Raw genomic sequence first — 89,811 nt, forward strand, 5'->3', positions numbered from 1 at the left:
TACGGGCGATCCAGGAGCCACTGGCGCTACGGGACCTACGGGTGCTACGGGCGATCCAGGAGCCACTGGCGCTACGGGACCTACTGGTGTTACGGGACCTAACGGAGCTACTGGATCGACTGGCGCTACGGGACCTACCGGTGCACCAGGCTTAGGTGCTATCATACCATTTGCTTCAGGATTGCCAGTAGCATTAACCACAGTACTAGGAGGAGTTGTTGGAACAACTAGTCTTGTAGGCTTTGGAAATTCAGCAACAGGTGTAACATTGCTAGGAAGTGGTAATATCGATTTGACTGGTGCAGGAGGAACACTTCTTAACTTTGCATTTTCAGTACCTCGTGCTGGCACGATTTCATCTATTGCAGCATATTTTAGTGCCACTGCATCACTATTATTAGCAGGAACTGCCACGATTCGGGCACAAATATATCGTTCCGCAGCACCTGCAACAAACACTTTCACTCCAATTCCTGGAACACTTGTTACACTCAGCCCTGGGATTGCTGCGCCAATAACACTTGGTGCCATTGCTAGAGGTTCACTTTCAGGATTAAATATTTCAGTTTCTCAAGGCGACAGATTATTAATGGTATTTTCTACAACAGTAGCTAGTCCCGCAATTGCCGGAGCTGTGGCAGGTTATGCAAGCGCAGGAATTACAATAGTCTAAGAGAACCCTATTCAATATAATATTACAACCTGATTACACCATCTAAACACAAGGAAGGTTTACTAAAAGTAAACCTTCCTATTTTAATTACGTCGAACTTCCGTCTAAAATAAGATATTCACTTTTACCGACTTAGTACAGCTTACAGATAAATAACTAGTCAAAAGCCCACTATGATTCATTTCTGTAACAATTACCACTTGTATTCATAGTATATAAAGTCAAATAAATATTAGAAATGAGGGATAAATTTTGTCACAAGCCAATATTCCAGATATATCTCCTAATATAACAATCGACAGGAATGATGTCATTAACTTATTATTAGCCTCTATTGCATTAGAGGAAATAGGTTTAGCTCACATCATTAATGCAGAAGGAGAAAAAATTCAATATGTTTTAGGGACACTAATTCCTAATCTACCTGATCCCCCTGCCTCAATTGATCAAATAATAGCGATCAATGATAATGTCCAATCAACACTTGAAACGATATTAAAAAAAGAACTTTTACTACAAACAAAATTGAAAAATATCCTAGATATCATTTAAAAGTTAAATATTTATTGGGCTTTCTTAACGATTAATCACTGGGTACCTGTCTAACTAGAATTGGTACCCAGAAATAATCAAACATGATTCACAATGGAGGTTTAAGGATATGTCAATGCCAACAATTCCTAATATTACACCTAAGATTTCGCTTACACGATGTGAAACAATCGACTTACTACTTTCTTCGATTGCACTAGAAGAAATCGGACTTTCACACATCATAAATGCAGAAGCTGAAAAGATTCAATTTTTTTTAAAAACCCGACCTGACTGTTTAAATGATTATCTTAAGATAAATGAAAGTGTTAATAAAACGCTTCGCACAGTCGTTAAATCGCAAATGTTACTTCAGTTCAAATTAGAGGACGTTGCGATGCTCGATCAAGATGCACATTGTAAAGACTTTAAACATAGGGATCATCATCGATGTGAGGAATGTGAATGTGACGAATGTGAATGTGACGAATGCAATCATAAAATGAATGAATTTGGATTTGATTGATCTTTTATCCAATAAATTCGTGATCTTAAAGAGGGTGTAGATAATGATGAAGGATAACCATGTAACTATCGAAGAAAATCTAATACATTCAGAAGCAGATTACTTACATTTCTTTCAATCCCTATTGCAGCTGTTAACCCATTATATCGAAGAATTACATTTCTACTCCATTACAGATAGAAAAAGATATGTTGCGGAAAAACATATCCTCTCTTCCTTATTTTTGATTGAAAAATTGCATATGCATCTTTTAACACGTAAAACATTCTTTCATAAAAATGAAGTTATATCTGAAGCCAACGTTTTTACAGATAATACACATGGCATCATTGCCTTTCAAACCCTACGCAAATTCAAAAAGCTAACACGGGAATACAAGTTTTCAGATGACAGCAATAACCAACAATGTGAAAGAATCTTAAGACAGCTCCTAAACTATTATCCGCAATATGTGGACCAAATTAGAATTATGGAAGGGGAAAAAATACCTTCACCATGGAGATCGCCACGAAAAAGGAAACAACGAAATTAACGTTCAAGGGAAGTGAGAACATGAAAGATACGAATACAATCTCATTATGTATGATTGTTAAAAATGAAGAAGAGTCGATTGATCGTTGTTTAAATAGTGTAATTGATGTAGTAGATGAAATAATCATCGTTGATACAGGATCTACAGATAAGACAATCGAATTATGTAAAAACTACAATGCCAATATATACCCCTACACATGGGATAATCATTTTGGAAATGCTAGAAATTACGGATTATCACAAGCTACGGGTGACTGGATTTTATGGTTAGATGCCGATGAAGAATTAGACTCGAGTAAGAAATTTAATCTCAAAGAATTCATTACAGAGAAAAAGGATATTTTCTTTTTACTCCCTGTCCTTAATTATTACGGGGACAATCTTCCAGTAAACACAAATCATTTCTTTTCCTATTATCAACCACGTTTATTCCAGAACAATAAGGGTATTCAATTTGTTAACAGGATACATGAAACACCACAGTATCCAGATGAAATTTCAATTGATGAATATAAGAAAATCCCTCTACCTATCCATCATTATGGCTATATGAAAGACGTTGTAACTGAAAAGAATAAGCTACAACGAAACATCGAACTGCTTTACATGGAGTATAAAAAAGAGGAACACAGTCCATGGATTGAATATCATCTAGCTAACGAATTTTACAGTAAGAAAAATTATACTGTGGCTTATGAATTTGTAAAACAATCGATCCTCCAATTTTTACTTCAAGGATTGAAACCACCAGCACTTCTTTATCGGTTAAAGTATGCCATGTTAATGGAAACGAACGATTTTGAAGGTGCTTGGCCAAATATAGAGAAGGCACTTCTTCTTTATCCAGATTATGTAGATCTTCATTTCTACAAAGGAATTATTTTATACGAGCAGAAGAATTATCCAGAAGCTCTAGAAGCATTTGAAAAGTGTCTCGAGCTCGGAGACGATCACCCGCAATATTTAGTCCTTAAAGGAGTAGGAAGCTTTCAAGCAACCCACTATATAGAATTATGTCGTGCAAGAATTGATGAAACCAATCATAATTCCCCTAAACAATAGCGGATGTAAATTAATGATGGGTAAAATTTGAGGTGAATCATTATGAAAAAAGTACTTTATATCGGTTGGATTGGATATAAAAACTTAGGCGATGAATTAATGTTTGATTTATTTAAATACAACTTATTACATTTAGGGGACAAATTCAAGCTTGATACGGTTAATAATGAAGAACGCTTTTTGAAAAATATCACATTAAGTCATTATGATTTAATCATTCTTGGTGGTGGTTCGATATTAAGCAGTTCTCAGAACTTTATTCAGCCTATTATCATCGATACTTTATATAAGGCAATCCAATTAAACAAAAAAGTAATGATTTGGGGCTCTGGTATTGATTGGGTACCAAAATCTTATATCAATCACTTAAAGAATGATATGGACATGCAGTTCCCTATTTCTGATACGCTTCGATTAAAAATGAAAGAAGTTTTTGAGAAAAGTGTCTGGGCTGGTGTGCGGGGGCCATTGACACTAAAATTATTAAAAAGTCTTGGTGTAACAGATAACATTCATGTCAGTGGAGATCCTGGATTCCTCATGAATAAAGAAGCCATAGTAACCGATAAATCCCCCGCTAAACCATTTGCAGAAGAGGATAAAGTTATTGCCGTCAACTGGGGTACAACGTTTAATGTTGTTTATGGGAATAATGAATTAAATGTAGAGGATGCATTAGCTGCTGCATTAAATCAACTTATTGCACAAGGATATAAAATCTATTTCTATTTAGTTTGGAGTGCAGATTTACCTGCAACGGAGAGGCTTTATAATAAAATAAATCAGAAAGAACATATCATCCTTGATAAAATTTTATATCATCAAGATGAATTAATGGCAATCTTAGAAGACGTCGTTTTTACAATCAATTTCAAATTGCATGCGAATTATATTTCCCTTGCTGCAGGTGTTCCTTTCATTGCTTTTGGATATCGTTTTAAAATTTTTGATTTCGTGGAATCAGTTGACCTGAGTGACTATATTATTTCAACCGATTCACTGACGATCGCAACTGAAATCATATCATTAGAAAATAAGCTCTCATCAAATCGACAAGAAATTATTGATAAAATGGCAACTTACCAAAATGAATATTGCGAGCGATTAAATAAACCTTTTGAACTTAATCTATTTCTTTAAAACCGATAACGAAGGCGCTCGTAAAGAATGGAATGTATGGATATGAAAAAACTGAAAATTTTATTTTTAACACGTGATGATAGCAATTATATTGTTCCTGCTTCCCATTATTTTATTATGGAACTAAGTAAATATACCAACCTGAAAGTATCCCATGATTATGGAATGATTGAGGACATTATTGCCAAAGCAGAATTCGAACCAGACTTCATTTATTTTAACGATTATATGGAAAACTTCTCCCCAGTCGTTCTCGGCTTGAAGTCATTAAAAATTCCCTTTGCAGTAGGTTTACACGACTTGCATTTTCGCTATCCCGATCGGAAAAAATATTTATTAAAGGAAGAGGTAAAATATATTTTCACTTATTATAGAGATAAATTTCTGCAATGGTATCCAGAGTTTGCTGAAAATATGATATGGATTCCACATCATGTTAATACCGAAATATATAAAGATTATGAACTTCCGAAAGACATTGAAATGTTAATGATGGGATCAACACTTGAAGATTTTTATCCATTACGTGTAAGTATCGCTAATAGATTTACAGATCGTCCAGAATTCGTACATCACCAACATCCTGGATATCGTAGCGTAAAAGTGGATGAAAAGAATGTATTTGTAGGTGAAAGTTATGCGAAGGAACTCAATCGCGCTAAAATCAGTTTAACCTGCGACTCCATTTTGCACTATCCATTAATGAAGTATTTCGAAATTACAGCATGTAATTCATTATTATTAGCTCCATATTCAGATGAATTATATGATCTCGGTTTCATCCCTGGAGTAAACTTTGTATCGATCAACGAACATAATTTCGAGGAAAAAGCAGACTATTATCTCAAACATGATAAAGAACGAGAAATGATTGCCTTAAATGGAATGAGAATGTCGCATAAATTGCACTCTACACCAAAAAGGGTTTCAGAGTTTTTACATCAAGTCGAAAAAATACTGGATGCAGAAAATAATGCATAATTAGAGGCTCACATTAGAAAAATTGGTTGTCACCAAGCCCTTTTGGTGACTGCATTAGTTGCACTTATGTAGTAAGAAAGTTTTTATACTTACTTAACTACTAAAGTAATACTTCATTTAGAGTCAGTCTCCTTTCATCTGCTGAAATAATTGAGGGAACCAAGCTTTTCCGATCATTTATCCTTCGCCTGAGCAGTTCGTTTTTCTCATCTTCACTGAAGATTACTGCCCACTAACCTATTATAAAGCATCATTCTAGCAATCTAGAATTGGGAGTTGATAGCAATAATAGCGGCACCATTTTCACTAGGATACTATTATTCAGATAGCAGGTAGTTACACATACCTTTATTAAGTCTGCGAATAGAATGATATTATATTCCAACAGGATTTAGATTTAGAAAGGTGTGCTTAACGATAATGCTAAATAAAAAAATCATTATGTGCTATGGAAAAACGAATTACACCCCTGGCCGATATCTTGAAGATGGATTACGAGCAATTGGTGTAACGGTCGAATTATATACAAGAACAATTGACTTTGCAAAGATTGACTTGTCGGATTGTGCTGCAGTGTTATTTGTAGAAAGTCCTTCTAAACCAGCTATTAAAGTTCATAATATCGACATGGCGGGCGTACCTAAACTCTTTTGGGTTCATCATGGGGAAAACCGTATAACAACGAACATGACACTAGCTAAAAAATATGATGTGGATGTTGTATTAATGGCACATTCCCTCCACTTATCAAAAAAATTTGCCGTACCAACACGATTCTTCCCTTTCGCAATGGCAAAAGATATATTTAATGTAACAACTGAATTAAAAAATCGAAATATTGATATTGCAATAGTTGGAAGTAATGACTCAGAAATTTATCAAAATCGCAGTATCGCCACAAAAAAGTTAAAGAAAGTGTTTGGAGATAATTACAACTTATCTATGAACTCAAGAGTATATTTACAACAGCTCGCTAAAAAATATGGGGACTCAAAAATAGTATTCAACCATTCTGCAAATGGAATTAAAAGTTTAAATATGCGTTTATTCGAAGGAATGGGTTGTGGTGCATTAGTTATTTCTGATTATGTACCACCGATGGAGGAAATGTTTATCGATAAGAAACATTATATCTGTTTTAAAAACCATGATGAACTAATTGATAAGGTCGACTATTATTTAAATCATTTAGATGAAGCACAAGAAATTGCAACTGCAGGCTATGAGCATTTACTAAATCACCACACGTATGAACACCGGGCACAGGAACTTCTCTCAATTATTGAGGAGTTTAATGGAAGCTAAATGAAATACCTCCATTTTCATTATATCAATGGAGGTATTCTTTGGTTTGTTGGTATAAGTTTAGAATATAATAGAAAGATAAAATGAAACTTCCATCAGTGGGGAATGTCCTCCCCACTGATGGTTAGTTAATTGCCTTTTAGTTTGATCTTTCACCTAAACCACCTCTACAAATAAATTACTATAAAATGGTTTTTCTATTAAAGGGAGATACAGATCTCGTTTTTCTTTATACGTGTTCAAAATGGATTCTGTATTTGTTTCTATTTTACTAGTAAGATTAAGAATATCCTCTAGCAAATTAGTATTACTCGTTGACAAAACATATTCCTCTAAACCAACGGACTGTGCAAAATCAAATACTTTATATCTATACCCTAATGCGATAAATGGCACATTCGCCGCAAGAGATAATAAATTTGGATGAAGTTTATAGTTAATGGTTAATGTACAAGATGATAGAAGCGGGATTAATTCTTGTTCTGAGTAGAGTGTGTAGTCAAGCACTACATTTTCAACATCATCGATTTTTTTATATAATCTTTGGCATGCAGCCTTATCTTGATCCCAAACACAGTATATATATAGTTTATAACCTTTATTAATCAATGCTTTGCATGTTTCCACAAGCTGTAGTTCCAAATGTTTTTCGTTATTTCCATATAGCGTGTTTAAAGTTGTTCCCCAATTAATACCGATTATTTTTTCTTTTTTATTTAGTGGCTTCTTTGTTGTTAACAATAATCCCGGATCACCGATAACTTGGATATCCTCTTGATTAACACCCAATGCTACCAGTGCCTGTTTCGTTAAGTTCCCCCTCACTCCACCGTAAGAAGCTCTAGAGAATACATTTTTTAGAATAATAGCTTCTCCCTCATTAAACCGCTGTCTTAGTTGAAGTTTTGTACTCGATTGCAAGCTTTCCAGGTTTTTTTCACTAATTCGGTCAATGCCGCTCCCCCAAATGATGACCCTCTTATTCATATCCAAAGCTTTTTTTAAGATATGAATATACGTTGGAGAAATTAAGGAACCTCCACCTAGAACAATTGTATCGTACGGTTTAAGATCACTTATGTCTACCCTAGGAAATGATGGGACAATTTTAATTTGCTTTGCCTCAAGTTGAAACTTTTCACTTAATCCATAGAATATATTCCAAAGCAGATCATCACCAAGGTTTTTATAACCAATCCAACCTATATATAATACTTTTTTCACTGTTAATATCACTCCAATTTAGCTTTATTAGCTAAATACTCCTTGAAAAAATTTTCATTATGCTTCACTTGTGAATCATTTGGCCGATATTCTTTTGCCTTATTATTATGTTTGATAGATTTTTCTATTTCTCCTATTTGCCAATAACAAACACAGAGCTGCAAATGTGGGTACCATGTAGCATAACTTATTTGTGTAAAGCCATAATCATTATCAATTTCTATTTCAATAGCTAGAAGATACCAAATGATTGCTTTTTTGAACTGTTTTCTTCCTTTATAAATGTCGCCTATTTGGCATGATACCTCAGGACGAGGCACATCATATTGGATGGAACTGACAAGTGACTCGAGTTCTTTTTCCTCGCTGCCTATTTTTTTATAGCACGCAGCCATGTTTATGCAGGCACGTATTTCATCTTCTACCCAACCTTTTCTCGTAGCCAAAAACTCACGATAATAGATTGTTGCTTTCTGGAACTTACCATGATCCTTTAATTCATTCGCATAATAAAATAAATCCCTAGGAGTAAATTTTTCACCCTTTTTAAGTCGATTTTCATAGATAGTAAGGTTACGATTACTTTGCGTCCCTCTAGTCTTCTCCGATTTTTTATGTGTAACTGCAATGTCTGCTGAAATGATGTTACCGCTAACTTCTAAATATTCATGAACAGCACCAATCCAATGAAACTGCTTTGATCTCTTAACAAGTCGATTTCTTCTATAACTAAACGTTGGTTTGCCATATTCATCAAATGCAATATGATATAGCATGGAAACCCCATCAATTCCTTCATGAAGCACATCTTTTAATGCTTTGAATTTCAATTGATCCTCCTTAAGCAATACATCATCAGCATCTAACCAAAGAATATAATCCATTGTAGCGTGACTGAATGCAAAATTTCTCGCAGCGGAGAAGTCATCTATCCACTTAAAATCGATTACTTTATCGGTAAATTCTTTTGCTATCGTTTTCGTCAGATCATTTGAACCTGTATCAACGATAATGATTTCATCGCAAATATCGTTTACACTTTCAAGACATTGCTTCAAGACCTCTTCCTCATTTTTTACAATCATACAAAGACTAATTGTATTCATTCACTCGCCTCCAAATCGAATCCATAATAATATATGCTGTGTAATCATTTTTGAAATAAACAATTGCATCAATTTCTCCTTACTATAGAACGCAGTAAAAGGATATTCTACCGTATACAATTTTGACGGAAGTAGCTAGTGCGACAACTTATAGTGCATTTATGCTAGTAAGCCTAGCAGGGCTAGCTTATATGGGTGGTGTTGGTGCTTTAGGATTTTAACTTCTTATTTAATGGGAGTTTCCTCAGTTGACCACAGATTTTGATGAGTTGGAAAGAAATACGGCTATGTTATACCTTCTGAAATGTTAGGTGATCGCTATCGATAATAAAGCCGTTGCAATTGTTTTTTCAATTTCAAGCTGTTTGTATTTAATTCCTTATAGTGCGGGACAGCTTGCGGTTGTAGGATATTTATTACAAGGGATGACAGACACTGCAATACTATTTACATCAGGAGGCATCATCGCAACAGTCCTTGCAATCGTATTTTTTTATCGCTGGAATTCGCTCTGTAGCGTGGACCGATTCCCTACAACCATTATTAATGATTATTACTTCCACTGTTGTCGTCCTTATTATTATAAGTAGATTAGGTGGCGTTGGTGAATTCTTTCATATATTAGAAACTGATCATTTTCGAGTTACTCACAGTTCCAGAAAATGGGCATTGGAATTTCACAACTTTTCTAGGGATGAAGATACCTTAGTTTTGCTTTATTCTTTCCAGTTTAAAAACGATGTAAATGGGCTTCTTAATTTTGGAGAGTATACCTAAAAAGGCGTACACAATGTACGCCTTTAGAAAACACCAGGTGAAAAGCCTGATGTTTTCTGGCTTATATGAATCTTAACAGAACACTTTTTTGCATACTCTATACAGGGTGTGATTTCTTATACTGAGAGTAGCGAGTTGTTAGGGGATCGAAAGCTACCTAACAAATCAACCTACAGCTTGGTTTGGTATTGAATATGGCATTCTATTTTCCTCTTTTATCTGAGTAGCGTTATAACAAGGTGTGCTGAAACAGGCTCTGTTCCTCCAGCGAGAGGAGTGATGGTTAATGCTGTGGTTTCGCTAGCAGGATTTCGTACAGTGAGTATTGAATTGATAACTGATGTTTGCACTAGAGCCATACCTACTATCTGAGAAGTACCAGTTGCTCGACCGACTACCGTATAGGCTAATTCAACAGCTCCTGCTCCCGAATCAAGAGTTAAAACCAGTTGGCCAGCTTCTGTCACACTCACCTGAAACAAGACCTGATAAGTGCCAATTGCAGACAAGTTAAATGTATCGGCACCAGTGCGGAAAATTCCTCCGCCACTTGAAGGTCCATCTTGCGGAAAATCTACATCTCCACCGGCTGCAACTGTTGCAGCATTATCAGGAGGCATCAACGCAAAAAAGTCTGCAAAGTCAAATACTCCTCCGGTTGCTCCTGTGGCTCCTGTTGGCCCCGTGGCTCCTGTTGGTCCAGTTGCCCCGGTAGCTCCAGTAGCTCCTGCTGCTCCGGTTGCCCCAGCAGGTCCGGTTGCCCCGGTAGCTCCAGCTGCTCCGGTTGCCCCGGTAGCTCCAGCTGCTCCGGTTGCCCCGGTAGCTCCAGCTGCTCCGGTTGCCCCGGTAGCTCCAGCTGCCCCAGTTGCCCCGGTAGCTCCAGCTGCTCCTGTTGCCCCGGTAGCTCCAACTGCTCCTGTTGCTCCTGTTGCCCCAGCAGGTCCAGTTGCCCCGGTAGCTCCAACTGCTCCTGTTGCTCCTGTTGCCCCAGCAGGTCCGGTTGCCCCGGTAGCTCCAGCTGCTCCGGTTGCCCCAGTTGCTCCAGCAGGTCCGGTTGCCCCAGTAGCTCCAGCTGCCCCAGTTGCCCCGGTAGCTCCAGCTGCTCCTGTTGCCCCAGTAGCTCCAGCAGGTCCAGTTGCCCCGGTAGCTCCAACTGCTCCAGTAGGTCCCGTAGCCCCGGTAGCTCCAGCTGCTCCAGTAGGTCCCGTAGCCCCTGGAGGACCAGTAGGGCCAGTAGGACCGATTGAAGAAGGAGGGATAATTTTAGTAACATTTTTCAATTTATTGTCTAGTAGTAATTCCTTTTTCATAGCTATTTCAAGCATTTGTTTAACATTATCATTTACTAAAAGTACATCTTCAAGCGAACTAGCTTCAGGTCCACCAGGTAATGTTCCAAGAGCAAATTGAATTTTTTCCCCTTCAGCGTTAATGATATGAGCAAGGCCCAGTTCTTCCATAGCAATTGAGGCCAATAAAAGATTGATTACATCGTCGCGAGAAACTGTAATTTGTGGTGTGATGTTTGGAAGGTTTGGTTGTGACATTAAATTTCTCCTTTCTGATTTATTGTGAACATACCCATTATTTATTCGAAATGAATAATTCATCCTATCAGACGGAAATAGCATGTTCTAATGTAATTTATTCCAAAGTAATTAAAGGGTATAGACGAACATCTCTTGTATTTGATATTTGCTTAATTAGCGGGGGAATAGATAAATCATGAATAAATATTGCCTTCCATAAAAAAACACCCTAGTAGACTAGAGTGTTTATCCATAAAATATAGTGATTTGTAAAAGTGAATTTGATTATTCATCAAATCTACTTCCTTAAATCCTAAGAATTCTCGATTCTGTTACATTGTGTTTTATTTTGCAGTTTAAGTTTATTATACAGACGTAATAATTCATACTATCTGAAGCTTTCGATTGGGTATTGATAGATTTGAAATAGATAATATTCTAAGTCAAATTCCAGCCGAATCAATGTGAATGAGGCAACCTACTAAATCTATCAAGTCATACGCCAAGTAATACGGCTTTTTTTGATTTTCGGACTGGATCATGCTTCAATAATTCCAATAACTGTTTCAACCGGTTTAGTCAAATGGGAGGCGGAATTTGTAGCTTTTACTAGGCCGAGAAAAGGCTATGATCTACTAACTACCGTTGTCATAACTAACGAAACCAAAACCTAGCAATTGTTCTATCCCACTCGCTTGATAGATAGTTTGGGTCTCGCCATTTGGTACAGACTATTCTATAGAGAAACATTCTTTAAGTAATTTCTTATTAGAATGATTTTCTTTTTAGAACAATCATCGGCTGCTATCCATGAGGTTTTAAAAACTTTGTAGTCTTTGTAAAATCAATAATTCTCGTGTTTGATTCATAAAAATAGTCATCTATTAGAAAATCCCCGTGAAATTAAACTAGGTAGTCAAAATTAACTTCATTTGATATTATACTAATAACACACTTTGAAGAAGTGTATTTCTTTTCTATAGTAGGCAAAACTAAGTGAAATACTGCACATTTTTTAGGGGGGATTAGTTTGAAGGAAAACGAATGGAAGTGGGCGTTGACGATTTTCATTATTATTTTATTGGCTTACATTCTGCCTTATACCATTATTACTGAAGTAGCTAAATGGTATGGTAGTTTATTATTATGGATCGTGCTAACACTTACTGTCATAATCATTAATTATTTTATTACTAAGAATTGGGGTAAATAGAAATGAGTACAACTTATGTATGGTGGGCAATCGCAATTTATGTATTGGCATCACTTTTTGTTGCCTTTTTATCTAGAAGTGAGAAACAGACCAGTATGTCTAGTTATTTCATTGGAGATAGAAAATTAAATGGCTTTGTATCAGCCCTAAGCTATAGTGCAACAACGTATAGTGCGTTTATGCTTGTTGGTCTAGCCGGACTAACCTATATGGGAGGAGTAGGGGCTTTAGGATTTGAACTGATTTATTTAATGGGAGTTTCCCTTGTTGCCTTTTTTGGACCGAGATTTTGGTTAGTCGGAAAGAAGTACGGTTATGTTACGCCTTCTGAAATGTTAGGAGATCGCTATAATAATAAATCGGTTGCAATTGTAGTTTCTATTTTTAGCTGTTTGTTTTTAATTCCATATAGCGCTGTACAGCTTGCAGGGGTAGGTTATTTATTGCAAGGGATGACAAATAATGCCATATCATTTACAACTGGGGTAATCATCGCAACTGTCCTTGCAATCGTATTTTCTTTTATCGCTGGAATACGCTCCGTAGCCTGGACTGATTCGTTACAAGCACTATTTATGATTGTTACATCAACTATAGTAGTCATTATTATCATAAGTAGATTAGGTGGGTTAGGTGATTTCTTACATACGTTAGAAACAAATCATGCCGAGTTACTTACAGTTCCTGGGAATGGGTTCTGGAGTTTCACAACTTTTCTAGGAATGACGATACCGTGGTTTTTCTTTAGTCTTTCCAACCCACAGGTGAGTCAACGGCTCTATATGCCAAAATCCTTAAAAAGTCTAAAAACGATGTTAATGGGCTTCATGATTTTTGGATTTATTTATACAATTGTTGCTATAGTCTGGGGATTTTCAGCTGCAATCAAGTTCCCTGGTTTAGAAAATGCCGATCTTGCTACACCATTACTACTATCATCAGATCTTGTCCCACCTATTTTAGGTGTAATCGTAATGGTTGGTATCATGGCAGCGGCAGTATCTACAATTGATTCCATTCTACTTACATTATCATCACTATTTGCACGTGATGTATATGGAAACATCAAAAAAGGTGCAACTGATAAAATGCAGCTTCGAGTAGGGAAAATAGTGATTCCAATTATTGCAATCCTTGCTTATCTATTCGCAGAACTGGAAGTGAATTTAATTGCAGTCTTATCCGTAGCTTCCTCAGCAGGATTACTTGTAGTTGTCCCTGCAATTATTGGTACTTTTTTCTGGAAAAGAGGAACAGCTGCAGGGGTGCTAACAAGCGTCATTGTCAGTGGAATAATCATAATCATTATCGAGCTGACACAAATAAAACCACTAGGACTTGCCTCAGGAATATGGGGTATTGTTATTTCAACTCTGCTATTTATAATTGTGAGTTTATTAACAAAAGCTCCAGAGCAAAAAGCTAGTGAGTTTCTTGGATATATTAAGGTCGCATTAAAAAATGAGACCAAGTAGTACATGAGGTGCCTGTCACTCCCCGAAGTTTGTCAAAGCTTTTTCCATAAGTAAAGCGATTGACAAGTTTGCAATTTTAAAAAACCTGTATTGGCGATAATTCCCCTATCGTAATACAGGTTTTTTGAGATCAAGGTTACCCTATATTTTCAATCTATCTTTCAATTAACTCAATCGTCATCTCAAGCTCCTCAAAAAAGGTTGGTGCATGGAGTTTCGATGTTGCAACATAGAGTCCCTCTATGTTCCTCCCCCCTAGCTCAGCTGTTAATTGATATTGATTGACTGTTCCTTCCACCCGTTTTAGTCCTTGATCATCCGAATAGTCCTTGGTATCATGAAACTCTATCCAAACATTATTTGCCTGCTGATAGGCATCTGCACCATCTGTTTCTATAGTAACTGTAGCGAAATCATCATTCATGTCTATATCCAAAATCTTCACCTGACCAATATCACCTTGAGAGAGCGTCATTTCTTGTCCCTTCCATTTCTCTTTGACAACCTCCAGTTCTTTTTCGTCTTTCTTATTAAGAAATGGTTTAACTGTTATAGCTTGCGGAATAGTTTCTAATGGTTCGAAATAATATTTAAATGTCTGTAAAAATTGCCCATTATCACTTCCACCGCCGCCTCCCCCACTTAATGGTTGAAGAACACGCCCTTCATTATCAACAACTTGATAATCCATAAACATATATTTATCACTATTAAAAACATCCTCATCCATTACGATGCGGAAAGCTATTTCAGTACTAGTCGGAAAAAAGGTTATCTTATCATAATGCATAACTAAATCCTTCGCTGATTTTGTCTGATTTACGAGAAATGATTGGTTTTCACCCTGCAATACAATAGGCAATGCTACTTTCCAAGCCCTATTTTCGTAACGTGAATATATTCCGAGCATGAAATGATCTGGGAGCTCCTCCCGATTAATATCGATTGTAAAAACACCTGCATAGTCGCCATCTTCTAAGAAATCTCCTTTGTTTCCCATTCCATAACCATAATTAAGGCTTTTGCCGTCAACTGTTAATTGTAAATTATCAAAGAAATCATTCCAAAACTTGCTATCAATCGTCGGCGGTTCTATGAGGTAGCCAATATGAATGGTTGAGCCGTCATATAAGCTCTCAGTAAAAATAATCGTATGTCCCCCGACCTCTATTTCTTCTCCCAACAATGTGGTGAGCTCCATCTTATTCCCTTTCTGCTCACTAATATCTCCAACCAATTTGAATATAGATCCAATAACAGGAACTGATTTTAATGTATCTGCTGCGGATGGTGAGAATAATGATGCACTAAAAATTATAAATAAACTTGCTATGCTAGCAATTGCTGGATAAAGAAATATGCGCTGCCGTCTTTTTCTTGGCAGTTTGTTAAGTGTTTCTTCGATTCTCTCTTCTACACCGGAAGTTAACATCGGATTGACTTTATTTTTTAATTCTCTTTCCCATCTGTCCATCTGAACCCCTCTTCCTTTTTTAGCAATAGATCACGCATTTTCTCCCGTGCTCTAAGCAGCCTAGTCTTCACAGTATTTTCCGGTACTTCAAATATTAATGCCAAATCATGTATGGAAATATCCTCAATATGAAACATTTTTAGTAATTGAGCTTGCTCCACTGGTAAAGCATTTAGCAAGTCTTCCATTTCAATTTGATAATAACCACTCTCCTCCGATGAAGGCTCCACCCAATCCTCCATTGAAACCAGATTCTTCCTTTGACGATGAATTTGGTTACATTCGTTGATAATAATTCGACATAGCCATGTCTTAAAATATGCAGGCTCACGCAATGTACGAATGTTTTGAAATGCTTTTAAAATGGATTCTTGTATTGCATCCGCACAATCTTCATCCCGACTTAGTATTGTTTTAGCTACCCGATACATGATAACGTTATGCGCAGCAATAAGCTTTTCAAAAGAAGTTACATTTCCTTTCTGAGCCTTTTTTACCTCTTTAACAATACGCAAGACATCTTCTCCTTTCCGGTTAACCTATTTGTTAGATGCTGTACAGGGATTACAGGTTTCATTTATTTTAGACTGTTGACAGATATTCTTCATTAATATTGTGGACGTATTAGAAATCACTTACGATTGGGGCTTGGATTCGTCAATAATAAACAAAAAAGCCTGTATGAGAAATATCCCAACTCCGCCATACAGGTGTTTTCCCATTTTAATCTGCTTAATCCATTTCATCTTTATCCCGCTTTACCCACCATGTTGCAAGAAGTGGTCCAGAAATATTATGCTAGACATTATATATTGCGCACGATACTTCTGCAATTGGCTCAAAGTGAAAAATTGCAAGCATTAACATAAGTCAGAATCTAGTATGCTTATTATAAAATTTATAGTCAGATATATAAATATTTCATAACAGCTTCCAGTAATTTGTATTGCTACACATTAAAAATGTAGTGTGCTAAACTAAAAACAATGATGGTAGAAAGGAGGATTCACAGAAGTTGAATTCTGCGAAAACAAATAAGATGAAAATTACTATATCTGATAATGCACATAAATGGTTTAAAGAAGAAGTAGGGGTAGAAAAAGGACAAGCTGTTCGTTTCTACGGTAAAGTTTATGGGAGTACGGAGGTTCATGATAATTTCTCCGTTGCTATCCAAGTAACGGAACCATCAAACGATCTGTTAGGAGAAGTTACGATTGATGGCATCACGTACTATGCTGAAAAGGCTGATGATTGGTTCTTTAGTGGATATGATTTTGAGGTTGATTACGATCAAATTACAGATGACGTGAAATATCATTTTACATCTCAATAATCTTGGCTAACAAGCCAATTATGATATTATTTTTTTCTGTTAAAAAGAAGCGAAGTACTGACGATTCGCTTCTTTTTATCTTTTATACTACCGTAAAATCTGAAAATACAGCAGCCGTCACTTTTTGCAAGTCACCCGGTGTTAGCTCGACTTGCCTCCCCCTCTTTCCCGCCGAAACAATCATCGTTTTTAAAGAATGTGCATTTATTGCGATATAAGTTGGATAGGTTTTTTTCATGCCAATTGGCGAACAGCCACCGCGAATGTATCCTGTCGTTGATTCTAATTCCTTGATCGGCAGCATTTCCATCTTCTTATTGCCACTCACCTTTGCAAGAGATTTCAAATCTAGCGTATGATTTGCAGGGATACACGCAACTATAATTCCAGCTTTGTCCCCTCTTGTAACAAGGGTTTTATAAATTTTTTCCAACGGCATCGCTACTTTTTCAGCGACAGTTACTGTGTCAAGATGTTCTTCACTCCAAGGATACTCATGCACCTCATAGGCAATCTTTTCCTTTTCTAATATCCTTATTGCATTTGTTTTATGTGGTTTTTTCTTTTTCATTTTTATGACCTCTTTGTCAATAATCATTCCAATACGATGATATCGTAAAATGATACTAAAAACGTATATAGTTCAAACTTTATCCATATAATTACTTTATGGTAGACTAACATTTATAAACACTCTGAGAAAAGCGGGCATGAAACCAAGTCTTTTGATACAGGAATAGTTGACTTATGAAATAGAGTGTTTTATGCTTTCTTATTTACCAAAGAAAGATGAAAGGTGATATTAATGTTTAAAAAAATTATGAAACAAATAAAGCATCTATCCCAGGGTAGCAGTGCGCGAAGACATGATCGTTACCGTAGGGATAGCAGTCATCGCAGAGGTTACTACCGCCATGATAGTAGTGATAGACGTAATCGCTATTATCGCGATAGCAGCAGCCATAAAAGTAAATATTATCGTCGCGGCAGCAGCAGTAGCAGACGATTCAATTCCTACCCAATGAGCGGAAGTGACCGGTATAAACGAAGAGGCAGAAGAAGCAGCAGTTAATTGATTAGGAATTAACTGCCATAATCGCAGTATGAAGATCTGCAGAAATCTCCTTTGTATTCGAATATGGTCTTTCTATTTTTAATAACCGTTTCAATAGATGTACTGTTCCACGATTCAATGAAAGTTCTTCTGTCCATGGAAGGGCTTTTTTATTTTTCGACGGATATGTTGAATAAAGTAAGAACAACAGGATATCACCTAAATCGAAGTAATCTTGTTGCTTCAATTCAAGAATCAATGACTTATTTTTATTAGAGGAACTAGTTGAATCTACTTGCCTTGCCAGGCCAAAATCAATCAAATAGGGATGATTAATTTTCAGTAAAATATTTGGTATTCGCAGATCTTGATGGTAAATATCTCTCTCATGAAGATATTCAACCAATTCAAGCAGTTGAAGGAGGAAAAGCAGTGATTCACTCTCGCTAAACGACTTCTTCTTTGAAAATAGCTGCTCGTCAAGGTCATACCCATCAATGAAAGTCATTACGTAAAAATAACTTCCCTCTCTTAAGAAAGCTTCATATAGCCTCGGCATATATTCATTATCAAGCTTACGTAAAATATAAATCTCGTTTTCAAACAGCTTAATTTCGCTTTTAAAACGCTGCTTACTAGGACGGAGCTGCTTGACTACTAGATTATCATTTGTTCTTAAATCTTTACACAGGTAAACAATACCAAAGCTACCAGAGCCGATAATCCGTCGTACCTCATAGCAATCATTGATAGTTGCCCCTACTTTATATGGTCGATCAATAAAAAACTGATAGATTTTTCTTAAGGAACGTAATATGGAGATATCCTTCACCTTTTCATTTCAAAAGTTATTTGCACTAGTTATTCTGGATACTTATTTTGTGTATATGCAACCGTTTCGCTAATTAATGTCTTTAAAATTTCAACATCAATATCCGCAACTTTATTAATGTATACACAAGCCTTCCCTACTGTATGTTTTCCTAATTGATTCAGTAATTCTTCTCTCCGCTGTTCGTCCATCATTAAATACAGGCTAATTTTTGCTTTACGTGGAGAATATCCAACGAGTGCTGCATCGCCTTCATGACCAGAATCATATTTATAATGATATGAGCCAAAGCCAATAATACTAGGCCCCCACATTTTTGCTTTAAACCCGGTTGTCTCTGTAAAAATATCCAATAACTTATACGCATCCTCACGCTTTTTGGGATTATCTACACTTTCAATAAACTCGATTACACTATTATTCGTTTCTTTTGTTTTAAGTTCGTACATATGCCTGTCACTCCCCGAAATTTATTGAAGGACCAGTTACTATAGATCGCTTCATCATCTTGCTTGAGCTATTCTACTTACTACTATATTTTAATCGAGAACATTGAATAATGCCAATTCCTCCATTCACTCCTGCATAAATAAATTTCTCCTAGCATTGTACCAGTGTTAGTCCATTACAATGAATCATTCGCAATTAACACCCATTTATTAGAACCAATAGAATAAACATGCTTCAAAAAAATAGTCAAGCCAAGGGTCCAACTCAACACTGTAATAATTCAAAAACTCCAGCATAATGTTTAATCATAAGGAGGGATTTAGTTGAATGATGGACGAAATGGAAATAAGAATAGTAAGGAAAAACAGCTGGATGCCTTTAAGGTAGATGATAAAGGAAAAAAACTAACAACGAACCAAGGGTTAAAAGTTTCCGAAGATGAGTTTTCTTTAAAAGCAGGAGATCGTGGTCCAACATTAATGGAGGATTTTCATTTTCGAGAAAAATTGACCCATTTTGATCATGAGCGAATTCCAGAAAGAGTTGTGCATGCACGTGGATTTGCTGTACATGGAGAGTTTCAACTATATGAAAATATGAGCAAATACACGAGGGCGAAATTTTTACAGGATACTTCGGTTAAAACACCTGTATTTGTTCGTTTTTCTACTGTAAATGGATCGAGGGGGTCTGCTGACACTGTTCGTGATGCAAGGGGATTTGCTACGAAATTTTATACAGAAGAAGGAAATTACGATTTAGTTGGTAATAATATTCCAGTTTTTTTTATTCAGGATGCTATTAAGTTTCCAGATGTAGTGCATGCATTTAAACCTGAACCTGACAATGACATTCCACAAGCCTCTACTGCTCACGATACATTCTGGGACTTTGTTGCCAATAACCAGGAATCCGCACATATGATTATGTGGATCATGTCCGACCGTGCAATACCTAGAAGTTTTCGAATGATGGAAGGATTCGGCGTACATACTTTTCGCTTTGTTAACGAACAAGGAAAAGCCCACTTTGTGAAATTCCACTGGAAACCTATGCTTGGGACGCATTCGTTTGTTTGGGATGAAGCTCACGAACTAGCAGGAATTGATCCCGATTTCCACCGAAATGACTTGTGGAATGCTATTGAAAATGGTCATTATCCTGAGTTTGAATTAGGTGTTCAGATATTAAATGAGGAAGATGAATTTAAACTGGGAATTGATATTTTAGATGCAACGAAGCTTTGGCCAGAAGAAGATATTCCTGTTCAAATTATTGGAAAAATGACATTGAATCGCAATGTAGATAACTTTCATGCAGAAACAGAGCAAGCTGCTTTTCACCTAGGTAATGTTGTGCCAGGAATTGATTTTACAAATGACCCATTATTGCAAGGGCGCTTGTTTTCTTATTTGGATACACAATTAATCCGTCTTGGCGGTCCTAATTTTCATGAAATCCCAATTAACAGACCAGTAGTTCCTTTCCATAACAATCAACGTGAAGGATATCATCGACAAACCATCAATGTTGGAAAAGTGAACTATCATCGAAATTCGTTAGCAGGAAATACACCGGCTCCTGCTAGTGAAGAAGAAGGTGGATATGTTTCCTATCAGGAAAAAGTGGAAGGACGTAAAATTCGTGCCAGAAGTAAAAGTTTTACAGACCATTTCTCACAAGCTACTCTATTTTGGAACAGTATGAGCCCCACAGAGAAAAAACATATTATTAATGCATTCAGTTTTGAACTTGGGAAAGTAAAGAGCATGTCAGTAAGACAGCAAATAGTCGACATGTATGCGAATGTAAGTTTAGACCTGGCAAGGGCATTTTCAAAAAAAATTGGCGCAGCCCCACCTAAAACAGGTGGCTCAAATGTAACAAAAGCATCTCCTGCACTAAGTCAAGAAAATACTATATTTACACCTAGCACTAGAAAAGTAGCCGTGATCCTAACAAACGGATTTAATGGCCCTGAAGTAAAGTATGTGTTAGAACGTTTTCAGGCTTCAGGATTAATGCCTGAAATTATCAGTGAAAATCAAGGTGAAGTGAAGGGTAGAAATGGGGTTACATTTAATGTGAAACATACTTTCCTAACCGCTAAGTCCGTTCAATTTGATGCGGTATATATCGTTAATGGAAGTAATACAAGTAAAAAATTCAATAAAGATGCGGTATATTTTATCGATGAGGCGTTTTCACATTATAAACCAATTGGTGCCACACACGAAGGAATACAGTTTTTAACAATAAATGGATATGATGGTAAACAAGGGGTTGTCACGGGATACGATATCCGAAGCTTCCCAGATGAATTTGTAAAAGCTGTTTCTCTTCATCGCCATTGGGATAGGAAAATAATTTAAGTTATTGGAAAGGTAATGTGCAGTGAAAGGGCTATCCCAGTCAAAATATGGGGGTAGCCCAGATATATTTAAAAAAACTCCTGCTTAAATAGATTTTATATGATTATATCTACTTTTATCAGTAGTAAACGGAAGTTTGAATTGGGCTGTTAATAAATATTCTGTTTTTTTTATGCTCTTTCTGAACAGTGGTCCCATATTAAAGTATTATTCCAGTATACATTTCTTGTCGTTCCCCTTCTTGATTTCTTGATAGGTCTCCTGATAAGTTGAATCTAGAAATCTTTCTACTTAAAATGCAGCGATAAATTCATAGATTTTCTCTACTTTCGTTGGCCTTAAGCCGTACAACACGTTGAAATACTGGTGTTAGCAAACAACCAACATACACACCGAACATATTCAAGATGAGATCATCAATATCCAAGCTTCCTCGTCGGGTAATAAATTGTAAGAATTCTATCATACTAATGAATAATAATGGAAGCAGATACTGCATTATTTTGGACATTCGGTTCATCATAATAATTAGCCCATATGGTACAAACAATACAACATTTGCAGCTAGATTATAAAATGCAACAAGTGGCGGCACATCCCCTGTCAAATAAAAGCTGATTGTCGAAAATGGCAGCAAGTTCCAATTATCATACACCTGCTCATTTGGTCTGATGAATAACAATACGAATAGACATAGCGAATAGATAGCGAGAAGTAGATTCAAAAGCCACCTAGGAATCGTAATTGTATCTTTTCTAATCAGAAATACTAGGAAGAATATTAGCGCTGTTATGCACATCCACAACACGATGATGACAATCGGATGCAGGTAAGAAAAGAGCTGATAAAATACTGGCAGGAAAATAAGAAAGAGTAGTTGCGATATAACAATAGAGAAATAGATTGTTCTTTTCATCGATTAGTCCCCTTGATAAATAGGTTGATTCTACTTACCCATTATACTTTTCCGAGCTTAAAAAGAAAACCATCCTTTAAAATGCTAAAGAATGGTCTCCTATTACTTAATATTTTCGAAGCATGGTTGGTTTAGTTCCAAACCATTCTTGCCGGATAATCTGATGGATCTTAGAGAAAATTGCTTCTACATTTTGTGTAGAATTTGCGAGTACCCTAACTGTAAACCCCTTTACAGCTAACATTGAGACACCTATTTTATACTCTGATGAAGCTATATTTACAGTATCATACAACCGATCCAATAAATCTGCATTCGTCTCTTCTCCCACTACGATCATCGAGCCTAAATGAGTGTATCCTTCCATGAAACCAATTTCTTCTATTTCCTGGTCTGCTGGGGTTAATTTTATATGATCATAGGCAACTAGCGCACCATCTAAATAGATTTCATTTATCAGCTGGAGTCGATCATAGCTGAATCTTTTCCCATCCGGCGACCATCCAGGCGTGATGACATCCGTATAGAGTAAAGTCGACCCTTTCTCCATATTAATTCGATTGATTTGTTTATATTTTGCCGCGCGATAGCCGATTAATGGATCAGGTACATATTCTAGAATACTTCCAGCTTTTAAATTTATTTCTGTTTCCTGATAAGCTTCTTTGAAAGGTGTTTTATATACTTTCGTAGCCGATTGCGTTGTTAAAATTAATGCTGCATTCTCCTCAAGTGAAATCGACATGCGATAACGATCACCATTTAAATAGCCGCCACCAGGATTCAAAATATAATAGCAAACTTGACCAGAATCATCATGATAGACAGGACGCATTACCTTAAACGCACCTTGGAAATAGACATTTTTTGCGACCGATTTTCCATGTCGTTTTTCAATATCTAACCGCAGCTCACCTGTCCACTCATGCATTTTCATTTATTCCTTTTAATAATACATCTTTCTTTATCCAGTCTATTACTTGATCAAGTCCTGTATCATTCTTTAAATTAGTAAACACGAACGGTTTATCACCGCGAAAAACTTTTGTATCAGCAGCCATTACATCAAGACTTGCGCCAACATATGGAGCTAAATCCGTTTTATTGATGATGAAGAGATCTGATTTAATCATCCCTTGCCCACCTTTTCGTGGGATTTTTTCTCCCTGTGCAACATCGATGATATAAATGGAAAAGTCAACGAGCTCCGGGCTAAAGGTTGCTGCAAGGTTATCACCCCCGCTTTCAACAAAAATCAGCTCGACATCTGGATTTTTCTCGATTAATTCATCAATTGCTGCGAAGTTCATTGAAGCATCTTCGCGAATAGCCGTGTGTGGACAGCCCCCGGTTTCAACACCGATGATTCTATCTTGTTCTAGCACACCATTTTGAATTAAAAATTTTGCATCTTCTTTTGTGTAAATATCATTCGTAACGACTGCCATGCTAATTTCATCAGCCATATTTCTTGTTAATTTTTCAACTAATAATGTTTTTCCAGCGCCAACAGGCCCGCCAACGCCAATCTTAATCGGTCCCATATGTATACTCCTCCGTTTTTAATAGCGTAATCAAGACATAAAAATTCGAATATTTACGCGTTCATGCTTCATTTGGGATAACTCAAGTCCTGGGGAGACAATCCCAAAGTCATCCATCTTTAAGCCTTCGATTTTTTCAAGTGCTTTTACTAACACTGGCTGGAATTGCTGCATCGTCTTCTGCCCAGCTGTTTGCCCTAAAGGTATTGCCCGAACAGCATTTTGTACGAGTGTTGTCAGATTTGAATAAAGATAATACAGTGTTGTATCACGCAATGAAACATTTAGATGATGCCCAATAATCGTAAAGACAATTGCTGGATGTCCGAAGGCTTGTTTTTTCTTGATTCTTTCTTTATACGCCTTAATAATCGGTACATCATATAATGATTCAACAAGATTTAACATTCCCTCGCCTATTCTTTGGGTTCCTTCTCTCGTTTCACGCGGAAGATTTTGAACAGCTAGCAGCCGATCCAGCTTCCATATATCCTCTTGCTGATTTCCCTCCAATGCCTCATAAGCAATACGGGTTGCAAGTCCATCTGCATAAACAAGCTGCTCATTTAAATAAACATCAAGCCACTTAGAAAACGTGGCTTGATTATGAACTTTTCCTTCTTGTATATAGGTCTCCAGTCCATATGAATGACTAAATGCTCCAGTTGGAAAATTGGAATCACATAATTGAAACAGCGCAAGTGTTGGATTAAACATGACTATGTCCTATATGACGAAATGCTTGTTTAACTTTACGATCTTCCCGCCTATAAGGGATTTGCAAATCATCAAGTAATTCGGCAACGAGATAATCATATTGAACGAGCATGTCATTCTCTTCAAATTGGGCAGGCAAATGACGATTCCCCAGCTGATGTGCGATTATTCCCATCTCCTTGATGCTTCGTGGGCTAATAATAATCAGATCATCTGTTAAAACATCAACAATAATCATGTTTTTCTCATCCATAAACAAAACATCACCAGCAACTAAATCACGTGCTTCCTTTAAACGGATTCCTAGTTCTTTCCCATGGTCAGTCGTTACACGCTGAATTCGTTTCATTAAGTCGTCACTTTCTAAATATACTTTTTCTTTATGCCGCCTTTCTATTTCATCTTGCGGCATCTGCTCAATATTTGTTACAACACGCTCAATGATCAATACACTCACCTCAAAATAAGAAATATCGCTGCCCCATCGGTAATTTATCAACAGGCTCACATGTAATGACTTCCCCATTCACTCTAACTTCGTATGTTTGTGGGTCTACCGTGATTTCCGGCGTTTCGGAGTTTAGTTTCATCGATTTTTTTGTCAAATCCCGAATCCCATGCACTGGGAGGATTTGCTTCTGCAATCCTAATTTTTCATGTACTTTATCATCAAATGCAGATTGAGAAATAAAAGTGATTGAGCTCTTTAATTGTGCTTTCCCAGTTGTTGCATACATTGGCCGGTATATGATTGGCTGTGGTGTTGGTATCGATGCATTGGCATCTCCCATTAAGGATTGTACCATCAAACCATTTTTTAAAATCAGCTCTGGTTTTACCCCGAAAAAGGCTGGATTCCAAAGGACAAGATCGGCAATCTTCCCTACTTCAATCGATCCAACATGCTCGGAAATTCCATGCGTAATTGCAGGATTGATTGTATATTTTGCAACGTATCGTTTCACACGGTTATTATCGGAGTACTCGCTATCTCCCTGCATTGTACCGCGCTGCTGTTTCATTTTATTCGCGACTTGCCATGTACGGAGCACAACTTCACCGACACGCCCCATTGCCTGTGCATCCGAACTAACCATACTAAATACACCCATATCTTGAAGAATATCCTCTGCTGCAATTGTTTCTCTTCGGATTCGCGAATCAGCGAAAGCGATATCTTCTGGAACAGATGGGTTTAGATGATGACAAACCATTAGCATATCGAGATGTTCGTCGACTGTATTTACTGTATATGGCAACGTAGGATTTGTTGATGATGGTAGAACATTCATAAAGCTTGCCGATTTAATTAAATCTGGTGCATGTCCTCCACCAGCACCTTCTGTATGATACATATGAATGACACGATTCTTAATTGCTGCAATCGTATCCTCCATGAATCCACCTTCGTTTAGCGTATCGGCATGTACGGCAACTTGCACATCATACTTATCCGCGATTGTTAGCGCATGGTCGAGTGCAGATGGTGTAGCTCCCCAGTCTTCATGGACTTTTAAGCCAATTGCTCCAGCACGCACTTGTTCTGCTAATGGTTCCTCTGTTGCCGCTTGTCCTTTTCCAGTAAAGCCAACGTTAATAGGTAATCCCTCTGCCGCTTCAAGCATTCGATGCATATTCCATTCACCTGGCGTCACTGTTGTCGCTCTCGCGGCTGCTGTCGCACCAGTTCCACCACCAATCAAGGTAGTAAGTCCAGATGTAAGGGCAACATCAACCTGTGCAGGATTGATAAAATGCACATGCGTATCGATTCCACCGGCAGTTAGTATCATCCCTTCACCAGCGATAATATCTGTTGAGGCACCAATTACAATATCCACATTATCCATCACAAGTGGATTTCCCGCTTTACCAATCCCAGATATTTTGCCATCGCGAATCCCAATATCAGCTTTATAAATTCCAGTGTAATCCAAAATTACTGCATTTGTGATCACAGTATCTGGAACGCCTTCTTTACGTGTAACAAGTGGGTGCTGCCCCATACCATCACGAATAACCTTACCGCCTCCGAAGACAACCTCTTCACCATAGGTCGTAAAGTCTTTCTCCACCTGAATAAACAAGTCAGTATCCGCTAAACGAATGGAATCTCCTGTTGTTGGACCATACATTTGTGCATATTGTTTTCTCGTCATTTTAAAGCTCATTATTTATTCCCTCTTTTCAATGGTCCATCCACTTTGTTATTAAACCCGTAAACCTCACGTTTCCCCCCAAAATCAATTAATTCTACTTCCTTTTCATCACCTGGTTCAAAGCGAACTGCCGCACCTGCTGGAACATTAAGACGTTTTCCATATGCTTCTTCACGATTAAACTGCAGTGCATCATTCACCTCGTAAAAATGATAATGTGAACCAATTTGAATTGGTCTATCACCAGTATTCGTTACGAATACTTTTGATGCTTCCCTTCCTGCGTTGCAAATAATCTCTTCTTCTTTTAAAAATAATTGTCCGGGTTCCATCTGTTCATTCCTCCTGTTGTTTATTTACCTTATTGGACTATGTACCGTTACTAATTTCGTACCATCCGGGAAGGTTGCCTCTACTTGCACATCGTCAATCATCTCTGGAATTCCATCCATAACGTCTTCCCTTGTCAGAATCGTTGCACCATATTCCATTAATTCTGCAACACTTCGCCCGTCTCTGGCACCTTCCAGCACTTCATAAGTGAGTAGTGCTACAGCCTCTGGATAATTTAATCGCAAGCCACGTTCTTTCCTTCGCTTTGCTAAATCTGCTACCACTACGATCATCAACTTATCTATTTCCCGCGGTAATAATTGCATTTTAAACCTCCCTAAAATCGATTATTATTTTATTTGGACAGAACATCTATAAGCATTTCCAATTCTTTCATTTTTAAACAAAGTTTATGTTTGTTGAAGAATCAAATCTACTTTTATTTTTTTGGAATTGTCCTTCTGTTTTTTGGGAAGTGTAATATAGAGGAAATAACTATAAATTTGGTAAATAGGGGACGATACAGTGCGTAATCATTCATTTATTAATAAAGCTTTTCCATTTATAGCGATATCATTGAAAGGAATTTCACAAGTCGTTTTGATTGAAAATGTCGTCTCAGGTGCGATTATTCTTTTAGCCATTACAATTGCATCGGTTCCTTTAGGGATAATAGCTCTTCTATCGTCAATGATTGGTACAATGATTGGTAAGCTTGGAGGGGTAGATGACGAGATACTTAACCAAGGGTTATTTGGCTATAATTCTGTACTTACTGGAATGGCCCTACTATTATTCCTGACAGGACCAACCCAATGGATTCTCTGTTTAGTCGGTGCCGCTATTGCCGCCATCCTAACAGCAAGTGTAATGCATATTATGAAGGGTACAGGAATACCAATTCTAACCTTGCCATTTATTCTCTTGACCTGGTTTGCTTTACTCGTTTCCTATCGATTAACCACATTTCAAATTAGTAATTCGCTCGTCCCACAAAGTTTGCGCCAATGGGAATTAGATATCACGGGTGATATTGAGTTGTCACATGGTATTTTTTATGGAATTGGACAAGTTTATTTTTTAGACAATATGGTATCTGGAATATTATTATTTATTGCCGTTTTTTGGGCTAGCTGGAAGCTTGGACTCTATGCTTCTATAGGAAACGCTGCAGCTTTAGTAACAGCGTTAATATTAGGGGCAGAACGATCTCTAATATTCTTAGGACTGTATGGTTATAATGCGATATTAACTTGTATCGCAGTAGCTCTCGTATTTAATATGGATAAGCGACCATTTTCATACGCTTCAGGGATTATGGCCGCCTGTTTGACGGTTCCACTAGCAGCTAGTATCAATACATGGCTTTTGCCTTATGGACTACCTGCATTAACGATGCCATTTGTCTTGAGTACATGGGTATTCCTTAGTGCAAGGAAAATATTACCGAAGTTATAGGTGCTAATGCTACGCTTCATTGGATAAAGATAGAGAACAACATCATACATACTTGATGTTGTTCTCTATCTGTCCAGTTCTCGACTTTTAATTACTGTTCTAAATGGTTCCCCATTAATTTATGGACCTCCGTTTCCACTGCCTGAAGTTCTTCCTCTTCTAATTCCTTATGTGGTTGAGGATGGAACCAATTTATTTCTCCATCGTGAAAAACTCCTTGATAAGTATCCCCTTGAAAATTTAATTCAAACTGGTGCCGTTCATGTACTTGATCCTCAAATAATGGTTTTATTTCGAAGTTTTCGAACATCATTATTTCCTCCTCATACTGTATTTCTTTTAAAGTTTGCACATAACTACCCAAAATATGTATAGGATAAATAGTCCGTTTTTTAAATTTGATAAAATTGTTTTGTATTCCGTAAGAGCTGCCTATAGACATCCGCTATTTCTAACGCTTTAATAGAGGCAATGGCTTCGATTGATTGATGAATCATCTGTGGATGTGTCATCTTACCTTCAAAGGGACCTGTAAAAGTCCATGGTCCATCCGTCTCGACCATCATTTGTGATAATGGATATTGGTTGACCAAATGCTGAATTTCCTGTTCATACAATACATCCGGTGTAATGGAAATAAAGTAACCATTCCGGATCATCCGCTCAATCGTTAGTATATCACCCTTAAACCAATGAAAGTGCGCATATTTGATCGCATGTTTTTCTAATAAATTGCAAACAACACCTGCATCCTCATAAATTGCATGCAGTACTATCGGCTTCTTGTATCGTTTTGCAAGTATGATAAATTGCTCGAGTATTTCCATATAGGGTTCTATATTTAAAAAGGGATTTTCTTTTCGCGTATAATACGGCAGACCAACCTCACCAATGGCAATCATCTCTTGATTGTGTAACTCAATAAATGCAATTAATTCCTGCATTGCTTCATCATTAAGCACTTGTTGTTCTGGATGAAAACCAAACGCCGCCTTAATATTATTGTGCTCACGATGTAATTTTAAATTTTCTTTAGCAGAAACTAAATCATATGACACCGTGATTAGCGATTCTATCCCAGCACACTCCATCTCAGACATAATCCGTCGCTGCTCAGACCTTGCATATTTATCTAGATGGATATGTGCATCAATTAGGCTTCTTGCACCTCCCAAACTATTCTTCATTATTGTTCCCTCATTTCCTGATAGATTCGTTTCTTCCATTGCAGAAACGAATCAGAAAGAAGAATTGCTTCGTCTCTTGGTCGGGCAAAGGGAATCGTAAATTCTTTCTTAACGGTTGCTGGTCGGGACGATAACACAATAATTCGATCAGCAAGAAAAATTGCCTCCTCAATATTATGCGTCACAAATAATATTGAGCGTTTATATTCGGACCAAATCGATAAAAGCCACTTTTGCATATCAAGTCTCGTAAATTCATCTAATGCTGAAAAAGGTTCATCTAATAGGATTAATGATTGCGGACTTAAAATACTGCGAATAAATGATGCCCTTTGCTGCATTCCTCCAGAAAGTTCATGTGGGTAGCTTTGCTCAAACCCTTTAAGCCCAGCCCTTTCAATCATTTGTAATGCCTTTTCCACATCACGATTTCCAGTAATCTCTTGGCCAAGCAGTACATTATCTAAAATTGTCCGCCATGGCATGAGTGACGAAGTTTGTGGTGTATAGCTGATTGAACCGCGTTTTCCATTAATATTCTCTCCATTCAGATTTACCGAACCAGACGATGGCTGACTGATTCCGCCTATAATCCGAAATAACGTACTTTTCCCGCTGCCTGAAGGGCCTAACAACGCAACAAATTCTGCCTCTTCAACAGAGAATGTCACATCATTTAGTACTGTATTTACACCGAATGATTTATTTATTTGCTGGATCTCAAGATGACTCATTTGCACCCTCCTCCTTTGGCTTCCATTTAATCAGTCTTTTCTCTAAACCAACAATGAGTGAAAAGAATAATAAGCTTAGAATCACAATTAGAAAAATCGCTACAAACACGCGATCCGTTCGAAACGAAGAAGATGCCAATGTCATATAAACACCAATCCCTTTACTTGCACCAAGCCATTCGGATATGACAGCGCCCATTACACTATATGTTGCAGAAATTTTTAATCCTGAAAACAGCGATGGCAGCGCATGCGGAAACTCTAATTTCCAAAATATTTGTTTCTTTGTTGCACCTGCCATTTGCATATAATGCATTAAATCACGATTCGTTTGCCTGAAACCATCTAATAAAGCAATCGTAATCGGGAAGAAACAAACCAATGTAATGACAATAATCTTCGGCAGCATTCCGAAGCCAAACCAAATCACAAGCAACGGGGCAAGAACGATTGTTGGAATGTTTTGCGAAATAATTAATAATGGGTAGAATGCCTGCCTCAGTATGGGAACAAGATGCAAGCCGATTGCCACAACCACGCCAATACTGCTGCCGATGCTGAACCCGAAAATAATTAATTTTATTGTTGATGCTAGATGCCCAGAATAGACTGCCCAGCCACTGATTGCCTCAGCAATAATCTGTGATGGGGCTGGCAGCAGCCACTTTTGAATATCAAAAATATTTGTACAAGTTTCCCAAATAATGAATAAAAGGATGAGGACCAAAGCTGGTCGCCATCCTTTTTGAAATAGCTTGCGCATTAGCGGTATTTCTCCGTTAATTTATCCATTGACGCTCCATCAGGCTTATAGAAAACTTTAACTTGTGAAATGACGCTTGGGCATCCTTTTTCCGTCATTTTTTCATTCATTCTCTCGATAATCTTAAATAATTCAGATAACTCGCCCTCCATCGTTGTCTCAAGCGGATTCACTTGATGTTTCACACCAGATGCTTCGATTACCGCAATTGCTTCATCAACAAACGGAATCGTATCTTCTCCATTTGCTGTTTTTGGAATAATTTGAATACTTACGAGTGCATTTGCCATCATTATTCCCCCTCATTTTCTGGTAAAAATTCATTCGTGAATGCCTGCTCACTATCTAGCTTAGCTTCCAATAATCCATTATCATACATCCATGCTGCATAATTATCCCATACTTCCTGCTTCTGTTCTCCCCAGCGTGTTGCATCATCTTGATATTTCGATGCCAACCAAACCTGGCTTGCTTTTACTAACTCTGGATCTAAATCAGGAACTGCAGCAATTAGAATATTTGCTGCTTCTTCAGGATTGTCGATTGCAAGCTGATATCCTTTTGAAACTGCATTTAAGAACTTCTCAATAGTTTCTGGATTGTCTTCTATCATTTTCTCATTTGTCGCAAGGACTGGTGTATAATAATCCAGCTTCTCACTATAATCGGTTAAATAAACCATGTTGATTGGCTCATCACGAAGTTCTGCTTCAATTCCAGTCCATCCGTAATAAATCCAGGCGAAATCAATATTCTGCTCCATTGCAGTAAAGAAGTCTGAATCACCAATATTGACAACTTCAACTTGCTCTACGTCGGCACCATCTTGTTTCATAATCGAGTCGAGTACTGCCTTCTCGACAGGTGCACCCCATCCACCGTAGGATTTACCCTCAAAATCCTTTGGCGATGTAATATCTTTATTTTTTACCGATGCAAACCCAGAAGTATTATGTTGAATTACGGCCGCAATTGATACGATTGGAATATCCTGGATTCGTGCTTCTGTTATCGATTCCTGATAACTTACCCCAAATTCTGCTTGTCCTGACGCGACTAACTGATTTGCACCAGCCTCACCTGGCATGATGATGTCTACATCAAGTCCCTCTTTTTCAAAATAACCTTTATCTGCCGCAACATATAAACCGGTATGATTCGTGTTTGGCGTCCAATCTAATACAACGGTTACTTTCTCTAAATCCTGCTGGCCATCTGTGTTATCAGATGTTTCGCTATCATTATTCCCACAAGCGGCGAGTATAATGAGCAAAAAACTAATGAATACAATCTTTTTCATTATGAACTACCCCCTTATATAAGTTTGATAGAGGCTGCTCTTATACAAATAGCTTCATCGCAAAATTTAAATGCGCCCTAGAATAAAATCCCAGGGCGCATACTATTTATGTATCAAGCATGTTCCCTACGCTGGTTTTAGCCAGATCAGGTTCTAAGAGTCAGTATCTAACGGATACAATCTCAACCAGCAACACTGGTTCCCCTACAACTTATAATCTATTTAATTTATTATTACAATAATACTATGACATAGAAAGTGGATAACTTCAAGTATGACGAAAGTTTTGAGTGAGATACTACTTTTTTGGACAGGCTTTGCAAGGAGGTGATACTAATATGTCTGCGGATTTTGCTAATAATTAAGCGTATGAATTCTAATTATCTATGGATAAAGAAAATAATAGCATATAATAATAAAAAGAACGCTAGCGAATTAGCGCTGACGTTCTAATGCACGATATGGTTCCATTTAACGGGGATAATAACATATCATCGAGAATAGAGCTGTCAACAACCGAAGTTCTTTAACAAGTCATATCGTGTAAAGAATCTTATTTTATCCATCTCTCACAATACTTTACTCAGGAATTCTCTTGTTCTTTCCTCTTGTGGGTTTTCAAATAATTCTTTTGGATTACCACGTTCAATAATTTTACCATCATGTAAATATAATATTTTATTGCCAACTTCACGCGCAAATCCCATTTCATGCGTAACAACAACCATTGTCATTCCTTCTTCTGCGAGCTGCTTCATTGTTGCTAGCACCTCACCTACCAACTCTGGATCTAGTGCAGAAGTTGGTTCATCAAACAACATAACATCGGGCTTCATCGCCAAGGCTCTTGCTATTGCCACACGTTGTTTTTGTCCACCAGAAAGCTTTGAAGGATACACATTAATTTTATCGCTAAGTCCAACTTTTTTTATTAATTCTATTCCATCCCTTACTGCTTGGTCCTTAGGGATTTTCTTTACTTTAATCGGGGCTTCTATCACGTTTCCAAGTACCGTTTTATGGGGAAACAAGTTAAAATGCTGAAAAACCATCCCTACCCTTTCCCTTACTCTGTTTAAATTATGTGTTTTTGGATCGATTATTTCCCCATCTAGCACAATAGTGCCACTATCATTTTTTTCAAGAAAATTCAAGCAGCGCAAAATAGTGCTTTTTCCTGACCCACTGGCCCCAATTAATACAACAACCTCACTTTTCATTACTGTCATATCAATATCTTTTAGTACATGGAGGTCTCCGAAATACTTGTTTAGTTTTTCAACACGAATTATTTCAGTTTTATCATCCATATAATACCTCCCTAATCACTAACCGACATTTTTCTCTCTAAAAACCTCACAAGCATTGTAAACACATAGACTATGAAAAGATAATAAACAGCAACAACTAATAAATATGTCATAAAGTCAAAATTGGTAGAGCCTTCGAGATTAGCTACGCCAAACAATTCCTGCATGCCAATAAAGGAGGCTAGTGAAGAGTCCTTGAGCGCAATAATAAATTGATTACCAAAAGAAGGAATCGCACGTCTAAATGCTTGAGGTAAAATAATCCTCCTCATTGTTAAAGCAGCACTCATACCTAATGAACTTCCTGCCTCCTGTTGCCCCTTATCTATAGAATTAATCGAGCCGCGAATAATTTCCGTCAAATATCCTCCCACATGAAAAGCGAGTGCTATTGTTACTGCCCAAAAAGTTGGCATTAGTATGATGTTCGTTAAGCCATAATACAGTACAAATATTTGCACAATAAGTGGTGTTCCTCTAATAATCCAAACATAGAAATCTGAAATCCACATGAGCAGCCTAATCTTAGTTAACTTCAAAAAGGCGAAAAACAATCCAAATACTAATGCAAACATAAAGGCACAAACGGTTATACCAACTGTTAAAAACATCGCTGCAATAAATAAATCGTAACTTACGATAAACGTTTCAAAGAAATGGTAGAGGGAATCCAAAGTTCTTCACTCCTTCAAATGAATAGCACAATAAAGGCATTTTATTCTGCAATGTCTTCTGGTGGCTCCGTAACGTCGAAACCTATCCACTTAATTGAAAGCTCCTTTAATTTTCCATTTTCTCTTAATTCATCCATTGCCTTATTTACTGCCTCTAATAGTTTCTCCTTTTCCTTATGAATAGGGATCGCTTGTTCTGTTGAACTAAATTGTTGGCGTGCTTCTAGTTTTAAACCATGTTCAATCGCGGTTTGACCTGATATTGCATCATTAATTCCTGCGTCACCATGCCCTTCAGCTACAGCCTGCAGTGCTCTTAAGTCATCATCATAAAAAGCAAATTTATCCGTATATGCTTGAGCCTCTTTATAATAATTAGAGCTTCTATTTAGAGCGACAGTTTTCCCTTTCAAATCCTCTACCGTTTCGATATCACTTCCAGGAGGTGAAAAAATCATTGAGCCAGAATAATAATATGGGTGAGTAAAATTAACCTGTTCTTTTCGCTCTTCCGTTATGGTATGGCTGTTAATGGCAATATCATAGCGGCCAGTTTGGATTCCAGTTATCATCCCGCTAAACTCCGCTTTGACGAATTTCGGTTCCAATCCTAGTATATTCGCTATTTCTCTCCCAACATCAATGTCATAACCAACCATCTCTCCATCTTTCATATCAGTAAAAGGGATAAATCCACCTGAAGAAACAATTGTTAAATACCCAGGCTCTACAAGGTCAAATTCTGCCTTGGCATCATCGGGTTCAGATTTAGATCCACAGGCTGCTAGAAGCAATAGTAAAATAACCGACAAAAGGAAAAAGCTTACTAATTTCTGCATTGTTTTAGCTCCTTATTAATATTTTTTAACCTTTATTACTCCCTTCAACCGCCTTTCCCGATAAAATAGAAACTAGTATTTTAGCAAAATAAATTTTTATTATCTTATGTGAAGATGTCCTAGGTTAGAATGCCTACTTTTAACTTACAACCAATTTTAATTAAAGTATTTCATAGCGAATCCAAATCGTTTCTCTTTTCATCTACTAACACCATAAAAAAATAACCGCATCATCAAAGACACGGTCATTTTCCAAGACTATTATACTGCTTTTCTCCTCCTCGTTTGCCTTTTCCTCAACAGCATTAGTGCTGACGAAAGAGCAATTCCCCCAAGTATTATTGGCCGCCTTTTTAATTTATCATCATTCGTATAAAAGACATCCTTCAATACTAGATTCATATTTTGCGGGCGTTCAGCAAGCCGGCGCATAAAGTATGCGAACCAGTCCGTTCCAAATGGAATATAAGTGCAGAATGGATACCCTTCCTCAGCGAGTTCATACTGCATTTCCGTTCGGAAGCCGTAGAGCATTTGGAATTCGAATTTACTTTTATCAATCTTTTTGTCAGCTATAAACATCTTCAATTCATTAATAATGTGGTGGTCATGAGTTGCAATCGAGGTAAACGCATCGCCTAATAAACGCTCTTTTGCAAGCTGAATAAAATTCCGATCAATCTCCTCTTTTGACTGGTAAGCTACGGATTCAGCTTCTTTGTATGCTCCTTTTACTAGGCGAATTCGTGTATCCTCTAAACCTTCCAAATCATCTGCAGCACGATATAAATAGGATTGTATCACTGTACCGATTAGTGGATACGTATCTTTAAAAAGATGCAAGACCTCCATTGTCTGTTCGTAGTGGGAATAGTCTTCCATGTCAAAGTTGACAAAAACATTATATTCCTTCGCTACATCAAGCACTTCCTTAATGTTATCAATACAGAATGCACGATCAATATCCAATCCAAGCAAGGTTAATTTTACAGAAATATGGCAATCCAGCTTCTCCACATGAATCTTTTCTATTATCTTAATTAACTCCTGTTTTGCGGCAGTCGCTTCTGATTTTACAGAAATGTACTCTCCTAAATTATCAATCGTGCAGCTAATCCCATTTCGGTTAAGATCCTTCACCACTTTGGTTACGCTCTCAATATTTGTGCCTGCAACAAATTTTTCAGCACCTAATCGGAATCCCCATTTTTTTGCTTGATCATTCAAACATTTATTATTAGATAAGCCAATGAAAAAATCCCTCGTCACATTCGCCATGTCCCTTTCTCCTTTAGCTATTGGCTATTTATATTCCAGCATTAAAATGATTCTGACACTACTTTCGCTTCCAGAAAGTGCTGCAAATAATCTGGTCCTCCTGCCTTCGAGTCGGTACCTGACATCTTAAAGCCACCAAATGGTTGATAGCCAACAATTGCCGCAGTACATCCACGGTTAAAATAAAGATTACCTACGTTAAAATCATAGCGGGCACGGTTTAGATGTGCTCGATTATTGGAAATTACTGCTCCCGTTAAGCCGTAGTCCGTATTATTTGCGATTTCTAACATTTCATCAAAGTCTGCTGCTTTCGTAAAGGCGACAATAGGACCGAAGATTTCCTCCTGCATGATTCTAGCTTGAGGATCTAAATCCTTGAATATAGTCGGAGAAACAAAGTATCCATTAGTGTCATCTGTTTCACCGCCGTGGACGAGCACACCTTCTTCTTTTCCTATTGCAATGTAGTCTCTTATCTTTTCAAACTGTTTTTTATTCACGACTGCCCCCATGTAAACATTAGCATTAGCAGGGTTACCAACTGTTAATTGCTTTGTCAAAACAACTACTTTTTCTAAAACGTCATCGTACACATCCTGATGAATAACTGCTCGTGAACATGCAGAACATTTCTGTCCAGAGAAACCGAATGAAGAGTGAACGATCGCTTCAGCTGCTAAATTCAGGTCTGCGTCATTATCCACGATAATTGTGTCTTTTCCTCCCATTTCGGCAATCACGCGTTTTAGGGATTGTTGTCCTTCATACACTTTCGCTGCCCGTTCATAAATTCGTGTTCCAGTCGCTCTTGAACCAGTAAAATTAATGAATCTCGTCTCCTTGTGATCTACCAAATAATCCCCAATCTCTTCCGGATCTCCTGGAATGAAATTTACGACTCCCTTTGGCAACCCTGCTTCTTCTAGTACCTCTATTAATTTATAAGCAATGACTGGTGTATTTTCCGATGGCTTTAATAATACTGGATTTCCAGCTACTACTGGAGCAATTGTCGTACCGCATACAATTGCAAACGCGAAATTCCACGGTGGGATTACAACTCCTGGACCCATCGGTTGATAAAAATATGCATTATGCTCATTTGCCCGATCGTTCAGCACCTTCCCCTGTCCAAGCTCTAACATTTGCCTGCCATAATATTCTAGGAAATCAATTCCTTCTGCAATATCGCCATCCGCTTGATCCCATGGTTTTCCTGCATCATATACAAGCCAAGCAGAAAATTCATGCTTTCTTCTGCGAATAATTGCTGCAGTACGAAAAAGTAAATCCGCGCGCTCTGCTGCAGTCCATTTTCTCCATGTTTTAAATGCTTCTAGTGCTGCATCCATTGCTTGATCAACATGCTGCTTCGTAGCTTTGGAAACTTTACCAATCAGTTGCTCCTTATCAGCTGGATTCGTTGAGATTAATTTATCCTCTGTAAAAATTTTCTCCCCATTAATTACGATAGGATATTCCTTACCCAAATGCTCCTTCACTAATGCTAACGCTTCTTCAAAATCCCTACGATTTGAATCGACATTAAAGTCTGTAAATGGCTCATGCTTAAACGGTAATACCATTCCTTACACCTCCAATATAATTGCCTTTCTTGTATATTCTATTGCAAGAATCATGCCAACATTATTCAAGTACAGCATTCTTTTAGCGTTTTCCATGAGTGGAACATTTAATTATTTCAATGCTCAACATTCCAATTGTAAAACTGAGGAATTATTTTATAATAGTTGTAAAGTATATTTACAATGTTGTAAACATACTGTATATAAACAATACAGATTTCGGGAGGTTACTTGATGTGTCGATGTCCCAATACTATCTTGATGCAATATTAGCTACGGAAGATGATGCCATTACTGTTGTCAATGAGAAGATGGAGGTAATTTACTGGAATATTGCAGCAGTAAAAACGTACAATATCGAACAGTCAGAAATACTTCATAAACCAATTGATGCGTTTTTCCATAATGATGATTTAATGGTGCTTAAAGTGCTGCGAACAAAAGAGGCCGTGAAAAATATGTATCATCAGCCTAGAAACGATACACATGTTGTCATCAATGCATCGCCTATTTTTAATGGTGAAAATGAAATAATTGGTGCAGTATCCATTGAACGAGACATTTCACAAATCGTGAGATTAAATGATAACCTAGCACACACCTCATCCGAATTATATGAACTACGACAAAAGGTCATAACGAACAACGAGGATACCCCCTTCTCTAAGTTAAAGGGAAGCAGTCCAGCATTAAAGCAAACGATTCAAATTGCAAATAAAGCAGCGAAGACTAATGCAACTACTCTTATACTCGGAGAAAGTGGGACTGGGAAGGAAATCTGCGCACGTGCCATTCATGAAGCAAGCTTAATAAATGGCGGACCGTTTATTCCCGTCAATTGCGGAGCCATTCCTAATGCTTTATTTGAAAGTGAGCTATTCGGTTATGAAAGCGGATCCTTTACGGGTGCCGATAAAAATGGCAAAGCTGGAAAAATTGAAATGGCAGATGGCGGCACCATATTTCTCGATGAGGTTGGTGAACTTCCATTAGAAATGCAGGTCAAGCTGCTTCGTGTTCTACAAGAAAATGTTGTCTATCGAATTGGTGATTCCTCTGGGAAAAAGATTAATGTTCGCTTCGTTGCCGCAACAAATCAGGACCTAGATGAACTAATGAAAGAGAAAAAATTCCGCAGTGATCTATATTACCGACTAAATGTGATTCAGATTACGATGCCACCTTTACGAAATCGCCTTACCGATATTTATGAGTTAGCAAACTACTTCCTAAATCAATTTGCTGTAAAATATCAAGTCACTAGTCCAAAATTAGAAGCGGATGCATATCAATTTCTCCTTGGCTATCATTGGCCAGGAAATGTTCGGGAACTAAGGAATGTGATGGAAAGAATAATTATCCTATCAGATACTTCGGTTATTCAAAAGCAAGATATCTCGCGATTTTTTCAACAAAATGGATCTAATTCTTATTATGGGGTCGAATTGACCGAAGCAAAGAAATTACCTCGTCAAATCGATCACTTAGAAATACAATTAATCGAGGAGACACTAATAGAAATGAATGGAAATAAGTCTGCTACAGCTAGGAAACTTGGAATTTCTAGAATGACGCTTTATAAAAAGATAGATAGATATGGAATTAACATTACGACTTTTTAATTTGATAATAATGAGGTTCACATACTTATCTGAATGTGAACCTCTCAACATTTTTATTTATCAATCCTTCTGTATCGTAGCAATTTGGTCTTCGATATCTGAAATTTTTTTTCGTTCTTTGATTTCACTTCCATCTAAAAAAACACAATTTATTTCATAATAAACTTCGCCTGGCTGTAGCCTTCCTTCGTCTTCTTAACCTCAAGCATTGCTGGGAACATGGCTTTCAGTTCACCAACATGGGAAATGACACCAATCATTCTTCCTGATTGCTGCAGGTCAATTAATGCGTCAATTGCCTTTGTTAGAGATTCCTCATCTAACGAACCGAAGCCCTCATCAATAAACATCGTATCAATGGAAATATTGCCTTGGAAGCTTTGAATGACATCCGACATTCCGAGAGCCAATGAAAGTGAAGCATTAAACTTCTCTCCACCAGATAAGGTTTTTACATCACGCGCCTGTCCGGTATAGGCATCATAAACATCTAATGCCAAACCACTCTGTCTGCCATGCGTTTCTTGACGATCACTACGCATTAAGTAAAATTGTCCATTTGATAGTCCACGTAAACGACCATTTGCAGCATCGATAATTTGTTCCAAGTACTCAATTTGTAAGTATCGTTCAAATGAGAGTTTCATATTGTTATGCCCTCGCATCACATCATATAATTCCGCGATTGTGGCTAGTTGCTTTTCCTCTTTCTCTACTTCAGTTTGGGCATTGGTAATACTTTCCTTTAACATGGCAGCTTGCTGATTATTTTCCTTCGACAGATTCAACTGTTGGAATGTATACTCGTATGCCTGCTTTAGTTGCGCTAATTCTTGCTCAAGAGTAGTTAAGTCTATCTTCGTCTTCTCCTTAAGTGAATCTTTTAATTCATTTACTTGTTGCATTAAAGTAGTGAGAAGTTGATTAAATTGCTTAATTGCATCCTTCCATTTTTGCTGTTCTTCTTCTGGAAGCTTGGCTTGAGAATATGCGTCAACCGACTCGAATTTAGCATTAGTTAGTGCTTCCTTAAATTGGTTTTCAGACCGTTCACGCTTTTCCTTCGTTTCTTGTAATTGCTTCATTGCGTTGGAAAGGTCAGCCACTATTCGCGTCTGCTCTTCTTTTGCTTTTTGGTAATTGGCTTGTGCTTCTTCCCAAGCCTTTTGCATTGCTAATTTAAGGACATGCTTTTCACTGATTTGCTTTTCTAATTCCGCTAAAACTCTAACCTCTTCCGGAATTTTCTTTATTCTATCTTCATATACTGCAACATCACTCTTATAAGTTGTTTTCAACTCATAATATGACTTTTCAATTTCGTCTTTTCTTGGCTCTAACTGTTTTATTTCCGAAGTTAATTTTTCTTGAACTTCTTTCATTTTCTTAAGCTGGTCGCGAAGTTCAATTAATTGCTTCTCTTCCTCACCTAATCGTTTCCCATCTAATGTTAACTGCTCAATAGCAACCGCTACATCCTGCAACGCAATATTAAATGAACGAACCTCATGTTCCTTCTCCTCTAGCTGTGCCTGATTTGCTCGTAGTCCAACTGTGGCATCACGGTATTCACGATCTACATTATCTAAGTCACGCTTCAATATATCCAGCTGTTCTCTAGTCACCACATCCGTTGCTGTAACTGCTTTATTCGGATGTTCCAAACTTCCACAGACTGGACAAGCTTCACCATCATGCAAATGTTCCGCCAATACGATTGCTTGATTATTTAACCATGAACCTTCTGCCTGCTGATAAGATGCTTTATGTTGTTCGAAAAGTCCTTTCTTTGTTTGGACATCTTTCTCAAACTTGTCTTGGGCATCCTTCAGCTTTCGGTATGCCATCAACACTTTTACTTTTTCACGCATAACTTGTAAGGTTTGTTGTTTTTCGTGTAATTGGCTTACTGCATTATCATTCACTTTAATTTTTTCCTGATATGCTTCAAGCTCGTCCCGTTTTACCTTTAGGACTTCTTTTGCTTTATTCAAGTCATGTAGAGTTTGCTTCCCTTTATTTTCGAGTGTTTGTAAATGCTTTTTTCGATCATCAATATCCTTCACAATTGGTAAATGATCATTTAATTGTTCTAGCTGTTTACTTACAAATTCTCTTTTTTCCTGATTACTTTCTTCCAATTTATACCGTTCTTCTGCTTTTGAAAAATTTAGCTCCACTTTTTTCTTCGTTTCTTCTACTAGTGCTATATTTCTTTGTTTTGCCTTTTCCTCGGTTCGCAGTTCTTCAAGATGTTTTTCAAAAATCTCAATTGTATTCGCACGTTCTGCCGCTTCCAGCTGTTCCTCCCTTTTAGCAAAATGTGGAACTTGTGCCTGCTGCTCCTTTAGCTGGTTTTCTTTATGATCCAACTCAGTAAACCGCTCATTTATTGCTTTTGCTTGATGAAAAGCAGTTTGCTTCTTATCATGTGAATGATATGCTTCTTCATATTTTTGTTGGTCAAGCTCAATTTTCCCAAGATAAAATTGAATCTCTTTTTCTAGTCCTGCAATAACTTGATTGACGTTATAGTATTCTGATGTAAGCACATTAAATAAAGATGAATCCTCACGTTTCGGCAAGACGCTCATGATGTTCTGAATATAATGATCTCTTGTTTGCTTTATTTTATTAAAATCTTGCTCGACTTTATTCTTTTTATTTCTTAATAGCTCATTCAAATGCTTGTAATTCTCTGTTTTAAACAATCTTCTTAAGATCGCTTCTTTATTTTCTGTTTTGGAGGTTAGTAATTTGCGAAACTCTCCCTGTGGCAGCATGACAATTTGTTTAAATTGGTCCTGTGTGAGACCAATAATTGATTCTATTTTCTTATCGATTTCCGAAACGATTTGTCGATCAACACAAGGAATCTCTTTACCATCCCGTTGTTCAAAAAATTCATATCGTTCCCCTGTTTTCGACTTATTTCCTTGCTTAACGTGGCCTAATTGGCGAAGCACACGAAATACTTTACCACTTAATTCAAATTCCAGTTCTACCGCTGTATTCGTATTATCGTCAGCAAAATCACTGCGAAGCATTCGATTATCCTCGCGATCCGTTCCACTTGCACTTCCATATAAAGCAAAACAGATAGCATCGAAAATCGTCGTTTTCCCTGCACCAGTATTTCCGGAAATAACAAATAATCTATTTTCCCCTAGTTCAGTGAAATCTATTATTTCTTTACTTTTATATGGACCAAATGCTATCAACGTTAATTTTAGTGGTTTCAATCTAGATTCCCCTCTCTATTTCCACTACATAAGTTCAACTAAAGCTGTCAAAAAAAGACTCCATTTAATCTTAGTTTTCTATGAAATTACTTCTGTTTTTTTCGTACTTTCGCCTGTTTCGTTCTCCTCTTTTAGAAGCTCATCAAGAACTTCGATAAATATTGACTCTGTTTCTCCAGTTGCCTCCGCACCTTTAACTTCCTTATAGAACGCTTTAAATAGATCAATATCACTTAATTTGCTTCGGCTCTCCGATGCGTTTCCTACCGTACGCATTGTCGTTAACGTATAGTTTTTACGCTCGACATGCATAGCATTTGGATAAACAGAACGAACTTTCTCCATTGGTGATAAAACTGGAGTCTCGTCCAGTAATTTAATAAATACATAATCCTCATTTATCGGTTGTTTCAGTAGATCATCCAATGTTGCTTCAACCGTTCTCATATCACGTTTTGGAATGAGTAATCTCTTTTCAATTGATACGTTTCCGTCCGCATCCATCTCTACAATATGGAAGCCCTTTTTATGGTTTTCTTCCGAAATGGAGTATTTTAAAATCGAACCGGAATAACGAATCTTTTCAGCCAATACATGATGTGCCTGATGCAAATGACCTAGTGCTGTATAATGAAACGGTTCGAAATGATGGGCATCGACATATTCTGCCCCACCAATTGACAACGGACGCTCTGAATCACTCGTATTCTCCTCAACCTCGCCGAATGGTGTGACAAATGCATGTCCAACATATATATGACGGCTAGCAGGATCCATCTTTTTCTGAATACGCTCAACAATCTCTCTTGCTGCATCATTATGCGTACGAATCTCGTCATCCTCTAAGACATTCCGTACTACACTTGGGTCACAATATGGAATAAGATGAAATTGTACTTCCCCGAATTCATCATGAAATATAATAGGTTCGATCTCCTTAGTGAAATTTCCAACAATATGCAGCCCATTTTTCTTCATGATACTGCTGCCAAAATTTAATCTTCCAGGACTGTCATGATTACCCGCTACAGCTAAGACTGGTGTTTGTAAATCAATCACGATTTTTTCCAGCACCTCATCCAGTAAATGAACCGCATCTGTCGGTGGGACCGCACGATCATATAGATCCCCGGCTACAATTACCGCATCCGGCTTCTCTTTTTTAATCATGTCGATGAATTGCTCTAATATAAATCGTTGGTCCTCTGTCATATATACACCTTGCACTAATTTTCCTAAATGCCAATCAGCTGTATGGAAAAATTTCATTAACCTTTCCCCTTTCATTTCTAGTATTATAGTAAACAATTATTTTAGTTTAGAAACACATATCAAACATTCATCTAGTTATATTTTAACATGATGGGCGCCTTATCGATTCGCTCAAGTTGTTATCTCAGACCATTTTCTATAAGCTTGGTTATTTTTTACTCTACTATGCAACTTGGAATATGATTGGTCACTAACTAGTCGCAGAGAATATAATCTTTCTCGGCCTTTATTTAAGATAGTCGATTAGCAAGATTTAGTCAAAAGTGCAAAACTAATTTTTATAGTGTGTATTTCTTTTAAAAAAGATGAACGATTTTCCAAAATTGCATTTTAATTGATGATTGGGCGATTTTACAATTGTTCATCTATCGAAAGTAAAATAAACGACAAGTTTTTAATAGATGAATAGGACCTGCCCTATCCCCATACATATAGAAAGAATGCAATAAACGGAAGGAGGATCTTATGTCCACACAATTTAAATACTGGGAACCTTATGTTAGCCCCTTTGATCCATGTCCGCCAATACGAATCAAAAGCTATTCCACGCCCCCGAACCTTTATATGACCTTTCAACCAACAGGACTTGCACAATTTCAAACGCCCAGAGAAGCATTGCATCATGGGACACTATGGCCCGAACTCTTCAGCCCTTATCCAAATCCACATAAATGGGGGGAGCAGGATGGCTAAGCAGGTTCCTAAAGAATTTTACCAGCTGCTTAGAGAAATTCAGGAAGTTGATTTTGTCTTATTGGAATTAAATCTTTATTTAGATACCCACCCAGATGATTATGATGCCATTGAACAATTTAATAACTTTTCACAAAGAAGCAGGGAATTAAAAATAAATTTCGAACAACAATTTGGTCCCTTAATGGGATTCGGTGCGAGTTACTCAAATTATCCATTTGATTGGGGCAATACGCCGTGGCCATGGCAAGTATAATTGGAGTCCTACTGAATTAGATGGGAGGAGAATCGTTTGTGGTATTATGAAAAAAAGCTCCAATATCCGGTAAAAGTATCCGAGTGTAATCCAATGCTAGCGAAATTCTTAATCGAACAGTACGGTGGAGCAGACGGTGAGTTATCTGCCGCATTACGCTATTTAAATCAACGTTACTCGATACCAGATAAAGTGGTAGGCCTATTAACCGATATTGGCACAGAAGAATTTGCTCATCTTGAAATGATTGCCACGATGGTCTATAAGCTCACAAAAGATGCAACCCCTGAACAGATGAAAGCGGCTGGTCTTGGAGCACATTATTCGAATCATGATAAAGCACTCTACTATGAAAATGCAGCAGGGACACCATGGACTGCCGCTTATATCACTGCAAAAGGGGATCCAATTGCTGATTTGTATGAAGACATTGCTGCCGAAGAGAAAGCCCGTGCAACATATCAATGGATTATTAATCTTTCAGATGATCCCGATTTAAATGATGGCTTAAAATTCTTGCGGGAAAGAGAGATTATTCATTCACTAAGATTTCGAGAGGCCGTTGAAATCTTAATAGAAGAACGAGACAGAAAGAAGATTTTTTAAATAGTGGATTGAAAATGACGTGTGAATGCTTTTGCTACACGTCATTTTGTTTCTGTTCACTTACACTCACCCAGGAATTTTATCGAAAAACGTGCCAATCTGTGATTTAGCCTAAAATGGCACGCTAATGAGCTAGGACTATATGGAGAGTAAGGAATATAAGGAATGGTTTTTACTACAAATCCTAATTCGAAAGACAGGTAAATACGATGATATATCTGAAGCAGCTCTATACTATAAATTTTGCTACTTCACACATTAAAGCCGTAATGATTTACCTTAACTTCTATCTTCCTTCGCCTCTTTTATCCTTACAAGTCTCTCCAATTTATCAAGCTCAAAGAATAATTCTACAATGCTATTGGCGATAGGAAAAACAAAGGTCCATTTATCAAACTCAGAGCCCTGTAGTTCCTCAATCAGATTATTTATTGTTACTTGCATTGCAGCCTTCGTTTCTTTTTGTAAATCTTTATCTAAGATGATTTTATTTTCATATAAGAGGACAATATTTTCACTGTAATTATTAATTTCTTTTACTAATTTCTTAATCAGATATGCTTTATGGCTTTGAATTGCCTCGATCTCTTTAATATTCTTCTCAAGCTCTCGAATCAAGGTTTGCTTTTTAATCAATACTCGGATCATATGCTTATAAATGATCACATTTCTTAAAAAACGAAGCTTATTTTTGATTATAAGACTATTACGCTCGTCGGAAATTATTTCATAATAATTCTTTGCATCGTTAATTAAATTTTCTATTTGTCGATCTTCTTCCTTCATTTGTGGCACGTTCATTGTCTCGTTTGGAATAACGCGCAACAAAAAGTTTGTTTTCTCGCTTGCTTTTTTAATGATTCTAAATAAATTTCTCTGATGATCGGGCGGAAACACAAGTACATTCGTAATTAATGCTGAAAGTACCCCAATCGTTACCAGCGATAACCGTTGAACAATATAGAGAAAGCTAATTCCATCACTAGTTGCTAGCATTAACGTGACAATTGTCAATACGGTCAAACTGACGGTTTTATTCAAGCCGAGCTTGATATTAATTGCGATTGAAATAATCACAACCGCTCCAACCGAAAGTGGATGATTTCCTAGTAGGAGCGTACCTAGGATAGCAAAGACAGATCCAATACTATTTGAAATAATAACTTCTTTAAGATAGTCGTAGGTGCGCATTATTGAGGGCTGCATTGCAAGTACAGCAGCAATCGCCGCTACCAATTCTAACTCCAGCCCAAGCATCGCTGTAATGATTAATGTTAACGTAACTGCAAGGCCCGTTTTTACCATGCGGGGACCGATATTGAATTCCATTTTTCGCACCTCTACTAGTTAATGAATAAATCGAAGCTCTTATAACAATATGATGTAAACATTCTCTTTATTCTTATGCTTTTGCTTTTCATACAAACCTATTATAGTTATATCCTAAAGGCTTTTCAATCTAAATTTTCTAGACATAAAGTTGATTTTCGCTTCAGAAGCAGCAAGCCTTTAACAATCATCGTCCAAAGTTAAATAAATACCGGAAACAAATAGGGTAAGGCACCATTACTATAGTTAATACCCTGTGAGAGATGACTGTTCACAGGGTATTAGCGTTTTTTTATATAATAGCTTCGAATCTATCTTTCTTTGTTTACATATAATCGCATATGGTCTGCCATACCAGATAAGCATATTGTTGCAGGATCCTTCTCAATATCCAGCTCGATAGTTGAGCCATCAACTGGTAAGGTTTCTTGGAAAATTCCCTCATATTCTGCTACACTTACTTCTTTTCTTGAAGCAAATAATTTCGTATGGCTTTCAACATGTAAATTTGCTTTAAAATCGGGCTGCAGTATTCCTGTAAAGAACTCTCCGACAGCACCAGATCCATAGCTGAATAAGCCAATTCTTGATCCAGCTTCTAAGTCTTCTTTCTGTTCTAGGAGGGATAGCAAGCTTAAATATAATGCTCCAGTATAGATGTTACCTACATTTTTATTATATGACTTACTAATCTCATAGTTTGCTAACAAGCGATCTTGATCTGCCTCACTTCCTTCTTCCAAAATGGTTCTTAATGCTTTAAGACCCATTTTCGTATATGGAAGATGATAGCAAATTGCTTCAAAATCCTCGATTGAATGACCTGTTTTTTCCTTATAGGCTTTCCAAACGTTTGAGAAGAATGCAATATACTGTTCATTTGAAAATTTGCCATCAACATATGCTTGATCTGAGTAAGTTGGGCGCCAGAAATCCATAATATCCGCTGTCAAATAGGCACTTTGATCTTCTAATTCCATAATTTTTGGTTCTGCACTAATGACAATTGCAACAGCACCTGCACCTTGTGTTGATTCTCCAGAGGTGTTTAGGCCATACCTAGCAATATCCGAGCCAAGTACGAGCACCTTACTCTCAGGATTTAAAGCAATATGTCCCTTCGCCATTTGAATTGCAGCAGTCGCACCATAACAAGCCTGCTTTAATTCAATTGACCGTGCTTGCGGATTTATCCCTAATAAATGATGGACATAAACCGCTGCAGATTTTGAGTGGTCGATTCCTGATTCTGTACCAAAAATAACGAAATCAATCTTTTCTTTATCATTTTCATCCAAAATTTCCAATGCTGCATTTGCTGCTAATGTAACGGAATCCTGAGTTACCGGAGCAACTGCCATCTTTTCCTGTCCAATTCCGATCGTAAATTTTGCTGGTTCCACGTTTCTAGCAACTGCCAATTTGTTCATATCTACATATAAATGGGGTGTAAAAAAGCCGATTTTATCTATTCCAATTTTCATCGCTATTTCTCCTTTACTTTCTGTATGACTATTTCTTTTATATAACGTTTTTAACCAATTTAGTAATATATCACGTGATGCTTTTCACAATAAAATTTTTATGAAAACGAATACTATAAATGATAATATATTCTATCTTTAAACACAACAAATATGGCGTTGTCTCTTATTAGTAAAGTGAATAACTGCGACTACACGTAAGCTTGGGTCATGAGAAATCCTAGTTCTCCTTTTGATTTTAGCTCGTACATCCGGCAGAAGATTTCTCATGGACCGACCGCTACGGAAATACACTACGCTTTCCGCGGGCGGCTGGCGATCCTCTTTGTGCTATCGCACTTCAGAGTCTCACCGAGGCCTTTCCTCCCGCAGGAGTCTACGTGTATTTCCTTCGCTAGGTTTGAGCAATTGCTATCTTATATATTATCGGTCTGTACATGCGAGTCGCCCAAGGAAAGCAACTATCCGGAGTGAAAATCAACATTGCCCTAATTCGCAATTTATATCAACGCATCATCTTAAAACATCATTAATCGCAGCTTAGAAGCATTGTATATTTATTTTTCTTTATCAATCTCTACCGTACTCCTAATTTCAATCCCATTCAACGCTTGAGTCGCTAGATGGTCTGCTTCTTTATTTTTCTTCCGTGAGACGATTTCATATTCAGGGGTAATGCCTAATCGTTCCAATTGTTCTTCAATTCGATCAATCCATTTCGATAATTCTGCTTCGTAAACTGGCCATTCACCGTTTAGTTGATTGATGACGACGAGAGAGTCACCAACAAAAGTAACGGGGAGATGGTGAACACCTAAAAGCTCAACTTCTTGTAATCCAAGGTGGAAGGCAGCGTATTCTGCTTCATTATTTGTTTCAAGCTCCTCAACAGCGGCATTAATTCTTTGTCGAAAGTTTTTCCCATTTTGTTCGTAGTAAATAGCACACCCGAGACCAGACTTTTTCGATTTCAAATCAAATCCACCATCAAAATATACCGTTACATTATGTGGTTCAGTTTGGATACCCTGCATGTATTTATTCAGTTCCTTCATTGTCCATCTATTTTCAAGACGATCAATAAAGGATAGGATTTTTGCCCGTCCTGTTTTTTCTAGATCTTCCGCAATTAATATTGCCTTTTCTACTCGCATTTCATCCGAAACGAATATCGCTTCCGTACCTTTTGCTGTTTTATATGTTAATTCAATTTTTATATTCATAGGTAGCACTCCCAGAGTTCTGTTGAATACTGAATATCAGTTAAACCAATATATCCTGTCTAACTAAATCTCATAACAATCCATCCTGTTCGTATAAATATCCATAAGGAATATCAAGAAAAACATAAAGTGTTTCAGAGATTGGATAGGAATATGTTCGAATTAATTCCGTCTTTTCGATATCTGTATATAAATCGGATAATATCCCTTTCTTCTCAACATTCATTCGCATAATATTTTCAAAGAAATAAGGACGCCAACTCCAGTTCTTATTCCTTCCCTCCTGATGTAGTTCCCATTCCTCTAAGTTGTTTTTCTCTGCATTGGAAGACAACTGAATCCCTTCCCCATTACAAATGTATACCCGAAATACAAAGTCACTGCAATATTTTCCAATTGAGCAGATCATTTCATCATATGGAAGTCCAGGCTTAAGAGCAGGAAGCATTGTTTTAAACGTCTCGTTAATCCGATTTGTTAGATCGAGTTGGGCCTTCACTTTCTTTCTCTCAAACATGACAAAGTTCTGAAAGTCTGCATTGAGTTTTGCTTGGCAACAATCATCTTCCACAAAACCCGTTTGGGCTTGTTTAAGGTAACTCCCTTGATAATATTGTCCCCCATTTCTCCACGCATAATTAAGTTGGTTATACGAGGATATCCCTTTAAACAATAATGCCGCCCCTATTTTTCGTGAAAGCATTCCAAGCGAATGATGCACGTCTTGAAATAAATGCGGCAAGGAATCTTCCTTTAAAAATCCCGCATCAACTTTAATCATATTTGGCGCCAACATGGCTAAGCGATCAAGACTGCCATTACGTCGCTCCACATCTAAAGCCAACTTGATTCCCAATGTTTTCAAATAAGTTGTGAATTTACGAATATCATCAATCCGCTCTGGGATATGTGCTTCTTTTATTTCGATAATGATTTTACTTAAATCCAACCCTTTTATTCCGGCTGATTCCAAGAGGGTCAGTAAAGATTGTCCGTTATCACTGTCCAACAGCCTGAGATCATAAAATATGGAAAGATTTTTGGATTGATTTTGCTCTTCAAAAACTTCTAGTGACTTTCGATAGATATAGTGCGTTAACTCAAGACGGAAATCATCGGGGATCGATGCATCTTCAAAAAACCAATCAAGCGGTTCAGCCATCCTATCATTTTCTTGAAAATAAGCACTAACTTCATAACCATCAACTAATTGCGTATCTGCACTTATTATAGGTTTATAATGAAGGTTAACTTTTTCCAACTGTAACATAATTTTTAAAGGGTCCATACAAGCACCTCCTGGAAACTTCTCCTAAAATTATAGCATAGTGACACCTCTATTCCTTCATTAATAAGCGTTTCAAAATAGTAATGTAAATTAATCGTTACGAAACAAAGCAAATACTTTACTTTTAAATGAAATTAATGTATATTAGCAAATGACGAACAATCACTATATAGTTAAACATTATTATTCGTATTTAGAGGTGGATATTATGGAAAATGTATTTGATTACGAAGATATTCAATTAATTCCCGCAAAATGTGTTGTGAACAGTCGTTCTGAATGTGATACAACTGTGTCATTAGGAAAACATTCATTTAAATTACCTGTTGTCCCTGCAAATATGCAAACAATTATTGATGAGAAAATAGCATTAACCTTAGCTGAAAATGGCTATTTTTATATTATGCATCGCTTTAATCCAGAGAAACGAATTGCATTCATTAAGGATATGCAGGAACGTGGCTTAATCGCATCAATTAGTGTCGGTGTGAAAGAGGAGGAGTATGCTTTCGTTGAGCAATTAGCAAACGAAAAGCTGATCCCTGATTACATTACAATTGACATTGCGCATGGTCATTCAAATGCCGTAATCAATATGATTAAACATATTAAACAACATGTACCCGAAAGCTTCTTAATTGCCGGTAATGTCGGAACACCTGAAGCAGTTCGAGAATTAGAAAATGCTGGTGCAGACGCAACGAAGGTTGGTATCGGCCCTGGTAAAGTATGTATTACTAAAATTAAAACTGGTTTTGGTACCGGTGGATGGCAGTTAGCAGCACTTCGCTGGTGTGCTAAAGCTGCAAGTAAGCCAATTATTGCTGATGGTGGTATTCGTACCCATGGTGACATTGCAAAATCTGTTCGTTTCGGTGCATCAATGGTTATGATAGGTTCACTATTTGCTGGACATGAAGAATCCCCAGGTGAAACTGTAGAGAAAGATGGCAAGCTTTATAAAGAATACTTTGGCTCTGCTTCGGAATTCCAAAAAGGCGAAAAGAAAAACGTCGAAGGAAAGAAAATGTATGTAGAGTACAAAGGTCCTTTAAAAGATACATTAATTGAAATGGAGCAAGATTTACAATCCTCTATTTCTTACGCAGGTGGAAATAAACTCGAAGCAATTCGCAACGTTGATTATGTTGTAGTGAAAAATTCCATCTTTAACGGTGATAAAGTATATTAGAATCCAAAACAAGCTCCTACTTTACAAAAAGTTGGGGCTTGTTTTCAAGACTCATTTCGTATATTTCCTTCAATTGCATATTTTGGGTGAGTTGCTTCGCTATCACTAATCTATTTCTCTGCTTTAACATACCCTGTTTCTGGAAAAATAAAGAGGAGTAAGCAAAATTGCTCCCTCCCCTTCCTATTCAATATTTAATATCCTACTGCTTTCTTTGTTTCGTATGCTGCCATCACACGGTAAAGCGATTCGCGCTGTGCATCTGTTAAAGGGACGAGCGGCAAACGAACACAGCCAACCTCAACGCCAATTCGATTCAAGCCAGCTTTTACTGGAGTTGGATTTGGTGCTGCAAAAAGCTCATTCATTATCGGTAATAGATGACGATGAAGCGCTGCTGCATTTACCACATCACCTTGTTTGAAAAGCTGGACCATTTCCTGCATCTCATTGCCTATAATATGAGATGCGACCGATATTACCCCTGTTCCACCAATTGCTAATGTTGGTAATGTCAAGCTATCATCACCGGTATATACACTAAAATTACTTTTAGCTTTACTAATAATTTCAGCTACTTGATCTAAATCACCACTTGCTTCCTTTACAGAAACAATGTTTTCTATTCTTGATAGTCGAATGATTGTTTCTGCCTCCATATTCACAACACTTCGTCCTGGAATATTATAAAGCATTACAGGTAGTGATGTTGCCGCAGCAATCGTACGAAAATGTTGAAACATTCCTTCTTGAGAAGGTTTATTATAATATGGTACAACGAGCATAATACCGTCAACGCCTGCCGCTTCAGCCTCTTTCGTCAATTCGACAGATTCCTTCGTATTGTTTGTTCCAGTTCCTGCAATAACAGGCACTCTTCCGTTTACCGTTTCTACGACTAATTTAAGTAATGCAAGTTTTTCATTATGTGAAAGTGTTGGTGATTCACCTGTTGTCCCTGCGACCACTAGACCATCTGAACCATTTGCTATTAAATGATTGACTAAACCTTTCGTTGCCTCAAAATCAACCTCACCATGCTGATCAAATGGAGTTACCATTGCTGTTAATACATTACCAAAATTCATTTACTTCACACCCTATTCATTATTTTTCCCTTAGGTGTGGAGGACCAAAAAAGCAGCAACGAGAGAGTCCGCTGCTGCTTTATAGAACATAGATATAAGTTCTAAGCACGATAGCCCCCCATATAGTACTGTTCCCTATATGACAGTTCTGCATTTATTCAATCGCAGACCCAGCTTCAGGATAATGAGTATCCTTCTACTTCGGCAGATTACCCTTTCCCTATGTGTCATAAGAGCTCATTCTCTTCCACATAAGTACTGATGAATTCTGCACCTCTATCCTTACTTTAAAAAAGAGGTGATTCAAAAAGACTAGGAAATTTTATCCTCCTTTTGAACACACTTAAAAGTATCTAAAATAAGAAGTATTTAACTATTAAATCAACTGTATCAAAGAAATTTATAAAAGACAAGCATTATATCGAGAATTCAACTTTTGATGTATAATAGGGATAAATAAGAAAAAACATCCTATTTGGAGGTACTATGCTTACATTTGATGAGAAACTAGAGATAATAGAATCTTTCCCTGAATTACAACGAAAGGATGTTTCCTTAGGTCGGGTTAATTTCCATTACGAAGAAAGTATTTTTGATAAGAAAATCGTTGTCTACCATTTACACCCAAACGGAAATGGATTTGTTTATGCAGAGAATATTGAAGGTAATTATCCAATCCAACCGAATGGGATGGTAAACATTCGAGAATTTGATGAACAAGCGCTTCGGGAGATAATCCAACATTCTATCAACTCGCTCACAGAACCCGAGCCAATCGAAGAAACATGGATCAATGCGGATAAACAGATCCTGAAAGTATATTACGATTTCGACGTATGTAATATTTATGCTGGAGAACAGCTGGACGGAACCTACGCAACCTATAATGGTGCGGTGGACTACCTCCAGCAAGAGGGTTTTAAACGTTTAGAGGATTAAGTACGGAAATAATTTTTCGAAAGTGAACCCGATCTGTGATTTGGTTCATTTTTTGATATTGATAGATAAGATAATATAACGACTTTCATACTACCTCAGTTCAGCTCAGGCTGTCACCCAGATGCATGTCTAAACTTAAGTTTTCTAATCTAAATTATGAAAGAAGGAATCGGCCGATGCAAAAACTTCTTTATGAACCAACATGGGACAGAGCTTTGTCCGACAAAGATCGTACATTGATTAATCGCGTCTTTTTAGAAACAAAAGCGTCCACAAACAACAAGATTGAATTTAGCAGAATTCGGGAAGCATTTAATCATAAAGGTGAACTATTAGTAATGGTGCTTATCCATAATTCTACAAATGCGGAATTTGTATTTAAAGAGGTAATGCTTCAATACGTTGAAAACGGTGAAGTGATTGCCGCAAATGTCTTTACACTTCCCTACCTAAAAACTGAACCAGGAACTAGTATGCCGTGGACATTTATTTTTCCAGTTGAATCAATAATAAACAAACCTACATTGGACAATAGTCAATTAGAATTTGTTAATCTTGTTTCCGAATAAGTTCGTCCAGACTGATAATATTTTACTTTTGACACAAACTATCCACGTAGAATCTTTGCAGGAGGTATTAACATGGACAGGGATGTCAAAAGAAAGAAGTCAAAACCAACGGATACTAATGGATTTAAGCATGAATTTTCAGAAGAATTTGTGGATGTTTATGAGAAAGAAGCTTCCATTAGAAGCAAAAACCCCGAAAAATTTGGTCGTGGAATTAATTCAACACCAACGATGCGGAACGGTTAACTATATCATGTTATAAAAAAGAGCTAACTCCAATCATTGGAGTTAGCCCGCTTATTTCAATGGAAGCTTGGCATTAAGCTAGGTGGACTTCGATGAGCTTTTTTAGCGGCTCGATTTCATCTTTCTCAAACAGTCCATCAGCTGTTTCCAATGAGAGAAGTGCACTGTCAATCAAAAATTTTCGAGGACTCATTGAATGCTGGAATTCATCCAAAATAAAATCAAGCAATTCAATATATTGCATCTGTCCCTCCAAGTTACTTAAATCGCTTTTTAACGACAACACGGTGTTATAAAGTTTCTCCTGAAAATCTTGCATCTTATTTTCATTTTCAGCTATCCAATTTTTAATAATATCGGGATGAAGTAATTGTTCCTCAGATTCTGCAATCTCATGAACCATCTTTCGAATCCGCTCAACACAATAGCGAACAACGTAATCCATATCTGACTGGGGTCCATATATCCTGTTGTAATACCGGATATTATAGTGCAATATACCAGCAAACATGACAGCACAGTCCAATAAATAAGGTTTCTTATCTTCGCCAAAAAGGTCAATAAATCGATGGTATAGCCATGTACTCTCGTTCATTTGCCATGCATTTACTAATTGTTTTAAATCCTTATCTTTCGAAAAGAATACTTCTTCATAAAGTCGAACTAACTTATTCACTTGATTCAATTTCATTTGCAATTCAATTTGTTTGATAAATATTTCAATATTAGAAGGATCTTCACCAATCAATAATTCATTCCGATTCGTTTCAACTTCTTTAAGAATCATTTTGAAAAGAGTAGTGAATAACTCGTTTTTTGACGAAAAATATTTATAAAAGGTACCCTTCGCAATTCCACTAACATCAAGAATATCTTGAATTGATGTAGACTGGAAACCTTTTTCAATAAACAATTGGTGTGCTACTTTAACAACATTCTTTTTTTTATCGTTCATTCCATCACCTTTAATTAAAATTAAACACATATTTTAAAACAATCCTACAATATAAAAACAATTTATTCAAATGACATATTACTAATATGTTCGTTACTTTTTTATAAACTGCGAGCTAGGTGCAACATTGATTTCCGCACTAGACAGTCGCATTCTGCCCCACCTAGGGCAGCATAAATATTTTAATACAAATAATAAGCGATTGTTATTGAAATGAATGGACGAATGTTATATGATATTCCTTGTCTGTAATGAGCGTATATTATTATGAACTAGCAGTCTATAAATATATAAAGGAGATAGAACGTATGAATCAGTCTATTGATAATAATCGTCCACCCTATTTAATACTTTCAATTCTGATGATAGGAGCATTTATTTCATTTTTAAATAGTACGTTTTTAAATGTTGCTCTCCCATCAATTATGAAAGAGTTAGATGTGGACACAGCTACTGTACAGTGGCTCAGTACAAGTTATATGCTTATAAATGGTATCTTAATACCGACAACCGCATTTCTAATTCAAAAATTCTCTGTTCGCCGATTATTCCTAGTAGCTATGTCGCTATTCACTGCTGGAACAATCATTGCAGGTTTTGCGGGCTATTTTCCTATCTTATTAGCAGGTCGAATGGTGCAAGCCTCTGGGTCAGCTATTATGATGCCACTCCTAATGAATGTTATGCTCGTTAGCTTTCCAGTAGCAAAAAGAGGCAGTGCGATGGGAATCTTCGGGTTAATTTTAATGTTTGCTCCGGCAATTGGACCAACATTATCTGGCTGGATAGTCGAACATTACGACTGGAGAATGCTATTCCACTTTATTGCACCAATTGCATTGATTATTCTAACTATTGGCTTCTTCTTGCTAAAAGATAAAAAAGATAAGGTTGCAATGAAATTGGATTTATTCTCTGTAGTATTATCGACAATTGGATTTGGTGGTTTACTTTATGGATTTAGCTCCGCCGGTACAAAGGGTTGGAGTAGTCCAGTAGTTTATGGAACGATTATTATAGGTGCTCTTTCATTAGTCTGGTTCATTCTACGCCAATCTAAATTGGAAGTTCCAATGTTAAATTTCAGTGTCTTTAAATATCCGATGTTCAGTTTAGCATCCATTATTACTGTTGTTCTGAATATGGCGCTGTTCTCTGGATTTCTTCTAATCCCAATCTATGCACAAACAATTTTAGGTATATCACCGATGGAAACAGGGTTAATGATGCTACCAGGGGCACTCCTTAATGCCTTCATGTCTCCAGTTACAGGGAAATTATTTGATAAATTTGGTGGTCGTGGTTTAGCGATTTTAGGTTTAGCTGTAGTAGCTGCGACAACTTTTTCTTTCAGTCATTTATCGTTTGACACGAGCTACACAACCTTGATGATTTTACACGCTGCAAGAATGTTTGGTATGTCAATGGTAATGATGCCAGTCTCAACTAATGGATTAAACCAATTACCACCACAGTTTTATCCACATGGTACAGCCATGAATAATACACTGAACCAAGTATCAGGTGCAATCGGAACTGCATTGTTAATTACGATTATGTCGACTCGTGAATCAAGCATTGCTGGTCAATTAACTGCAGAGGTTGCTGGTCAACCAACAGCAGAAATGCAGCAACAAATTATGTTAGAGTCAATGCTAGGCGGTATTAATTTTGCTTTCCTTGTTTCTACTTTTATTGTCATCGTTGCACTTATCCTCGCTTTCTTTATTAAGCGATCAACACCTGCAATTGTAACTGATCCAAGAAATAACAGACCAGAATAAGAAGCGAAGGCAACCTTCATTTTAAATGAGGTTGCCTTCTTTTTTTACTTGTTAAACTACGATGTAAGTGCGATGTTGATTGCCACTGCGGATATACTTCTTCGTTAGAAAATCATTCTTTATTTTCGAGTAGTCTCCTGTCATTAGTTACAGTCAACAGCCGTAAGAGAGTGAAATTCCACTCCACCTTATATAAGAGGTGGATTACGATAGAAAACGCACAATGCCAGCGGAGAAAATACACGGAGACTCCTGCGGGAGGAAAGGCCTCGGTGAGACTGCGAAGTGCGAATGCACGAGGAGGCTCACCAGCCGCCCGCGGAAAGCGTAGTGTATTTTCGGAGCGGCAGGAAGCAATACATCAGCCTAAGTTAGTTCATATCGAATACGTAATATTTTTAATCACCTGCAAAAGCACTTATTATTTTTTATCTAATACACTACCGAATAATTTATCCGCTATTCTCGGAAATAAAAGGTATAGCACACTTCCAAGATTCATCCACCACGGTAAATTTAACTCTCGTTTAGGATGAATCATTAGTTTTACAATTCGATTGGCAACTTCTTCTGAGTGAAGCATGAATTTCTGGACGCTTTTAACATAATTTCCGGATTTATCGGCTCGGTCAAAAAAATTCGTTTCTATTGGTCCTGGATTGACTGCAGAAACAATGATACCCTTTTTCTTTAACTCCATTCTTATACTATTTGTAAAGCCCAGTACTGCATGTTTAGATGCTGCATAACCACTTGATTTAGGAGTTGCTAGTTTCCCTGCCTGGGAAGCTACATTTATTATCTGACCACTACTTTTCTTCACCATCTCTGGAAGAACAGCCTTTGCACATGCCATTAAACCTAGGACATTGACAGCAAACATATTCTCAATATCCCCTAAACTTGCCTCTTCAAAGGTGTCAAAGATTCCAAACCCTGCATTGTTTAGTAGAATATCAATGCTGCCAACTTCTTGAAACATTTCTTCGAATACTGCTTTTACCTGCTCCAAGTCACTAACATCAAGCTGATAATAAAGACAATTTACTTCTGTTTGTTGATTTATTTGCTCTGCTATTTTCTTTAACTTCTCTCGTGATCGTGCCATTAAGATTGGTCTTGCACCCAATTGTGCTACTTTAAGTGCAACCTGTTCACCGATACCTGAAGAAGCGCCGGTTATAACTATATTTTTATTCCGTAAGTTTCTCATGTTCGTTCCACCTCGTGCTTATCGACTAGACTACTATTCATTCTATCTAGGTTCACGATAATAATCTAGAAACAAGCAGCTATTTCCTAAATTTTTAGCAGAACATGTTATTATTGCTTAAATTCCCGCTTATTCCCCCCGTAATTTTGAAATCGTCGTCGAAACAGAAATGGCTTCTTTTCCAGTTAGAATTTCGATAATGGTCACTTTGTCTCGCTTCAATGCTTGATTAAAAGCAATTTCAAATGATGCTGCTGTATCTACTTGATATGCTTCTGCTCCCATTGCGATTGCCATATCCTTAAATGAAATACTTCCTAAATCTGTTGCAATTACTTTCCCCGGATAATGCATTTCTTGATGCATTCGAATCGTTCCGTACATCTGGTTATTAAACACAAGGCAAATGATTGGTATACGATAACGTATCGCAGTTTCTATTTCTTGAATCGTCATCATGAATCCTCCATCTCCTGAAAGAGAGACGACTGTTTTATTTGGAAATGCAAGTTTTGCTCCAATTGCTGCAGGCATACCATAGCCCATTGCACCAGATGTTGGACCTATATACGTATGTTTTTCGCAGAATGGATAAAAAGAATGAAGCCAACCAGCGAAATTTCCTGCATCATTCGTAAGTAATGCATCCTTTGGTAGTGAGTCACGGAGGATAGCTATGATTGATTTATTAATCACATTGTCTTCAGTGTTTACTAATTTACTTGTAGATTCATATGCCCGCCGCCTCGCTAATGTCCATGGTTGCCAGTTTACATCTCCTTCTATCTCTTGCAAGCATGCAAGTGCCTCTTTTAAATCCGCGACAATGCCAACGTCTGGTGCATATACTTTTCCTATAGTGTTATAATCGATATCAATATGGATTAAGTTTTTATCTGGCGTAATGATTGAATAATCTTGTGTTGTGATTTCCGAAAGTCTTGTACCTAATGCTAGGATCAAATCCGCATCCTGCACCGTTTCTAGTACTTCCTTCTGTGTACCAAACCCTAAATGCCCCATGTATAAATGATGATTATTTGGAAATACATCGTGCCTTCTAAACGCTGATAGTACTGGTAGGCTATGTTTTTCTGCAAAGCTTAGCAATCTTCCTTCTGCAGCTGCATACTTTACGCCACCACCAGCAATAATGATTGGCTTGCTTGCACGGAATAATAATTCCTCTACACTGGCTACTTCTCTCTCTGAAGGTGCTGGTCTTGGAACCACTGCCTTCGGTCCAAACTGCATATCCGCTTTAACTGGAAGAATATCTTCGGGCAGCGAGATAATTACTGGTCCCGGCCTGCCTGATTGTGCAATTCGAAATGCACGTCCGACTATCTCTGGAACACGCTGTGGATTAGTCACCTCCACCGCCCATTTTGCAATTGGTTGGAAATACTGTACTAAATCTACTTCTTGAAACCCTTCTCTCCCTTTAAAATCTTGGTTTACTTGACCAAGAAAGACAATCATTGGAGTAGAATCCTGAAATGCTGTATGGACAGCAATAGAGAGATTACTCGCTCCCACTCCCCTTGTTGCCAGAACAATTCCCGGCATCAGCTTAGCTTTCGCATAGCCCTCAGCCATAAAAGCTGCTCCACTTTCATGTCTCGCAGAAATAATCGCAATACTCGGTTCATCATAGAGCGCATCTAATAATGGCAAATAACTTTCACCTGGAACACAGAATACCTTTCGTATCCCCTCTCTTCTTAACATTTCAACAATCGCTTGTGCAGCTGTCATATGATTCATGATAAAATCTCCTTGCTGAATTCTAACTGATCTAGTCGTTTAATAACCTCATCAATACGCCCTTCTGTTACAGTTAAGGAAAATCGAATATACCCCTCTCCGACCGTGCCAAAAGCAGTACCGGGTGTCACAATGACAGCTGCTTCATCCATTAATTTATTTACAAATGAAAGGGATGTAAAGCCTGCTGGTACTTTTGCCCAGAGGAAGATTGTTCCTCGAGGTTTTTCACAGTCCATCCCCATTGATACAAGTGCAGCATACAGCTTTTCCATTCTAGCTTTTATGATTGCATTATTTTCTACTATTGTTTGAAAATTACTGCGAAGCGCTACTGCGGCTGCTTTTTGAATTGGCAGGAACTGACTGGAATCAAGATTGCTTTTCAATGTTGCCAACGATTTGATAACTGTTTTGTTTCCAACGATATAGCCAATTCGCCAGCCAGTCATGTTGAAGCTTTTTGATAAAGAGCCAATTTCTACAGCATATTCATTTGCGTTCGGTACCTGCAATATGCTTGGCGATTGATAATTATCGAAGGTTACAAGATTGTATGCACTATCATGTGCAGCAATTAAGTTATGTTGCTTTGCAAACGATATTGTTTGAACAAATGTGTCCAAATCTATTGTTGCCGAAGTTGGATTGCTCGGATAGTTTAGAAACAATAATTTTGCGTGCTGCAGTTGCGATTCCGTAAGTAAATGAAATTGCGGTTTATAGCCATTTTCCTTATCTAATAGCAAATCAACACTTTCACCAGCAGCTAAATGTACCCCCATCCGGTAGACAGGATAACCCGGATTTGGAATTAACACCTTATCACCTTCATTAATCACCGCTTGGATTAGATGGACAATACCTTCTTTCGATCCGATTAGTGCTAATATTTCTGTATCTGGGTCTAAGTCGACATCATACTTCTCCTTATAAAAATTGGCGACAGCTAATCTAAATTCTATACAGCCATTATAGTTTGAATAACGTTGATTATCCGGATTCTTTGCTTCCCTTACTAAAGCATCATAAATATAAGTCGGTGTTGGCAGGTCTGGTGCACCGATTCCTAAATCAATTACATCAATCCCTTTTTCCTTTAATACCTGCTTTTTTCTATCGAGCTCGGAAAATATATATGCAGGCATATTCTTTACTTTATCGGAAACATACATTGGCGAGTTTCTCCCCCAATCTATTTGTTCTTCTAATATGTTTATACATTTGGCAGTACAATTATTAAATTAATTATTAGAGTGAACGAGAATAAAACACTAATTATTAAGAAAAATTTAAATTATACTGTGGAAATTCCAGTAAATTCCCTATTCCATCAATTGATATTACTGCGTATATTTGTTATAATAAGTTGGTTTTATCATTTATGAGGGGGAAAATTTTTTTGGCACTTGAAATTGGTAGTAAAGTAAAAGGTAAAGTAACAGGTATTACAAATTTTGGAGCTTTCGTGGAGTTAGCTGAAGGGAAAACAGGTCTCGTTCATATCAGTGAAGTCGCAGATAGCTACGTAAAAGATGTCAATGATCATCTAAAAGTAGGCGATGAAGTTGAGGTTAAAGTAATTGGTGAAAAAGAAGGAAAAATATCCCTATCAATCAAAAAAGCTATCGACAAGCCTGAAGGATATTCAAAACGCCCATCTCGTCCAAGAGATAATAAAGGCTCCAATGACTTCCGTTCTAAAGGAAACTTTAAGCCAAAGGAATCTTTCGAAGATAAAATGGCTAAATTCCTTAAGTCAAGTGAAGAAAACTTATCTATCATCAAACGCAGTACAGAATCAAAACGAGGCGGTAGAGGCGGCAGACGCGGTTAGGCGCATTATATCTAGCTTCAAAGGATTTTAAATAAACAAGAAAAGACCCCGGGCACAAGTAGGCATCGGGGTCTTTCTTTTTGGTTCTTTTATTTTATGTTCAATGGATATTATTTAGGCTGATGTGTGATGCTTTGTCTTACCGCATCAGCATTTACTGAGCTACTAGCTCCCCATCTTTCTTCTTGTTGTACTCGCTTTTTTCGCTTGTTGACTTTGCATTCGCTTTGTTGTGTTATCCAAATTCTGTTTATTTTGGTTATTATGATCTGCCTGTGCTTGTTTTTTTCTCTCAAGTTGCTGCTTAATTATTTCCTGCATTGTCATTTTCTTTTCATTAGACATCAAACTGTGCTCCTCACCATATAGATTATCCTCTATTATATTACAAGCTATGGAGAGAAAGCTATTATTTTTAATGGGCTTCCCAGATTTTTAGAAAAATTGGCTGTCGCCAAGTCCTTAAGCGACAGTTTTAGTTTCACTTATGCAGTGAGAACGTTCACTTTCTTATCTGCCAAAATATGATGTGTTTATAATACTTCATTATTATTTTGCTGTGCTTCCTGTACTTGCTGACGTGTATTATGCAGCTGCTCATAAGCCTGCTGAAATTGCGGATTATCTGTAGCTTCTCTGCCTGCTTGGTCCTGCGCTTCTTGCAAGTTCTGTTCAACTTGTTGTAATTGCTGCTCCGCTTGCTGCAGCAAATCTAGATCTGATCCTTGTGCTAGACGGACATTGTCTTTAGCCTCGTCGATTAGCCGACTAGCTTGTTGTAATTTTGAATGTAGATTATCATGTACCATGCTGTCTCCTCCATAACTTTAAACAATGATAATCTATATTGTTCCACCCTATTTTCTTAATATGTATGAGTATTTGAGAAATCAAGCATTCTTTGCGATAGCATCTCGAATCAATACTTTGAACTTTTCTGTTTGAATTTCTTCCAGTTTCGTTATTCGAATATGCCGCATCTGTTTTCCAGTTCCTTCAAGCAACGCTTCCTCGTCTTTTAGACTAGCCCCTAAATAAAAACCTAAATTCACATGTTTTTTCGAAGGTTGCAAATAACAAACATTTCCATTCTCACTATATGATGGCATTCCCCACTTGACCTCCTCTTTGAAATTTTCAGATGCTGCAAAGATAAGATTACGCAGACAGGTTGTTATTTCTTCAATATTCTCTGGTAATGCTTCAATCAATTGATCAACTTTATCACTTTTGTTTGATACCAATTGTAACACTCCTTAAGTATTTGCTTACCAGCAAATTAATAAAACGACCAAATTTAAGTTTTATTCGTTCTCGTTAATTTTTTCCATGACTGCAAAGTAATTCTCTTCACAATCGGCAAAGTTAAACACCTTACCCCCAGGAATTGTTACCATGTCTCCTACTGTAATGTTTTTATCTTGATACTCCTGATACAATGCTTCAAGATTATCCGTGTAAAATATCAATGAGGGGGTACCTAGATTTAATTTCGGCTCCATTTCTTGCACTATTTTCTTATTTTGCAGAACGATGCTTGTCCCCGATTCTTTTGATGGTGCAATTTGAATCGATCTCATTCCTTGCCCATTATCAGCTTCAGATATGATACTAAATCCTAATTTTTCTGTCCAAAATTTAAGTACCGCTTCTTGATCATTTACATATAGCATAATTTGGCCAACTTGGTTTATCATTTATTATTTCCCCATTTCAAATTGATTTTCTATTGGTCTTCCCTACTATTTTTTAAATCCATTATACTTTACCATAATAATTAACCATTTACTGTAAATAAATACGCTATATTTACAGAGAATTTACAAAAAATTTATATTTCTACTGTAAAATATAGGTAATAGGAATTAATTTTCGCTCTAAATCAGAATCATTATAGGGATATTTTCATATTTTTCAATATCCTATTCCGCTATACTAAAATTATGAAATTAAAGAACAGCAGCAAAATAAAATTTATATATTTGATTACAAAAACTTAGAAGCATTTATGTAGGAAGAAATATTATTTACCTTCTTTCCTGCTAAACGAGTAATTATATGGAGTGGATTGTAAATGAACAAGGTTATCGGGGAAATTGCTAGAGAAGTAACAATCATCGCACCTTTTACAAAATGTGAGGAGGTTTATGGTATCTTTGAAAAACAGCCTTCCTTAGAAGGAATCCTTGTTTGTGCGAATGATCAGCCATTAGGGCTTGTAATGAGAACTAATTTCTTTCAACGAATTTCAATAAAATATGGGTTTGATCTTTTTATGAAGCGATCAATCGACCTAGTGATGAATCAGGAATTATTTACAGTGGACTACTCTATTCCAATAACTGAGGTCAGTTCACTCGCAATGAATCGTAGACAGGAAAATCTCTATGATCATGTGATTGTTTTGCAGCAGGGCCGAATCTATGGCGTTGTCAGCATTCGTGAGTTAATCATGAAGCTTTCCGAGCTGCAAATTAATATCGCACGTTACTCGAACCCACTTAGTGGATTACCTGGAAATCATATGATTGATAGAAAGTTACAAGAGTATCTATCCTTTCAAGAATATACGGTGTTCTACATAGACCTAGATTCTTTTAAAGCCTTTAACGATACATATGGATTTAAAGAAGGCGATAATTTAATTAAAGAAACGGCGAATATTATAAATCATACGATTATGACTGTCGCGAATGAGCCTTCATTTGTGGGACATATTGGTGGCGATGATTTCATTGCCGTTGTCCCTCACTATCATCACGATGATTTATGCCATTTAATCATATCGCGTTTTGATGAGGTAATTTTACGTTTTTACTCAGAAGAGGACTTACAAAATGGATATGTTCGAACGACTAATCGAAACGGAGTGCTTGAGAATATTCCTTTAGTAAGTGTATCGATTGCAGTAATCCAAAATAAAAATACTTCTATCAATACGGTAGAGGATCTAAGCAGACTTGCAGCGAATGTGAAAAAGGATTGTAAGGCAATGAATGGGAGTGTTTATTTAACACTTGAGGAGTAATGTTATGGAGAGGGGGAACATCTCTAGCTCCCCCCTTTTATTCATGCTTGATATTATTTAAACACCATACTTGCTAATCCAGCTTTTATAGGCAAGGTCCCCTTTCTTAAGGTAGGCTTCGGTTTTCCTAGTGCATAACCCTGTCCCATATGAATACCCAATTGCTTGATGCATGCTAATTCCGAACTACTCTCAATCCCTTCTGCTATCACTTTCGTATTTGTTTTACAAGCGAATTCTACTAGTAACTCTACAATATTCCGCTTTTCCGAATGGCTTTCAATCTGTCTAATTAGCGATCGATCAATTTTAATGAATTCAGGTTTTAAATGGACTAATGTTTGCAGGCTGTTATAACCTGTTCCCGCGTCATCAACTGCAATTCTAAACCCCTGCTCACGGTAATTCTCAATTACTCTTTCAAACTGATTATAATTATTAATTGCCTCCTTCTCCGTGATTTCCAACACAATTTGACTCGGAGAAAGATTATGTTTTGCTAATAGTTCCAACGTAATCCCACTTTGATAATTACGATCTGTTAAAACTTGAGGTTGTATATTAAGAAATACTAATTGATTGATATATTCCAAATTAGTGTTGACCTGTTCCCGGTATTTTTCAAACGCAACCTCGCGGATGCAGCGCTCCACCTGAAATACATAATTACTGCTGGCAACATAATCATAAAATGTATCTGTTGTAGGAAATTGATTGGTACTTTCTGGACGATTCAGCACTTCAAAGCCAATAGTTGAACCATCCTGCAATGAAACAATCGGCTGAAATACGGTCGTAATCTTCTTAGATTTCAATACTCTTTGTACTTCTTCACTTTTTTTGAATTCTTGATAAATCGAATTCCAATTTGATTTTAGAAAACGGATAAAATTAAGCGTGCTATTTCGATACATCATTTCACCTTTTAATTATAATTTTCAGGACTCTTTACCTATTATAAGCTTAAAATATTAATCTACATGTATTATAATTGTAAATTCTTTGTAAATATGTACAAACTCTTCTCACCTAACAAGCTGCTAGAAGAAAATTCCATTGATATTTTTTATAAAACTGCATATAATAGGAACAAACGTTCTTATTGGTGGTGAATGAAATGGATTATTCAATTTATCCGCGTAATGATGTGCTCTGTATTGATATGCGTTCCTTCTATGCAAGTATTGAAGCTGTTAAATTAGGACTTGATCCAATGACAACAATGCTTGCAGTCGTAGGGGACCCAAATCGTTCAGGAAGTATTGTGCTTGCAGCATCCCCGGCCCTGAAAAAAAGGTATGGAATCAGCAATGTCAGCCGATTTTTCGAATTACCTGATGACCCGGAGATTCATGTTGTAGCCGCACATATGGCTGATTATTTACAGGTCTCACTAGAAATTACGAAATTAATGAATAATTATGCCCCAAAAGAAGCAATTCATCCCTATTCTGTCGATGAAATTTGGGTAACAGTAAATGGACTAGAGAAACTTTTTGGTGACCGCTGGCAAATTGCAAGAAAAATCAAAAAGGATATTTTGAACAGCTTCGGAATTACTGCCGCTATTGGAATCGGCGACAATAAATTCCTTGCAAAGGTTGTCATGGATCTTCATGGAAAAAAGCAAGGGATTGCCGAATGCAAATATGAGGATGTTTCGGAAAAACTTTGGCCATTTCCTGTAGAAGCAATCTGGGGAATTGGCAGCAGGATGAAAAGGAATCTGAATCGAATGGGCATCATTACGCTTGGTCAACTTGCCAACTACAGCTTAGAGCATCTTAAAAAGCGCTTCGGAATTATGGGTGAGCAATTGTATTGGCATGCTTGGGGAATTGATTTAAGCCCCGTTTTTGGTAATTTTACAAAATCAGAACAAAAAGGATTTGGTCACGGCATTGCCTTACTGCGTGACTATTCCAAGGAAGAGGTACCGATTTGTATTCTCGACCTTTGTGAGGAGGTTTGCCGCAGAACGCGAACAGCGGATAAGGTAGGGAAAACCATTCATCTTGGTATCTCCTATTCAAAAGTAACTGGTGGCGGGGGATTTTCCCGTTCAAGGTCGATTGCAATTCCAACCAATGTGACGATGGATATTTATCATGTTTGCATGCAATTATTCAGTGAATTTTATGATGGAAAAAGTATGATACGGCATGTCTATGTCACTTTAGATAATCTTTTTGAAAAAGGAGACATACAATTAGATCTTTTCGAGGATCGTGCAAAGAAGACAGATATTGGCTATGTTATGGATTCGATTCGCGATCGCTTTGGAACTACCGCAATACTACGTGCTTCTAGCTATACAGACGCTGGGGTCACACTGGATCGAAGTAAAAAGATTGGTGGACATTATGCATAGCCTGTCAATTTTAAATTTCTCTCGACGTAAAATGACCATAGACTAGAATAAAATATTCTAGTAAAATAAGACTAGATAAGTTGTTGGTGAAGAGAGAGGTAAATCAAATGAATGATACAACAAGATTTAACGAGATAGAGCAACAACTAAAGAATACGGAATATGCATTAAATGTATCATCAATTGTCATAACGACAGATGAAAATGGTATTATCGAATCAGTAAATGATAAATTTTGTAAAATCTCAAAGTATAGTCGCGATGAATTACTCGGCCGCAATTACCTTTCTATAAACGCTGTATATTTCAATGAACTGGAGGAAGTACTCCGAAAGGGAAATGTATGGCATGGAGAAATAAAAGGTATTGCAAAGGATGAAAGCGAATATTGGGTAGATACCACGATAGTCCCATTTCTAAACGAAAATGGCAATCCATACCAATACATCATAATATTACATGACATTACAACTCGGAAGCAATATGAGACAGACATTGAATCAATGGCATTCTATGATACATTAACCCAATTGCCTAATCGTAATCATTTACATCGATGGATTGCGGAGCATGAAATAGAAACAAATGAAACCACAACCGTGCTCTTTCTAGATCTTGATCGGTTTAGATACATTAATGATAATTTTGGCCATCAAAGCGGTGATTTTGTTTTGCAAGAAATTGCTAATCGATTAACGCAATGCCTCGGTGAAACAGATTTAATCATCAGGCAAGGTGGCGATGAATTCATTATCATTTTAAAGCATAATCATCCCGATGAAACAATTATTGATTTAGCTAAAAGGATATTACAGCAGGTTAGCCTGCCAATTCAGCTTTTAGATAAACAGCTTTCTATTCATCTTAGTATTGGTATTTCTAGAGAAACGGGTACGACAGACGTGCTTGATTCTACTAGCTTCATCGAATCATTAATTAAAAAGGCAGATACGGCAATGCTGCTTGCAAAAGAACAAGGCGGCAATGATTATTGTATCAGTACACCAGAGCAAAAGATAAAAATGGATCGACTGTTTAATATCGAATTAGAAATAAAGGATGCATTAAAGAAGAATGAGTTTCATATTGAGTATCAACCGTTAATAAACTTAAAGAATAATCAAATCGTTGGTGTGGAATCTTTGTTACGCTGGTCAAATCAAGCATTAGGCCCTATTTCCCCTGGAGAATTCATTCCAATTTTAGAAAAGACGGGTGACATTGTAACGGTTGGAAAATGGATATTATGGACTGTTTGCAATCAAATGAAGCTTTGGCAAGAAAATGGGACGCTCTTACAAAAAATTTCGGTAAATGTATCCCCTATTCAATTTAAAGAAACCAATTTTATCAATGATTTACAGGAGATTCTAAACGAGACACAATTAGATGCATCCTATTTGGAATTAGAAATTACTGAAGGAACCATATTAGAAATAAAAGATTCTGCAAAAACATTAGAGGCATTACAGGGTCTAGGTGTAAAAGTGTCAATTGATGACTTCGGCACAGGCTATTCATCGCTAAGCTACTTAAAGCAGCTGCCTATTGACACATTAAAAATCGATAAATCGTTTATTGATAATTTAGATGCAGATGGCGAGATAATCGTTAATACAATAATCAATATGGGGAAAAATTTACGGTTCCGCGTCATAGCAGAAGGCATTGAAAATAAACAGCAGCTTGACTATTTAAAACTTCAAAAATGTCATGAAGGACAAGGATACTATTTTAGTAAGCCGGTTAAAAGCGAAGTAATTCAGAAGCTGTACCATCAGTCAAGCAAAAATTGGCAGTCGATAGATTAAAGTTGACGGCTTTAGCAGCGGGTAAATTTACTACAATGAAAAACAATAAACACGTCATTTCATATTAGAAATAGCGTGTTTTTGATTTATATAGCAACATAAGAATAATTGATGTTGCTATATATATGGATACAATTCAGCGGATTCATTTACTAGAGCTATTTTTATAAATAAAATCCGCACTATTATTATCCCTTACTTCGAGTTAACATTCTTGTTTTAAGATTCAACTTCATGTAAGCTAGACGTATATTGAATAAGAAAGCGTGTTTTAAATGGGTATAATAATTGAAGTATGTGATTATAATTTACTTTCGGCAATGAAGCTTGAGGAAATCTTTGATCGTCCTGATGTTGCCGTCATGAGTTATGATTGCATGAATTTTTGTGGAATGTGTAGTATGGGACCATATGCCATGGTAAATGGCAAACGGGTATTTGGTAAAACGATTGACGACTGCATTTCCAAAATAAAAGCAACTGTTGAGAAAGAATTACAAGAGCTTGATAACTTGTATTAATATTTATATATGAAGCTGGCAGCCCTCACTTTTTGGTAGATGAAAAAGCATACAAGCTTTCTCACTACATAAGTGCAACTAAGTCTGTCGCAAAAGGCTTGGCGACAGACAAGTTTTCTAAAGAGATGCCAGCTTTAATTATAGAATAAGAGCGTGTAAAGAAAAGATTCCTCTATTTCAATTCACGTGACAAGAAAGGCCAAGTCCAGCTCCTAGCGAGATTACCCTCACCTCATGATAATCTAAAGAAGACTTTCCGATTGGTCAAACTAGAGGCGTGGTCGCACAAATACCCTTGTGGTGAAAGTGTCAACATCGATTCGCTTGTGCTTTTATTATTCCTGCCAAATCATTTGAACCATCTCATCTAAAATAGCAGGTATTATTTCAAAAGCATTTTTAATATGAAGTCGCTCAGTCCGTTTATGCGCATCCTTGCCAAATGGGCCAATATTTAAGACAGGGGCTTCTAGTTGCTGCATTTCAGCAAAGGGAATCGAATAACTATCGCCCCAAACTGGTGTGTTCTCTTCAAAGGTTGTCCATCCAGCGGTTGTCCCTTGATAATTAACATAGCTAAGGTCACATAAACCATTAAAATAGTGCACGCGCTCAATTGACAAATTATATTTCTCCAGCGCTCTTTGCTTTACAAAATCCGTACATGCTTCTATAAGTGTATTTCCAGTTGAATTTACTGCTGGATAATATGGTGGCGCAAATAAAATGATGATTGCTGGCGCCAGCTCTTGGCAATAAATCATGAGCTTATCTGCAATTCGCAGTGATTTCTCTCGATCATCCCATCCATCCTGATACGCTATATCTGCTTTTACTTCTTCGATTAACGACTTTCCAAGCTTAGCAGTTGCATAATCTAATAATGTTTTATAACGAATCACCTTTATTTTCCCAATTGGTTCAACGTGATTTCTTTTACAATTACGCTGATAATCTTCATTACATTTCTGAGCGGCTATCTTGGTAACGTTTTCATATATGTCAAAAACATCTGCTGCACTACGCTCAAATGTAAAGATGTTATATAATGCGGATGAGCGATATGGGGTCTGTGTAGAATATTCCAGCCGCAAATCAGTTTGCTGCAATGTTAATGGTAGTGGTGTCGTCTCCCCTAATACCGTTTCTTGAAAAGCATCATTCCACTCCATCTCTCTCGTTAAGTAAGAAGCAATATATGGCGATGTTAATCCACTAAGCGGCTCTCCAGCATGGGTTTCTTTTCCATAAAAAAGTGCCGCAGCCAGTAGCTTTCCAATCGATCCGGTATAAAGATAATGAGCATGGTCTTTCGGCTCTTGTGTAAACACAGGTTCACTATTCAAAAATAATGTATAGGTCAACTGATGCTTATCTTGTAATTCCAATAGAACTGGAACAGCCGCGCGCATGCCGGCGGAGTTAACCTCTTCGTCTGGAACCGTTAATAAGAGGAGATTAATTGGCCACTTTTCCATACTTGCTTTTTCAATTAGACGCATATGAAGGACTAATCCCATCTTCATATCCATTGTCCCACGGCCAAATAAATACTCCCCAGTATGTAAATCATTCCTGACTTCCTCTGAGAATTCATCTTGATTTTCTGTCCAGATTTTCGTTAATTCCTCTGGCTGGGTTGCTAACGGTTCATAATCACCATATTCTTCTGTATTCACGGTATCAAAATGGCTAATTAAACAAATTGTTTTTTTTGCATCGGGATGTCTGTATAAAGCTGTTAGTAATTTCCTCCTTAGGTCTGCATCATGGAGTTCCAATTGATCTGAATGCTGCTGAAAATAAGCGAGATCTTGTAATTTCGCTTGTAATTTCACAGGAAATTCTCGCTCCCCCTCTGATAATGTCATGCTTTTCCAGCTCACCAATTCATTTAATAAATCTCTTAGACTCTCTACTGTTTGCCATCTAGTTTCCGTCATATAAATACCCCCTTATTATATAAGAAGAAAGTCAATAATCTTCGTTTACTGAAAATTATCACATATGTAACACTTAATGTAAATATATGCGATGTTTGTTGAAGCAATATTAGAAAATCTAGTTATCACCACGCCTTAGTCGCACTTATGTAGTGAGCAAGTTATTATATTTCTTACCTACTTAAAAACCCGTTATGCTTCTAAAGCATAACGGGGATTCATTATTGAATGTTAATAATCTTTTCATCACCAATCTCTACGGAACCTTGTTTCGTTAGGCTCACCTTCTCACCTTCTTGCAAGTTTGTGAAGACGATTGGTGTCATTATCGATGGAGCATGTTCTTTCACATAGTCTAAATCAACATTTAATAAGGCTTGGCCTTTTACTACCTTGTCATCTTGTGCAACAAGCGCTTCAAAGCCTTTACCTTCTAATTTAACTGTATCAATACCTACATGAATCAATATTTCACGCCCAGCATCTGATTCTATGCCAATTGCATGTTTCGTTGGGAAGAGATTTACTATTTTCCCATCTACTGGTGACACAATCGTACCATGAGTTGGTACAATAGCAAAACCATCACCCATCATTTTCCCTGAAAAGACAGGATCTGGAACTTCACTGATTGGTTTGATTTCTCCTGTAATTGGAGAGACAAATACTTCTTCAGCTACAGAAGCTTTCAGAGGCTTCTCAGTTTTTCCAAGTTTCTTTTCTACTTTACGGGGCGTCTTTCCTGCCATAATATCTTGCATTTGACTCTTAATAATTTCTGAACGCGGTCCAAAGATAGCTTGAATATTATCTCCAACCTCTAATACTCCAGAAGCACCTAATTTTTTCAGACGTGCTTTATCCACATCACTCTGACTATTAACAGAAACACGAAGTCTCGTAATACAAGCATCTAAATGAGCAATATTTTCTTGTCCACCCATCGCTTCTAATACTTGAGCTGGCAAGCTATTATGATCGATAGCTGCACCTTCATTATCTTCATCATCTTCAGTAGTTTCACGACCGGGTGTCATTAGATTGAACTTCTGAATCATGAAACGGAAAATAACATAATAAATGACCGCAAATACAAGACCGGCAATAATTGCAAGCCACCATGGCTCTTGACCAGGTAAGATACCGAATAGCAGGAAGTCAATCCCACCACCAGAGAAAGTATACCCAATATTAACACTAAGGAACGTCATAAGCACAAAGGATAATCCATCAAGTACTGCATGAATTAAGAATAAAATTGGTGAAACAAACATGAATGAGAATTCAAGTGGTTCGGTAATCCCTGTTAAGAAAGATGTTAACGCACCTGAACCTAGTAAACCTGCAACCAGTTTTTTCCTTTCTGGTCGTGCAGTGTGATACATTGCTAGTGCTGCTGCTGGAAGTCCGAACATCATGATTGGGAATTCACCAGCCATAAAGTTACCAGCTGTAATTTCTACACCATCTCTAAGCTGTGCAAAGAAAATGGTCATATCTCCACGAACAAGCTCACCTGCAGCTGTTGTATAGGCACCAAATTCATACCAGAATGGTGCATGGAATATATGATGCAAACCAAATGGAATCAATAATCGCTTAATAAATCCGAAGAAGAATACTGCAAAATAAGTTCCCTCCTCAATTAACCATAGAGATGCTGTATTCATAGCATCTTGAACTGGCGGCCAAATAATTAACATTAAAAGACCGGCAATAAATGAGAAAGCTGCTGTCGCAATCGGTACAAAACGCTTCCCTGCAAAGAATCCTAAAAATGATGGCATTTCAATATCATGGAAACGATTATACGCATAAGCCGCAATCAACCCGATAATAATCCCACCAAACACACCTGTTTGCAAGGTTGGGATCCCTAATACACTCGCATATCCAGGATCAGATGCAACAGTATCAGCTGAAAGCTCTAACCATGAACCCATTACTTGATTCATTACTAAGTAACCAACCAATGCAGCAAGTGCAGCTGCACCATCACCGGCTAATCCAATTGCAACCCCAACTGCAAAGATGAGTGCCAAGTTACTAAAGATAATATTCCCAGCATCTTCCATTACTCGAGCAACTAATTGTAACCAATCTGCTTCAAGAAATGGTAAAAGCTGCAGCATCGCATCTTGTTGCGCGGCATTTCCTAACCCTAGCAGTAAACCTGCTGCAGGCAACATAGCGACAGGTAGCATTAATGCTTTACCTAATTTTTGTAAAACCCCAAAAAATTTCTTCCACATCGTGAAGAACCTCCTCTAAAGTATTTTTCAGCTGATCAAAGTCATTAACAAAAGGCAAAATAAAAACAGACATAAGCAAAGAAAAGAACTGAAAAGGAATATGGGTATTGCTCCCATATTTACACCATTCAATGTCCTTCCTTACTTATGCCTGATCGAATCAGTAACACGTAAAGATATAATTGCTATTTATTCTTTTGTAAGCGCTGAAGATGCATTGTAAGATAGACGGTTTCCGCCTCATATACAGGCTTCTTCAAGTACTGCTGCATAATCTTAATCAGCTTCCATGAAAGATTATAGCATAAAGGGTATTCATGTTTCAACAGATTTCCAATTTTTTCTGGTTCTTCCAACTTTTCTCCTTGGACAACACGTTCAATTGTAAACCGTAAATGCCGAACCAGCCGCATATAATCAAGGCTCTCTTTATCCAATGTAAAGTTAAGTTCTTCTTCGATTACATTAATTAAATACGTGACAAGCTGTGAGTGTTTATTCACTTCACCAAGCTCTTTATTCATCAATGCACTATGAATATGAAGCGTAATAAAACCTACTTCTCCTTCTGGGAGATAAATCCCAGTTTTTTCGCCAATTAATTCGACAACTTCCTTTGCCAATTCCTGTTCATATGGATAAAGTGTGACAGTTTCAATCAAAAATGGATTATTAATCGTAAATCCGTTCCGAACCCTTTCCAATGCGAATAATAAGTGATCGGTTAATCCAATATGAATATGTTCATTTAAATTTCCAGAAACACGTTTGCTAATGTGTTCAATTGCCTCGATAATCACGCTTTGAAGGCTTTCATCCATATTCGGAATTAATTTTTTATATTGCTCTTGTTCCTTTGCACTTTTAACTACAAATACTTTATCAGCCCCATCAATGGAAAGCTGCTCATCCGTTTTCCGATTGAAGCCAATACCGTTACCAATTACAATGACTTCCCCATCCTCTTGATGGTTGGCCATCACGACATTATTATTTAGCACTTTAATAATTGTTGCCGCTACCAATTTATTTCCTCCTACAAACATACAGAATACTTCTCTACTATTTTATATGCCTACATTATTCAAAATCCTCTTGTATAATAGCATACATTTAATGAGTCGTATATACTAGAAAATAGACTTAAAAAATTGTAGTTGGATTTCTCTATACAGTTAGGACTTATTCGCGCTCACGCTGAGATTCATTAGCCATGAAAAGAGCTCCACTTCTTCGAGAATCGAACGTCCCGTTCCAATAAATTAAACACATATAACGAGCGCTGCTATTTTACAAACACCACCCGGCTTGTTTCAGCTGCTTCAAGTAAAGCCAGCAAAACCTTCAAAGAAGCTAACGATTCTTCACCACTAATTATCGGTTCTCTATTAAGGCGAACACAATCTACAAATTCATCGATTACACCAGAATTCGTTTGATAATCATTGGTCTGAATAGATTCTAATTGATAATTCACCTTTTCTCCATCTCTTGTAATTACTTCTAATTGGTATTCTGGATGATAATAGATTTTAAGAATTCCTTTTTGACAATAGATAATCGTACTATTGTCTTCTTCCCCGTAATAGGTCCAAGAGAAAGAAGCCGTTCCAATTCGTCCCCGCTTCGTCTTTAAACTGCAAACTAGATTGTCCCCAACATCAATCGGTTTGCCAGTCTCATCTACCTTATCCAATGCAGCTTGAAATGCACTTACTTGTTCGATCTCATCCTCTAGTAGATAGTGGAGTAGATCTAATTTATGCAACCCTAAATCACCTGCCACTCCAAACCCTGAGCGATTCTTTTTAAAAAACCAAGTAGCATTGGATTTATTCACTGCCCAATGCTCAGGACCTTTATGGCCAAATGTCGTTCGAAAGGTTAATACATTTCCAAGGCTTTTATTCTGAATGATTTCCTTTGCCTTCTGGTGGGCACGGTTAAACCGTTGATTAAAATCAATCATTAATTTCTTCCCAGATTTCTTTTGTACTTCAATCATTTTCTCTGCTTGTTCAATCGTTAATGCAATCGGTTTTTCACATAGGACATGCTTTCCTTTTTGTAATGCCTTCGTTGTAAAGATATGATGGGATTCATTAGAGGAACAATCACTAATTATTTGAATCATTGGATCATCAAATAATTCATCAATTGTGCTCGCAACTGTCCCATCAAATCTTGCAGCTAAGTCCATTGCTCTTTCTTTATTTCTATCGAAAAACACAATCCCATTAACATATGGATTTGCTAAATATTCTGGTGCATGGCGTTGTTTAGCTATTGATCCGCATCCAATAATTCCTACTTTCATAGCCAAACCATTCCCTCCTAATCTCTCTTTTGAAATACTACGGCAACAATGATAATCAAACCTTTTACAAACCCTTGCAAATGTGGAGAGACATTCATTAAATTCATCATATTATTTAAGATTCCTAGGATGAGGACACCGAAGAATGTGCCAATAATTTTCCCTCGTCCCCCTGTCATTCTTGTTCCCCCAATAATTACAGCAGCAATTGCATCTAGTTCATATGCAGATCCAGAGCTTGAGGATGAGATGGAATTTAGACGTGAGGTTTCGATTATCGCTGCTACACTAACTAATAGGCCCGCTAAAGTGTACACACCAATTTTTACACGATCAACCCGAATTGCAGATAGAAGTGCTGCTTTCTCATTACTGCCAATCGCATAAACATAGCGACCAAATCGGGTTTTCTGCATTAGTAAATACACGAAAATAGTCATCACAAGGAAAATAATAATCGGGTAATCAATGATCCATATATCCCTATTTGCAATTGCAGTAAATCCAGAAACCTCTCCAGAAATACTCCCCCCATCAGCAGTATATAACGCGATTGATCTTGCTGCGGCCATCATCCCGAGGGTAGCGATAAAGGAGGCAATTTTTCCTTTGGCAATCATTAACCCATTGAGAAATCCTGCAAATGAGCCAACAACAAATGCAGTTAGAATCGCAATCAATATGTTTCCTGATGCATTTAGGGAGATTACTGTAATAACACCGACTAATGCGAGCACAGATCCAACTGAGAGGTCAATTCCACCTGATAACATTACGACTGTCATCCCTAAAGAAACGATACCGATAATCGAAACTTGCATGAATATATTTAATTGATTATTGAGATCTAGAAATCTAGGACTCATAAACGATGCAATTATAAAAATAAGTAAAAATGCGATAATTACACTGTACTCAGACCATAGCCAGTTTAATCCATTTTTAACATTTACTTTCTTTTTGGCTTCGTTTGGGATTTTAGCTTGTGTATTCGCCAATTTGATTAACCTCCCTTTTTGGTAGTTAAGAAAGTATAAAATATTTCTTACTACATAAGTGCAACTAAGGCTGTCACCGAAAAGCTTGGTTATACCTTAGTTTTCTAAAACCAGTTGCATAACGCATGATTTCATCCTCCGATGTTTCTTCACCTTTCAATCTAGCAGTAATTTCACCTTGATACATGACATGAATAGTCTGACATAACTTTAATACTTCAGATGCTTCAGAAGACAGAATGATAACTGCTTTTCCTTGTTCCGCTAATTCGATAATATGCTGATAAATTTCCCGTTTTGCACCGACATCAATACCTTGGGTTGGATTGTCAAAAATGATAACATCGGAATTCACTTCAAGCCATTTGGCAATAATTACTTTTTGCTGATTTCCACCACTTAGTTTATCAATTGTAATACGAGGGTTATTCACTTTGATATTTAATTTTTCTTTGTAATATTGAAAAGTGTTAAGCTCCTTTTTTGCCTGTAGCATTCCCGATTTTTCAAAATGACCTAAAGAAGAGAGACTCATATTATGGATGACACTTAAGTCTTTTATAATGGCATTCTCCTTTCGATCCTTAGGAACAAATCCAACCCCTGCTTGCAGCGCTTGATACGGATGGTCCATTTTGACAATTTGTCCATTCACTTTTATTTCACCAGAATATTTCCTCCGGTAGCCGAATATGCTCTCGAAAAGCTCCGTCCGACCATCCCCAGCCAATCCAATAAAACCAATAATCTCACCCTTACGAACTGTAAAGTCAATCGCTTTAAATAGACCTTCACTCATCATATCTGTCACTTCTAAGGCGACGGGACCTAGCTCTGAATAATGATTAAAGCGCTCTTCGGAAATAGATTTACCAACCATAAGCTTCGTAATATTATCCAGATTCTCAACTTGAACCTCTCCACTTCCAACTACGTTTCCATCACGAAGAACTGTATAGTAATCACAAACTGCTTTAATTTCCTTCAATTTATGGGAAATATAAATAATTGAAACCCCTGATTGTTTAAGATTTCTCATTAAGTCAAACAGGCGTTTTACCTCATGCTCTGCCAAGGAGGATGTCGGCTCATCCATAATAATCAGTTTCGAATTATGCAAAAGCGCCTTGGATATCTCAATTAACTGTTTGTAGGAAGTATCTAAATCACGAACATACTTTTTCGGATTTATCTCAACACCTAATTCAGCCAAAATATTACTAGTTTGGACACACATTTCTTCAACATTTAAAAAACCTAATTTATTTCTTAATTCGGAACCGAGAAACATATTTTCATAAACACGTAGATCTGTTACCATACTTAATTCCTGATGAATGAAGCTAATACCGTGACTTTGGGATGATCTTGTATCCGTAATCCTCACTTCTTCCCCATTTACCTCGATTGTTCCCCGATCCGGTTCAATTACGCCACCTAATATATTCATCAGCGTAGACTTTCCAGCCCCATTTTCCCCTAAAAGAGCATGGATTTCCCCTTTCTCTACCTCTAGTGAAACTCCTTTTAAGACGGGAACACCATTAAACGCCTTTTCAATATTGTTCATTGTAATGAAAGAATTCGATGACATAACAACCTCTCCTTATATAGGAAAAAAGGAAATACAATGACATTCAAGTTGTATTGTATTTCCTCCAATTATTAAAAAGTTAGTTGTCACCAAGCTTTTGGGTGACAGCCTTGATTGCACTTATGTAGTAAGAAAGTTTTTATACTTTCTTTACTACCAATTAAAATTTAGAATCAGGGTCATAATACTCTTCTACATTGTCTTTTGTAACTTCAGTAGCCTCTAAAATAACATCCGTTTCCGCAGGATTTTCACCCTTCGCTAATTGTGCTGCAATCTTCACCCCTTCTCTTACCATTGTTGGAGAATATAAGAAGGTTGCCGAAACCAGTCCATCATCACGAATACTTTCAAAAACCTCTTTCCCTCCACCTGCACCAGTAACAAATTGAATATCATCTCGACCTGCTTCTTTAATTGCTTGAATTACGCCAAGTGCCATCCCATCATCCTGTGTAAAAACAGCATCGATTTCAGGTTGTGCTTGCAAAATGTTTTGCATCACTTCCAATGATGTTTCCGTTGAAAAGTCTCCACTTTGAGAAGCAACGATTTCCATTCCTGCTTCACTACCGATTGCTTCCTTAAACCCTGCCCCACGTTGCTCAGTTACAGAGTTTGGTGGTCCAGTAATTTCTACTACCTTCCCTTTTCCATTTAACTTCTCTACAAAGTATTTCCCAGCATTGACGCCAATCCCTTCATTATCTCCCTTTACAACAACCGTGGCTGCATCGTTTTCTAATTCCCGGTCAACAACAACTAACGGAATACCTGCATCATTAATTTTCTGTCCCACCGGAGAAAGTGCTGCTGACTCAATAGGTAATAATACAATCGCATCTACTTCCTGGGCAATCAAATCATCCACATCATTTGCTTGTGTATTAGGATCCGACGCATTTGTAATTACATAATTAATTCCATCACTATCTTTTATTTCCTTAGCCTGTTCTTCCGCGTTTTCAATTAACGCCCCCATCCAACCATGCGTTGCAGAAGGTAGTGAAATACCAATCGTTAAATCTCCTTCTTCTCCGCTAGTTTCCTCACTATCTTCCCCACCACAAGCTGCAAGAACGAGCATGGTGAACATCACGACTAAGATTAATAATTTCTTTTTCACTTAATATAACCCCCAATTTCTTTGTAATAAATTACCTCTAAAATAAATATAATCGATACCATTTCGGGTCAGCGAATAACAAAATCCATATAATATTCCTACCCAGAGGTTGACCCACGAATCACTAGCTCATGATCTAGAATCACGCTTTCAACCTCTTCCCCTTTTATTTTATTGATTAGCATATTTGCTGCAAATACTCCCATTTTGTACATTGGTTGTGCTATTGTTGTCAATGTTGGATGGGTCATATTCGAAAAGTCAATTTTATCAAAGCCAACAATTGCAATATCATTCGGTACATGCAATCCTTTGCTAATTACTTCCTTTAATGCACCAATCGCAAGTAGATCAGAAACAGCAAATACTGCAGTTGGACGATTTGGTAGATAAAGGATTTTTTTCATTATTTGCTGTCCAGATTCAAATCCTAATTTTTTAGTGTGGAAAATATTATTATCATTAATTGCTATGTCATGTTCCTCTAACGCCCTTTGATAGCCTAATTTACGTTGACGTGCATAAAGAAACCTTTCATCAGAATTAATAAGGGCAATACTTTTATGCCCAATTTTTATTAAATGCTTAACAGCATGATATGCGGCTTCTTCATTATCAATCGTTACATATGGAATATCACTGCCTAGGATATATTCACTGCATTGAATGATTGCATATTTTTGGGATAAATTAACAAGGCGTTCTTCATTTATAGCAGGGTCCATCGAGATTATTCCATCTGCCATTCTATTTTTTACTAAGTCAAAGTAAATATTTTCTCGATCGGGATTGGAGTCTGTTTCACATAGGAGAATATGATAATTTTGGCTGATTACGGTACTTTCAATACCTTTAATGATTTCAAAATAAAATGGATTGGAGATATTAGGGATAATAATTAGGAGCAAGCGAGTTTCCGAATTTCGTAAATTTCTTCCTAACATATTAGGCTCGTAGTTTAATTTCTTAATCGCCTCCTCAACGAGTGCTTTAGTTTTAGCAGACACATTCTTTTGCTTATTCAGTACTCTGGAAACGGTGGCTACTGAAACCCCCGCTTCTTCAGCAACCTGTTGGATGTTGGCCATGTCCTTCTTCCTACCTTCTACGCTACAATAATGAATGTAATCGTTTTCATTTATATGATAGTCGATTCATAATTATCTGTCAATAATTATTTTAATATTTATTTTTCCCATTCATCGTGATTGTTTATATAATTTATAATGGATTACATATTTAGTAAAAAGTAATTGCTTCCTCCGCACAAAAAAGACGTTTACTTCTTAGTCGGTGTATTAAATGTTCTTCCTCTCTAGTTTGTTTCACAGTGAATCGTTGCAATATATGATTTTAAAGTAAATGATTTGAATTTGTTTCGAGCCCTCAAACACCCCTTGAAACTTTATTCGGATTTGTTCGTTTTTGCAAAAGAGAAAAAGACAGAGGAGACTTACAGCTTCTCCCCTGTATAACACTCCAGGTATTTTATCTCCAGGGGTTGCTTTCCAAACTAATCTAGTCTGTTACTACCAGACTTTTCACTTACAGCAAATCGCTCTATCCGCTCGCCAATTTCATCCCGAACACGCTGGAACACCTGCCATACTTCCTCTTCTGTTCCAACTGCTTTTGCTGGATCATCGAATCCCCAGTGCTCACGTCTGACATGTGACGGTGTCATGGGACAGCGATCCGCTGCATCCCCACAGAGCGTTACAGCCATCGTAGCATGATTCAGGAACTCGGAATCAATCATCTCAGATTGTTGCTTCGAGATATCGAGACCAACTTCTTCCATCGCTTTTACAGCCTTAGGATTCAATCCATGCGCCTCGATTCCCGCACTTCTAACTTCCCATTCATCACCGAGGTATTTTTTTGCCCAACCTTCTGCCATTTGACTTCTGCATGAATTACCCGTACATAAGAAATAAATTGATTTTTTAGCCATAAGTCCATCTCCTTAAAAAATAAGTAACGTTAAGTATAATCCTAATAACGTAATAAACAGTATCGGAATCGTTAAGATTATTCCCGTTTTAAAATAAGTACCCCATGAAATTTTGATACCTTTGGCAGATAATACATGGAGCCATGCTAGTGTTGCCAGAGAACCAATTGGTGTAATTTTAGGACCTAGATCAGATCCAATGACATTACTATAAACTAATGCTTCGCGAATCATTCCTGTTGTATTGGTTTCAGCAATTGCCAAGGCATCAATCATCACTGTTGGCATATTATTCATCAGTGACGATAAGATAGCTGCAAGGAATCCCATTGCCATTGTAGCAATGAATAACCCTTGTTCCGCAGCAGTCTGGATAACTATTGCGAGCAGTGCAGTAAGTCCTGCTTTCCCTAAGCCATATACAACTAAATACATACCGATGGAAAAGAAAACGATATTCCATGGTGCTTCTTTTAGAACCGCCTTAGTATTGACAGCATCACTGCGTCTTGCCATGATTAAAAATAAAATTGCAATTATACCAGCTACAAAAGAGACTGGGATTTTAGTGAATTCACTTGAAAAATAACCAATCAATAATAATGCAAGTACATACCAAGACAAACGGAACATTTTAGGATCTCGTATTGCTGTCCGTGGTACATGTAATTTCGTCAAATCGTATTTTCTAGGAATGTATTTTCGAAAATAAAGGTATAACACGATTATCGTTACAATTAGTGAAAATAGGTTTGGAATAATCATCCTGGAAGCATACTCAACAAATCCAATCCCAAAGAAATCTGCTGAGACAATATTTACTAAATTACTTATGACAAATGGGAGTGACGTAGTATCGGCAATAAATCCACTCGCAATAATAAATGGAAAGATCATCTTTTCCGAAAAATCTAGATTGCGTACCATTGCAAGAACGATCGGTGTTAGAATTAATGCCGCCCCGTCATTTGCAAATAGAGCAGCAACAATTGCACCTAAAACACTAATATAGATAAACATTAAAATCCCATTACCTCTTGCCACTCTTGCCATATGTAAAGATGCCCATTCGAATAACCCAATTTCATCTAAAATAAGAGAAATAAGTATAATGGCTACAAAAGATATGGTTGCATTCCAAGTTATCCCAATAACTTCTGTAACATCATGAAAATCTACTACACCTGCTATTAAGGCAAGTATCGCTCCACCAATTGCAGACCAGCCGATTGATAATCCCTTTGGCTGCCAAATTACTAAAATAAGTGTTACTAAAAAAATAAATATCGCTAATATAAGTGATACTGACAAAATATGTTCCTCCGATTAACAACAAGAAATACGTGTACCATTTTTTTCTAGTTTGATTATTTTAAAATCCTGGTTAGGAAGTTGATCTAGCACCTGTTTTAAAAATGGATAGTCCTCATTACGCTTATTAACGGAATAAAAGATCCACTGTCCTTTTCTTTCTTCTCGAACCAATCCAATATCTTTTAGTTTACGTAGATGTTGACTTATCGCTGGTTGACTCATTTGAAAAATCTCGACAAATTCACATACACAGCACACATGCTGATCGAGTATCTTCATCATCGTCAAGCGCGTTTGATCACCTAATAATTTCAAAATTAATGCAGCTTTCTCCATCTCTATGGACGTTTCCATTAACATCAATACCTCACTCCTATTACCTATATAATAATATAACAATTTACTTATATATCCAAGTTAATAAATTATAAAGTTTTTCATGGTACAAGAAAAGCTGATTCCATTTTAAGGAAATCAGCTTTTCTTATTATGAAGCTACTACGTCATAGCCTTGCTCTTCAACTGCTTCACGCATTTTATCTAATGTTACTTCTGCTTGATCATAAGTTACCTCTACATTACCAGTTGTTAAGTCAACTTCTGCAGATTTCACGCCAGTTAACTCATTCAATACACCTTCTACTGACATTTTGCAATGTCCGCATGTCATCCCTTTTACGGCTAATCTAGTTTTCATCTTTATCCCCCCTTTCAAAATCATTTATGAATTATATCTTCACTCGTTTTAAACGAAGTGAATTAGACACGACACTTACAGAACTTAAAGCCATTGCTGCACCAGCAATCCATGGTGCAAGCAGTCCAAGTGCTGCAATTGGAATCCCCGCACTATTATAGCCAAATGCCCAGAAAAGATTTTGACGGATATTTTTAATTGTTTCATGACTGATCTTTATCGCTTTAGGAATAAGCAATAACTCTCCACCTAGTATCGTCACATCCGCTGCCTCAATTGCGACCTCGGTTCCTGTCCCAATTGCAATCCCAATATCTGCAGTTGCTAAAGCAGGTGCATCATTAATACCATCTCCAACCATCGCTACCTTTTTACCTTGTGATTGTATTTCTTTTACTTTATCCGCTTTTTCCTTAGGGAGAACTTGAGCAATGACACTGTCAATTCCTACCTGCTTCGCAATTGCTTGTCCAGTTCTTTCATTATCACCAGTTAGCATAACTACCTCTAAACCTTGTTCCTTCAGTTGTCGAATAGCTTCTGGTGCAGTTTCTTTAATTGTATCGGCAACCGCAACTGTACCCTTGTATAGGCCATTAATTGCAATTAGCATCGCTGTTTTACCGGCTAATTCAAACTTCATTAACTCTTGCTCAGCTTCCCCTATTTCAACTTGATGATCATTCATTAAATTACGATTTCCAACAATAATGCTATTGCCAGCAATCAATGCTTCTATACCTTGACCAGGTATTGCACTGAAATTATCTACTTCGATTAAACGAATCTCCATCTCCATTGCATAGGCAACAATCGCTTCTGCGAGTGGATGTTCCGATCCTTTCTCAGCACTTGCTAATAATTGTAAGGTTTCATCATCAGCAGTAAAGTTTGTAACTTCAGGTTTTCCTTTCGTTATCGTACCTGTTTTATCTAGAACAATTGTATTCAACTGATGGGTGCGTTCAAGATGTTCGCCACCCTTGAAAAGAATCCCGCTCTCTGCTGCTTTACCAGTCCCCACCATAATCGAAGTTGGAGTTGCGAGCCCCAATGCACATGGACAGGCAATTACAAGAACAGCAATTGCTGCAACTAATGCTGGTTCAAATTCACCTGGTTGTATAAATGCAATCCAAACAATAAAGGTAAGTATAGCAATTCCTACAACAATCGGCACAAAATAGCCAGAAATAACATCAGCTAGCCGCTGGATTGGTGCTTTTGATCCTTGGGCATTTTCCACTGCTTTGACTATTGATGCAAGTGCTGTATCCTTCCCAACCTTTGTTGCTTCCATCTCAATTGAACCATTTTTATTGATCGTTGAACCAATGACACTCGCACCTGAATCTTTCTCTATTGGAATGGATTCGCCTGTTATCATCGATTCATCAATAGATGTTCTTCCTTTAACAACCATCCCGTCTACCGGTATTTTCTCACCTGGTTTTACAATGAGTCGATTACCGACAACGACATCTTCAATTGGAACCATCACTTCCTCGCCATTTTTTACAATACGCGCTTGTTTTGCCTGTAAATTTAGCAATTTTGAAATCGCAACAGTCGTTTGACTTTTTGCTCTTGTTTCCAAATATTTACCAAATAAAATTAGCGTAATTAAAATTGCACTCGTTTCAAAATAAAGATGTGGCATATAGCTAGGATTACCGATTGTTTTAAATGCTTCATATAAACTGTAAAAATAAGCAGCACTTGTTCCGAGTGCGACAAGTACATCCATATTCGCTCCGCCATTGCGTAAATTCTTATAAGCCCCAACATAAAATTGCCAGCCAATAATAAACTGAACAGGAGTTGCTAATATAAATTGAAACCATGGATTCATCAAAAGCTCAGGTATATTCATACCAAACAAATGAACAAGCATCGTTAAAAGTAAAGGAAGAGATAGCACAGCTGAAATGATAAGCTTCGTCTTCATTAGTTTCAATTGGCGCTCTTTATGCGTTTGCTTTTCTTGTTTGTCTTCCTTAGGCTTAGCGTCATAACCTATTTTTTGTATTTTACGAATGATCTCTGCTTCATCTATCATGCCTGGATTATATTCGATTGATGCACTCTCTGTAGCTAAATTAACATTTGCAAGTGTCACCCCTGCTTGCTTATTCAACACTTTTTCAATTCGTGTGGAACAGGCTGCACAAGTCATTCCAAAAACATCTAGGTGCGACTTTTCTGTAAGCACTCCATAACCCATATTCTCTATCTTTGATGCAATAGCGTCCATGCTGGTTTTCGCAGGATCAAAATCGATTGTTGCTTTTTCAGTTGTAAGATTTACTTGTGCTTCCACACCATCGATTTTATTTAAAACTTTTTCAATTCGATTCGAGCACGCAGCACAGGTCATCCCTGTTACAGCAACCGTCGTATGATTTGTTATACTCATCCTATGCCCTCCTTACTTAGAAATTTGTTTCATCACTTCCATTAACTCTTCAATCATGTCATTTCCTTCTCCAGACTGCACTGCATGACTAACGCAATATTTCATATGTCGTTCAGCCACGGTATAACCAACTTTTTTCAATGCTGCATTGATCGCACTGATTTGTACTAGAATATCTACACAATAACGATCTTCTTCCACCATTTTCTGAATTCCACGTACTTGGCCTTCAATTCTTTTTAGTCGGTTTACAACAGCTTTCTTTTCCGATTCTGTCCGAGGTGTTATTGGATGTTCATGTAAGAATTTATCCAATGATATCACTCCCTATTCTTTATAATTATACTATACCCCCCTAACGTATAATAGTCAATGAATTAGCTTTTTATCTGATAAGCCTACATCAATTCTGCGATTAAATATGTATGGATACCATAATTTGGAACATAATAAAGACATCATTCAACACATAATGGAGGAGTTACTAATGACACAAAATGGGCAATCATTTTCGGAGCATCCTAAGTCTTATTGGCAAGATTTTATCGATTTCCCAAATTTCCCTAAACTCGATCAAGATATTGAAGTAGATGTGGCGATTGTTGGTGGGGGTATTACAGGAATTATTTCTGCCTACCTGCTAGCAAATGAAGGATTAAAGATTGCTATCTTAGAAGCAGATGAGTTAATGAATGGAACAACAGGACATACTACAGCAAAAATTACAGCACAGCATGATCTTATCTACGATGAGTTCATTACAAATATAGGCAAAAGCAAGGCAAGGTTATATTACGAGGCGAACATTGAAGCACTGGATTTCATCAAGAAAACAATTAAGGAGCATAAAATTGATTGCGATTTTAGCAGTCAAGATGCTTATCTTTATTCAACAACAGATGAGTATGCGAAAAAGATTGAAAAAGAAGCGGAAGCGTATGAAACGTTACGTATTGCTGGGGAATTGGTTGAAACTATTCCATTAGATATAAACATTAAAAATGCACTAATTATGAAAAATCAAGCACAGTTCCATCCAATTAAATTTCTTCTAAACCTAGTCGAAATCATAAAACGAAAAGGTGGACTTATTTTTGAAAACACAACAGCAGTAAATATCGAAACTGGAAAACCACCAACCGTCCTTACCCGTGATGGATTTCGAGTCAATTGTAAGCATGTGCTAGCCTGCTCTCATTTTCCCTTTTATGAGGGATTAGGACTCTACTCTACGCGATTGCATGCAGATCGATCATATGTTGTAGCAGCGAAGCCTAAGAAGCCATTTTCAGATGGTATCTATATTAGCGCCGATCAGCCTACCCGTTCACTTCGTTCTGTTAACATCAATGGTGAAGAGATGGTACTTATAGTTGGTGAAAGTCATAAGACAGGTCAAGGTGAAGAAACTATAAAACATTACGAAGCTTTAGAATCCTTTGGTCAGCAGGTTTTTGGGCTTGAATCCATTCCCTATTATTGGTCTGCACAAGATTTAGTCACGCTAGATAAAGTACCATATATAGGTGAGATTACGTCTGGGCAGCCAAATATCTTAATAGCGACTGGCTTCAGAAAATGGGGTATGTCGAACGGGACTGCAGCCGCACTTCTATTTCGAGATATCATTTTAAGAAGAAAGAATCGTTTTAAAAATTTATACACACCATCTAGATTTATTGCAAATCCTAGTCTGAAAAATTTCTTAGTTGAGAATGCAAATGTTGCTACAAATTTAATTAAAGGTAAACTTCAAATGACCAATATTAATCCTGAAACCTTAGCAAACGATGAAGGTGCAGTTATTACTATTAAAGGTGAAAGAAAAGGTGCATATAAAGATAAGGATGGGCAGTTACATATTGTTGACACTACTTGTACACATGTAGGTTGTGAAGTTGAATGGAATAATGGCGACCGTTCTTGGGATTGCCCTTGCCATGGATCCAGATTTTCCTATACTGGTGAAGTTCTAGAAGGTCCAGCAGAAAAGCCTTTACAGAAGTATGATTATAAAATGATCGATAACCTAACCTCCGAAGATTCAGGTTATTGAGTTACAAAAAACGGATAGATTAATGTATATTGCATTAATCTATCCGTTTTTTATTATCGATATTTTTCTTAATATTGAACATAATAAAACACTAAGAATATGATCATTCATAACCTTAGTGTTTTTATTTAGCCTGGCGGCGTCCTACTCTTGCAGGGACAAAGTCCCAACTACCATCGGCGCTGAAGAGCTTAACTACTGTGTTCGGGATGGGAACAGGTGTGACCTCTTCGCTATTACTACCAGACCTACAGGATGTGGGTCGTTCGGTGTTGTTCATAGGACGTGAACGGTTTTAACCGAACTTCCTTAAAGATTTTAGGTTTGTACTCTAAAAACTAAATAAGAGTAATGGTCAACGACAATCAAATAATAATTTAGTTAAGTCCTCGATCGATTAGTATCCGTAAGCT

At 37.2% G+C, this 89,811-nt stretch carries 87 protein-coding genes, 1 rRNA gene and 2 riboswitches; of the genes, 30 read left to right on the plus strand and 58 right to left on the minus strand.

All coding sequences use genetic code 11. The annotated features are described in order from the left end of the window. The 8 genes from CWR45_RS07905 to CWR45_RS07940 all read left to right on the plus strand — a co-directional run. On the plus strand, positions 1-673 hold a 673-nt coding region (locus CWR45_RS07905), incomplete at its 5' end, for an exosporium glycoprotein BclB-related protein (protein ID WP_281271847.1). A 252-nt stretch (positions 674-925) separates the two neighbouring features. Further along, the gene (locus CWR45_RS07910; RefSeq protein ID WP_115749335.1) at positions 926-1,225 is read left to right on the plus strand and encodes an alpha-helical endospore appendage domain-containing protein; all 300 of its coding nucleotides are present in this window, start codon (positions 926-928) and stop codon (positions 1,223-1,225) included. Between the two features lie 109 nt (positions 1,226-1,334). Further along, a complete protein-coding gene (locus CWR45_RS07915; protein ID WP_115749336.1) occupies positions 1,335-1,730 on the plus strand; it encodes an alpha-helical endospore appendage domain-containing protein in 396 nt (131 codons plus the stop codon). Positions 1,731-1,773: 43 nt separating this feature from the next. Next, positions 1,774-2,262, plus strand: a complete 489-nt coding sequence (locus tag CWR45_RS07920; protein ID WP_115749337.1) for a hypothetical protein — start codon at positions 1,774-1,776, stop codon at positions 2,260-2,262. Positions 2,263-2,282: 20 nt separating this feature from the next. Beyond that, entirely contained in the window at positions 2,283-3,326 is a 1,044-nt protein-coding gene (locus CWR45_RS07925) for a glycosyltransferase family 2 protein (RefSeq protein WP_245975382.1), read from the plus strand. Positions 3,327-3,368: 42 nt separating this feature from the next. After that, a complete protein-coding gene (locus tag CWR45_RS07930) occupies positions 3,369-4,466 on the plus strand; it encodes a polysaccharide pyruvyl transferase family protein (RefSeq protein WP_115749338.1) in 1,098 nt (365 codons plus the stop codon). A 42-nt stretch (positions 4,467-4,508) separates the two neighbouring features. Next, entirely contained in the window at positions 4,509-5,447 is a 939-nt protein-coding gene (locus CWR45_RS07935) for a glycosyltransferase (protein WP_115749412.1), read from the plus strand. Positions 5,448-5,867: 420 nt separating this feature from the next. Continuing rightward, positions 5,868-6,752 carry a CgeB family protein gene (locus CWR45_RS07940; RefSeq protein ID WP_115749339.1) on the plus strand — a complete coding sequence of 295 codons (885 nt, stop codon included), beginning with the start codon at positions 5,868-5,870 and terminating at the stop codon, positions 6,750-6,752. Positions 6,753-6,908: 156 nt separating this feature from the next. Here CWR45_RS07940 and CWR45_RS07945 read toward each other — a convergent pair whose 3' ends face one another. Together CWR45_RS07945 and CWR45_RS07950 are read right to left on the minus strand one after the other, a co-directional pair. Further along, entirely contained in the window at positions 6,909-7,976 is a 1,068-nt protein-coding gene (locus CWR45_RS07945; RefSeq protein WP_115749340.1) for a polysaccharide pyruvyl transferase family protein, read from the minus strand. A gap of 8 nt (positions 7,977-7,984) precedes the next feature. Then, positions 7,985-9,082 (minus strand): glycosyltransferase, encoded by a 1,098-nt coding sequence (locus CWR45_RS07950; RefSeq protein WP_115749341.1) that lies wholly within the window; start codon positions 9,080-9,082, stop codon positions 7,985-7,987. 477 nt (positions 9,083-9,559) lie between these two features. On the opposite strand from CWR45_RS07950, the gene CWR45_RS20385 reads away from it, so the two are divergent. Then, the gene (locus tag CWR45_RS20385) at positions 9,560-9,859 is read left to right on the plus strand and encodes a sodium:solute symporter family transporter (protein ID WP_342770090.1); all 300 of its coding nucleotides are present in this window, start codon (positions 9,560-9,562) and stop codon (positions 9,857-9,859) included. 215 nt (positions 9,860-10,074) lie between these two features. Here the strand turns inward: CWR45_RS20385 and CWR45_RS07960 are convergent, their stop codons facing one another. Continuing rightward, positions 10,075-11,406, minus strand: a complete 1,332-nt coding sequence (locus CWR45_RS07960) for an alpha-helical endospore appendage domain-containing protein (RefSeq protein ID WP_115749342.1) — start codon at positions 11,404-11,406, stop codon at positions 10,075-10,077. Between the two features lie 1,012 nt (positions 11,407-12,418). Here CWR45_RS07960 and CWR45_RS07965 point away from each other — a divergent pair. Together CWR45_RS07965 and CWR45_RS07970 are read left to right on the plus strand one after the other, a co-directional pair. Beyond that, positions 12,419-12,601 (plus strand): hypothetical protein, encoded by a 183-nt coding sequence (locus tag CWR45_RS07965; RefSeq protein WP_115749343.1) that lies wholly within the window; start codon positions 12,419-12,421, stop codon positions 12,599-12,601. A gap of 2 nt (positions 12,602-12,603) precedes the next feature. Further along, positions 12,604-14,076, plus strand: a complete 1,473-nt coding sequence (locus tag CWR45_RS07970; RefSeq protein WP_115749344.1) for a sodium:solute symporter family protein — start codon at positions 12,604-12,606, stop codon at positions 14,074-14,076. Between the two features lie 154 nt (positions 14,077-14,230). Here the strand turns inward: CWR45_RS07970 and CWR45_RS07975 are convergent, their stop codons facing one another. Both CWR45_RS07975 and CWR45_RS07980 read right to left on the minus strand, forming a co-directional pair. After that, positions 14,231-15,550 carry a DUF4179 domain-containing protein gene (locus CWR45_RS07975; protein ID WP_115749345.1) on the minus strand — a complete coding sequence of 440 codons (1,320 nt, stop codon included), beginning with the start codon at positions 15,548-15,550 and terminating at the stop codon, positions 14,231-14,233. Further along, positions 15,526-16,065 carry a sigma-70 family RNA polymerase sigma factor gene (locus tag CWR45_RS07980; protein WP_115749346.1) on the minus strand — a complete coding sequence of 180 codons (540 nt, stop codon included), beginning with the start codon at positions 16,063-16,065 and terminating at the stop codon, positions 15,526-15,528. Before CWR45_RS07980 ends, CWR45_RS07975 begins: the two co-directional genes overlap by 25 nt. Before the next feature lie 500 nt (positions 16,066-16,565). Between CWR45_RS07980 and CWR45_RS07985 the strand changes: the two genes are divergently transcribed. Further along, entirely contained in the window at positions 16,566-16,886 is a 321-nt protein-coding gene (locus CWR45_RS07985) for a HesB/YadR/YfhF family protein (RefSeq protein WP_211315952.1), read from the plus strand. 82 nt (positions 16,887-16,968) lie between these two features. Here CWR45_RS07985 and ybaK read toward each other — a convergent pair whose 3' ends face one another. Beyond that, positions 16,969-17,457: a Cys-tRNA(Pro) deacylase gene (gene ybaK, locus CWR45_RS07990; protein WP_115749347.1), complete on the minus strand. Its 489-nt coding sequence runs from the start codon at positions 17,455-17,457 to the stop codon at positions 16,969-16,971. 295 nt (positions 17,458-17,752) lie between these two features. On the opposite strand from ybaK, the gene CWR45_RS19780 reads away from it, so the two are divergent. Next, complete coding sequence (locus tag CWR45_RS19780) at positions 17,753-17,911, plus strand: hypothetical protein (protein WP_170138820.1); 159 nt, start codon at positions 17,753-17,755, stop codon at positions 17,909-17,911. A 51-nt stretch (positions 17,912-17,962) separates the two neighbouring features. On the opposite strand, the gene CWR45_RS07995 is transcribed toward CWR45_RS19780, so the two are convergent. Both CWR45_RS07995 and CWR45_RS08000 read right to left on the minus strand, forming a co-directional pair. Further along, on the minus strand, positions 17,963-18,772 hold the full coding sequence (locus CWR45_RS07995; RefSeq protein ID WP_245975383.1) for a protein kinase domain-containing protein: 810 nt from the start codon (positions 18,770-18,772) through the stop codon (positions 17,963-17,965). A gap of 29 nt (positions 18,773-18,801) precedes the next feature. After that, on the minus strand, positions 18,802-19,221 hold the full coding sequence (locus CWR45_RS08000) for a DUF1801 domain-containing protein (protein ID WP_115749348.1): 420 nt from the start codon (positions 19,219-19,221) through the stop codon (positions 18,802-18,804). Between the two features lie 324 nt (positions 19,222-19,545). On the opposite strand from CWR45_RS08000, the gene CWR45_RS08005 reads away from it, so the two are divergent. Further along, a complete protein-coding gene (locus CWR45_RS08005) occupies positions 19,546-21,594 on the plus strand; it encodes a catalase (protein WP_115749349.1) in 2,049 nt (682 codons plus the stop codon). Between the two features lie 310 nt (positions 21,595-21,904). Here CWR45_RS08005 and CWR45_RS08010 read toward each other — a convergent pair whose 3' ends face one another. From CWR45_RS08010 to CWR45_RS08045, 8 genes are all read right to left on the minus strand, one after another. After that, positions 21,905-22,510 carry a VanZ family protein gene (locus CWR45_RS08010; protein WP_115749350.1) on the minus strand — a complete coding sequence of 202 codons (606 nt, stop codon included), beginning with the start codon at positions 22,508-22,510 and terminating at the stop codon, positions 21,905-21,907. 106 nt (positions 22,511-22,616) lie between these two features. Next, the gene (locus tag CWR45_RS08015; protein WP_115749351.1) at positions 22,617-23,441 is read right to left on the minus strand and encodes an urease accessory protein UreD; all 825 of its coding nucleotides are present in this window, start codon (positions 23,439-23,441) and stop codon (positions 22,617-22,619) included. Continuing rightward, positions 23,434-24,054, minus strand: a complete 621-nt coding sequence (ureG, locus tag CWR45_RS08020; protein WP_115749352.1) for an urease accessory protein UreG — start codon at positions 24,052-24,054, stop codon at positions 23,434-23,436. Before ureG ends, CWR45_RS08015 begins: the two co-directional genes overlap by 8 nt. Before the next feature lie 30 nt (positions 24,055-24,084). After that, a complete protein-coding gene (locus CWR45_RS08025; RefSeq protein ID WP_115749353.1) occupies positions 24,085-24,771 on the minus strand; it encodes an urease accessory protein UreF in 687 nt (228 codons plus the stop codon). After that, positions 24,764-25,219, minus strand: a complete 456-nt coding sequence (gene ureE / locus CWR45_RS08030) for an urease accessory protein UreE (protein ID WP_115749354.1) — start codon at positions 25,217-25,219, stop codon at positions 24,764-24,766. The genes CWR45_RS08025 and ureE overlap by 8 nt, the downstream gene beginning before the upstream one ends. 10 nt (positions 25,220-25,229) lie before the next feature. Further along, a complete protein-coding gene (gene ureC / locus CWR45_RS08035; RefSeq protein ID WP_115749355.1) occupies positions 25,230-26,942 on the minus strand; it encodes an urease subunit alpha in 1,713 nt (570 codons plus the stop codon). Continuing rightward, positions 26,942-27,262: an urease subunit beta gene (gene ureB / locus CWR45_RS08040; protein WP_115749356.1), complete on the minus strand. Its 321-nt coding sequence runs from the start codon at positions 27,260-27,262 to the stop codon at positions 26,942-26,944. The genes ureC and ureB overlap by 1 nt, the downstream gene beginning before the upstream one ends. Before the next feature lie 24 nt (positions 27,263-27,286). Continuing rightward, complete coding sequence (locus tag CWR45_RS08045; protein WP_115749357.1) at positions 27,287-27,589, minus strand: urease subunit gamma; 303 nt, start codon at positions 27,587-27,589, stop codon at positions 27,287-27,289. Between the two features lie 199 nt (positions 27,590-27,788). Here CWR45_RS08045 and CWR45_RS08050 point away from each other — a divergent pair, with 199 nt between their 5' ends. Further along, positions 27,789-28,721, plus strand: a complete 933-nt coding sequence (locus CWR45_RS08050) for an urea transporter (RefSeq protein WP_245975384.1) — start codon at positions 27,789-27,791, stop codon at positions 28,719-28,721. A gap of 91 nt (positions 28,722-28,812) precedes the next feature. On the opposite strand, the gene CWR45_RS08055 is transcribed toward CWR45_RS08050, so the two are convergent. From CWR45_RS08055 to pruA, 11 genes are all read right to left on the minus strand, one after another. Next, a complete protein-coding gene (locus tag CWR45_RS08055; protein WP_115749359.1) occupies positions 28,813-29,031 on the minus strand; it encodes a DUF5342 family protein in 219 nt (72 codons plus the stop codon). Positions 29,032-29,113: 82 nt separating this feature from the next. Continuing rightward, complete coding sequence (locus CWR45_RS08060; protein WP_115749360.1) at positions 29,114-29,908, minus strand: TatD family hydrolase; 795 nt, start codon at positions 29,906-29,908, stop codon at positions 29,114-29,116. Further along, entirely contained in the window at positions 29,908-30,642 is a 735-nt protein-coding gene (locus CWR45_RS08065; protein ID WP_115749361.1) for an ABC transporter ATP-binding protein, read from the minus strand. The genes CWR45_RS08060 and CWR45_RS08065 overlap by 1 nt, the downstream gene beginning before the upstream one ends. Continuing rightward, entirely contained in the window at positions 30,629-31,405 is a 777-nt protein-coding gene (locus tag CWR45_RS08070; protein WP_115749362.1) for an ABC transporter permease, read from the minus strand. The genes CWR45_RS08065 and CWR45_RS08070 overlap by 14 nt, the downstream gene beginning before the upstream one ends. Continuing rightward, positions 31,405-31,695, minus strand: coding sequence for a thiamine-binding protein (locus CWR45_RS08075; protein WP_115749363.1), 291 nt, complete (start codon positions 31,693-31,695; stop codon positions 31,405-31,407). Before CWR45_RS08075 ends, CWR45_RS08070 begins: the two co-directional genes overlap by 1 nt. 2 nt (positions 31,696-31,697) lie before the next feature. Further along, complete coding sequence (locus CWR45_RS08080; RefSeq protein WP_115749364.1) at positions 31,698-32,705, minus strand: ABC transporter substrate-binding protein; 1,008 nt, start codon at positions 32,703-32,705, stop codon at positions 31,698-31,700. Positions 32,706-32,811: 106 nt separating this feature from the next. Continuing rightward, positions 32,812-32,921: riboswitch (TPP riboswitch) on the minus strand. A gap of 353 nt (positions 32,922-33,274) precedes the next feature. Continuing rightward, on the minus strand, positions 33,275-34,015 hold the full coding sequence (locus tag CWR45_RS08085; RefSeq protein ID WP_115749365.1) for an amino acid ABC transporter ATP-binding protein: 741 nt from the start codon (positions 34,013-34,015) through the stop codon (positions 33,275-33,277). Positions 34,016-34,026: 11 nt separating this feature from the next. Then, positions 34,027-34,689: an amino acid ABC transporter permease gene (locus CWR45_RS08090; protein ID WP_115749366.1), complete on the minus strand. Its 663-nt coding sequence runs from the start codon at positions 34,687-34,689 to the stop codon at positions 34,027-34,029. Positions 34,690-34,730: 41 nt separating this feature from the next. Continuing rightward, the gene (locus CWR45_RS08095; protein WP_115749367.1) at positions 34,731-35,528 is read right to left on the minus strand and encodes a transporter substrate-binding domain-containing protein; all 798 of its coding nucleotides are present in this window, start codon (positions 35,526-35,528) and stop codon (positions 34,731-34,733) included. A 261-nt stretch (positions 35,529-35,789) separates the two neighbouring features. Further along, complete coding sequence (locus CWR45_RS08100) at positions 35,790-36,806, minus strand: proline dehydrogenase family protein (RefSeq protein WP_115749368.1); 1,017 nt, start codon at positions 36,804-36,806, stop codon at positions 35,790-35,792. Between the two features lie 41 nt (positions 36,807-36,847). Continuing rightward, complete coding sequence (pruA, locus tag CWR45_RS08105) at positions 36,848-38,395, minus strand: L-glutamate gamma-semialdehyde dehydrogenase (protein WP_115749369.1); 1,548 nt, start codon at positions 38,393-38,395, stop codon at positions 36,848-36,850. A 242-nt stretch (positions 38,396-38,637) separates the two neighbouring features. Here pruA and CWR45_RS08110 point away from each other — a divergent pair, with 242 nt between their 5' ends. Beyond that, the gene (locus tag CWR45_RS08110; RefSeq protein ID WP_115749415.1) at positions 38,638-40,017 is read left to right on the plus strand and encodes a sigma-54 interaction domain-containing protein; all 1,380 of its coding nucleotides are present in this window, start codon (positions 38,638-38,640) and stop codon (positions 40,015-40,017) included. Between the two features lie 149 nt (positions 40,018-40,166). Here CWR45_RS08110 and CWR45_RS08115 read toward each other — a convergent pair whose 3' ends face one another. Both CWR45_RS08115 and CWR45_RS08120 read right to left on the minus strand, forming a co-directional pair. Beyond that, complete coding sequence (locus CWR45_RS08115; protein WP_115749370.1) at positions 40,167-43,259, minus strand: AAA family ATPase; 3,093 nt, start codon at positions 43,257-43,259, stop codon at positions 40,167-40,169. 78 nt (positions 43,260-43,337) lie between these two features. Next, positions 43,338-44,528 (minus strand): exonuclease SbcCD subunit D, encoded by a 1,191-nt coding sequence (locus CWR45_RS08120; RefSeq protein ID WP_115749371.1) that lies wholly within the window; start codon positions 44,526-44,528, stop codon positions 43,338-43,340. Positions 44,529-44,996: 468 nt separating this feature from the next. Between CWR45_RS08120 and CWR45_RS08125 the strand changes: the two genes are divergently transcribed. From CWR45_RS08125 to CWR45_RS08135, 3 genes are read left to right on the plus strand one after another with little or no spacing between them, the layout of a single operon-like run. Beyond that, a complete protein-coding gene (locus CWR45_RS08125; RefSeq protein WP_115749372.1) occupies positions 44,997-45,224 on the plus strand; it encodes a spore coat associated protein CotJA in 228 nt (75 codons plus the stop codon). Continuing rightward, complete coding sequence (locus tag CWR45_RS08130; RefSeq protein ID WP_115749373.1) at positions 45,217-45,480, plus strand: spore coat protein CotJB; 264 nt, start codon at positions 45,217-45,219, stop codon at positions 45,478-45,480. Before CWR45_RS08125 ends, CWR45_RS08130 begins: the two co-directional genes overlap by 8 nt. A 36-nt stretch (positions 45,481-45,516) precedes the next feature. Beyond that, complete coding sequence (locus tag CWR45_RS08135; protein ID WP_115749374.1) at positions 45,517-46,086, plus strand: manganese catalase family protein; 570 nt, start codon at positions 45,517-45,519, stop codon at positions 46,084-46,086. A gap of 279 nt (positions 46,087-46,365) precedes the next feature. Here the strand turns inward: CWR45_RS08135 and CWR45_RS08140 are convergent, their stop codons facing one another. From CWR45_RS08140 to CWR45_RS08155, 4 genes are all read right to left on the minus strand, one after another. Then, on the minus strand, positions 46,366-47,415 hold the full coding sequence (locus tag CWR45_RS08140; RefSeq protein ID WP_115749375.1) for an FUSC family protein: 1,050 nt from the start codon (positions 47,413-47,415) through the stop codon (positions 46,366-46,368). A 311-nt stretch (positions 47,416-47,726) separates the two neighbouring features. Further along, a complete protein-coding gene (locus tag CWR45_RS08145) occupies positions 47,727-48,899 on the minus strand; it encodes a hydroxymethylglutaryl-CoA synthase (RefSeq protein ID WP_115749376.1) in 1,173 nt (390 codons plus the stop codon). A 557-nt stretch (positions 48,900-49,456) separates the two neighbouring features. Beyond that, positions 49,457-50,122, minus strand: a complete 666-nt coding sequence (locus CWR45_RS08150) for a reverse transcriptase-like protein (protein WP_115749377.1) — start codon at positions 50,120-50,122, stop codon at positions 49,457-49,459. Positions 50,123-50,192: 70 nt separating this feature from the next. Next, entirely contained in the window at positions 50,193-51,410 is a 1,218-nt protein-coding gene (locus CWR45_RS08155; RefSeq protein ID WP_115749378.1) for an EAL domain-containing protein, read from the minus strand. Between the two features lie 208 nt (positions 51,411-51,618). Here CWR45_RS08155 and guaC point away from each other — a divergent pair, with 208 nt between their 5' ends. Then, the gene (gene guaC / locus CWR45_RS08160) at positions 51,619-52,602 is read left to right on the plus strand and encodes a GMP reductase (protein WP_115749379.1); all 984 of its coding nucleotides are present in this window, start codon (positions 51,619-51,621) and stop codon (positions 52,600-52,602) included. A gap of 194 nt (positions 52,603-52,796) precedes the next feature. Here the strand turns inward: guaC and dapA are convergent, their stop codons facing one another. Further along, positions 52,797-53,690 (minus strand): 4-hydroxy-tetrahydrodipicolinate synthase, encoded by an 894-nt coding sequence (gene dapA, locus CWR45_RS08165; RefSeq protein ID WP_115749380.1) that lies wholly within the window; start codon positions 53,688-53,690, stop codon positions 52,797-52,799. Between the two features lie 103 nt (positions 53,691-53,793). After that, positions 53,794-53,977: riboswitch (Lysine riboswitch) on the minus strand. Positions 53,978-54,176: 199 nt separating this feature from the next. Here dapA and CWR45_RS08170 point away from each other — a divergent pair. The 3 genes from CWR45_RS08170 (at position 54,177) to CWR45_RS19785 (ending at position 55,444) form a co-directional block, all read left to right on the plus strand. Then, a complete protein-coding gene (locus tag CWR45_RS08170) occupies positions 54,177-54,629 on the plus strand; it encodes a hypothetical protein (RefSeq protein ID WP_115749381.1) in 453 nt (150 codons plus the stop codon). A gap of 176 nt (positions 54,630-54,805) precedes the next feature. After that, on the plus strand, positions 54,806-55,198 hold the full coding sequence (locus tag CWR45_RS08175; RefSeq protein WP_115749382.1) for an SLAP domain-containing protein: 393 nt from the start codon (positions 54,806-54,808) through the stop codon (positions 55,196-55,198). A 72-nt stretch (positions 55,199-55,270) separates the two neighbouring features. Beyond that, positions 55,271-55,444 (plus strand): hypothetical protein, encoded by a 174-nt coding sequence (locus tag CWR45_RS19785; RefSeq protein ID WP_170138821.1) that lies wholly within the window; start codon positions 55,271-55,273, stop codon positions 55,442-55,444. Positions 55,445-55,517: 73 nt separating this feature from the next. Here CWR45_RS19785 and CWR45_RS08180 read toward each other — a convergent pair whose 3' ends face one another. After that, positions 55,518-56,399 (minus strand): TetR/AcrR family transcriptional regulator, encoded by an 882-nt coding sequence (locus CWR45_RS08180; protein ID WP_115749416.1) that lies wholly within the window; start codon positions 56,397-56,399, stop codon positions 55,518-55,520. Positions 56,400-56,707: 308 nt separating this feature from the next. Here CWR45_RS08180 and CWR45_RS08185 point away from each other — a divergent pair, with 308 nt between their 5' ends. Continuing rightward, complete coding sequence (locus tag CWR45_RS08185; RefSeq protein WP_115749383.1) at positions 56,708-58,183, plus strand: DHA2 family efflux MFS transporter permease subunit; 1,476 nt, start codon at positions 56,708-56,710, stop codon at positions 58,181-58,183. Between the two features lie 421 nt (positions 58,184-58,604). Here the strand turns inward: CWR45_RS08185 and CWR45_RS08190 are convergent, their stop codons facing one another. The 3 genes from CWR45_RS08190 to CWR45_RS08200 form a co-directional block, all read right to left on the minus strand. After that, on the minus strand, positions 58,605-59,396 hold the full coding sequence (locus CWR45_RS08190) for an SDR family NAD(P)-dependent oxidoreductase (protein ID WP_115749384.1): 792 nt from the start codon (positions 59,394-59,396) through the stop codon (positions 58,605-58,607). 129 nt (positions 59,397-59,525) lie between these two features. Beyond that, on the minus strand, positions 59,526-61,163 hold the full coding sequence (locus tag CWR45_RS08195) for a thiamine pyrophosphate-dependent enzyme (protein WP_115749385.1): 1,638 nt from the start codon (positions 61,161-61,163) through the stop codon (positions 59,526-59,528). Further along, positions 61,160-62,338 (minus strand): aminotransferase class I/II-fold pyridoxal phosphate-dependent enzyme, encoded by a 1,179-nt coding sequence (locus CWR45_RS08200; protein ID WP_115749386.1) that lies wholly within the window; start codon positions 62,336-62,338, stop codon positions 61,160-61,162. Before CWR45_RS08200 ends, CWR45_RS08195 begins: the two co-directional genes overlap by 4 nt. Before the next feature lie 227 nt (positions 62,339-62,565). On the opposite strand from CWR45_RS08200, the gene CWR45_RS08205 reads away from it, so the two are divergent. Then, positions 62,566-63,000 carry a S1 domain-containing RNA-binding protein gene (locus CWR45_RS08205; RefSeq protein ID WP_115749387.1) on the plus strand — a complete coding sequence of 145 codons (435 nt, stop codon included), beginning with the start codon at positions 62,566-62,568 and terminating at the stop codon, positions 62,998-63,000. Between the two features lie 165 nt (positions 63,001-63,165). Here the strand turns inward: CWR45_RS08205 and CWR45_RS08210 are convergent, their stop codons facing one another. The 4 genes from CWR45_RS08210 to CWR45_RS08225 form a co-directional block, all read right to left on the minus strand. After that, complete coding sequence (locus CWR45_RS08210; protein ID WP_115749388.1) at positions 63,166-63,345, minus strand: hypothetical protein; 180 nt, start codon at positions 63,343-63,345, stop codon at positions 63,166-63,168. A 188-nt stretch (positions 63,346-63,533) separates the two neighbouring features. Beyond that, the gene (locus tag CWR45_RS08215) at positions 63,534-63,809 is read right to left on the minus strand and encodes a hypothetical protein (protein ID WP_115749389.1); all 276 of its coding nucleotides are present in this window, start codon (positions 63,807-63,809) and stop codon (positions 63,534-63,536) included. An 81-nt stretch (positions 63,810-63,890) separates the two neighbouring features. After that, positions 63,891-64,244, minus strand: a complete 354-nt coding sequence (locus CWR45_RS08220) for a DUF1801 domain-containing protein (protein ID WP_115749390.1) — start codon at positions 64,242-64,244, stop codon at positions 63,891-63,893. 60 nt (positions 64,245-64,304) lie between these two features. After that, on the minus strand, positions 64,305-64,697 hold the full coding sequence (locus CWR45_RS08225; protein WP_115749391.1) for a VOC family protein: 393 nt from the start codon (positions 64,695-64,697) through the stop codon (positions 64,305-64,307). A gap of 377 nt (positions 64,698-65,074) precedes the next feature. On the opposite strand from CWR45_RS08225, the gene CWR45_RS08230 reads away from it, so the two are divergent. Then, positions 65,075-66,028, plus strand: a complete 954-nt coding sequence (locus CWR45_RS08230) for a GGDEF domain-containing protein (protein ID WP_115749392.1) — start codon at positions 65,075-65,077, stop codon at positions 66,026-66,028. Between the two features lie 53 nt (positions 66,029-66,081). On the opposite strand, the gene CWR45_RS08235 is transcribed toward CWR45_RS08230, so the two are convergent. Next, positions 66,082-66,945, minus strand: coding sequence for an EAL domain-containing protein (locus tag CWR45_RS08235; RefSeq protein ID WP_115749393.1), 864 nt, complete (start codon positions 66,943-66,945; stop codon positions 66,082-66,084). Between the two features lie 200 nt (positions 66,946-67,145). On the opposite strand from CWR45_RS08235, the gene CWR45_RS08240 reads away from it, so the two are divergent. From CWR45_RS08240 to CWR45_RS08250, 3 genes are all read left to right on the plus strand, one after another. Next, positions 67,146-68,399: a DNA polymerase IV gene (locus CWR45_RS08240; RefSeq protein ID WP_115749394.1), complete on the plus strand. Its 1,254-nt coding sequence runs from the start codon at positions 67,146-67,148 to the stop codon at positions 68,397-68,399. 107 nt (positions 68,400-68,506) lie between these two features. After that, complete coding sequence (locus tag CWR45_RS08245) at positions 68,507-70,210, plus strand: sensor domain-containing protein (protein ID WP_115749395.1); 1,704 nt, start codon at positions 68,507-68,509, stop codon at positions 70,208-70,210. Between the two features lie 275 nt (positions 70,211-70,485). Continuing rightward, entirely contained in the window at positions 70,486-70,731 is a 246-nt protein-coding gene (locus tag CWR45_RS08250; protein ID WP_115749396.1) for a YuzB family protein, read from the plus strand. Positions 70,732-71,066: 335 nt separating this feature from the next. On the opposite strand, the gene CWR45_RS08255 is transcribed toward CWR45_RS08250, so the two are convergent. The 14 genes from CWR45_RS08255 to CWR45_RS08320 form a co-directional block, all read right to left on the minus strand. Continuing rightward, positions 71,067-72,674 (minus strand): M20/M25/M40 family metallo-hydrolase, encoded by a 1,608-nt coding sequence (locus CWR45_RS08255; RefSeq protein ID WP_115749397.1) that lies wholly within the window; start codon positions 72,672-72,674, stop codon positions 71,067-71,069. Between the two features lie 221 nt (positions 72,675-72,895). Further along, the gene (gene ptsG / locus CWR45_RS08260) at positions 72,896-74,926 is read right to left on the minus strand and encodes a glucose-specific PTS transporter subunit IIBC (protein ID WP_115749398.1); all 2,031 of its coding nucleotides are present in this window, start codon (positions 74,924-74,926) and stop codon (positions 72,896-72,898) included. A 185-nt stretch (positions 74,927-75,111) separates the two neighbouring features. Next, positions 75,112-75,951 (minus strand): glucose PTS transporter transcription antiterminator GlcT, encoded by an 840-nt coding sequence (glcT, locus tag CWR45_RS08265; protein WP_115749399.1) that lies wholly within the window; start codon positions 75,949-75,951, stop codon positions 75,112-75,114. A gap of 260 nt (positions 75,952-76,211) precedes the next feature. Next, positions 76,212-77,249 (minus strand): Gfo/Idh/MocA family protein, encoded by a 1,038-nt coding sequence (locus tag CWR45_RS08270; protein ID WP_115749400.1) that lies wholly within the window; start codon positions 77,247-77,249, stop codon positions 76,212-76,214. Between the two features lie 11 nt (positions 77,250-77,260). Continuing rightward, positions 77,261-78,241: an ABC transporter permease gene (locus CWR45_RS08275; protein ID WP_245975385.1), complete on the minus strand. Its 981-nt coding sequence runs from the start codon at positions 78,239-78,241 to the stop codon at positions 77,261-77,263. A 73-nt stretch (positions 78,242-78,314) separates the two neighbouring features. After that, positions 78,315-79,835 carry a sugar ABC transporter ATP-binding protein gene (locus CWR45_RS08280; protein ID WP_115749401.1) on the minus strand — a complete coding sequence of 507 codons (1,521 nt, stop codon included), beginning with the start codon at positions 79,833-79,835 and terminating at the stop codon, positions 78,315-78,317. A 160-nt stretch (positions 79,836-79,995) separates the two neighbouring features. After that, positions 79,996-80,961 carry a substrate-binding domain-containing protein gene (locus tag CWR45_RS08285; RefSeq protein ID WP_115749402.1) on the minus strand — a complete coding sequence of 322 codons (966 nt, stop codon included), beginning with the start codon at positions 80,959-80,961 and terminating at the stop codon, positions 79,996-79,998. Positions 80,962-81,059: 98 nt separating this feature from the next. Continuing rightward, positions 81,060-82,049 carry a LacI family DNA-binding transcriptional regulator gene (locus CWR45_RS08290; RefSeq protein ID WP_115749403.1) on the minus strand — a complete coding sequence of 330 codons (990 nt, stop codon included), beginning with the start codon at positions 82,047-82,049 and terminating at the stop codon, positions 81,060-81,062. 425 nt (positions 82,050-82,474) lie between these two features. Beyond that, entirely contained in the window at positions 82,475-82,915 is a 441-nt protein-coding gene (gene arsC, locus CWR45_RS08295) for an arsenate reductase (thioredoxin) (RefSeq protein ID WP_115749404.1), read from the minus strand. 12 nt (positions 82,916-82,927) lie between these two features. Then, on the minus strand, positions 82,928-84,226 hold the full coding sequence (locus CWR45_RS08300) for an arsenic transporter (RefSeq protein ID WP_115749405.1): 1,299 nt from the start codon (positions 84,224-84,226) through the stop codon (positions 82,928-82,930). Between the two features lie 15 nt (positions 84,227-84,241). Further along, complete coding sequence (locus tag CWR45_RS08305) at positions 84,242-84,589, minus strand: ArsR/SmtB family transcription factor (protein WP_115749406.1); 348 nt, start codon at positions 84,587-84,589, stop codon at positions 84,242-84,244. Between the two features lie 127 nt (positions 84,590-84,716). Then, positions 84,717-84,926 carry a copper chaperone CopZ gene (gene copZ, locus CWR45_RS08310; protein WP_115749407.1) on the minus strand — a complete coding sequence of 70 codons (210 nt, stop codon included), beginning with the start codon at positions 84,924-84,926 and terminating at the stop codon, positions 84,717-84,719. A gap of 31 nt (positions 84,927-84,957) precedes the next feature. Then, complete coding sequence (locus tag CWR45_RS08315) at positions 84,958-87,342, minus strand: heavy metal translocating P-type ATPase (protein ID WP_115749408.1); 2,385 nt, start codon at positions 87,340-87,342, stop codon at positions 84,958-84,960. 12 nt (positions 87,343-87,354) lie between these two features. Continuing rightward, positions 87,355-87,657: a metal-sensitive transcriptional regulator gene (locus CWR45_RS08320; RefSeq protein WP_115749409.1), complete on the minus strand. Its 303-nt coding sequence runs from the start codon at positions 87,655-87,657 to the stop codon at positions 87,355-87,357. Positions 87,658-87,829: 172 nt separating this feature from the next. On the opposite strand from CWR45_RS08320, the gene CWR45_RS08325 reads away from it, so the two are divergent. After that, entirely contained in the window at positions 87,830-89,398 is a 1,569-nt protein-coding gene (locus CWR45_RS08325) for an FAD-dependent oxidoreductase (protein ID WP_115749410.1), read from the plus strand. Positions 89,399-89,529: 131 nt separating this feature from the next. Here the strand turns inward: CWR45_RS08325 and rrf are convergent. Continuing rightward, a 5S ribosomal RNA gene (gene rrf / locus CWR45_RS08330) occupies positions 89,530-89,645 on the minus strand. Positions 89,646-89,811: the final 166 nt, after the last annotated feature.

It is taken from the genome of Oceanobacillus chungangensis (assembly GCF_003369565.1).
In the GTDB taxonomy this organism is placed as follows: domain Bacteria; phylum Bacillota; class Bacilli; order Bacillales; family Amphibacillaceae; genus Oceanobacillus; species Oceanobacillus chungangensis.

Coding starts and splice junctions, on each gene's coding strand:
- CWR45_RS07915 (WP_115749336.1), top strand. CDS start 1,335: ATGTCAATGCCAACAATTCCTAATATTACACCTAAGATTTCGCTTACA.
- CWR45_RS07920 (WP_115749337.1), top strand. CDS start 1,774: ATGATGAAGGATAACCATGTAACTATCGAAGAAAATCTAATACATTCA.
- CWR45_RS07925 (WP_245975382.1), top strand. CDS start 2,283: ATGAAAGATACGAATACAATCTCATTATGTATGATTGTTAAAAATGAA.
- CWR45_RS07930 (WP_115749338.1), top strand. CDS start 3,369: ATGAAAAAAGTACTTTATATCGGTTGGATTGGATATAAAAACTTAGGC.
- CWR45_RS07935 (WP_115749412.1), top strand. CDS start 4,509: ATGAAAAAACTGAAAATTTTATTTTTAACACGTGATGATAGCAATTAT.
- CWR45_RS07940 (WP_115749339.1), top strand. CDS start 5,868: ATGCTAAATAAAAAAATCATTATGTGCTATGGAAAAACGAATTACACC.
- CWR45_RS07950 (WP_115749341.1), bottom strand. CDS start 9,082: ATGAATACAATTAGTCTTTGTATGATTGTAAAAAATGAGGAAGAGGTC.
- CWR45_RS07960 (WP_115749342.1), bottom strand. CDS start 11,406: ATGTCACAACCAAACCTTCCAAACATCACACCACAAATTACAGTTTCT.
- CWR45_RS07970 (WP_115749344.1), top strand. CDS start 12,604: ATGAGTACAACTTATGTATGGTGGGCAATCGCAATTTATGTATTGGCA.
- CWR45_RS07975 (WP_115749345.1), bottom strand. CDS start 15,550: ATGGACAGATGGGAAAGAGAATTAAAAAATAAAGTCAATCCGATGTTA.
- ybaK (WP_115749347.1), bottom strand. CDS start 17,457: ATGAAAAAGAAAAAACCACATAAAACAAATGCAATAAGGATATTAGAA.
- CWR45_RS19780 (WP_170138820.1), top strand. CDS start 17,753: ATGATCGTTACCGTAGGGATAGCAGTCATCGCAGAGGTTACTACCGCC.
- CWR45_RS08000 (WP_115749348.1), bottom strand. CDS start 19,221: ATGTACGAACTTAAAACAAAAGAAACGAATAATAGTGTAATCGAGTTT.
- CWR45_RS08010 (WP_115749350.1), bottom strand. CDS start 22,510: ATGAAAAGAACAATCTATTTCTCTATTGTTATATCGCAACTACTCTTT.
- CWR45_RS08015 (WP_115749351.1), bottom strand. CDS start 23,441: ATGCATGAGTGGACAGGTGAGCTGCGGTTAGATATTGAAAAACGACAT.
- ureG (WP_115749352.1), bottom strand. CDS start 24,054: ATGGGACCGATTAAGATTGGCGTTGGCGGGCCTGTTGGCGCTGGAAAA.
- CWR45_RS08025 (WP_115749353.1), bottom strand. CDS start 24,771: ATGTTTAATCCAACACTTGCGCTGTTTCAATTATGTGATTCCAATTTT.
- ureC (WP_115749355.1), bottom strand. CDS start 26,942: ATGAGCTTTAAAATGACGAGAAAACAATATGCACAAATGTATGGTCCA.
- ureB (WP_115749356.1), bottom strand. CDS start 27,262: ATGGAACCCGGACAATTATTTTTAAAAGAAGAAGAGATTATTTGCAAC.
- CWR45_RS08045 (WP_115749357.1), bottom strand. CDS start 27,589: ATGCAATTATTACCGCGGGAAATAGATAAGTTGATGATCGTAGTGGTA.
- CWR45_RS08055 (WP_115749359.1), bottom strand. CDS start 29,031: ATGTTCGAAAACTTCGAAATAAAACCATTATTTGAGGATCAAGTACAT.
- CWR45_RS08060 (WP_115749360.1), bottom strand. CDS start 29,908: ATGAAGAATAGTTTGGGAGGTGCAAGAAGCCTAATTGATGCACATATC.
- CWR45_RS08065 (WP_115749361.1), bottom strand. CDS start 30,642: ATGAGTCATCTTGAGATCCAGCAAATAAATAAATCATTCGGTGTAAAT.
- CWR45_RS08070 (WP_115749362.1), bottom strand. CDS start 31,405: ATGCGCAAGCTATTTCAAAAAGGATGGCGACCAGCTTTGGTCCTCATC.
- CWR45_RS08075 (WP_115749363.1), bottom strand. CDS start 31,695: ATGGCAAATGCACTCGTAAGTATTCAAATTATTCCAAAAACAGCAAAT.
- CWR45_RS08080 (WP_115749364.1), bottom strand. CDS start 32,705: ATGAAAAAGATTGTATTCATTAGTTTTTTGCTCATTATACTCGCCGCT.
- CWR45_RS08085 (WP_115749365.1), bottom strand. CDS start 34,015: ATGGATGATAAAACTGAAATAATTCGTGTTGAAAAACTAAACAAGTAT.
- CWR45_RS08095 (WP_115749367.1), bottom strand. CDS start 35,528: ATGCAGAAATTAGTAAGCTTTTTCCTTTTGTCGGTTATTTTACTATTG.
- CWR45_RS08100 (WP_115749368.1), bottom strand. CDS start 36,806: ATGGCGAATGTGACGAGGGATTTTTTCATTGGCTTATCTAATAATAAA.
- pruA (WP_115749369.1), bottom strand. CDS start 38,395: ATGGTATTACCGTTTAAGCATGAGCCATTTACAGACTTTAATGTCGAT.
- CWR45_RS08110 (WP_115749415.1), top strand. CDS start 38,638: ATGTCCCAATACTATCTTGATGCAATATTAGCTACGGAAGATGATGCC.
- CWR45_RS08120 (WP_115749371.1), bottom strand. CDS start 44,528: ATGAAATTTTTCCATACAGCTGATTGGCATTTAGGAAAATTAGTGCAA.
- CWR45_RS08125 (WP_115749372.1), top strand. CDS start 44,997: ATGTCCACACAATTTAAATACTGGGAACCTTATGTTAGCCCCTTTGAT.
- CWR45_RS08130 (WP_115749373.1), top strand. CDS start 45,217: ATGGCTAAGCAGGTTCCTAAAGAATTTTACCAGCTGCTTAGAGAAATT.
- CWR45_RS08140 (WP_115749375.1), bottom strand. CDS start 47,415: ATGGAATTCAATATCGGTCCCCGCATGGTAAAAACGGGCCTTGCAGTT.
- CWR45_RS08145 (WP_115749376.1), bottom strand. CDS start 48,899: ATGAAAATTGGAATAGATAAAATCGGCTTTTTTACACCCCATTTATAT.
- CWR45_RS08150 (WP_115749377.1), bottom strand. CDS start 50,122: ATGAATATAAAAATTGAATTAACATATAAAACAGCAAAAGGTACGGAA.
- CWR45_RS08155 (WP_115749378.1), bottom strand. CDS start 51,410: ATGGACCCTTTAAAAATTATGTTACAGTTGGAAAAAGTTAACCTTCAT.
- guaC (WP_115749379.1), top strand. CDS start 51,619: ATGGAAAATGTATTTGATTACGAAGATATTCAATTAATTCCCGCAAAA.
- dapA (WP_115749380.1), bottom strand. CDS start 53,690: ATGAATTTTGGTAATGTATTAACAGCAATGGTAACTCCATTTGATCAG.
- CWR45_RS08170 (WP_115749381.1), top strand. CDS start 54,177: ATGCTTACATTTGATGAGAAACTAGAGATAATAGAATCTTTCCCTGAA.
- CWR45_RS08175 (WP_115749382.1), top strand. CDS start 54,806: ATGCAAAAACTTCTTTATGAACCAACATGGGACAGAGCTTTGTCCGAC.
- CWR45_RS19785 (WP_170138821.1), top strand. CDS start 55,271: ATGGACAGGGATGTCAAAAGAAAGAAGTCAAAACCAACGGATACTAAT.
- CWR45_RS08180 (WP_115749416.1), bottom strand. CDS start 56,399: ATGAACGATAAAAAAAAGAATGTTGTTAAAGTAGCACACCAATTGTTT.
- CWR45_RS08185 (WP_115749383.1), top strand. CDS start 56,708: ATGAATCAGTCTATTGATAATAATCGTCCACCCTATTTAATACTTTCA.
- CWR45_RS08190 (WP_115749384.1), bottom strand. CDS start 59,396: ATGAGAAACTTACGGAATAAAAATATAGTTATAACCGGCGCTTCTTCA.
- CWR45_RS08195 (WP_115749385.1), bottom strand. CDS start 61,163: ATGAATCATATGACAGCTGCACAAGCGATTGTTGAAATGTTAAGAAGA.
- CWR45_RS08200 (WP_115749386.1), bottom strand. CDS start 62,338: ATGTATGTTTCCGATAAAGTAAAGAATATGCCTGCATATATATTTTCC.
- CWR45_RS08210 (WP_115749388.1), bottom strand. CDS start 63,345: ATGTCTAATGAAAAGAAAATGACAATGCAGGAAATAATTAAGCAGCAA.
- CWR45_RS08215 (WP_115749389.1), bottom strand. CDS start 63,809: ATGGTACATGATAATCTACATTCAAAATTACAACAAGCTAGTCGGCTA.
- CWR45_RS08225 (WP_115749391.1), bottom strand. CDS start 64,697: ATGATAAACCAAGTTGGCCAAATTATGCTATATGTAAATGATCAAGAA.
- CWR45_RS08230 (WP_115749392.1), top strand. CDS start 65,075: ATGAACAAGGTTATCGGGGAAATTGCTAGAGAAGTAACAATCATCGCA.
- CWR45_RS08235 (WP_115749393.1), bottom strand. CDS start 66,945: ATGATGTATCGAAATAGCACGCTTAATTTTATCCGTTTTCTAAAATCA.
- CWR45_RS08240 (WP_115749394.1), top strand. CDS start 67,146: ATGGATTATTCAATTTATCCGCGTAATGATGTGCTCTGTATTGATATG.
- CWR45_RS08245 (WP_115749395.1), top strand. CDS start 68,507: ATGAATGATACAACAAGATTTAACGAGATAGAGCAACAACTAAAGAAT.
- CWR45_RS08250 (WP_115749396.1), top strand. CDS start 70,486: ATGGGTATAATAATTGAAGTATGTGATTATAATTTACTTTCGGCAATG.
- CWR45_RS08255 (WP_115749397.1), bottom strand. CDS start 72,674: ATGACGGAAACTAGATGGCAAACAGTAGAGAGTCTAAGAGATTTATTA.
- ptsG (WP_115749398.1), bottom strand. CDS start 74,926: ATGTGGAAGAAATTTTTTGGGGTTTTACAAAAATTAGGTAAAGCATTA.
- CWR45_RS08280 (WP_115749401.1), bottom strand. CDS start 79,835: ATGTCATCGAATTCTTTCATTACAATGAACAATATTGAAAAGGCGTTT.
- CWR45_RS08290 (WP_115749403.1), bottom strand. CDS start 82,049: ATGGCCAACATCCAACAGGTTGCTGAAGAAGCGGGGGTTTCAGTAGCC.
- arsC (WP_115749404.1), bottom strand. CDS start 82,915: ATGGCTAAAAAATCAATTTATTTCTTATGTACGGGTAATTCATGCAGA.
- CWR45_RS08305 (WP_115749406.1), bottom strand. CDS start 84,589: ATGTTAATGGAAACGTCCATAGAGATGGAGAAAGCTGCATTAATTTTG.
- copZ (WP_115749407.1), bottom strand. CDS start 84,926: ATGAAAACTAGATTAGCCGTAAAAGGGATGACATGCGGACATTGCAAA.
- CWR45_RS08315 (WP_115749408.1), bottom strand. CDS start 87,342: ATGAGTATAACAAATCATACGACGGTTGCTGTAACAGGGATGACCTGT.
- CWR45_RS08325 (WP_115749410.1), top strand. CDS start 87,830: ATGACACAAAATGGGCAATCATTTTCGGAGCATCCTAAGTCTTATTGG.